This window comes from Amycolatopsis sp. NBC_01307 (genome assembly GCF_035975215.1).
Classification (GTDB): Bacteria; Actinomycetota; Actinomycetes; order Mycobacteriales; family Pseudonocardiaceae; genus Amycolatopsis.
Genome location: NZ_CP108403.1, coordinates 6,848,169 through 6,958,485, shown reverse-complemented (window position 1 = coordinate 6,958,485; position 110,317 = coordinate 6,848,169). Strand labels below are relative to the sequence as shown.

The following is a 110,317-nucleotide window of genomic DNA, read 5'->3' as shown; positions in this document are numbered from 1 at the left end:
CCCGGCCCCGAAGCCGCGAACATCCCGCGGGCGGGCGTCGCGCAGTACTACCAGGACTTCCTCAACAAGCCCGAAGCCCTCAACAACGGGCACACCATCAACGAGTACTGGATGGAGGACTCCGGCGGCCGCTTCGGCGTGCAGCTGACGGCGTTCGGCCCGTACCGGATGCCCGGCCAGTCCTACGAGTACGGCATGGAGTTCCAGCCGAACGCCTGCCCGCCGAGCGCGAACTGCAACCGGGACATCCGCACCGACGCCGGGAACGCCTGGCGCGCCGACGTCGGCGACACGGCGAACCAGTTCGACTTCGTCTTCTACCTCTCCGCCGGCCAGGACGAGAGCTCGACCTGGCAGGAGTTCGGCGAGATGAAGTTCGGCACCAAGGAGAACGTGCCCGACGCGTTCGGCCCGCCGAATCACGACCTGCCCAACTACGCCGCCACCCGGTACGTCCCGTGGACGTCGTGGGCGTCGGCCGCCAGCATCTGGCCCAACGCCGGGAACGGCAGCTCGGTGCAGGCCGAGAGCTCCGGGCAGTCGACCTACGCCCACGAGTTCAGCCACATCCTCGGGATCGGCGACAACTACAACAACCCGTTCGGCGTTCCACCGTCCCGCAGTTACAGCGGGCCGTGGGACATGCTGTCGCGCGGCACGTTCAACGGACCGGGCGGCCCGCACACGCGCTGGCAGATCCCGGCCACGCAGGGCAGTTCGATGGGCGCGCAGCACCAGCTGCGCAACAAGCTGAAGCTCGGCATCGTCGACCCGGCGGACGTGCTGCAGCTCGACCGCAACCAGCTGGCGACGTCCGGCCCGGTGTCGGCTCGGCTGACCGCCCGCGAGACCGAGGCGCAGCCGGGGGCGTTCACCGGGCTGAACATCAAGCTCACCGGCGGCGACAAGAGCCCGAAGTGCGACCGCGCCAAGGACCCGTTCTGCGACGGCGGCGGCTACGACAACTACACCGTCGAGGTCGTCGACCGGATGGGCGCGGACTCCTTCGCACCGGACTCGGGCGTCATGATCACCAAGACGAAGAACCAGGACAACGCGCCGTTCGACTGGGTGATCGACGCCAACCCGCAGGACATCGGCATCACCGACTACACCAAGCCGGACGGCACACCGGTGAAGATCACCATCGGTGACTACCGCCAGCTCAACGACGCGCTGTTCAAGGCGGGCACCGAAGCGGCGGCGCCGTACGAGTACACCGACCAGGCGAACCGGCTGAAGTTCCTGATCACCGACCTCGCCCGGGACCGCAAGGGCGTGCTCTCGTACACCGTCACGGTCGCGTCGCTGGACGGCTCGGGCAACCAGGCGCGCGGCGCCGCGGTGACCCCGGCGCTGCCGGCGTTCGCCCGCGGCGGGCTCGCGACCTGCGACTTCGGCCTGTTCAACACCGGTTCGGCGAAGGGCGCGAAGGCGCCGTACGACACCGACACCTACCGGCTGAGCGCGTCGACCGACGCGAAGGGCTGGCAGGTCCGGCTGCCGAACGAGCTGGCCACGGCGAAGTTCGGCCAGTTCGTGAAGGTGCCCGCCTTCGCGAAGCGCAGTGGCGGTGACCTGGCCGCCCGCGTGAAGCTCACGGCGACGTCGGTGAGCGATCCGTCGAAGACGGCCACCGCGAGCTGCACGGCGTTCGGCTTCTGACGCGCACCTCGTGACCACGACCCGGAGGGGCCTGCCGCGGCGGGCCCCTCCGGCGCGCGGGGCTACCCTTGGCGCCATGAGCGTGGTCTACGACTGCAGCAAGCGGGACTCCCGGGCGGACGGGCTGGCCGCCGCGGCCGGCGCGGTCCGGTCGAGCCGGCTGGTCGTCCTGCCGACCGACACGGTCTACGGGATCGGTGCCGACGCGTTCGACGCCGGCGCCGTCCAGGCGCTGCTGCGCGCGAAGAACCGCGGCCCGGACATGCCGGTCGGCGTGCTCGTCGGCTCGTGGTCCACTGTGGACGGTCTGGTCCTCGGCGTGCCGCCGCAGGCCCGCGCGCTCATCGAAGCCTTCTGGCCCGGCGATCTGTCCATTGTGCTCCCGCACGCGCCGAGCCTGCAGTGGAACCTCGGCGACGCCCGCGGCACCGTGATGCTGCGGATGCCGCTGCACCCGGTGGCGCTGGAGCTGCTGCGCGACGTCGGCCCGATGGCCGTCTCGAGCGCGAACGTCTCCGGCCGGCCGCCGGCGAGCACGGCGCAGGACGCGCAGGAGCAGCTCGGCGACTCGGTCGCGGTGTACCTCGACGGCGGCTCCAGCGGCGAGGCCGTCGCGTCGAGCATCGTGGACCTCACCGGCACCGAACCGGTGGTGCTGCGCGAAGGCGCCGTGAGCAAGGACGCCATCGCGGAGGTGCTCGGTGTCCCCGCGGAATCGTTGGCGTGAAGCCGGATCAAGGCGCCGGGCGCGGCACGATAGCGTGTCGCGGGTGACCCCGACCCCGCGAGCGTGACGCACCCGTGCCGCCCACATCCGGTCTTCTCCCGATCCGGGAATACATCCTCGTCGCGCTGACCGCGACGGCCGTGACCTACCTGCTCACCGGCGTCGTGCGCCGGCTCGCGATCCGCGTCGGCGCGATCGCGAACCCCCGCGCGCGCGACGTGCACGTCGCGCCGATCCCGCGCATGGGCGGGATCGGCATCTACCTCGGCGTCGCCGCCGCGATGGGCCTGGCCCACCAGCTGCCCGCGCTGTCGCACGGCTTCGACGCCTCGTTCGACTCGGTCGGCGTGCTGCTCGCCGCCGGCGTCATCTCGCTCATCGGCGCGCTCGACGACCGGTTCGAGCTGGACGCCTGGACGAAGCTGGCCGGCCAGGTCATGTGCGCCGGGATCCTGGTCATCTTCGGCGTGCAGTGGGTGTCGTTCTGGGTGCCGTGGGGCGGCACCGGCGCCTCGTTCGGCTCGGTGCTGGTGCTCGACAAGAACCAGGGCGCGCTGCTCACCGTGGTGATGGTCGTCGTGATGGTCAACGCGATGAACTTCGTCGACGGCCTCGACGGCCTGGCCGGCGGCCTCGGCTTCATCGCGGCGGCGGCCACGTGCGCGTTTTCGCTGGGCCTGCTCGACAGCTCGGGCGGCGACGTCGGCACGTACCCGCCGGCGCTGATCGCGGCCACCCTCGCCGGCGCGTGTCTGGGGTTCCTCCCGTACAACTTCCAGCCCGCCAAGATATTCATGGGCGACTCGGGCTCGATGATGATCGGCCTGATGCTCGCGGGCGCGACGACGTCGGCGTCCGGGCGCGTGCCCTACCCGCAGTTCAGCGGCAAGGACGCGATCGCGCTGCTGTCCCCGCTGGTCGTCGTGGCGGCGGTGCTGTTCGTCCCGATGCTGGACCTGATCATGGCGGTCGTCCGCCGCACCCGCCGCGGCGAAAGCCCGTTCGCCGCGGACAAGATGCACCTGCACCACCGGCTGCTGGAGATCGGCCACTCCCAGCGCCGCGCCGTGCTGCTGATCTACTTGTGGGCCGGCATCCTGGCGTTCGGCGCGGTCTCGGTGACCCTGTTCGACGACGCCGCGGCGCTCTGGATCATCGGCGTCGGCCTGGTGTTCGCGGTGGGGGTCTCGGTCATCCCGCGGCTGCGCTCACGCCACCAGCCGCGTACCTAGTCCGCGGGGTTCTCTACACTCGGTGTCGAACCGAGCAGGGAGCCAGCTGTGAGCGAGACCGAGACTTCGACCGAAGCGCAGGAGAACCCGCACGCCAAGGTGGTGCTGCAGGCGGCCCGCGCCATGACGAAGGCTTCGCTGCTGGTGACCCCGCCGGCGGTGGTCGTCTGCATCGTGCTCTTCAGCGTCCTCAACGGCATGCCGGGCTTCTGGGGCTCGCTCGTCGGCGGGGCGCTGGCGATGCTGGCGTCGCTCTCGACCCTGGGCATGATGCGCTTCAGCGCCGGCCAGGACCCGATGTTCGTCATGGTGATCGCGCTCGGCGGGTACGTCGTGAAGGTCGTCCTGCTGTTCGGCGCGCTGACCCTGCTGAAGGGCGTCTCCGCGCTGCACCCGATGTCGCTCGGCATCACCATGATCGTGGCCATCCTGCTGGCCGCCGCGGCCGAGTTCGCCGCCTTCCGCAAGACCAAGATCCCGACGATCATCCCCTCCTGACGCCGTCCGGTTCGCCGGGGTGTTCCGTTACCCACGGTGAACCGCCCTGCGGCCGCCCGGGTGTGACCGGCGTCACGGCCGTGCGCTTTCGCGCGGGCCCTGAAAAGGGTCCCGGACGGCTCGCCTGCGACGTTCCCGGGAGGGTCCCGGCCCCCACCGGACCTGGGTCCCGGGTCGACCCGGGACCTAAGTCCTGGGCTGATCGGTTGGTATGGAGTACGCCTGTACGGCACTGATTGACCTGCTGGTATGGTCCGCGTCAAGGGTGGCGGCCTCGGCCGCGCGCTTCCTGAGACGAACCGCGATCAGCAGTGTGGCGACCGTGTAGTTCCGCCTTCCGCCGCTGGTCCGAAGTAGACCGCAGGGCAGTGTTCACGCGAGACAACCCCATGTGCAGAACGTGAAGCCGTGTTCATCGCACAGTGGGGCAGCCGCCTCCGACGTCCCGATACGTATCGGGTACGTTAAGTCCAGATCGTGACGATTCCCCCGGCGGAGTGAACGCCGGCCGGGAGAACCGGAAGGAGCCCAGTGGGCGCGCTGGTATTGGCCGAGGGTGCGGTGTTCGCACCGCCCGGTGCCGGAAGCTTCGAGTTGCCGCCGCTGTTCGGCGACGTCACCAAGCCGATGGTGCTCGTGGTGCTCTCGGTGGTCATCATCGCGACGTACTTCCTGCTGGCGACCCGCAAGCTGAAGGTCGTTCCGAGCAAGGGGCAGTTCGTCGCTGAGTCCATCTACGACTTCAGCCGCAACAACATCGCGCGCGAGCAGATCGGCTCGAAGGACTTCAAGCCGTACGTGCCGCTCGTTTTCTCGTTGTTCACCTTCGTGTTGGTGAACAACCTCTACGGGATCATCCCCGTTCTGCAGTTCCCGACCATGGCGCGCTTCGGTTTCCCGGTCGCGCTGGCGGTCCTCGTGGTCTACCCGGTCTACCACTACGCCGGCTTCAAGCGGCACGGTTTCGCTGGGTACTTCAAGAAAGAACTCGCGCCGCCGGGTGTGCCCAAGGCAGTGCTGCCGCTCTTCTCGCTGATCGAGTTCGCGGAGAAGTTCTTTCTCAACCCGCTCACGCTCGCCATCCGTGTTTTCGCCGCCATGTTCGCCGGCCACCTCATCCTGGCCGTGTTCACCCTCGGTGGCACCTTCCTGCTGACCGAGACGTCGGGCTGGGCGTTGAAGCCGGTTTCACTGGTGGCGTGGATCTTCGCCATCGGGATGACTTTCCTCGAGGCCTTCATCCAGGTGCTGCAGGCCTACATCTTCGCCCTGCTTTCGGCGGGGTACATCGGCGCCGCGCTGGCGTCGGAGCACTGAGAACACAAGCCCCCGATTCACGCGAGCGCGTGGACCGAAGTGAAGGGAAATGCACGTGAGCAACATCGTTCTGGCCCAGGCCGCCGCCGAGCAGGTCAACCTCAACGCCGGCCTCGCCGCCATCGGTTATGGCCTCGGCGCGATCGGCCCGGGCATCGGTGTGGGTCTGATCTTCGCCGCCGTCATCAACGGCACCGCGCGTCAGCCGGAGGCCCAGGGCAAGCTGCAGGGCATCGGCTTCTCGACCTTCGTGCTGACCGAGGTTCTGGCCCTGATCGGCATTGTCATCTACTTCATCGCCTCCGCCGCCTGAGTCAGCAGCTCATCGCTTAAGGAGACGCCGTGCTGAAGAGTGCAATGCTCCTCGCCGCTGAAGGCGAGACGCACAACCCGATCATCCCCGACATTTCGGAGCTGATCCTCGGCATCGTCGCCTTCCTGATCCTGCTGTTCATCCTCAAGAAGTACGTCGTCCCTCGCTTCGAGGCCGCGTACGAAGAGCGTGCGCAGAAGATCGAGGGTGGCATCGAGAAGGCCGAGAAGGCTCAGGCCCAGGCCGAAGCCGCGCTGGCGGAATACCAGGCGCAGCTGAAGGAAGCCCGTGGCGAGGCCGCGAAGATCCGTGACGACGCCCGGCTCGAAGCCGAGCAGATCAAGGCGGAACTGCGGGCCGAGGCCGAGTCCGAGTCCCAGCGGATCGTCGCCCAGGGCCAGGCTCAGCTGCAGGCCCAGAAGGCGCAGATCATCGCCGAGCTGCGGGCCGACATGGGCCGCAACGCCGTGGAGCTGGCCAGCCGCATCGTCGGCGAGTCGCTCGAAGACGAGGCGCGCCGTCGTGGCACCGTCGACCGGTTCCTCGCGGAGCTGGACACGGCCGGTGCCGCTGGTGGAGCGGGGAAGTAGACCCGAATGACGTTGCATGCTGCGAGCCGTGAAGCGCTCGGCCTCGCCGAGGAACGCCTCGGCGAGGTTCTGGCCGACGCGGGAGCCGACGCGGCCACGGTCGGCGACGAGCTGCTCTCCGTCGTCGACCTGCTGGACCGGGAGATCGGTCTGCGCCGGGCGGTGAGTGACGCCTCGGCGACGCCGGAGTCGCGCACCACGCTGGTGCGCCGGCTGTTCGACGGCAAGCTGTCCGAACCGGCACTGAAGGTGCTCGACGCCGTGGCGGGCAGCCGCTGGTCCAGCCCTCGTCAGCTGGTCGACGGGCTCGAGTCGCTCGGGCACTCCGCGCTGCTCACCGCCGCCGGGAAGACCGGCAACATCGACGCCGTCGAGACCCAGCTGTTCCAGGTCTCGCGCGTCGTGGCCAACCACCCGGAGCTCGAGACCGCCCTGGCGGACCTCGCTGGTCCCGCCGACGCGAAGCGGTCGCTGGTGCGCGGGCTGTTCGCCGACAAGGTGGACGTGGTCACCGAGACCCTCGTCGAGCAGGTCGTCCGCCGGGCCAAGGGCCGTGGTGTCGGCGCCGGGCTCGACGCGCTGGTCAAGCTGGCCGCGGAACGCCGTCAGCGCTTGGTCGCCTACGTGACCAGCGCGAGCCCTCTGACCGACGAGCAGACCACCCGGCTGGGCGAGAAGCTCGACACCATCTACGGGCGGTCGATCGCGCTGCACGTCGAGGTCGATCCCAGTCTCGGCGGCGGGCTCGTCGTCCGCGTCGGCGACGAGATCATCGACGGGAGCGCGGCGGGTCAGCTCGCTGCCCTGCGCAGGCGGCTGGCCCGGGCCTAGTCCCCGGCCACACAAGACTTTGCATACTGGCAAGAACGAAGCGAGAGCGGGAAAGACATGGCCGAGCTGACGATCTCCTCGGATGAGATCCGTAGCGCGATCGAGAACTACGTCTCGAGTTACGCCCCGGACGTGAGCCGGGAAGAAGTTGGCGTCGTGATCGACGCGGGTGACGGTATCGCCCACGTCGAGGGCCTCCCCTCGGCCATGGCCAACGAGCTGCTCGAGTTCCCCGGCGGCGTCCTGGGCGTCGCACTGAACCTGGACGCGCGCTCCATCGGTGCCGCGATCCTCGGCGACTTCGAAAGCATCGAAGAGGGCCAGCAGGTCAAGCGCACCGGCCAGGTCCTGTCCGTGCCGGTCGGCGACGGCTACCTCGGCCGCGTCGTCAACCCGCTGGGCGCCCCGATCGACGGTCTCGGCGACATCGAGACCACCGACCGCCGTCCGCTGGAGGTCAAGGCCGCTTCGGTGGTCGAGCGCCAGCCGGTGTCGGAGCCGCTGCAGACCGGTATCACCGCCATCGACGCGATGACCCCGATCGGGCGCGGCCAGCGCCAGCTGATCATCGGTGACCGCAAGACGGGCAAGACCGCCGTCGCCGTGGACACGATCATCAACCAGAAGTCCAACTGGGAGACCGGCGACGAGAAGAAGCAGGTCCGCTGCATCTACGTCGCGATCGGCCAGAAGGGCTCCACGATCGCCGCGGTCAAGAAGTCCCTCGAGGACGCGGGCGCGATGGAGTACACCACCATCGTCGCCGCACCGGCCTCGGACTCGGCCGGCTTCAAGTGGATCGCGCCGTACACCGGCTCGGCCATCGGCCAGCACTGGATGTTCGAGGGCAAGCACGTCCTCATCGTGTTCGACGACCTGACCAAGCAGGCCGACGCGTACCGCGCGATCTCGCTGCTGCTGCGCCGCCCGCCGGGCCGCGAGGCCTTCCCCGGCGACGTCTTCTACTTGCACTCCCGTCTCCTCGAGCGGTGCGCGAAGCTCTCGGACGAGCTGGGCGCCGGCTCGCTGACCGGGCTGCCGATCATCGAGACGAAGGCCAACGACGTGTCGGCCTACATCCCGACGAACGTCATCTCGATCACCGACGGCCAGTGCTTCTTCCAGTCGGACCTGTTCAACGCCGGCCAGCGCCCGGCCATCGACGTGGGCATCTCGGTGTCCCGCGTGGGTGGTGCCGCGCAGGTCAAGGCGATGAAGTCGGTTTCCGGCTCGCTCCGCATCGACCTGTCGCAGTACCGCGAGCTGGAGGCGTTCGCCGCCTTCGCCTCGGACCTCGACGACGCCTCGAAGGCGCAGCTCGAACGCGGTGCCCGGCTGTACGAGGTGCTCAAGCAGTCGCAGTACTCGCCGATCCCGGTCGAGGAGCAGGTCTGCACGGTGTGGCTGGGCACGAACGGCCACTACGACTCGGTCCCGACCGAGGACGTGCGCCGCTTCAACCACGAGTTCCTCGACTCGGCCCGCCGCAAGCACGACGACGTCCTTGGCGCGATCCGCGACTCCGGGAAGTTCGAGGACGCGACCGCCGAGAAGCTGGTCGCCGCGGTGAACGAGTTCAAGAAGGAGTTCACCACCGCCGACGGCAACTCCCTGGTCGGGGTGGACGCCGACGCGATGGACGCCGACAAGGTCGGGCAGGAGACCGTCAAGGTCAACAAGCCCGCCCCGAAGAAGTGAGCTGATAGCTCATGGCCGCACAACTCCGGGAACTCCGGTCGCGCATCAAGGCGACCAAGTCGATCGGCAAGATCACCAAGGCGATGGAGCTCATCGCCACCGCGCGCATCACCAAGGCGCGGGCGAAGGTCGCCGCTTCCCGGCCGTACGCCGACGAGATCACCAAGGTGCTCTCGGCGCTGGCCGGTGCGGCGGCCAACCTCGACCACCCGCTGCTGGTCGAGCGCCCGAACCCGAAGCGGGCCGCTGTCCTGGTCGTGACCAGTGACAAGGGCCAGTGCGGTGGTTACAACTCCAACGTGCTGCGTGCGACCGGCGAGCTGCTTTCCCTGCTTCGCGACGAGGGCAAGGAAGCTCGGGTCTACGTCACCGGTAACAAGGGCCTGAACTACTACCGGTTCCGCGGCCGCGAGGTGGTGGACGGCTGGACGGGCTTCTCCGACCAGCCGAACTACGCCGCGGCGGTCGAGGCGGCCGAGACCCTGGTCGAGTCGTTCATGGCCGGCGTCGACGACGGGCACGGCAACGCCGACGGCATCGAGGGTGTCGACGAGATCCACATCGTCTACACCGAGTTCGTGTCGATGCTGACCCAGCGGCCGATCGCCAAGCGCGTCGCGCCGCTCGAGGTCGAGTACACGGACGGCGACGAGGAGCAGAAGCCCACCGGCGACCTGCTCCCCAGCTACGAGTTCGAGCCGAGTGCCGACAAGCTGCTGGACTCGCTGCTGCCGAAGTACATCAACACGCGCATCTACTCGGCGCTGTTGGAGTCGGCGGCGTCCGAGCTGGCCGCGCGCCGGACGGCGATGAAGGCCGCGTCGGACAACGCGAACGACCTGGTCGGCAACCTGACGCGGGAGATGAACCAAGCGCGCCAGGCGCAGATCACCCAGGAGATCTCCGAAATCGTCGGTGGCGCGAACGCGCTCACCGCAGCAGGAAGTGATGATTGATGACCAGTACTGAAGCCCCGCGCGCCAAGGGGCGCATCGTGTCGGTGACCGGTCCGGTCGTCGACGTCGAGTTCCCGCGCGGTTACGTTCCCGACCAGCACAACGCGCTCAAGGTCGAGATCGAGTTCGAGCAGCTGCGCAAGACGGTGACGCTCGAGGTCGCCTCCCACCTGGGTGACAACCTCGTCCGCACCATTTCGCTGCAGCCGCAGGACGGTCTCGTCCGCGGTGCCGAGGTCACCGACACCGGTGGCCCGATCACCGTGCCGGTGGGCGACAAGGTCAAGGGCCACGTCTACAACGCGCTCGGCGAGTGCCTCGACGAGCCCGGCTACGGCGACGACCTCGAGCGCTGGGGCATCCACCGCAACCCGCCGTCCTTCGACCAGCTCGAAGGCAAGACGGAGATGCTGGAGACCGGCCTGAAGGTCGTCGACCTGCTCACCCCGTACGTCCAGGGTGGCAAGATCGGCCTGTTCGGCGGCGCCGGCGTCGGCAAGACGGTGCTCATCAAGGAGATGATCACCCGTGTCGCCCGGAACTTCGGTGGTACGTCGGTGTTCGCCGGGGTCGGCGAGCGCACCCGTGAGGGCAACGACCTCTTCCTGGAGATGAGCGAAGACGGCGTCATCAACGACACCGCCCTCGTGTTCGGCCAGATGGACGAGCCGCCGGGCACGCGCATGCGCGTCGCCCTGTCCGCGCTGACCATGGCGGAGTACTTCCGCGATGTGCAGAACCAGGACGTGCTGCTGTTCATCGACAACATCTTCCGGTTCACCCAGGCCGGCTCGGAGGTGTCGACCCTGCTGGGCCGGATGCCGTCGGCCGTGGGTTACCAGCCGACGCTGGCCGACGAGATGGGCCAGCTGCAGGAGCGGATCACCTCGACCCGGGGCCGGTCGATCACCTCGATGCAGGCGATCTACGTCCCCGCGGACGACTACACCGACCCGGCCCCGGCCGCGACGTTCGCCCACCTGGACGCCACCACCGAGCTTTCGCGTGGTGTCTTCCAGAAGGGCATCTTCCCGGCGGTGGACCCGCTGGCGTCGACGTCGACGATCCTCGACCCGGCCATCGTCGGCGAGGACCACTACCGCGTGGCTTCCGAGGTCATCCGGATCCTGCAGAAGTACAAGGAACTGCAGGACATCATCGCGATCCTCGGTATGGACGAGCTCTCGGAAGAGGACAAGCTCACCGTCCAGCGCGCCCGCCGGATCGAGCGCTTCCTCTCGCAGAACATGCTGGTCGCGGAGGCGTTCACGCAGATCCCGGGCTCGACGGTGCCGCTGTCGGAGACCATCGAGTCGTTCGACCGCATCGCCAAGGGTGACTTCGACCACTACCCGGAGCAGGCGTTCCTGGGTATCGGTGGCCTCGAAGACCTCGAGAAGAAGTACAAGGAAATCACCAAGAAGTGATCTCCTGAGGCGGCGGGGGCAGTGTCCATTGTGGACTCGGGCCCCCGCCGTTCTCATACCGGGATACAGACCTATTACACTCGGTGGCAACACCCCGAGCGAAGGAGTGCTACGTGGCTGAGATGTCCGTGGAGCTGGTGGCCGTCGAGCGCCGTCTCTGGTCGGGTACCGCCACTTTCGTGGTGGCCCAGACCACCGAGGGCGAGATCGGCATCATGGCCGGTCACGAGCCCGTGCTCGGGCAGCTCGTCGAGGGTGGCGTGGTCAAGGTGACGACCACCGACGGCGAAACGGTCTGCGCGGCCGTGCACGGCGGTTTCCTGTCGGTCACCGGCACCGGGGTGAGCATCCTCGCCGAAAGTGCCGAGCTTTCCGACGAAATCGACGTCGACGCGGCGAAGGCGGCCTTGACCGCCGACGACGAGACCGAGCGGACCAGGGCCTCGGCCCAGCTCCGCGCGGCAGGTCAGTCGGTCTGAGCGAGCGACGGGCAGGAGCCGGGCCGTGCAGATCACCGTGGTGGTAGTCGGGCTCCTGATCGTGCTCGTGGTGCTGGTCGGCTGGTACGGCCAGCGGTGGATCCGGATGCGCCGCGGTGGGGGCGTGAGCGTCGCGCTGCGGTGGCGTCCGGACAGCGCGCGGGCCAGCTGGCACCTGGGGCTCGGTCGCTACGAGGGTGACGAGTTCGTCTGGTACCGGGTGTGGAGCCTGCGCAGCGGCCCGGACCGCGTCTTCCAGCGCGCGAGCATGCAGATCGCCGACCGCCGTGACCCCTCCGGCAGCGAGGCCTACGCGGTTCCCGAAGGCGCCATCGTGCTGCGCTGCGAGTCCGAGACCCAGGAGGCGATCGAGATCGCCATGGGCCCGGGCGCGCTCACCGGGTTCCTCTCCTGGCTCGAGTCGGCCCCGCCCGGACGACGACTCCCGCGCGCGTCCTGACCTGCTGTCTCACTCTGCTGTCTCAAACCGAGACAGCCAGGGTCGCCGTTTTGGCCTACGGTTGAACGCATGATCTTCATCGTGGTCAAGTTCCCGGTCAAACCGGAGCACGCCGAAGCCTGGCCGGACATCGTGGCGGACTACACCAAGAACACCCGCGCCGAAGCGGGCAACCGGTTCTTCGAGTGGTCGCGCAGTCTCGAAGACAAGAACACGTACGTGCTGGTCGAGGGCTTCGAAGGCCAGGACGCCGCCGTCGCGCACGTCGGCTCCGACCACTTCAAGTGGGCCACCGAGAACCTGGGTGCCTACATCTCGGACAACCCGCAGATCATCAACGTCCAGGACGCCTCCGACTGGGGCCCGATGGCCGAGATCGCGCCCCACTAAACTGGGGTTCGTGACCCTCGTCGACATCCCCGGCTCCAAGTCCGTCACCGCCCGAGGCCTGTTCCTGGCCGCCGCCGCGCGCGGCACCACCGTGCTCGGCCGTCCGCTGCACTCGGACGACACCGAGGGCTTCGCCGAGGGGCTCGTGAAGCTCGGTTACCAGGTCGACCGGCGGCCGGACGCCTGGACGATCGAGGGCCGGCCGTCGGGGCCGGGCGTGGCGTCCGCCGACGTCTTCTGCCGCGACGGCGCCACCACGGCCCGCTTCCTGCCCGCGCTGGCCGCGGCCGGCACCGGCACCTTCCACTTCGACGCGTCCGACCAGATGCGCCGGCGTCCGCTGGGCCCGCTCACCGACGCGCTGCAGGAGCTGGGCGTCGACCTGACCTTCGAGGGCGAGCCGGGCCACCACCCGCTGACCGTCCGCGCGAACGGCGTCAAGGGCGGCGACCTGACCCTGGACGCGGGCCTGTCGTCGCAGTTCCTGACGGCGTTGCTGCTGCTCGGGCCGCTGACCGCGGAGGGCCTGCGGATCACCGTGACCGACCTCGTGTCGGTGCCGTACGTCGAGATCACGCTGGAGATGATGCGGCGCTTCGGCGTCGACGTCCGCCGCGAGGGCAAGACGTTCGTCGTCCCGCCGCAGCCGTACCAGGCGTGCGACTACCCGGTGGAGCCCGACGCGTCGACGGCCAGCTACTTCTTAGCCGCGGCGGCGGTCACCGGCCGCACGGTGACCATCCCCGGCCTGGGTTCGACGGCGCTGCAGGGCGACGTCCGGTTCGTGGACGTCCTCGAGCGGATGGGCGCCCACGTGCAGCTCGAAGAGGACTCGGTGACGGTCGCGGGCCCCTCGGACGGCCTGCGCGGCATCACGGTGAACATGCGCGACATCTCCGACACGGTCCCGACGCTGGCGGCGATCGCGCCGTTCGCGGCCGGCCCGGTGCGCATCGAGGACGTCTACAACACGCGCATCAAGGAGTGCGACCGCCTGGACGCGTGCGAGGAGAACCTGCGCGCGCTCGGGGTGACGGTCGAGACGGGCCGCGACTGGATCGAGATCCAGCCGGGCGTGCCCGCCGGTGCCCTGGTCAAGTGCCGCCGCGACCACCGGATCGCGATGGCGTTCAGCATCACCGGACTGCTGGTGGACGGCATCACGCTGGACGACCCGGAGTGCGTGAAGAAGACGTTCCCCGGCTTCCACCAGGCCCTCGGGTCGCTGCGGGAGAGCTGGGGGATCTAGGAGGGCTGCCCGCCCGGCTGCCACAGCACGTCACCCTCGGGATTGGCCAGCCGGGCGAGGATGAACAGCAGGTCCGACAGCCGGTTCAGGTACTTCACCGCGATCGGGTTCGTCGTCTCCGGCTCGGCTTCGTACAGCTCCCACGCCGAGCGCTCCGCCCGCCGCGACACCGTGCGCGCCTGGTGCAGGAACGCCGCGCCCGGGGTGCCGCCGGGCAGGATGAACGACGTCAGCTTGGGCAGGCGGTCGTTGAAGTCGTCGCACCAGCCTTCGAGCCGTTCGAGGTACTTCTCGGTGATGCGCAGCGGCGGGTAGGGCGGGTCGTCCTGGATCGGCAGGCAGAGGTCGGCGCCGACGTCGAAGAGGTCGTTCTGCAGCACGCGCAGGACGTCCGTGATCTCGGCCGGCAGCGCGCCCATCGCGACGGCCAGCCCGATGACGGAGTTCGCCTCGTCGGTGTCGGCGTAGGCGCCCAGCCGGGGCGAGGTCTTGGGCACGCGCGACCCGTCGCCGAGCGCCGTCGTGCCGTTGTCGCCGACCTTGGTGTACACGCGGTTGATGCGAACGACCATGAAGCCACCATAGCGGCCCCCGCCCGGGTCGAATCCGGGCGAGAGGGCATGATTGGCGGCCATGAGCGAGCACTTCGACGTGCATGGCGGAGCCCGGCTGGTCGGCGAGGTCGACGTGGTCGGGGCCAAGAACAGCGTGCTGAAGCTGATGGCCGCGGCCCTCCTCGCGGAGGGCACCACGACCATCACGAACTGCCCGCAGATCCTCGACGTCCCGCTGATGGGCGACGTGCTGCGGAGCGTCGGCTGCGAGGTCGTCATCGAGGGCGACACGGCCACCATCACCACGCCGGCCGAGCTGTCCTACCGCGCCGACTCGGCGGCGATGGGCAAGCTGCGCGCTTCCGTCTGCGTGCTGGGACCGCTGGTGGGCCGGCTGAAGCAGGCCGTCGTGGCGCTGCCGGGCGGTGACGCGATCGGCTCGCGGCCGCTGGACATGCACCAGAACGGCCTGCGCAAGCTGGGCGCGACGAGCACCATCGAGCACGGCTGCGTCGTCGCGAAGGCCGAGACGCTGGTCGGCGCGCAGATCTGGCTGGACTTCCCGAGCGTCGGCGCGACCGAGAACATCCTGATGGCCGCCGTCCTCGCCGAGGGCACCACGGTGATCGACAACTGCGCGCGCGAGCCCGAGATCGTCGACATCTGCACGATGCTCGTGGAGATGGGCGCGAAGGTCGAAGGCGCCGGGACGTCGACGCTGACCGTGCACGGCGTGGAGCAGCTGCACCCCACCGAGCACAGCGTGATCGGCGACCGGATCGTGGGCGCCACCTGGGCGTTCGCCGCGTCGATGACCCGCGGCGACCTGACCGTGCGCGGGGTCAACCCGCACCACCTCGACCTGGTGCTGGACAAGCTCCAGCTGGCCGGCGCCGAGGTCACCACGTTCGGCGACAAGGGCTTCCGCATCGTGCAGGCCGAGCGGCCGCAGGCGGTCGACTGGGTGACGCTGCCGTACCCCGGCTTCGCGACCGACCTGCAGCCGTTCGCGGTCGCGCTGTCGGCGGTGTCCGAGGGCACGTCGATGATCACGGAGAACGTCTACGAGGCCCGGTTCCGGTTCATCGAGGAGATGATCCGGCTCTCCGGCGACACCCGCACGGACGGCCACCACGCGGTGGTCCGCGGCGTCGAACGGCTCTCCAGCGCGCCGGTCTGGGCGTCGGACATCCGCGCGGGCGCCGGGCTGGTGCTGGCCGGGCTGTGCGCGGACGGCGTCACCGAGGTCTGGGACGTCTTCCACATCGACCGCGGCTACCCGCACTTCGTCGAGAACCTGAACCGCCTGGGCGCGCGCATCGAGCGCGTCAGCGGCGAGCCCGACCGCACCTGAGCCGTCACACGTCCTGCGCGCCCAGCGCGCGCAGGACGTACTCCACCAGCCGGTCCAGGTAGTCCGGCTCCACCGGGGCCCGGCGGACCACCATGCGCCAGTAGATCGGCGCGCCCAGGACGTCCATCGCCATCTCGACGTCGAGGTCCGCCCGCAGCTCGCCGCGGTCCAGCGCGCGGCGCAGCATCACCTCCGCGCGGTCGCGGCGCGGGCCGCCGATGCTGGTGCGCGCGCTTTCGGCCATCTCGGGGTTTCGCGCGCCCTCGGCGACGAGGTCCGGCAGGATCCGCGAGAACACCGGGTGCGTGAGCCAGTCGATCATCGCCTGCAGCGTCACGCGCAGGTCGCCGCGCAGTGAGCCGGTGTCTTCGAGCACCGCGCGCGACACGCTGAACTCCGCGACGACCGCGGTGATCATCTCGTGCTTCGACGTCCACCGCCGGTACAGCGCGCTCTTGCCGACCCCGGCCCGCTTCGCCACCGCTTCCATCGACAGCCGCCCGTAGCCCTGCTCGGCGAGCTCGTGCAGCACCGCGTCCGTGATGGCCTGGGTGACTTCGGGCTGGAGGACCGCGGCGCCGGTCGGGGTGTGTGCCATGACGCGCAGTCTAGCGGGTGGACGGAACGGTACCGTCCCGTCTACAGTGACGTCGGGACGGTACCGTCTCGTCCAAACGTCGAAGGAGGCATCCGTGCGACCGAGCGAACTCGTCGAGCACGCGCTCGACCTGCTGGTGAAGCACGACATGGCCGGGTTCGCCGGGCTGTGGGCCGAGGACGGCGTCCTCGAGTTCCCGTTCGCCGCGGCGGGCTACCCGGCCCGCGTCGAGGGCCGGGACGCCATCGCCGACTACCTGCGGGGCTACCCGGACCTGCTCGACGTCCGGGCGATCACGGCGAAGACCGTGCACGAGACCACCGACCCGGGCGTGGTGGTCGTGGAGATGACCGCGGCCGGTGTCGTCGTCGCGTCGCAGAAGCCGTACGAGCTGTCCTACATCGCCGTGCTGACGGTCGAAGACGGCGAGATCCGGCGCTACCGCGACTACTGGAGCCCGCTCGCCGCGGCCGAGCTGATGGGCGGCGTCGACGAGCTGACGGCGGCGTTCGCCGGGAGCGACCGTGGCTGACGTCCTGGTCCTCGGCGGCACCGGCACCACCGGCGGCCGGGTCGTCGCGGGCCTGCGCGCCCTCGGCGTGACGGCGCGGGCCGCCACGCGCCAGGTGCGCGAACCCGGCCAGGTGCGCTTCGACTGGACCGACCGCGGTTCGCAGGTGGCCGCGTTGCACGACGTTTCCGCCGTGTACCTGCTCGCCCCGATCGGCGAGGCCGAGCCCGCGCGGCTCGTCGAACCGTTCCTGGCGGACGCGCTCGACGCCGGCGTCCGGCGGGTCGTGCTGCTCAGCTCGTCGGCCGTCACCGCGGACTCGCCCGGCCTCGGCGAGCTGCAGCGCCTGGTGCGCACCGCGCCGGAGTGGACCGTGCTGAAGCCGTCGTGGTTCATGCAGAACTTCACCGGCGAGCACCTGGTCGCCCAAGGCGTGCGGGACGGCGAGATCGTCACGGCCACCGGGGACGGCCGGGTGGCGTTCGTCGACGCCGGCGACATCGCGGCGGTCGCCGTCCGCGCGCTGACCGACGCCGAACCGCACAACACCGAACACGTGCTCACCGGCCCTTCGGCGGTGAGCTACGCCGAAGCCGCCGAGATCGTCGCCGCGCACACCGGACGTCCGGTGCGGCACCGCGCGGTGAGCACCGCCGAGTTCGCCGCTTTGGTTACCGCGTCCGGGATTCCCGCCGAGTTCGCCGCCGTTCTCGCCGCGCTCGACGAGGACATCCGCCGCGGCACCGAAGACCGCGTCACCCCGGCCGTCGAAGAGGTCACCGGCCGGCCCGCTCGTTCGTTCCGCACCTTTGTGATGGAGGAAATCCGATGAAGCAGCTCATGTTCACCGAGGACCCGCAGTTCTGGTTCGAGACCCTGCGCCTGTTCGGCCACGCGGCCTACGGCGGTTCGGACTTCGGCGAGGTGCTCGCGGCGGCGTCGACCGTGACGCCGGGGGACTACGACAGCTGGCACGACGCCTACCGCGCCCTGGCCGACCGGCTGTACGCCGAAGCGGCCGACGCGAGCCCGGTCACCGCGCGGGACCTGCTGCTGCGCGCGTCGACGTACTACTTCTCGGCGGACTTCTTCCTGCACGGCGACCCGGCGGACCCGCGGATCGCGGCGGCGTACGACCGCAGCGTCGAGTGCTTCCGGCGCGCGGGCGTCGCCGAGCCGGTCGAAATCCCGTACGAAGGCACGGTGTTGCAGGGCTACTTCTACCGCGCGCCCGGCGCCGGGCCGAAGCCGGTCCTGGTGATGCACAGCGGTTTCGACGGCAGCGCCGAGGAACTCCACTTCTTCGGCGCGGCGTCCGGCGCCGAGCGCGGCTACCACGTCCTGACCTTCGACGGCCCCGGCCAGCCGAGCGCGATGCACCGCGACAAGCTCGTGTTCCGGCCGGACTGGGAGCACGTCGTCACGCCGGTGGTGGACTTCGTGCTCGGCCTCGACGGCGTCGACCCGGCGCGGATCGCGTTGCTGGGCGTCAGTCTGGGCGGCGAGCTCGCGCCGCGCGCGGCGGCGTTCGAGCCGCGGCTGGCGGCGGTGATCGCGGTCGACGGCGTCTACGACGCGGGCTCCGCGGTGACGTCGATGCTGCCGTGGGACCGCGACGAGATCGTCCGCCGCGCGAACGCCGAGCACGACGAGGAGTTCGACGCGCTGCTCGCCGCCGGCCGGCAGGCCAGCTCGACCCTGCGCTGGGCGTGCGACCACGGCCGGTACGTCCTGGGCGCGGCGACGGACCGAGAGTTCGTCGCGAAGTACCTCGAGTACACGCTCGAAGGCGGCGTCGCGGAGAAGATCACGTGCCCGACGCTGATCTGCGAAGCGGCGGACGACCTGTTCTTCGCCGGTGAGACGGAATCCGAGCCGCGCCGGCTGTACGAGCACGTGACGGCGCCGAAGACGTTGCTGACGTTCACGGCGGAGGAAGGCGCGGACGCCCACTGCCACGTCGGCGCCCAGCGGCTCGCGACCGGCCGCGTCTACGACTGGCTGGACCGCACGCTCTAGCTTTCGACGGCGAGCGCGGCCCCGAAACCGAGCAGCGCGGCGCCGGTCACGCCGTCGAGGGTGCGGCGGACCCGGCGCCGCAGCAGCCACGCGCGAATCCGGTGCACCCCGGCGACGATGACGAGCTGCCACAGCGTCGCGAGCACCCCGACGGTCCCGGCGAGCACCAGCGCCTCGGCGACGGTCGAGTCCGGCGTGAGGAACTGCGGCAGCATCGAGAGGTAGAAGACGAGGACCTTCGGGTTGGTGAGGTTGCAGAGAAAGCCCTCACGCCACCGCCGCCCACCGCGGGGCGCATCGGCGGCGAGGGCCCGGTAGTCCCCCCGCCACGCGGCGACGAGCGCTTTGACGCCGAGATAACCGAGGTAGCCGGCACCGGCCCAGCGCAGAGCTTCGAAAACGGGTTCGGACCGGACGATCACGGCACTCAACCCGAGCGCGGCGGCCAGGCCTTGCGCGAGGTTCCCGGACCCGATGCCGAGCGCGGTCAGCACCCCGCCCCGCCGCCCGCCGGCGAGCGAGTTCTTGAGCACCAGCGCGGTATCCGGCCCGGGCACGACGAGCACGAGAAGGACGAAGAGCAGGTAGGTGCCGTAGGTTCCCCAGGTCATGCCACCGAGGCTAGGACGCACGGCGGCGGTTGTCGCCGGATCCCGGAATGCGGTCCCGCCGGGCGCGGCCGAGGCTGTCGCGACGCCCCTTCGAGCCACGGCCACCCAGGCCCGCCCCCACCCTCCTCCAGGGGGGCGTGCCCAAGTCCAGTCTATCGGCGGGGACCGACCGGACCGGCCGGGAAGCGGTTTTCGCGCCGAGTTGTCCACATCGGGCGAGGCCTGTGGACAACGCTTGGACCCGGCTCGCGCGGTGGCCGGAACGGGGTCTCGGAAGCGTCGCCCCAGGGCAGGCGAGGTCGCGTCAGCCCGGGAGCGGGCGGCGAAAGCGTCGCCCCAGGGGCAGGCGACGGAAGCGTCGCCCGGGGCGGAGCAGGCGACGAAAGCATCGCCCCGGGAGCAGGCACCGTCGCGTCAGCCCCGGGGGCAGGCAAACTCGCCCCCGGGAGCGGGCGACGTCAGCCTTCGAGAGCCAGCGCCGCGCCGAAGCCGAGCAGGGCCGTTCCGGTGACGCCGTCCATGGCGCGGCGTACCTTTCGCTGCTGCAACCAGCCGCGCACCCGGTGCACGAACAAGAGCAGCAGCACCTGCCACACCACGCCCAGGGCGGCGACCGTGTACGCCAGCAGCAGCGCGTCGCCCTGGTCCGTCACGCCCGGGGTCAGGAACTGCGGCAGCACCGACAGGTACAGCACGATCACCTTGGGGTTGGTGATGTTGGAGAGGAACCCTTCGCGGAACCGCCGGGCGCGGGACGCGCGGGCCCGGCGGACGTCGTCGAGCGCTTCGTAGTCTCCGCGCCAGGCGCCGCGCAGGGCCTGGACGCCCAGGTACACCAGGTAGGCCGCGCCGAGCCACTTCACCGTCACGAACACCGGCTGGTAGCGGGTGATCACCGCGCCCAGCCCGAGCGCGGCCGCCGTGCCCTGCAGGAAGTTCGCGACGCTGATGCCGCCGCACGCCCAGCCGCCGCCGCGCGCGCCGCCGGTGAGCGCGTTCTTCAGCACCACCATGGTGTCCGGGCCCGGCATCATCGCCAGCAACGCCATCATCGCCGCGAACCCGGCGTAGGTGCTCCACGTCATCAGGACTCCAGGGCGAGGGCGGCGCCGAACCCGACCAGCGCGGTGCCGGTGACGCCGTCGAGCGTCCGGCGGACCCGGCGGCGGCCCAGCCACGCGCGCACGCGGTGCACGAACACCAGCAGCACCAGCAACCACAGCCCGCCGATCACGGCGGTGGTGTAGGCCAGCGCGAGCGCGTCCCACGTCGTCGTGTGCCCGGGATCGAGGAACTGCGGCAGCACCGACAGGTACAGCACCAGCACCTTCGGGTTGGTGACGTTGGAGAGCAGCCCCTCGCGGAACCGCCGGAAACCCCCGCCGCGACGGCGTTGCTGCGTCTGCTCGACGACGTCGTAGTGCCCGCGGAACGCGCCGCGCAACGCCTGGACACCGAGGAAGACGAGGTAGGCCGCGCCGACCCACTTGAGGGCGAGGAACACCGGCTGCGACTTCGCGATGAGCACGCCGAGCCCGAGCGCGGCGGCGCTGCCCTGCACGACGTTCCCGGTGAGGATCCCGAGCGACGCGAGCAGCCCGCCCCGGAAGCCGCCGGACAGCGCGTTCTTCAGCATCACCATCGTGTCCGGCCCCGGCGCGAGCACGATCAGGACCACGATGAGCAGGTAACTCCCGTACACACTCCACGTCACGGCTACCCACGCTAACCGACGGATCTCGGTCCGGTCTCGCGGATTTCCGTCACAGCGTCCGGCGCGTAGTTTGTCCGTATGTACCGGGGGGAACTGAGGCTTCAAGCCGGCGAAAACCTGCTGTGGCAGTGTTCGCCGCGACCCGAACCGCCCGAAGAGCGGAACAAGGCGGTGCTGGCTGGGTCGCCGCGGTCGTCGTGTTCGTGAGCCTCGGCCAGACGACGTTCGCCGCCGTGCTGGCCGTGTTCGGCCTCGTGTCAGGTGGCTGGTCCGAATACTCGCGGCGGCGGCACGCCGATCTGGTCGAGTAACTTCGTGACCGATCAACGGACCGTCGTCCACAGCGACGAAGAGGGCAAGTTCGCCGACACGATCATCTTCGCCGGCGCCGAAGGTCGGCGCCGGCACCGGGTCGTCCACATCGACCGCTACGCCGAACCTGATCTCAGGCTCCGCGAGATCGACCACGCACAGAGGGTGTTCGCGCACGTACAGCGCGCTCGGCGTGCGGCGCCGGACACCCCGGCAGAGTAGTGTTCGGCCATGTCAGCAGGGGAAATCGATCTTCTACCCGGTGAGCGCGTGCTCTGGGCGGGCGAGCCGGTCCAGCGCCCGTTCTACGTCGCCGCGGACGGGGTGATCGCCCCCGCCGGGCTCGTCGTCACCGCGGCCGCGCTGTGGTTCCTCCTCACGCAGCGACCCGAAGGCGCGGGCATGCTCGCCGGGCTGGTCGTGCTGGTGGCCGGCTTGTACGGCGCGGTCGGCCGGTCCGCCGTCCGCTACCTCGCGCTCGGCCGGACGACCTACGCCGTGACGGACAGCCGGATCATCGCGCGCTCGGGCCTGTTCCGGCAGAAGGAACGCTCCAGCGAACTGGCCGGCTTGTCGGCACCGGTCCTCAAGCCCGGCCGGTCGAGCACCGGCACCTTCGCCTTCCCCGAGCCCGGCTCGGTGACGCTGATGGGCGTTGGCGAACCCAAGCGCGTCCGCGACCTGCTGACCAAGGCCATCGACGAGGCGAAGAGCCGCCAGGCCCCGCCGGAACCGGACAGTTCGGCCGCCTGACGGGCAACCCGGACACCCGCCGGAGCGTGCCTCAGGTGTGCAGGCCTACACGGGTGAACAGGTGCTGTGGACGGGAAAGCCGGTCCACCGGCCGCTCTTGAACCGCCGCGACCACCACGCCGTGCTGATCGGGGCCGTGGTGCTCGCGGTCGTGGGGTACTTCGCGGCGGACCAGGCCGCTGCCGAAAGACCGCACGCGCTGCTGGCGATGATCGGCTGCGGTGGCCTGCTGCTCTTCCACTTCGGCTTGCGGGCCGTGCAGCTCAGGCGCCTGACCTACGTGCTCACCGACCGCCGGCTGGTCGTCGACGCCGGTGCCGTGTGGCGGCGCACGCGGACCCAGCCCCTCACCGAGCTGGACGTGCCGGTCGTCGTGCCGGAGCGCGGCGGCGCGGGGACGATCACCTTCGGCCCGGTCGACCCGCGTCTCGTGGCCGCGGCGCGCTACGGCGCCCACCGGATCAAGGCCGTGCCCCTCCCGATCGTGCTGACGGGCATCGCCGAACCGGAGCGAGTACGCGCCCTGTTCGTCGAGGCGATCGGCGAGGCCCGGCGCAAGCAGGCGGCCGGCGAACCGGGTGACTCGCTCTTCTGACCCGAACAGGCAACCACCCGGTCCACGCGTGCGTGTTCCCACTGCTTACTGGGGAGTGGAGGCCACGGTGGACCTGCCGACGAACGTGCTGATGCCGGGAGAACGCCTGCTGTGGTCGGGCCGGCCGCGGCGCGTCGCGTTCGACGGCCAAGACTGGTACCGGCTGGTCTTCGGTCTGGTCTGGGGGTTTCTGACACTGGGGATCCCGCTGTTCGGGCACGCGCGGTTCTTGATCGTCTCGCCGATCTTCGCCGCGTTCGGGCTCGCGGTCGCCTGGGGCCCGATCGTCATCCGGCAACGGGCTCTGCGCCGCGCGGTGTACGCCGTGACCGACCGGCGGGTCGTGGTGGCCGATCGCGTCTCGGGCAGGATCCGCGCCTCGGCGTACCTGGGCGCGCTGCCGCCGCCGGTGGTGCGGGCCGGGCGCGCCGGCGCCGGCGCCGTCACCTTCGGGAGCACCGACGGCCTGCTGGGGTCGTTGACCGGGGCCGCGAACCCGGGGGCGTTCCTGGCTCGGTCCGTGCGGCTGGTCGGGCTGCCCGACGCCGAGTACGTCCGGGACCTGATCGCGCAGGCCCAGGCCCGGCCGTGGGCCGTCGGCTGAGCGCGGCCGTCACCCGGACGTGTCCGATTCCACTCCGCCGCATAAGTTACCGGCCGGTACACTCTGTGGGTCGACCAGCGCCGGAGGTGCACAGTGCCGTACCCATCCGACCACGAGCGGGATCGCCCGTGGGTGATGCGCACGTACGCGGGGCACTCCTCCGCGGCCGCGTCGAACGAGCTCTACCGGCGCAACCTCGCCAAGGGGCAGACCGGGCTCTCCGTCGCCTTCGACCTGCCGACCCAGACCGGTTACGACCCGGACCACCAGCTCAGCCGCGGTGAGGTCGGCAAGGTCGGCGTGCCCGTGTCGCACATCGGCGACATGCGGCGGCTCTTCGACGGCATCCCGCTCGCCGAGGCCAACACGTCGATGACCATCAACGCGCCGGCCATGTGGCTGCTCGCGCTGTACGTCTCCGTGGCGCGCGAGCAGGCCGAAGCCGAGGGCCGGGACGTCGACGAGGTGCTCGCGAAGCTCACCGGCACCACGCAGAACGACATCATCAAGGAGTACCTGTCCCGCGGGACCTACATCTTCCCGCCGGGCCCGAGCCTGCGGCTGATCACCGACATGATCGCGTGGACCGTGCACCACGTGCCGAAGTGGAACCCGATCAACATCTGCAGCTACCACCTGCAGGAAGCCGGCGCGACGCCGACGCAGGAGGTCGCCTACGCGCTGTGCACCGCGATCGCCGTGCTCGACGCCGTCCGCGACTCCGGGCAGGTCGACCCGGCCGACATGGGCAAGGTCGTCGCGCGGATCTCGTTCTTCGTCAACGCCGGCGTCCGGTTCGTCGAGGAGATGTCCAAGATGCGCGCGTTCACCGCGCTCTGGGACGAGATCACGCGGGATCGTTACGGCGTAACGGATCCGAAGGCACGCCGGCTGCGTTACGGCGTCCAGGTCAACTCGCTCGGGCTCACTGAGGCCCAGCCCGAGAACAACGTCCAGCGGATCGTGCTGGAGATGCTCGCGGTGTCGCTCTCCCGCGGCGCGCGGGCCCGCGCGATCCAGCTGCCGGCGTGGAACGAGGCGCTCGGCCTGCCCCGGCCGTGGGACCAGCAGTGGGCGCTGCGGATGCAGCAGGTGCTCGCCTTCGAGACGGACTTGCTGGAGTACGAGGACATCTTCGACGGCTCGCACGTCATCCAGGCCAAGGTCGACGAGATCATGGCCGGCGCGCGCGAGGAGATCGCCCGCGTCCAGGACGTCGGCGGCGCGGTCGCCGCGGTCGAGAGCGGCTACATGAAGTCGCAGCTGGTCGGGTCGCTGGCCGAGTACCGCCGCGGGATGGAGAACGGCGAGCGGGTGCTGGTCGGGGTCAACAAGTTCGCGACGACCGAGCCGTCGCCACTGCAGGCCGAAGGTGCGAAGGCGATCGAGACGATCGACCCGGCCGTCGAGAAGGACGCCGTCGCGGCGCTCGAGGAGTGGCGCGGCCGGCGGGACGGCGACGCCGTCGAGCGGTCGCTGGCCACGCTGAAGGAGACCGCGCGGACGTCCGCGAACCTCTTCGAGGCCACTGTGGACTGTGCGCGGGCCGGCGTGACCACCGGCGAGTGGTCCGGCGCGCTGCGCGAGGTGTTCGGCGAATACCGGGCGCCCACCGGGGTTTCCGCGACCGCCGCGGGCGGCGGCGACCCGGGGATCGAGCGGGTGCGCGCCCGCGTCCGCGCCACTGAGGCGGAACTGGGCGAGCGGCTGCGGATCCTGGTCGGCAAGCCGGGGCTCGACGGGCACTCCAACGGCGCGGAGCAGGTCGCCGTCCGCGCCCGCGACGTCGGCTTCGAGGTCGTCTACCAGGGCATCCGGCTGACGCCCGAACAGATCACCGCGGCCGCCGTGCAGGAAGGCGTGCACGTCGTCGGGCTGTCGGTGCTGTCCGGCTCGCACCTCGAGGTCGTGCCGCACGTCGTCGACGGCCTGCGGGCCGCGGGCGCGGGTGACGTGCCGGTGATCGTCGGCGGGATCATCCCGCCCGACGATGCCGCGTTGCTCACCGAACGCGGCATCGCGCGGGTGTTCACGCCCAAGGACTACGAGCTGACCGACATCATGGACGGCATCGTCTCGCTCATCCGGGAGCGCCACGGCCTCAGCTGAGGCCCGCCAGGATGTCCTTCGTGGACTTGACGGTGGCGAACTGGTTGTGCAGGTTCGCCGCCGTGACGCGGTACAGCTCGTCGGCGGTGACGACGTCGCCGTCCACGCCCGGCAGGTCGAACGTGAACGTCGCGTCGAGCGCGAAAGTCACGTCGTAGCCGAGGTTTCCGCCCATCCGCGCGGTGGTCTCGCAGCAGAAGTTCGTCTGGATGCCGGCGAGCACGAAGCTCGTGATGCCGCGCTTGCGCAGCCACGCGTCGAGGTCGACGTCGCCGATGAACGCCGAGTTGACCCGCTTGCCGAACACCAGGTCGGGGCGCGCGCCGTCGAGTTCGGGCTTGAAGTCGTTGCCCGGCTGGCCGGGCCGCAACGACGACTTCGGTCCCGTCGAGTCGTGGTGCACCAGCACGACCGGCAGCCGCCGCTCCTGCCACGCGTCGAGCAGGGCCTTGATGTTCGCTTCGGCGCCGGGGTTGTTGCGCGGTCCCCAGACGGGCTCGTCGAACCCGCGCTGGACGTCGATCAGGATGAGTGCCGTTTCGGTCATGACGTCGAGTTTCGCCGTTCCGTGCCGCCCGGGGGAGTGGCAGAAGACGCGCGATGCGGTACTTTTCTGCCATGCGCACGATCGGCGTCCTGCTCCTGCCCGGCACCCGGATGTTCGACCTCGCGGTGATCGGCGAGGTCTGGGGCCAGGACCGCACCGACAGCGGGATCGGCCCGTTCACCCTGCGGCTGTGCAGCCCGGGCCGGGTCCGCACGGCCGTCTCGCCGTTCGGCGACGTCGCGGCCACGCACGGCCTGGCCGGGCTCGACGGCTGCGACCTCGTGCTGGCGCCGGGCCGCGACGACCCGCTCGCTCCGGTGCCTTCTGCCGCCGGCGCGGCCCTGCGGCGGGCGCACCGCGCGGGGACGACGGTGGCCGCGTTGTGCTCGGGCGCGTTCACGCTGGCCGCCGCCGGCCTGCTCGACGGCCGCGCGGCGACCACGCACTGGCGCGACTTCGACGCCCTGACCGTCGCCGCGCCACGCGCCGACCTGCAGCGCGACGTGCTCTACACCGACGACAGCGGCGTCCTGACCTCGGCGGGCGTCGTCGGCGGCCTCGACCTCTGCCTGTACCTGGTCCGCCGGGACCACGGCGCGGACGTCGCCGCCGCGCTCGCGCGCCGGCTGGTGATGCCGCCGGCGCGCGAAGGCGGGCAGCGCCAGTACGTCGACAACCCGCTGCCGCCGGCGACCGCCCAGCCGGGCATGGCGTCCACAATGGACTGGGCGCTGGCCCGGATCGGCGACGACATCGGCGTCGAGGACCTGGTCGGGCACGCGCGGATGAGCGAGCGGACGTTCCACCGGGAGTTCGCCGCGGCCACCGGCGTGACGCCGGGACGCTGGCTGCGCGTCCAGCGCGTCCGGTACGCGCAGCGCTTGCTGGAGACGACCGAGCTGCCGGTCGAACGGGTCGCGCAACGCTCCGGCCTGGGCACCGCGGCGAACCTGCGGCGCCGGATGCGCGCCGAGGTCGGCGTCGGCCCGGACAGTTACCGGCGCACGTTCCGAAGGGTTACCGTCGAGGCATGACCGAGTACGAGCACATCCTGGTCAAGCGCGACGGCGACACCGTCACGATCACCATGAACCGCGCGGCACGGCGCAACTCGCTGTCCGCGGACCACCTCGCCGAGCTGCTGGCCGCGTTCCGCGAGGCCGGGGCGTCCGACGCGACGGGCATCGTGCTGGCCGGCGCCGGCCCGGTGTTCTCCGCCGGCCACGACTTCGGCGACGTCGCCGCGCGCGACCTGATGGGCGTGCGCGAGCTGCTGACGTTGTGCACGGACCTGATGCGCACGATGCAGTCGGTGCCGCAGGTGGTCATCGCGCGGGTGCACGGCCTGGCCACCGCCGCGGGCTGCCAGCTGGTGGCCTCGTGCGACCTCGCCATCGCCGCCGAGTCGGCCGGCTTCGCGCTCCCGGGCGGCAAGGGCGGCTGGTTCTGCCACACCCCGGCGGTCCCGGTGGCGCGCTCGATCGGCCGCAAGCGCCTGATGGAGCTGGCGCTGACCGGCGACGTCGTCGACGCGCCGACCGCGCTCGACTGGGGGCTGGTCAACCGCGTCGTGCCGGACGAGCGGCTCGACGACGCCGTCGCGGAGCTGCTCGCGCGGGCGACGCGGGGCAGCCGGGCGAGCAAGGCGATGGGCAAGGTGACGCTGTACGCCCAGCTGGACCGGCCCGAGGCCGACGCGTACGCGATCGCGCTGGAGGTGATGGCCTCGGCGTCGCAGCTGCCCGGCGCCCGCGAAGGCATGGCCGCGTTCCTGGAGAAGCGCAAGCCCTCCTGGCCCGACTGATCACGCCTTCCCGGCGAGAGTCACCTGATCGGGTACCGCTCGGCCAGCATGAGCTGGGCCCACGCGGCCAGCGACTGTGCGTCGGTCATCTCGCCGGTGAGGATCATCTTCTCGACGTCGGCGCGGGTGAACCAGGCGCTGCGCATGTCCTGCTCCTCGATCTCGCGCTCCGGCTCGCCCTCGGTGAGCTCGGTGGCGAGGAACACCCAGCCGCGCTGGCTGCTCATCCCGGCCGCGACGTCGAGCCGGCCGAGCGTCACCATCGAGCCGGCGCGCAGGCCGGTCTCCTCGCGCAGCTCGCGGGCCGCGAGCTCGCCGGGCGGCACGTCGGCCAGGTCGGGCGCGGTGCCCTGCGGGAACTCCCAGCGGCGTTCGCCGAGCGGGTAGCGGAACTGCTCGACCAGCCGGAACCGGTCGCCGTCCTGGGCGATGACGAGCGCGTACGCCGGTTTGTCGATCACGCCGTAGATGCCGGCCGAGCCGTCGAGACGGCGGATTTCGTCCTCCCGGACGGTCATCCAATTGTTCCGGTACACCTCGCGGGACGCGACACGCTGAATGGGGTCCACCGGACCAGTATCCCGGACCTGTCCTACCCTCCTCGGGTGCGTCTCGTGATCGCGCGGTGCCAGGTCGACTACGCCGGCCGGCTGACCGCCCACCTGCCGATGGCTACCCGGCTGCTGCTCGTGAAGTCCGACGGCTCGGTGTCGGTCCACTCCGACGACCGCGCGTACAAGCCGTTGAACTGGATGAGCCCGCCCTGCTGGCTGATCGAGGACGGCAAGATCTGGATCGTCGAGAACAAGCAGGGCGAGAAGCTGGTGATCTCGATCGAGGAGATCTTCCACGACTACTCCCAAGCGCTGGGCGCGGAGCCGGGCCTGCAGAAGGACGGCGTCGAGGCGCACCTGCAGGCCCTGCTGGCCGAGCACATCAAGACCCTCGGCGACGGCTACACCCTGGTCCGCCGCGAGTTCCCCACGCCGATCGGCCCGGTCGACATCATGGCCCGCGACGCCGACGGCAAGTCGGTGGCGGTGGAGATCAAGCGCCGCGGCGAGATCGACGGCGTCGAGCAGCTGACGCGCTACCTGGAGCTGCTGAACCGCGACCCGCTGCTGGCCCCGGTGCAGGGCGTGTTCGCGGCCCAGATCATCAAGCCGCAGGCGCGCACGCTGGCGGAGGACCGCGGGATCCGCTGCCTGACCCTGGACTACGACGAGCTGCGCGGCATCGAGTCCGACGAGTTCCGGCTGTTCTGAGTGGTGCAGCCCGGTCGCTACGTCCACTACAAGGGCCACGAGTACGAGGTGCTCGGCGTCGCGTCGCACAGCGAGACCGAGGAACAACTGGTCGTGTACCGCGCGCTCTACGGCGAGCGGGGCCTGTGGGTGCGCCCGGAAGCGATGTTCACCGAGACGGTCGAGACGCCGGACGGTCCGGTGCCGCGCTTCCGCCGGATGACTTCCTGAGCCACCTTCACCACAGTTCACGTCGAGCCGTTCGAGTGCCGGTTGTTCTTCGCCCTTGCAGGCTGAGGGCCGGTGGCGACTTGTTCGTTCAGCAGATCGGCGAACTCGCGACCAGCGCGAGCACACCGAGGAACAGCACACGCGGGACGGTCACCCGGTCGTTGCGCCCGTACCGGGTCTCCACGCGGGCGGACAGGCCGTGAAGGGACGATTCCTCCGGGCGGTCCGGTGGCGGGAAGACGCACCTGAGTCGCTTCACCCGTCGTCGCTGTTACGGTGATGCCGAATCGATGCCGTATTCGTGTATCTGATTCGGCTGCCATTACTCCGGCCGGGGAATTGTTGACCGGATAGCGCGCGTTGCGGTGGGCCGATCATTTCATCCGCCTTATCTTAATGCGCTGTTCGGGTGAGGTGCGGATCCATTGAGTCCGGCTCGTGGGATACTCGATTCGAGGGGTTCCGCCGGTACGTCCGGTGTGGCCGGAGGGTGGTGCGCTCGGCCGTCTTTCTTCGTCGTGCCAACGTTTGTTTCCGCCTTTGAGCTCGGTGTGCGCATGTCCTCCGGTCGATGTGCGCGCGTTTTCGCCTGCACGGAGGAGGAAGTCATGCGTTATCGCCCGCTCGGTTCCGATCCGCTCGACCCGCGGCTGGGCCGGTTCATTCCGGACGACTGGGAGCACGTCGAACGGTATCCGTTGTCGGCGCTCGCCGACGACGACCGGCCGACGCGGTCGCCCGTCGTCATCGGGGTCAACTGGTACTCCGCTTTCGACACGCCGGAGCAGGACGAGAAGTCCGGCGAGTTCTTCATCGCGAAGGCGGGCGCCGACGCGCTCGGCCGGATCCGTGGCGGGCACTGCGTCTGCCTCGAACCGGGCGGCACCCCGGACACCGACGCCAACTACGCCTTCTACGACCAGGGCGCGGAAGGCGCCTGCGTCGGCTTCGGCTGGTCGCGGTGCATGTCGCTGTTCAACGGCGGCGAGTACACCGCCCGCTGGCTCTGGGACGCGGCCAAGAAGGGCGACGAATGGCCCGAGACCAACCCCGGTGACGACAACGGCACCTCCGTCCGCGCCGGCGCCGAGGTGCTCAAGGACGCCGGGCACGTCCTCTGGGACGACTCGTACAAGAACGACGACTGGGAGGCGCGGGAGAAGTACGTCCCCGACGCCAAGCAGGGCATCGCGGCCTTCCGCTGGGCCAAGTCGGTCGACGACGTGCACGCCGTCCTCGGCAACCCGCGGGCCGACGAGCTCGGCGCGGTGCCGCTGCTCAACTCGTGGGGTCCGGAGTACCCGCACCGCACCTACCTGCCCGACGACGTGCTCGCCCGGCTGATCGACGAGGAGGGCGAGATCGCCGTCCCGACCGATCGATGATCGGCAACTGAGCCGCTCCCGCGGCGTCGAGGGCGCGTTTCCACTGGTCAGAGACCGGGAAACGCGCCCTCTGTGCACAATGGACAGCTCAGCGTGCCGACCCGGAAACCATGCAGTACTGTCCGGATCCGACAGGACAGTGGTGATTCCTGTCGGTTCTTGTCCAGTTTGAAAGTACAGCCGGGAGGTGGGTCGGGTGCTTCTCGCCGATGCGAACCTGCGACTCGACGCCAACGCGATCGACTACATCGAGCTGGCGTTCTACTTCGTCCTGGTGCTCGGCATCGGGTACCTGGCCCGGAGGCAGGTGTCGAGCAGTCTCGACTTCTTCCTGTCGGGCCGTTCGCTACCCGCCTGGGTGACCGGCCTCGCGTTCATCTCCGCGAACCTCGGTGCGGTCGAGGTCATGGGCATGTCGGCCAACGGCGCCCAGTACGGCCTGCCGACCGTGCACTACTTCTGGATCGGCGCGATCCCGGCGATGCTGTTCCTCGGCATCGTGATGATGCCGTTCTACTACGGCTCGAAGGTCCGCAGCGTCCCGGAGTTCATGCGCCGCCGCTTCGGCAAGCCGGCCCACCTGCTCAACGGCATCAGCTTCGCCGCCGCTCAGATCCTGATCGCGGGCGCGAACCTGTTCCTGCTGGCCAGCGTCGTGAACCTGCTGCTGGGCTGGCCGATCTGGGTGTCGATCATCATCGCCGCCGTGATCGTGCTCTCCTACACCGCGCTCGGCGGCCTCTCCGCCGCGATCTACAACGAGGTCCTGCAGTTCTTCGTGATCGTCATCGCGCTGGTGCCGCTGACGATCATCGGCCTGGTGAAGGTCGGCGGCTGGCAGGGCTTGGTCGACAAGGTCACCGGCAGCCCGGGCGGCACCGCGCAGCTGCACTCGTGGCCCGGTGACAACCTGACGGGCTTCGGCAACAACATCCTCTCGATCCTCGGCATCGTGTTCGGTCTGGGCTTCGTGCTCTCGTTCGGCTACTGGACGACGAACTTCGTCGAGGTCCAGCGCGCGATGGCGTCGAAGAGCATGTCCGCCGCGCGGCGCACGCCGATCATCGGCGCGTTCCCGAAGATGCTGGTCCCGTTCATCGTGATCATCCCCGGCATGATCGCCGCGGTCACCGTGTCCGAGTACGTCAAGGACAAGCAGGTCCTGCTCGACGGCGGCACCGCGGAAAGCGGCGTCACCTTCAACAACGCGCTCCTGCTGCTGATGCGCGACCTGCTGCCCAACGGCATGCTCGGCATCGCGATCGCCGGCCTGCTGGCCTCGTTCATGGCCGGCATGGCCGCGAACCTCAGCTCGTTCAACACGGTCTTCACTTACGACATCTGGCAGACGTACGTCAAGAAGGACAAGCCGGACGGCTACTACCTGCGTCTCGGACGCATCGTCACGTCGGTCGGCACGGTCCTCGCGATCGGTACCGCGTTCATCGCCTCGAACTCCGGCAACATCCTGGACTACCTGCAGGACCTGTTCTCGTTCTTCAACGCACCGCTGTTCGCGACGTTCATCCTGGGCATGTTCTGGAAGCGGATGACGCCGCACGCCGGCTGGAGCGGCCTGCTCCTCGGTACCGCGTCCGCGATCACCGTCTGGGGCCTGTCGCAGGCCGGGGTGATCGGCCTGAGCGGCCAGGGCACCAGCTTCGTGGCCGCCGGTACCGCGTTCGTCGTCGACATCGTGGTGAGCGTCGTGGTTTCGCTGGCGACCAAGCCGAAGCCGGACGAAGAACTGGTGGGTCTCGTCTACTCGCTGACGCCGAAGGCGACGCGGCAGCACGACAACACCGGCGAGAACGCGGGCTGGTACCGCAAGCCGGGCCTGCTCGCGGGCATCGTGCTCATCCTGACCATCGCCCTCAACGTCATCTTCTAGGAGGTCCCCGTTATGGCTACCGAGTCCGGCGCGCGGCCGAAGAAGGCGGGCGCTTTCGACATCCGGCTGATCATCGCCCTGCTGATCGGCGTCTACGGCGTCATCCTCACGGTGCTGGGCATCGGTTTCACGTCCGACGCCGAGCTGCAGAAGGCGGCCGGGGTGAACATCAACCTGTGGGCCGGCATCGGCATGCTGGTGGTCGCCGCGCTGTTCTTCACCTGGGCGCAGGTCCGGCCGCTGGTCGTGCCGGCCGAGACCGAGACCGAAGAGACCACCGACACGACCCCGGCGGCGGGCGAATAGCCGGGTTGTCCGGACAGCGGCGCGCTGCTGCCGCTACCGTGCATCGCGTGCTCCCTGACGTTCGACACCGCCGTCTCCCGAAGCTGTTCCTGCTGGTCACCGCCCTCACGCTGACTTTGACCGCGTGCGGGCAGGACCTCGGCCGGTCCAACTTCGCGCGGACGACGGTGCCCGCGGGGGCCGGCTCGGGCCCGGCCACCGACGGCCCGATCACCGACGCCGCGGTGGCCACCGGCGCCCTGCGCACGATCAAGCCGTGCCAGTTCCTGACCAAGGACGCCCTCGGCGCGCTCGGCCTCGGCACGGTCGAGGAGGACCCGACGCCGTCGTCGATCGCCTACGACCGCTGCACCAACAAGGTCAAGGACCCCGGCGGTAAGGAGATCCGGCTCGACTTCGAGATCGGCAACACCCTGCTGCCGCACGCGGACAAGACGACCGGCCTGGTCGGCGGGCTGCCGCTGCGCGTCGACAAGACCGACGACTCGGACTGCACGGTCGCGGCGATGACGGCGCTGAACCCGGACACGGCCATCACCCTGACGGTCGCCTACCCGGGTGATCCCTGCCGTCCCGGGCAGACACTGATGGACGCGGTCGTGCAGAAGCTGCACAGCTCGCCGGAGAAGTACTCCACGCCGCCGGGCACGCTGCTGACCGCCGACCCGTGCGCGATGGCGGAGTCCTCTGTGGTCGCCTCGGCCGCGCCGTCCGCGAAGCCGGCGCCGTCGGGCCTGCACGCCTGCGACTGGAAGGCCAAGGCCGCCTCCGCGACGGTGACGGTCGGGTTCCTGCCGGGCCTGCCCCCGATCGTGGGCGACGGTTACTCCAAGGTGGACCTCGGTGGCGGGATCACCGGCTTCCAGAAGAAGGGCACGTCGGGCTCGTCGCAGTGCGACGTGGAGTGGCAGCACCGGCCGTGGCAGGGCGACGACGTCGAACTGGCCCAGGTGCGCTACCAGAACTACGACGCCCAGGCGGACAAGGACGACCCGTGCGGCAAGGCGGTCACCGTCGCGAAGAACGTCGTCACGTTGCTCCCTAAACCCTGACCTGGCGTACGGCCGCGCGGAGATGTAGGAAGAGGGCACCCACCCGCTGATGTGCCGGAGGTTGCCGTGAAGAAGATCATCAACGATCCGGCGAACGTGGTCGTGGAGTCGCTGCGGGGCCTCGCCGCCGCGCACGCCGACATCCTCCGCGTCCAGGAGGACCCGGACGTCGTGGTCCGGGCCGACGCCCCGGTCGCGGGCAAGGTCGCCGTCATCTCCGGCGGCGGGTCCGGGCACGAGCCGCTGCACGGCGGCTTCGTCGGCCTGGGCATGCTCGCGGCCGCCGTCCCGGGCGCGGTGTTCACCTCGCCCACCCCGGACGCCGTGCAGGCCGCCGTCACCGCGACCACGGGTGACGCCGGGGCGCTGCTGATCGTGAAGAACTACACCGGTGACGTGCTCAACTTCGAGACCGCCGCCGAGCTGGCCGCCGCCGAAGGGCTCGAGGTGCGCAGCGTCGTGATCGACGACGACGTCGCGGTCAAGGACTCGACGTTCACCGCCGGCCGCCGCGGGGTCGGCGGCACGGTGCTGCTGGAGAAGATCACCGGTGCCGCCGCCGAGCGCGGTGACTCGCTCGACGCGGTGACCGCGCTGGCGGAGAAGGTGATCGGCCAGGTGCGCTCGATCGGCGTCGCGCTGACCGCGCCGACCGTGCCGCACGCCGGCACCCCCAGCTTCGAGCTCGCCGACGACGAGATCGAGTTCGGCATCGGCATCCACGGCGAGCCCGGCCGCGAGCGGATCCCGCTCGAACCGGCCGACGCGCTGGTCGCGCGCATGGTCGAGGCGATCGTCTCGGACCTGCCGTTCGCCTCCGGGGACCGCGTGCTGCTGTTCACCAACTCGATGGGCGGCACCCCGCTGGTCGAGCTCTACCTGGCCCACGGCATCGCCGAGCGGCTGCTGGCCGAGCGTGGGATCGTGGTCGAACGCCGGCTGGTCGGGCCGTACATCACCAGCCTCGAGATGCAGGGGATGAGTCTGACGTTGCTCAAACTGGACGACGAGCTGACGGAGCTGTGGGACGCGCCGGTCAACACCGCGGCCCTGCGGTGGGGGCTCTGATGACCTGCAAGTCCGCGGGGGTCGCGGCGGCCGTGCGCGCCGCCGCGGCGGTCGTCGCCGAGCACCGGGCCGAGCTGATCGAGCTCGACCGCGCGATCGGCGACGGCGACCACGGCGAGAACCTGAACCGCGGCTTCACGGCCGTCGTCGCGGCCCTCGACGCCGCCGAGCCGGACACCCCGGGCGGGGTGCTGAAGCTCGTCGCGACGACGCTGATCTCCAAGGTCGGCGGCGCGGCCGGCCCGTTGTACGGCACGGCTTTCCTGCGTGCCTCGGCCAAGCTGGGCACGACCGCCGAGCTCGACGTCCCGGCGCTGCTCGACGCGCTGCGCGCCGGGCTCGAAGGCGTCCAGGCCCGCGGGAAGGCCGTGGCCGGCGACGCGACGATGGTCGACGCCCTGATCCCCGCCCTTTCGGCCGCGGAGAAGGCGGCCGAGGACGGCGGGGACGTCGGCGCGGTGCTGACCGCGGCCGCCGACGCCGCCGACCGCGGTGCCGAGTCCACAGTGGACCTGGTGCCGCGCAAGGGCCGGGCGTCCTACCTCGGCGAGCGGGCGGTGGGTCACCTGGACCCGGGCGCGCGCTCGTCGGCCCTGCTGCTGCGGGCGTTCGCGGGAGCCGCCCGGTGAGCGTCGGCATCGTGCTCGTGTCGCACAGCGGGAAGCTCGCGGAAGGCCTCGCCGAACTGGCCGCCCAGATGGCCCCGGACGTCACGATCCTGCCGGCCGGCGGCCTCGCCGACGGCGGGATCGGCACGGACTACGACGAGGTCGTCGCGGCCACCCAGCGCGCCGACTCCGGCGCCGGGGTGGTGCTGCTCTACGACCTCGGCAGCGCCCAGATGACCGCCGAGCTGGCCGTCGAGTCGCTGGCCGACCCCTCGGCCGCACTGGTCGCCGACGGCCCGCTGGTCGAGGGCGCGATCGCGGCGGCCGTCGCCGCGCAGGCCGGCGGGGACCGCAAGGCGGTGGCGGAGGCCGCCGCGGCGGCCGGGATGCCCGAGGACCTGATGCCCGCTCCGCCGGTCGCCGGCGGGGGTGGTGGCGACGAGATCGAGCTGGAGCTGCAGAACGAGGTCGGCCTGCACGCGCGGCCGGCCGCGGTGCTGGTGCGCACGCTGAGCGCGTTCGACGCCGAGGTGAAGGTGGGCCTCGGCGAGCAGGAGGCCGACGGGCACAGCGTGCTGGCTCTGATGTCGCTCGGTGCCCGGCAAGGTGACCGGATCCGTGTCCGGGCGAGCGGCCCGCAGGCGTCCGAGGCGCTGGCCAAGGCGAAAGAGCTGGTGGAGGGCAATTTCGGCGAGTGAGCCCGCGTTGCCGACCGGGTGACAAACGCCGTTCTGACTCGATTCCGTCTGGGCTTCAGAAGGCGGCGCGTGGCAGTATCGGGGCAATTACCGGCGAGTAACATCACTGGAGGCCTCGATGGCGCGGGACATCTCGACAGTCGGAGTGGTCGGCCTCGGCACGATGGGGGCCGGTATCGCCGAAGTGCTCGCGCGCAGCGGGCTCGACGTCATCACGGTCGAGCTGGACGAGACGGGCGTCGCGCGCGGCCGGGGGCACCTGGAGCACTCGACCGAGCGCGCCCTGTCCGGCGGAAAGCTCGACGAAGCCGGCCGGGAGGCGCTGCTGGGCCGGATCCGGTACAGCACGACGCTCTCGGATCTGTCCGAAGTGGACCTCGTGGTCGAGGCGATCCCGGAGAGCCTGGCGGCCAAGGCCGACGTCTTCACGCAGCTGGACAAGGTCACCCGGCCGGAGGTCGTGTTCGCGTCCAACACGTCTTCGCTGTCGATCACCGAGATCGGCGTGCACACCGCGCGCCCCGGCAAGGTCGTCGGCATGCACTTCTTCAACCCGGCGCCGGTGCAGAAGCTCGTCGAGATCGTGAAGACCGTGGTCACCGAGCCGGAGGTGGTCACCGACGTCGTCGCGTTCGCCGAGCGGCTGGGCAAGGTGCCGGTGGTGATCGGCGACCGGGCCGGGTTCATCGCGAACGCGCTGCTGTTCGGCTACCTGAACCACGCGGTACGGATGTACGAGCAGCGCTACGCCACGCGCGAGGACCTCGACGCCGCGATGCGCTTCGGCTGCGGCTACCCGATGGGCCCGCTCGCGCTGCTCGACCTGATCGGGCTGGACACCGCGAACGAGATCCTCGACACGATGTACCACCAGTCCCGCAACCGGCTGCACGCGCCGGCGCCGCTGCTCAAGCAGATGATCACCGCGGGCCTGCTCGGCCGCAAGACCGGCCGCGGCTTCTACACCTACGACGCGCCGGACTCGCCGAACGTGGTCGCGGACGCCACGGCGACGTCCACTGTGGACGGTGCCGCGCCGCGGCCGGTCGCGAAGGTCGGTGTGGTCGGCACCGGCACGATGGCCACCGGCATCGCGGAGGTCTTCGCGAAGCGCGGTCTCGACGTCGTGCTGCGGGCCCGGAGCCTGGAGAAGGCCCAGGCTTCGGTGGCGAAGGTGAAGAAGTCGCTCGACAAGGCCGTGGTGAAGGGCAAGCTGTCCGAAGAGGACGCGGCTCTCGCCTTGGCGAGGATCACCCCGGTCACCGACTTCGACGCCTTGGCCGACGTCGACCTGGTCGTCGAGGCGGTGGCCGAGGAGCTTTCGGTGAAGCAGGCGGTGTTCGCGGCCTTGGACGAGGTCGTCCGCCCCGGCGCCGTCCTGGCCACGACGACGTCCTCCTTGCCGGTGATCGAGTGCGCCGCGGCGACCTCCCGGCCGGGCGATGTGGTCGGTCTCCACTTCTTCAACCCGGCCCCGGTGATGAAGCTGGTGGAGGTCGTGTCGACGATCGCCACGGCCCCGGACGTCGTCGCCACGGCGAGCGCGGTCTGCCAGGCGGTCGGCAAGCACGCCGTCCACTGCGGCGACCGCGCGGGCTTCATCGTCAACGCGCTGTTGTTCCCGTACCTCAACGACGCCGTGAAGATGCTGGAGGCGCACTACGCCGGCGCCGACGACATCGACACGGCGATGAAGGTCGGCTGCGGCCTGCCGATGGGCCCGTTCGAGCTGCTGGACGTCGTCGGCCTCGACGTCTCCCTGGCCATCCAGCGGACGCTCTACAACGAGTTCCGCGAGGAAGGCTTCGCGCCCGCGCCGCTGCTGGAGCACCTGGTCACCGCCGGCCGGCTGGGGCGGAAGACCGGGAAGGGCTTCAAGGACTACTGATCAGCCACCCAGGCTGAGCGCGACGTTGCCGTCGCGCGCGTCCTGCGGCGTCACCATGGTCCGGCCGCGGTGGGCGACCTCGACCAGGTAGATCTGCTCGCCAGCGGGGACGCTCTGCGCGGACAGGGAGAACACGCAGGTGCCCATGCCCGCCGGCCGTCCGGTGCCGAGCGCGCCCCGGGAGAGCATCGTGCCGGCGGCGTTGTAGACCGTGACCGCGGCGCCACCGGTGATGTCCGCATAACCGCCCGAGCCGACGCAGGTGCCGAAGCCGTCCCCGCCGCTGGTCAACGTGAAGGTGCCGCGCAGGTCGAACGTGTCCCCGGACGGGCCCGCGGGACCGCCGGAGCCGGCCAGGCCGAGGCCGGCCCACAGCGCGCCGACCAGCGCCGCGCCGCCCGTGGCCGCGAGCACCAGGCGCCAGGGGCTGGTCCGGTACCTGGGCCGAGCCGGTGCGGCCGATGGTGCGCCGGGATCCGGTTGGTACAGGTCGGTCATCAGGACACCTCCGGTCGGCACGATCGGCGGGTCCGTTCGTGCGAAGGAGGTCGTCCGGAGGATGGCGCCCGTTACCCCGGGGCCCGGATCGTGCTCGGTTGGCGCAACGCTCGCCAGTACCGGTTCCGGGGCCGTCGGCCGCTAGCGGTAGTACCCCTCGACCGGGACGCGGGCCTCGTCGAACAGCGCGGGGCCGTCGAGCTTGTGGCCGCCCCAGGTGACCGGCGGCCGCAGGGTGAGGAACTGCTCGGTCGACAGCGCGTAGACGACCCGGCCGAGCCCGGACCGCTCGATCGCGCCGGCGCACATCCCGCACGGCTGGGTGCTGGTGAACATCGTGGTCGTCGCCGCGACCTCCGGGGCCAGGTGCTGCGCCGCCCAGCGGGCGAGCTTCAGCTCGGGGTGCGCCGTGATGTCGTCGTCGGTGATCGAGGTGTTGCGGTCTTCGGCCAGGACGTTGCCGTCGGCGTCCGCCAGCAGGGAGCCGAACGGCGGGTTGCCGTGCACCTCGCGCGCTTCGCGGGCCAGCTCGATCGCCCGCCGCAGCAGGGTTTCCTCGGTGTCGTTCACAGTTTCTCCTTCCAGGACGCGGCAATCACCGCGAGGTCTCGCCAAGCCACCTCCGGGTGGAGGGTTTCGGCCGGGTCGGCGTCGAACGGGTCGAGCACGACGGTGTCGGCACCCAGGTCCCGCAACCGCGCCAGGTCGTCGAGGACCTGGTCGAGCGTGCCCTCGCCGGCGCGCCGGTCCGGCCCGGTCACCGGGGTGCCGGTCAGCCGCAGCAGGATCCGCGGCGCGAACGCGGGCACCAGCCGGTCGCCGGCCAGGGTTGTCAAGCGCCCCAACCCTTCCCGGAAGCCGGCCATGGTCAGCCGCAACGGGTGCCACGCGTCGCCGAGTGCGACCGCGCGGCGCAGCCCGGCGTCGCTGAGCCCGCCGAGCCAGAGCGGGATCGGGCCCGCGCGGTAGTCGTCGTGCTCGGCCCAGGCCGCGCGGATCGCCCGCAGGTACTCGGTGGTGAGCTTCCCGCGCTGCTCGAACGGGACGCCCAGCGCGTCGAACTCCTGCTTCGCCCAGCCGATGCCGGCGCCGAGCACGAGCCGGCCGCCGCTGAGCTGGTCGAGGTTCGCCGCCATCCGGGCGACCAGCAGGGGGTGGCGGTACGGCACAACCAGCACGGTGGTGCCCAGGCGCACCCGCGTCGTGACGCCGGCCAGCCACGACAGCGTCGTGAACGGCTCGTAGAACGGCGCCGGGTACTGCGCCGCGACGTCTGGCGTGATCGCGACGTGATCGGACACCATCAGCAGGTCGTAGCCGAGGCCTTCGACGGTCTGCGCCCACGCGCGCAGTGCGCCGGGATCCGTGCCGGGGCCGAAGTTGGGGACGTTCACGCCGATCTTCACCCACCAAGGCTAACGAGGGGAAACCTCTGATCGGAAGGGATCGGCCACGGCGTTCGCCGGCTTCGGCCGTGGATCTCGCGGTATATTCACCGGATGACCGAGAGTCTCGATCCGACCGACTGGGCCATCCTGGTCGAGCTCCAGCGTGACGCCCGGCTGCCCCTCACCGAGCTGGGCCGCCGGGTGAACCTCAGCGCGTCCGCGACCACCGAACGCCTCCGCCGTCTCGAGGCCACCGGCGTGATCACCGGGTACCGCGCGGACATCGACCTCGGCAAGGTCGGGTACGCGGTGCTCGCCGTCGTGCGGCTCAAGTACCCGGGCAGCCGCCACGAGCCGCTGCACAAGCTGCTGGCCGAGCGCTTCGAGATCCTCGAATGCGTGCGCACCACCGGCGACGACTGCTACACGCTCAAGGTCGCCGCGGCCTCGATGGCCCACCTCGAGCGCACGATGGACGAGCTGGCCCAGTTCGGCAGCACGACCACGAGCATCGTCTACAGCCAGACGCTGCCCTACCGCGGACCGCAGGAGCCCGCCCGTGACCTCGACTCCTGACCGGATCGTCGTCTACGGCGTCACCGGCTCGGGCAAGTCGACGCTCGCCGCGCGGATCGCCGAGCGCACCGGCCTGCCGTACCACTCCGTGGACGACCTGACCTGGCAGCCGGGCTGGGTCCAGGTGCCCGACGAAGAGCAGCGCCGCCGCATCGCGGAGGTCTGCGCGGGGGAGCGCTGGGTCCTCGACGCCGCGTACAGCCGGTGGAAGGACGTCGTGCTGCCCCGCACTCAGCTCATCGTGGGTCTCGACTACCCGCGCCGGCTTTCGCTGGGCCGCCTGCTGCGCCGGACGGCCGTGCGGTCGGTGACCCGTGAGCGGATCTGCAACGGCAACGTCGAGTCGTTCCGCCAGATGTTCTCCGCCGACTCGATCATCCGCTGGCACTTCGCGTCGTTCGCGCGGAAGCGGGCGACCATCCGGGGCTGGGCCGCCGAACCGCCGTGCCCTTCGGTCGTCCGGCTGACGTCCGCGCGCGAAACCCGCCGGTGGCTCGAGACGCTGTGACGTCGACGGCCGGACGTCAAGCACCGGGTGGCAGCAGGGGGCCACCGCTCCAGTGCTGGAACACCAGGTTTGTGTGGACGCGGGCGACTTCGTCGCGGGCGGTCAGCTCGTCGAGCACCAGCCGTTGCAGCTCGCCGGCCGAGCTGGTGGCGACGTGCGCGAGGAAGTCGTCCGGCCCGGTCAGGTGGTAGACCGCGCGCACCTCGGGCAGGGACAGCAGGTGCTCGATGAACGGGTCCACCAGCGGCCGCCGGTGCGGGCGCACCTGGACGAACAGGAACGCCTCCAGCGGCCGCCCGAGCTTCGCTGCGTCGACCGACGCGTGCTGCCCGGTGATCACGCCGGTGTCCCGCAGCCGCGCCACCCGGTCCAGGCACGTCGACGGCGCCAGGCCGACCGCGGCCGCGAGGTCCTTGTTGGTGATCCGGGCGTCGTTCTGCAGCAGGCGCAGAATGTCAAGATCAACCGGACTGAGTTCGACATTCTCGGACATCGGCGAATGATATCCGAGGCTGTTGCCATGGATCCGGTGAAAGATCGAGCATGCTCGTATGACTTCCGCCCTGCGCACCCGCGCCGTCCACGCCGGCCGTGACGACCTCACGGACCTCGGCGTGCACGCCGCGCCGCTCGACCTGTCCACGACCTACCCGTCCCGGGACAGCGCCGGCGAAGCCGCCCGGATCGACGAGTTCGCCGCCGGCGGCGAGGTGGCCGGCCCGCCGATCTACGGCCGGGTGGGCAACCCGACCGTCGAGCGGTTCGAGCGGGCCCTGGCCGAGCTCGAAGGGTTCGACCACGGCGTCGCGTTCGCCAGCGGCATGGCCGCGGTGTCCGCCTGCCTGCTTTCCGCGGTGGCGCAAGGGAAACGCCACGTCGTCGCGGTGCGCCCGCTGTACGGCTGCAGTGACCACCTGCTCCAGTCGGGACTGCTCGGCACCGAGGTCACCTGGGCCGCGCCGGACGCTGTCGCCGCCGCGCTGCGGCCCGACACCGGCCTGGTGTTCGTCGAGACCCCGGCGAACCCGACGCTCGCCGAGGTCGACATCGCCGCGCTGGCTCTCGCGTGCGGGGACGTACCGCTGGTGGTGGACAACACCTTCGCGACGCCGGTGCTGCAGCGCCCGGGCCGCCACGGCGCCCGGATCGTGCTGCACAGCGCGACGAAGTTCCTCGGCGGCCACGGCGACGTGATGGGCGGGATCGTCGCGTGCGACGCCGAGGAAGCCGCCCGGCTGCGGCAGATCCGCTTCGCCACCGGTGGCGTGCTGCACCCACTGGCCGGATATCTGTTGCTGCGTGGGCTTTCCACCTTGCCGCTGCGGGTCGGCGCGGCGTCCGCGACCGCGGCGACGCTGGCCGAGCGGCTCGCCGCCCACCCGGCCGTGACGAAGGTGCACTACCCGCGGCTCGGCGGGCCGCTGGTGGCGTTCGAGGTCGAGGGCGACCCGCACGCCCTGATCGGTGCCGTCCGGCTGATCACCCCCGCCGTCAGCCTCGGCAGCGTCGACACGCTGATCCAGCACCCGGGGTCGATCAGCCACCGGATCGTCGACGCCGGCGACCGCCACGACGCCGGCGTGTCCGAGCAGCTCATCCGGCTGTCGGCCGGGCTGGAGGACGTCGAGGACCTCTGGCACGACCTCGACCAGGCGCTGAAGGCGCTCTGAGGCCGGTCAGCCGCAGCAGCCGCCACCACAGCACCCGCCGCCACCGGCTGGGGCCGCGGGACCACCCGCGGCTCCGGTGAGGGCGACCGTCGTGAGCAGCTTGACGGTGTCCGCGTGGCCCTCCGGGCAGGCGGCCGGCGCGCCGGACTCGCTCATCGGGCGCAGGAGCTCGAAGGTCTCGGTGCACTCGCGGCAGCGGTAGGCGTAGGTCGGCATGCGGCGATTATCGCCGGGCGGGCCCCCGGATGGGAAGGTGGGCGCGTGCAGCCCCCTTCGCTCGCCGACGTCGCGCACCTCGGCCAAGTCGTCCCATCCCTGCTCGCCGCGCTCGGGGTGCCCGGGTGCGCGAACACGCTGGACCTGCCGGCGGCGCGGAGCGCGGCGGTGCTGCTGATCGACGGGCTCGGCTGGGAACTGCTGGCCGAGCACGCCGCGGACGCCCCGGTGCTGACCGAGCTCGCCCGGCGGACGTTGCGCGTGGGCTTCCCGTCGACCACCGCCGCCGGGGTGGCCGCGATCGGGACGGGCCTCGCGTCCGGTGAGCACGGGATGGTCGGCTACACCTTCGAGATGCCGGGCGTCGGCGTGCTCAACGCGTTGCGCTGGCGCAGCCACGAGGACGGCGGCGACCTTCGCGGCGCGCTCCCGCCGCGTGAGGTGCAGCCGCTGCCGACGACTTTCGAGCTCGCCGCCGCGGCCGGGATCGACGCGGCCGTCGTGTCGTCCGCGCAGTTCGCCGACTCCGCGCTGACCCGCGCCACCCAGAGCGGTGCGCGTTACGCCGGCGTGCACGCGCTCGGCGACCTCGCCGCCCGGACGTTGTCGGTGCTCGCCGGACGGGCCTTTTGCTACGCCTACCACAGTGAAATCGACCTGCTCGGGCACGTGTACGGCCCGGGTTCGAACGCGTGGCGGATGCAGCTGCGCCAGGTCGACCGGCTCGTGGAGTCCCTTGTGGACGGTCTCCCGGCCGGTGCCCTGCTCGCCGTGGTGGCCGACCACGGCATGGTCACCGTCGAGGACAAGCTCGACCTCGAGGACGTGCCGGAGCTGCTGGCGGGTGTCCGGACGTTCGGGGGCGAGGTCCGGGCCCGGCACGTCTACACCGAGCCGGGTGCCACCGCCGACGTGCTCGCCGCCTGGCGGGCGGTGGTGGGCGAGCGGGCCTGGGTGCGTTCGCGGGCGGAGGCCGTCGCCGAGGGGTGGTTCGGTCCCACCGTCAGCGACCGGGTGCTGCCGCGGATCGGCGACGTCGTCGTGGCGGCCCGCGGGCGGTTCGGGATGGTGCGCGGGCTGGCCGAGGCCGTGGAGACGTCGCTGGTCGGGCAGCACGGTTCGCTGACCACCGCCGAGCAGCTCGTGCCGCTGGCGATCGCCCAGGGGTGACGGCCGCCAGGTCGCGTACCCGGGCGGACGGCTCGCGTGCCCGGAGGGTCGGCTCGCGTACCTGGAGGGTCGACTCGCGTGCCTGGGCGGTCGGTTCGCGTGCCTGGAGGGTCGGCTCGCGTGTTTCGGCGGGAATCTCGCGTGACTGAGGAGGCATCTCGCGTGATGGGAGGGGCATCACGCGTGATTGGAGCGCCGGCACGTGTGATCGGGAGGTCGACACGGGACGGGTGGGCGCTGTCACGCGGGTGCGCGGTGGTGGGTGGGGTGCGGTTACCGTTTGGGCGTGCCTCGACGCAACCGTCCCGGCCACCGCTCGGACGGTGGGCCGCCCGAGCGGGAGATCGGTGCTGCCACCGGGTGGGCCCGTGCCGAAGCCGGGAGCGACGGCGAGTGGCTGGTCCGGACGGTGCCCGGCGCGCAGGCCACGAAGTTCTACCGCTGTCCCGGCTGCGACCACGAGATCCGGCCGGGCACGCCGCACCTGGTCGTCTGGCCCGCCGACGAGACCGGCTCCGTCGCCGACCGGCGGCACTGGCACCGGCCCTGCTGGGACGCCCGGGCCCGGCGCCGCCCGCAGCGCCGCCGGTGATCCGCTTCTCTCTGGAGTTGTCAAACAACGCCCGGCTCAGCGCCGGTAGTGCCGGGACAACGCGCCTTCGTACGCTTCCTCCGTGTACTCGGTGAAGCCGAGCCGCTCGGCCACCCGCAGCGACGGCTTGTTGTCCACGTTCACACTGGCCAGCACCGGCAGGGACGCCTGCTCGCGGGCGCACCACTCCAGGACCGCGGCCCCGGCCTCGACCGCGTAACCCTTGCCCCACGCGGACGGCCGGAACCGGTAGCCGAGGTTGAGCACCTTCTCGCCGTGGAACTCGCGCAGCCGCACGCCGCACACGCCGATGACCTCCTTGCCGCCCGGTTCGGTCACCGCCAGGTAGCCGAAGCCCCGCTCGGCCCAGTGCGCCAGCCAGGCCGTGAACATCTCCGACGCCCGCGCGACGCCGGGCGGGTCGGGGTTGAAGCGGTTGGTGCGCGGGTCGGTGTGGATGTCGACCATCGCCTGCCGGTCCGCCTCGTGGAGCGGACGCAGGTGCAGCCGGTCGGTTTCGATGTCGGTGAACACGTCGGCGAAGCTAGCGCGGAGGTCCGACAAAATGACGCGCATGACCGAACTGCCGCTGGTCCTCCTCCACGCCTTTCCCCTGGACTCCCGCATGTGGAACGCGGTGCGCGAGCCTCTCGCTTCACACCTTCGGGTGATCACTCCGGATCAGCGCGGGCTCGGCCGCTCGCCGCTGCCGGAGTCCGGCCGCGAACCGAGCCTCGACGACGCCGCGCGCGACGTCGCCGCCCTGCTCGACCGGCTGGACCTGGACCGCGTGGTGCTCGGCGGCTGCTCGATGGGCGGCTACCTCGCGATGGCCGTGCTGCGGCTGGCGCCGGACCGGGTCGGCGGGCTCGTCCTCATCGACACCAAGGCCACGCCCGACACCCCCGAGGCCGCGCAGAGCCGCCTCGACGTCGCGGTGCGCGTCGAACAGGAGGGCACCGCGGGCTGGCTGGCCGAGGCCAACCTGCCGAACCTGCTGGCCGAGTCGACGCGCGAGGAGCGGCCTGACGTCGTCGACACCGTCCGGGAGATCATCGAATCCCAGCCGCCGGCCGGGATCTCGTGGACCGCGCTGGCGTTGCGGACCCGGCCGGACTCCCTCGGCCTACTTCGGGACGCGGGCGTCCCGGCGCTGGTCGTCGTGGGCGAGGAAGACCCCATCACGCCCGTCGCGGCGGCGAGCGCGATGGTCGAGGCCATGCCCGGCGCCACGCTCGTGGTGCTGCCCGGTGCCGGCCACCTGACCCCGCTCGAGGACCCGGCGGGCGTCGTCGAAGCGATCCTCTCCTGGTACCCGGCGACTCACGAGAAGTAGGCAGCGAGTGCTTCGCGCGCTTCGGGAAGCCGGTGCGGGAACCGCTTCGCGATGATGAAGCGCCACGCGACGGCGAAGAGTTCGCGCAGCTCCGTACAAGCTTCGGTCGGGACGTCGGCCGAACCCGGGTAGGCGGCCGAATACTCCGGACCGCCCTGGCGGGCCAGGATCCCCAGGTCCCAGCCGAGCGGCCCGCGCCAGGTGTCCTCGAAGTCGAGCCAGCACGGCCCGGCTTCGGTGGCGATCAGGTTGCCGGGGTGCGCGTCGCCGTGCAGCGGCTGCACGGCGACGTCCGGCAGCGCGGCCTCGATCCGGGCGGCTTCGGCCCGCAGCCGCGGTGCCGCGCCGTCCATCGTGTCGCCGTGGCGGGCGAGCATCCGTTCGAGGTCGTCGAGCGGGCCGCGCCGGGGCAGTTCGCCCGGATACTCCCGCAGTGCCGCGTGCACCCGGGCGAGCGAACCCGCGACGACGTCCGGTGCGTACCGGTGGTCCGGATCGTGCGGTGTGTGGTGCCAGAGCGTGACCGGGAGGCCGTCCGCGAAATGCGGTCCGGCCGGGGGATCCGCGGCCGGTGAGACGACGAGCACACCACGTTCGGTGAGGAAGCGGGAGACGGCGACGTCGCGGGCCAGCCAGGGCGCCGGCGCCGGCCGGGCGAGCAACGTCGTCGCCGGCACGCGCGCGACCAGCGGACCCAGCTTCACCAGCACGTTCGACCGCGCGTGCAGGACCTCCGGCGAGTGCTCCGGCAGGCCGAGCCGGGCGGTCACCGTGCGGGCCGCGCGCACTGCCGCGCGGGTGAACTCGTCGGCCATGCGCCGATCTTGCCAGCCGGTGCGCGCGACTGTCGGTAGCGAGGGCTACGATCCCCCTAAGCCGCCGGACCGGGTCTTCCCGGGCCCTGGCGGCGCGACGATGACCACCACAAGGTTTCAAGTGTTGGAGGCAGGAGTGACGGCCGTAGCCCCCAAGCCGATCGCGGCGCGCCCGTATCCCGCGCGCGAGTCGGTCAAGGGTTCGTACCTGCTGCGGTTGTTCCGCACGACGGACCACAAGCAGATCGGGATCATGTACCTGGTCACGTCGTTCGCCTTCTTCATGGCGGGCGGCGCGATGGCCATGCTCATCCGTACCGAGCTGGCGCGACCCGGGCAGCAGTTCCTTTCGCAGGAGCAGTACAACCAGCTCTTCACCATGCACGGCACGGTGATGCTGCTGCTGTACGCGACGCCGATCCTCTTCGGGTTCGCGAACTTCATCCTCCCGCTGCAGATCGGTTCGCCGGACGTCGCCTTCCCGCGGCTCAACGCGTTCTCCTACTGGCTGTACCTCTTCGGCGGCCTGATCGTGCTGTCGGGCTTCCTGACGCCGGGTGGCGCCGCCGACTTCGGCTGGTTCGCCTACACCCCGCTGTCGGACGCGATCCACTCGCCGGGCGTCGGCGCGGACCTGTGGATCTCGGGCCTGGTGGTCTCCGGTCTGGGCACCATCCTCGGCGCGGTCAACATGGTCACCACCGTGGTCTGCCTGCGCGCGCCGGGCATGACGATGTACCGGATGCCGATCTTCACCTGGAACATCCTGGTGACGTCGATCCTGATCCTGCTGGCCTTCCCGATCCTGACCGCGGCCCTGATGGGCCTGCTGGCGGACCGGCATCTGGGGGCACACGTCTTCGACCCCGAAAACGGCGGCGTGATCCTCTGGCAGCACCTGTTCTGGTTCTTCGGCCATCCAGAGGTCTACATCGTCGCGCTACCGTTCTTCGGGATCGTGTCGGAGATCTTCCCGGTCTTCAGCCGCAAGCCGATGTTCGGGTACAAGAGCCTGGTGTGGGCGACGCTGGCCATCGCGGCGCTGTCGGTCGCGGTGTGGGCGCACCACATGTACGCCACCGGCGCCGTGCTGCTGCCGTTCTTCTCCTTCATGACGTTCCTGATCGCGGTCCCGACCGGCGTGAAGTTCTTCAACTGGATCGGCACGATGTGGAAGGGCCAGCTGTCCTTCGAGACGCCGATGATCTTCTCGATGGGCTTCATCGTCACGTTCCTCTTCGGCGGCCTGACCGGCATCCTGCTGGCCGCGCCGGCGATCGACTTCCACGTGTCGGACAGCTACTTCGTCGTCGCGCACTTCCACTACGTGCTCTACGGCACGATCGTGTTCGCCACCTTCGCCGGCATCTACTTCTGGTTCCCGAAGATCACGGGCCGGATGATGGACGAGAAGCTCGGCAAGTGGCACTTCTGGACCACGTTCATCGGCTTCCACGGCACGTTCCTCGTCCAGCACTGGCTGGGCGCGGAAGGCATGCCGCGGCGGTACGCGGACTACCTGACCAGTGACGGCTTCACGACGCTGAACACGATCTCCACGATCGGCGCGTACATCCTCGGTGCCTCGACGCTGCCGTTCATTTGGAACGTCTTCAAGAGCTACCGGTACGGCGAGATCGTCACGGTGGACGACCCGTGGGGCTACGGCAACTCGCTCGAGTGGGCGACGTCCTGCCCGCCACCGCGGCACAACTTCACCGAGCTGCCCCGGATCCGGTCCGAGCGGCCGGCGTTCGAGCTGCATTACCCGCACATGATCGAGCGCCTCCACAAGGAGGGTGAGATCGGCTTCTTCGGCAAGCAGAAGCTGAACAGCCACGGGTCGGCGCCGTCGCAGGTGCTCACCGAGGCCGTCATGCCGGGTGACCACAGCAAGGACAACTCGGGCGAGCAGTAAGACACCCCGAACGAGTGAGAGCGCGTGCCCGGCTTTTGTGAAGCCCGGCACGCGCTCTACTTATGTCCAAGGCCGGACCGGCAGACTGATCGTGCAGCGTTGCCGAGCGAGGGATGACCAGTGACCCAAACCCCCGTCCTGATCACGACGACCGGCCCCGACAAGCCGGGCGTCTCGTCCGTGCTGTTCGCCGTGCTGACCAGGCACGACGTCGATGTGCTCGACGTCGAGCAGGTGGTCATCCGCGGGCAGCTCGTGCTCGGGGTGCTCGCCGGGGTCTACCGCGACCCGGAGGGGTTGCAGGAGTCCGTCGAGCAGGCGCTGGCGTCGGTCGGGATGCAGGTCGAGGTCAAGATCGGGTCGGCGATCGGGGAGGACCCGTTCGCGCTCGGCCGCCGCGACTCGTCGCACGTGCTGGTGGTGCTGGGCCGCCCGGTCACCGCGCGGGGCTTCTCCGAGGTCGCGCGCCGGCTCGCGTCGCTCGGCGCGAACATCGACTCGATCCGCAGCGTCGCCGACTACCCGGTGACCGGGCTGGAGCTGTACGTCTCGGTCGACCGTGACACCCCCGACGCGGACGCCGCGTTGCGGACGGTGCTCGCCGACGCCGCCGTCCAAGCGGGTGTCGACATCGCCGTGGAGCGGGCCGGGATCACCCGGCGGGCGAAGCGGCTGGTCGTCTTCGACGTCGACTCGACGCTGATCCAGGGCGAGGTCATCGAGATGCTGGGCGCGCACGCCGGCGTCGAGCCGGAGATCCGCGAGATCACCGAGGCCGCGATGCGCGGCGAGCTGAACTTCACCGAGTCGCTGGAGCGGCGGGTCGCGCTGCTGGCCGGGCTGCCGGCCACGGCGATCGACGAGGTCGCCGCGACGATCGAGCTGACCCCGGGCGCGCGCACGACGATCCGCACGCTCAAGCGGATGGGGTTCAAGACCGGCGTGGTCTCCGGCGGGTTCACCCAGGTCATCGGCGGCTTGGTGGACGACCTCGGGCTGGACTTCGCGGCGGCGAACGAGCTCGAGATCGTGGACGGCAAGCTCACCGGCCGGGTGATCGGCGAGGTCGTCGACCGCGCGGGCAAGGCGAAGGTGCTTCGCCGCGTCGCCGGTGAGTACGACATTCCGCTGGAGCAGTGCGTGGCGGTCGGCGACGGCGCCAACGACATCGACATGCTGTCCGCGGCCGGTATGGGCGTCGCGTTCAACGCCAAGCCCGCGCTGCGCGAAGTCGCGGACGCCGCGCTCTCGCACCCCTACCTCGACGCCGTGCTGTTCATGCTCGGCCTCACCCGCGGCGAGGTCGAAGCGGCCGACGCCGCCGACGGGCTCGAGCTGATGCGTCCGTGAGCAGCGTTCTCGACCCGTTGGGCACCCGGTACGCCTACTGGCTCGGGTTGCCGCCCGAAGACACCTCGGACACCTCCGACGAGCTGCCGGAGGAAGTGCGGGCGATGCCGGTCGTCCTGCGCATCGAACGCGCCGAGCCGCCGGGGCGCACGCCGCTGCTGGAGGCCGCGGCGGCGGCCGCGCTGGCGGTCTGCCTGGACGAGCGGGCCGAGCCCGATGGCGAGTGGGCCGAGCCGATGCACGCGTGGCTCGACAACCGGATCCGCAAGGTCGCGCGGCGGGCGCGGGGCGCGCACTGGGCGGCGGTGCAGGAGCTGCCGGGCATCACCGTCGAGGTCGACGGCGCCGAGGCGCGGGCCCTGGTGCCGGGCCTGGTCACCGAGACGCCCAAGGAGGTGTCGCGGCTCCAGATCTCGGGCAGCGAGCTGCCGCCGGACGAGCCGGGCCCGATCCCGGACGGCGTCCCGCTGCTCCTGCTCAACCCGCAGGTCCCGATGACCGTCGGCAAGGGGGCCGCGCAGGTCGGCCACGCCACGATGATCCTCGCCGCGCTGCTGGACGACGCGCAGCTCGCCGGCTGGGCCGCGCGGGGCTACCGGACGGCCGTGCGCACGCCGAGTGTCGCGCGGTGGAAGGAACTGCACCCGGGCGACGACCCCGAGGGCGCGTGGCGGCGCGACCGCGTCATCGCCGTGCGGGACGCCGGGTTCACCGAGGTCGATCCCGGCACGATCACCGTGCTCGCCCAGTTCCCGCCCACCCACTGGACGCCGGAACAAGCGACTTCCTGAGCCGGTTGGAGCCGATATGGGACTCGAAGTACAGCGCGACGGGCAGCACAGCTTCGTCGGACGCAACGACCGCGGTGCCGAGGTCCGGCTGGGCCGGACCGGTGCGGAAGGGGCGTTTTCGCCCGCAGAGCTGCTGCAGATCGCGGCCGCGGGCTGCAGCGCCGTGACGGCCGAAGAGCTGATCACACGGCGGGTGGGCGAGGACGCGAAGTTCCGCGTGACCGTCTCGGCCGATCGACGTGAGGGTGCCGCGGAACTGGACGCGGTGCACGTCGCCTTCGATGTCGACGTGTCGACTTTGGCGGAGGATCAGCGGGAAGCGCTCGCCGGCGCCGTGGACCGCGCGATCGAACGGCTCTGCACGGTGAGCCGGACGCTCAAGAAGGGGATTCCGGTGACGGAGGAGTTCCCGACCGCGTAAGCGACGTCAGTTCTCGCTGGATTCCCAGACCACGTAGGCCTGGTCCGCGTCCGTCGTCATGGCTTCGATGAACTTGTCGTTGTCGAAGCCCGGCAACGACTGCAGCCGCTCGATCAGGGCGTCGGCCGCCGGGTCGCCGCTCGGGACCGCTGTGCCCTTGCCGTCCGTGCCCACCAGCATGAAGAAGACGTCTTCGTTCCACGGGCCGTCGGGGATGACCCTGACCATCACCGAGGACAGGTCGGACCACGTGACGGCTTCTTCGCTGCCGTCCGCGAGGCGACGGCGCACGCCGGTGTCGTCGACACTGACAGTCCGGGACTGTGCGCTGGACGAATCCTGGGTCAACCGGTGCTCCCTTGTCGCTTCGGTTGCTTCACCGTACCGGTCGGTGTTGTGGACCGCGTCACGCGGGCGCGGCTGCGTCGAGGCGGCGCAAGGCGTCGCGCGCCACCTTCGGATCCATCGTGGGCCAGAACGGCGGCAGCGACGCACGGAGGAATCCGCCGTAGCGGGCGTTCGCGAGCCGCGAATCCAGCACCGCGACGACGCCGCGGTCGGTCACCGAGCGGTGCAGCCGGCCGGTGCCCTGCGCCAGCAGCAGTGCCGCGTGCGTGGCCGCCACGGTGAGGAACCCGTTGCCGCCGCGGGCTTCCACCGCGCGCTGGCGCGCCGACGACACCGGGTCGTCCGGGCGGGGGAACGGGATCCGGTCGACGACCACGAGCTGCAGCGACGGGCCCGGGACGTCCACGCCCTGCCACAGGCTGAGCGTGCCGAACAGACAGGTCCGGACGTCCTCGGAGAACTTCTGGACCAGCAGCGACGTGGCGTCGTCGCCCTGGCACAGCACCGGGAAGTCCAGCCGCTCACGCATTTCCTCGGCCGCCTGCTTGGCCGCGCGCATCGAGGAGAACAGGCCCAGCGTGCGCCCGCCCGCCGCCTCGATCAGCTCGGCCAGCTCGTCCATTGTGGACGACGCGAGGCCGTCACGGCCCGGCGGCGGCAGGTGCTTGGCCAGGTAGAGGATACCGTTGCGCTGGTGGTCGAACGGCGACCCGACGTCCAGGCCGAGCCACTTCGGGCCGGTGTCGGCGTCGGACGGCGCTTCCTTGTCCGTGGCCGCGCCCGGCGCCTTTTCGACGCGGGCGCCGCCCGGCGGGAGCCCCCACTGGCGCGCCATCGTGTCGAACGTGCCGCCCAGCGTCAGCGTCGCCGACGTCAGGATCGTCGTGTGCAGGTTGAACACGCGCTCGCGCAGCAGGCCGGCGACGCCCAGCGGCGCGACCTTCAACGCCGGCGGGCGCGGGTTCGACGAGAACTTGTCGCCCGCGAGCCAGACGACGTCACGCTGGTGCGCCTGGTCTTCGTCGAACGCCTCGAGCAGCCGGACCGCGGTGTCGTGCACCTCGTCGAGCAGCGTGCGCGCCAGTTTGCGCGCGGTGGCCCCTTCGACGTCCTCCTTGCGGTCGGACCCGAGCGCGGAGATGCACGCGTGCGCGGCGTCGCGGACCGCCGGGATGGCGCCCTTCAACGCCTGCGGCAGCGCGTCCATCCGGCCGGCGGGCAGGTCGTCGACGATCAGGGCCAGCCCGTCACCCGCTTCCAGCAGGCGGTCCGCGACGTCGGCGTCGATCAGCTTGCCGCAGCGGCGGGCGGCGGCCGAGCACATCGCGCTGGTCAGCTCGCCGGTGGCGACCGAGGTGACCCGGTCGACCAGGTCGTGCGCCTCGTCGATGATCACGACGTCGTGGTCCGGCAGGACCTGGTAGCCCTGCAAGGCGTCGATGGCCAGGAGCGCGTGGTTGGTGATGATGACGTCGGCCCGGCCGGCCTCGGCGCGGGCCTTCTCGGCGAAGCAGTCCGTGCCGATCGGGCAGCGGGACGCGCCGAGGCATTCCCTTGCGGTCACGGAGACCTGGCGCCACGCCTGGTCCGTCACGCCCGGGACGAGCTCGTCGCGGTCGCCGGTTTCGGTGTCCGACGCCCACTCCCGCAGCCGCGTGACCTCCTTGCCGAGGCGCGACACCGCGAACGGGTCGAAGAGCTGGGCGTCCTCCGGCTCGTCCGGCGCGCCGGAGTCCAGGCGGTGCAGGCACATGTAGTTGCGGCGGCCCTTGAGGATCGCGAAGGTCGGTTCGCGGCCCAGCGGCTTCTTCAGCGCCTTCGCGAGCCGGGGGAGGTCGCGGTCGACGAGCTGGCGCTGCAGCGCGATGGTGGCCGTCGAGACCACGACCGTGGCTTCCTTCTGGACGGCGTGCCGGATCGCGGGGACGAGGTAGGCCAGTGACTTGCCGGTGCCGGTACCGGCCTGCACGGCGAGGTGTTCGCCGGTGCGGATGGCGCGGCCGACGGCGTCGGCCATCTCGACCTGCCCCGGCCGCTCGGCTCCGCCCACCGACTCCACCGCGTGGGTGAGGAGTTCGAGGACGCCGGGGAAGTCAGTTCGAGCGGGCACAGCGACACATTAGCCGCCGCCACCGACAGGATCGGTGATCCGTCGCGAACGGGCCACTCGCGCCGTACTGGTAAACGGCGAAGGGCCCGCCGTCGCGACGGCGGGCCCTTCGGCGAGGGACCTCAATCTTCGGTGCGGCGCGAGACCAGCTTCCACGTGAGCGGCAGCAGGCCGGCGGCCACGACGATCTTCAGCGCGTCGCCGACCAGGAACGGCGTCACGCCCTTGGCGAACGCCGTCGACAGGTCGAACCCGGTCGAGGCCATCAGCCACGGCACGCCGAACGCGTAGATCACGACGTTGCCGAGCACCATGGTGGCGGCGGTGCGCAGCGGCGTCCGGTCACCGCCGCGGCCGGCCAGCGCGCCGACGAGGGCGCCCGCGAAGACGAACCCGACGATGTAGCCGGCGCTCGCGCCGGACAGGCCCGCGGTGCCGTTCTGGAACCACGGCACGCCCACGGCGCCGACGAGCAGGTAGACCAGCATCGACGCGGCCCCGCGCGACATGCCGAGCGAGGCGCCGACGAGCAGCGCGGCGAACGTCTGGCCGGTCATCGGCACCGGGCTGCCCGGCACCGGGATGATCAGCTGCGCGGCGGCGCCGGTGAGCACGGCACCGCCGGCGACCAGCGCGATGTCCCGGACGAGCGAGCCGGGCACGAGGTCGGCCAGCACGGGCCGCTTTCCGGCGATGGACAGCGAAGACACAGAACCTCCCACGGTGGACACACGCGACGCCCGAGGTTAACGCTCGTTACCCCCGGGAAACGCCGGAAAGTCGCGTTCCTCACCGGCCACTCGTCCGGGTGGACCCGATCAGGCGGCCCGCCACGCCTGCCGATGATCCAGAGGACGACTACGAAACGTCACGAACCGAGGAGGCCGCTGCATGCGAAACGCCAGGAAGAGGACGATCCGGTTGCTGGCCGTGACGGCGCTGGCGGGCCCGTTCCTGGTCGCCGCCGCGCCCGTGACGTCCACTGGCTGGGCGTCGGCCGGTTCGCTCGACGTGCTGATCGACAACGAGCACGTCGTCACCGGTGAGCTGGCGAAGTGCACGGCCGACGGCCCGGCCTCGGCGCGGACGGACGGCGGCGTGACCGGTGACGTCGCGTCGTTCGGCCTCGGGGAGTCCGGCTGCGGCCGCTCGGGCGAGGTGGCCATCGCGCAGGCGTCCGGGCACCGGTTCGAGGCGTCGGTCCTCAAGCGCTACGGCGGCCCGGTGATCACGGTCCGGACGTTCTCGGCGAAGTGCGCGACCAGCGCCACCGGCAGCGGCGGCGAGGTGACGATCGGCGCCGTCACCGGCATCACCGTCCCCGCCGAGATCCCGCCGAACGACCGGATCGTCATCCCCGGCGGCCCGGCGGGCACGGCGCTGGCCACGGTGGTCCTCAACGAGACCGTGACGCCGCAGCCGCCGGACGGCAGCCTGGTCACCCACGCGGTGCACATCGTGCTGTTCCCGCAGGGCGGCCCGGCGAGCGGAGACGTCTACCTCGGCACGGCCGCCTGCGACCCGTACGGCAAGAAGAAGTGACTACGCGGTCGTGAAGCGGCTGGCAGCCGCGACGAACTCGCCGGCCCGGGTCGCCAGGTCCGGGAGGCTGCCGGCGGAGGTCAGCGCGTCGCCCAGCAACGGCGTCGCCGCGGCCACCGCGATCGCGCCCGACCGCAGGTAGCTCTCGACGTCGGCCAGGTGGACGCCGCCGGTCGGGACGAGCGGCACGTCCGGCAGCGGCGCCCGGACCGCGCGCAGGTAGGCGACGCCGCCGACCGCCGCGACCGGGAAGACCTTCACCGCGGCCGCGCCGAGGCGCCAGGCCTGGTCGATCTCCGTCGGCGTCAGCGCGCCGCAGATCACCGGGACGTCGAGGGCGGCCGCCCGCTCCAGGACGGCCGGGTTGACGGTCGGTGTGATCAGGTAGCGCGCACCGGCGTCGACCGCGATGTCCACATCGGACGCTTCGCGGACGCTGCCGGCGCCGATCAGCGCGTCGTCGCCCAGCGCCAGGCGCAGCGCGGTGATCGCGGCGGGCGCGCCCGGCGTCGTCAGCGTGGCTTCGAGCAGGCGGATCCCCGCCGCGTGCAGGACCATCGCCGCGTCGGCGAAGCGCGCCGCGTCCGAGGCCCGCAGGATCGCGACGAGCCGGTGTTCCGCCAGCGCGGCCCGCAGGTCCTTCATCCGACGTGCGCCTCGCCGGTGTGCGTGACGCCGGCCTCGTCGAAGTCGCGCAGCGCGCTGTCCACCGAAGCCCGGGCGATGCCGGCCGTGTGGTCGAGCAGCACACGGACGCCGAACCCGGCCCGGGCCGCGTCCAGCGCCGTCGCGCGCACGCAGTAGTCCGTGGCGATGCCGACGACGTCGACGTCGGTCACGTCGTGTTCGCGCAGCCAGGTCTCCAGGGACTTGCCGTCCCCGGACGCGCCTTCGAAGCCGGAGTAGGCCGCGCTGTACTCGCCCTTCGAGAACACCGCGCCGATCGGGACGACGTCGAGGGCGGGGTGGAACGACGCGCCGGGCGTGCCCGCCACACAGTGCGGCGGCCAGCTGGCGACGAAGTCGGGCGTCTCGCTGAAGTGGTCACCCGGGTCGACGTGGTAGTCGCGGGTGGCCACGACGTGCGAGTAGCCGCCGGTCGCGCTCAGCGCGGAGATCGCCGCCGCGGCCGCCGCGCCGCCGGCCACCGCCAGCGAGCCGCCTTCGCAGAAGTCGTTCTGCACGTCCACCACGATCAGCGCGGTCCCCATGGGCTGACTCCGTTCAGAGGAAGAGCGTCGGGATTGCGGGCTCGCCGTGCGAGAGCTTCAGGCCCTCCCACGGCAGGCTGACCAGGCCGCGGCGCAACCGCTGCCTGGCGTCGTCCAGGGTAGGCAGATCCGGCTCGACGCGGCCGCCACGGATCAGCGGCAGCTGCAGCGGCCGGTCGTTCGGCTCCGGCTCGGGCGTGGTCCCCGCCGTCCAGACGACCTCTTCGACGGCCGTGCCGGTGCCGCGGTGGCGCCGCAGCGCGGACTTGCGCCCGCCGCGGGACTCCTTGTGCGCGCTGCGCTTGGCGACCGGCTTGCCGTCCACCTCGACCAGCTTGTAGACCATGCCGGCGGTCGGCGCGCCGGACCCGGTGACGACCGAGGTGCCGACGCCGTACGCGTCCACCGGCTCGGCCCGCAGCGCGGCGATGGCGTGCTCGTCGAGGTCGCCGGAGACGACGATCCGGGTGTCCTTCGCGCCGAGGGAGTCCAGCTGCTCGCGGGCGCGGCGGGCGAGCGGGCCGACGTCGCCGGAGTCGATCCGGATCGCGCCGAGCTCCGGGCCGGCGACGCGCACCGCGGTCTCGATGCCGGCGGTGATGTCGTAGGTGTCGACCAGCAGCGTCGTGTCCGCGCCCATCTTGCCGACCTGCGAGCGGAAGGCCTCTTCCTCGCTGTCGTGCAGCAGCGTGAAGGCGTGCGCGACGGTGCCGCGGGTCGGGATGCCGTAGCGGCGGCCGGCCTCGAGGTTGGACGTCGTCGCGAAGCCGGCCAGGTAGGAGGCGCGCGCGGCCGCGACGGCGGCCCACTCGTGCGTGCGGCGCCCGCCCATCTCGATGATCGGCCGGCCGTGCGCGGCGCCCGACATGCGGGCCGCGGCCGACGCGATGGCGCTGTCGTGGTTGAGGATCGACAGCACCAGCGTCTCGAGCAGGACGCACTCGGCGAACGAGCCGGCGAGCGTGAGGATCGGCGAGCCGGGGAAGTACAGCTCACCCTCGGCGTAGCCGTCGAGGTCGCCGGCGAACTCGTAGTCCGCGAGCCAGGCCAGTGTCGTGTCGTCGACCACCGCGGTGGCCTCCAGCTGCGCCAGCTCGGCGTCGGTGAAGCGGAAGTCCGCGATCGCGTCGAGCACCCGGGCGGTGCCCGCGACGACGCCGTAACGGCGGCCGTCCGGCAAGCGCCGGGCGAACACCTCGAACACGCAGGGGCGCTCCGCCGTGCCGTCGGCGAGCGCGCTGCCCAGCATGGTCAGCTCGTAGTGGTCGGTGAGCAGCGCAGTGCTGGTCGTGGCCGGCTCCGGTGAACCCATGGGGTCAGCCTATTCACCCACATGGCCGGACCTGGCGCGGCGTGCCCTGTCGACCCCGTGACACCATGGGGTGCATGTCCACGCCTGTCGCAGCCGAGCAGACGCAGGTCGAGCCGGCCGGTGCCGAGGTCGCCGAGTCGGACACACCGTGGCGGACCGTGGTGTGGAACGACCCCGTCAACCTGATGTCGTACGTGACGTACGTCTTCCAGAAGCTGTTCGGGTACAGCCGCGACCACGCCACCAAGCTGATGCTGGACGTGCACCACAAGGGCAAGGCGATCGTGTCGTCGGGCAGCAAGGAAAAGGTGGAGGTGGACGTGGCGAAACTCCACGCGGCGGGCCTGTGGGCCACCATGGAGCAGAAGTCGTGAACGGTTGGCGGCGCAAGGGCGCGGTCATCCACGCCGGGTTCGAGCAGCAGGAAGCGGCCGTGCTGCGCGGCTTGGTCAGCCAGCTCGAGGACATGCTCACCGCGCGCGCCGAGGAGGCGCCGCAGGACGAGCTCGCCGAGCTGACCGGCATCCGCACCGGCCCGACCGAGTCGCCGGACGACCCGGTGCTCTCGCGGCTGCTGCCCGACTTCCACCGGCTCGACCCGGACAACCCGACCCGCGAGGACCTCGACTCGGCCGCGGCGATGCGCTCGCTGCACGAGCCGGAGCTGCTCGACATCAAGGTCGGCGTGGCCAAGATCGTGCTCGACACGCTGCCGCGCGACGGCGGCAACGTCCGGCTGACCGAAGAGCAGGCCGACGCCTGGCTGGGCGCGCTCAACGACGTCCGGCTGGCCCTGGGCACCGCGCTCGACGTCACCGAGGACATGCCCGACGAGCTGCCCGAGGACGACCCGCGGGCGCCGCACCTGGGCGTCTACCACTGGCTGACCTGGGTGCAGGAGACGCTGATCCAGGCACTGGCCGGATGATCACCGACGTCCCCGGTGTGCTGGTCGGGCACCACGATCGGGTCGGGGACGGCTGGGCGACCGGGACGACGGTGGTGCTCGTGCCGGACGGCGCGGTCGGCGCCGTGGACCAGCGCGGCGGTGCGCCCGGGACGCGTGAGACGAACCTGCTGGAGCCGGAGAACCTGGTCGAGCGCGTGAACGCCGTCTGCCTCTCGGGCGGGTCGGCGTACGGGCTGGCCGCGGCCGACGGCGTCATGCGGTGGCTCGCGGAGCGAAACCTGGGCTTCCCGGTGGGTACAAAGCCGCACGAAGTCGTCCCGATCGTGCCCGCGGCGGTGCTGTTCGACCTGCCGCGCGGCGAGTGGGGCAACCGGCCCGACGCGTCCTTCGGCTACGCGGCCTGCGCCGCGGCGGCCGCGGGCCCGGTGGCGCAGGGCACGGTCGGTGCCGGGGCGGGCGCGGCCGTCGGGTCGCTGAAGGGCGGCATCGGCACGGCCAGCGAGGTCGTCGGCGAGTTCACGGTCGGGGCCGTGGCCGCGCTCAACGCGGCGGGCGAGGCCGTCGACCTCTCGACGGGCCGGGCGTACGCGGCCGACCACGGCGACTTCGGCGTGACCTGGCCTTCGCGGGCCGTTGAGCTGCCGTCGCGCCGGACCGACCTGAACACGACGATCGGCGTGGTCGCCGTCGACGCCGCGCTGTCGAAGGCCGAGGCCCGGCGGCTCGCCGTCGCGGCGCAGGACGGCTTGGCGCGCGCGGTCCGCCCGGCGCACACGATGTTCGACGGCGACACCGTGTTCGCGCTGGCCACGGGCGCGCGGGAGCTGCCGGCGGCGAGTCACCCCGCGGTCCGTCCGGCGGCGCTGGACGCGCTCTGCTCGGCGGCGGCCCGGGTGTTCGCGCGGGCGATGGTGCACGGCCTGCTGGCCGCGACCACGGCCGGCGGGATGCCGGCCTACCGCGAGGTCTGGCCGGAGGCGTTCGCCTAGAGGTCCGGGTGCGGGTCCTCGGGCAGGCCGTCGCGGCGCACTTCGAGGTTGGCGGCGCGGACGGCGCTCACGTACTCCTCGTCGATCTCCAGCTGCAGCTCGGCGACGGTGAGGACGGGACCGAGCGAGGGGTGGACCTCGACCGGGCCGATCTCGGTGCGTCGCGGGAGCCGGTCGTAGACGTCCTTCGGCGTGTAGCGCCGGAAGCGGCCGCCGTAGAGCACCGTGATGCTCCGGTCGGTGACGACGACGAAGAACGCGGCCCGGGTGCGGATCCCGCGGATGTAGAGCGAGATGCCCGGGATCAGGTACTGGATCCGCTCGCCGTCCTCGAGGAACTCGCGGCAGCGTTCACGGGCTTTCGCCGGCAATGGCACCCTGGAAGTGTCCCAGGAACCTCTGATGAGCGGTAGATCTCAGAGTCTGGACAGCCTGTGTCCACCACCTAAGATGACGGTGTGCTCCGGATCCGCCGTGAACTCGTCGACGAGATCGTCGCCCATGCCCGCCGTGACCATCCCGACGAGGCGTGCGGGGTGATCGCCGGTGCGGAGGGGTCCGATGTGCCCGAGCGGTTCATCCCGATGCTCAACGCGGCGCGGTCCCCGACGTTCTACGAGTTCGACTCGGGTGACCTGCTGAAGCTCTACCGCGAGATGGGCGCCAACGACGAAGAGCCGGTGGTGATCTACCACTCGCACACCGCGACCGAGGCGTACCCGTCGCGGACCGACGCGTCGATCGCGGCCGAGCCCGGCGCGCACTACGTGCTCGTCTCGACCCGGGACCCCGAAGTGCACGAGTTCCGGTCGTACCGGATCGTGGACGCCGAGATCACCGAGGAGCCGGTCGAGATCGTCGGCTGAACTCCCAGAGACCAGCTCGGAACAAACCGCGCGCCGCAGGCGTCTGCGTGTAGGAACCCACCGGAGGTAAGAACCCATGGCCGTGACCGTCTCCATCCCGACGATCCTGCGCACCCACACCGGCGGCGAGAAGTCCGTCGAGGCGAAGGGCGCGACCGTCCTGCAGGTCATCGACGACGTCGAGTCCCGGCACGCCGGCCTCAAGGCGCGCCTGGTGAAGGAGGAGAAGCTGCACCGCTTCATCAACGTCTACGTCAACGACGAGGACGTGCGCTTCGCCGGCGGGCTCGAGGCCGAGGTCAAGGACGGCGACACCCTGACCATCCTCCCCGCCGTGGCCGGTGGCTGATCGATGGCTCGCTTCGAGTCCCTGCTCGACGCGCTCGGCGGCACCCCGCTGGTCGGGTTGCCCCGGCTCTCGCCGACGCACGACGTGCGCCTGTGGGCGAAGCTGGAGGACCGCAACCCGACCGGCTCGATCAAGGACCGCCCCGCGCTGGCCATGATCGAAGCCGCCGAGCGTGAAGGCAAGCTGCGGCGCGGCTCCACGATCCTGGAGCCGACGTCCGGCAACACCGGCATCTCGCTGGCCATGGCCGCCAAGCTCAAGGGCTACGGGCTGGTCTGCGTGATGCCGGAGAACACCTCGACCGAGCGCAAGCAGCTGCTGCAGGCCTACGGCGCGCGGATCGTGTTCTCCCCGGCCGCGGGCGGCTCGAACGAGGCCGTCCGGCGGGCGAAGGAGCTGTCCGCGGCGAACCCCGAGTGGGTGATGCTGTACCAGTACGGCAACCCGGCCAACGCCGAGGCGCACTACCGCGGCACCGGCCCCGAGCTGCTCAAGGACCTGCCGACGCTGACGCACTTCGTCGGCGGCCTCGGCACCACCGGCACGCTCGTCGGCTGCGGGCGGTACCTGCACGAGGCGAAGCCGGACGTCCAGATCATCGCGGCCGAACCGCGCTACGGCGAGCTGGTCTACGGCCTGCGCAACCTCGACGAGGGGTTCGTGCCGGAGCTGTACGACCCCAGCGTGCTCAACGGCCGGTACTCCGTCGGCGCGTACGACGCGCTGCGCCGGACGCGGGAGCTGCTGGAGCACGAAGGCATCTTCGCGGGCATCTCGACGGGCGCGGTGCTGCACGCGGCGCTGGCCGTCGCCGAGAAGGCCGTGGCCGCCGGCAAGCCCGCCGACGTGGCGTTCGTCGTCGCCGACGCCGGCTGGAAGTACCTGTCGACGGGGGCTTACGCGGGCTCGCTGGACGAGGCCGCCGAGCGGCTCGACGGGCAGCTCTGGGCCTGAGTCACTCGGTCTTCCAGAGCTCCGGCAGGGCCAGATCGACGTCGTCTTCGGCGGCGAGCCGCTTGAACGTGGCCATCGTCGTGGCCAGGTCGTCGACCAGCTTCGGCAGCAGCTTCAACGGCTTGGACAGCGGCCGCCAGAAGGCGTCCCAGTGCACCGGGCGGACGACCTTCGGCCCGAGCGCGCCGACCGTCTCGCGCCAGTACTCCTCCCGCCACGCCTCGGACTGCTTCCCGGCCGCTCCGGCGCCGAGGTAGACGACGTCCGCCGCGTAGCCGGCCAGGGCGCCCGGCAGGAAGTTCGCCGACGGGTGGACCAGGACGTTCCCCTCGGGGTGCGCGACGTGGAACGAGTAGCAGCGCCCGGTCTTGAAGGCGCTCGCCTTCGCCGGTACGCGGACCGGCTCGGTGATCTCGCCCGGCACCCGGTCGCCGTCGCTGTGCCGGGCGTCGACGCCGGTCACCGTGAACTCGCCGAACTTCACCGGCTCACCCGGCACCAGCTCGTGGAACGGCTCGGCGGCGAGGTCGTAGCCCTCCTGGACCCGGCGCGTCGACGGCGAGCCGCAGAGCGTGGCGCCGGTCCGCTGGGCGACCACCGGCGCGTCCAGGACGTGGTCGACGTGGGAGTGCGCCACCAGGACGACGTCCAGCTTCGTGACCGCCAGCCGGCGCAGGCACTCGTCGATCCGGCTTCGTGACGGCGAAACGCGGGTGGCCAGCTTCAGCAGCGACGGCCGCGAGAAGAAGCCGTCGACGAGGATGGCCGACGTCCCGTCGCTGATCAGGACGTTGGACACGCCGGCGAACGTGGTGCGGACCTTCGTTTCGGGCATGCTGAACAGCATGAAGGTCATCGGGCTGCTGGGCGGGATGAGCTGGGAGTCGTCCATCGAGTACTACCGACTGGTAAACGAACGGGTGAAGGACGTTCTCGGTGGCTTCCACTCCGCGCACACCGTGCTGTATTCGGTGGACTTCGCCGCGATCGAGGCGATGCAGGCCGAGGGCCGCTGGGACGACGCGGGTGCGGAGCTGAACCGCGCGGCTCGCGCGCTCGAGGCCGCCGGTGCCGACTTCGTCGTGCTCTGCACCAACACCATGCACAAGGTCGCCGAGCGGCTGACCGACGGCCTGGGCATCCCGCTGCTGCACCTCGCCGACGCGACGGCGGCCGCCGTCCGGGCCGCCGGGATCCGCCGGGTCGGCCTGCTCGGGACCGGGTTCACCATGAGCCAGCCGTTCTACCGCGACCGGCTCGCCGCGCACGGCCTGGACGTGCTCGTGCCCAGCGCCGAGGACCGCGACCTGGTGCACCGCGTGATCTACGACGAACTGGTGCTCGGCGTCGTGAAGCCGGAGTCGCGCGAGGCCTACCGGGGTGTGATCGCGCGGCTCGTCGAGGCCGGTGCCGAAGGCGTCATCTACGGCTGCACGGAGATCGAGCTGCTGGTGGGTCCCGAGGACAGCGCGGTGCCGACGTTCCCGACGACCCGGCTGCACGCCGAGGCCGCCGTCGACTACGCCCTCGGCAAGGCCCCGCTGCCCGCTTGAGTCACACGGCGACCACCGGCCCGCCGCTCACGTGGGCCTCGTGCTGGGCGACGACGACGCGCCACAACCGGTCGCGCTCCTCGGCCGTGAAAGCCGCCGACGGGATCCCGAAGATGTCGCCCGCCGCCGTCCACCAGGCTTCGGGTGACTCGACGAGTTCCTTGGCGCCGTGGCGGTTCAGCGTCAGCGCGCGCAGGGTGTCGACGCCCGCCGCGTCCCGCCGCTGGATGACGCAGACCCGCACGAACCCCGACTCCGGTGCCGTCGACAGCCACGCGTGCTTCTCGGCGAAGTCGGCCATCTCGGCGACGCCCGGCGCGAAGTCGAAGCCGGCGAAGCTGCCCGACGGGTCGTGGTCGAACCGCCAGCCGCCCGGCGCCACCTCCGACGGCCGCAGCCGGTAGGTGTGCGGACCCTGCGTGTAGGTGCCTTCCCGTAGGGGGAGCGGCTCGTGGATGCCGTCACCCAGCCCGGCGTCCACCAGCCACGTCGCCGACGGGTCCTCCGGCAGGCCCGTGACGGTCAGCGCCAGGTGGTTCCGGTCCACGTTCGGCGCGTCCGCCGCGCTGCCTTGCACTCCACCCAGGTGGCGCGTGACGTCGTAGCCGAGTTCGCGCAGCAGCGCCGAAAACGCGCCGTTGAGGTGGTAGCAGTAGCCGCCGCGGCCGCGCAGGATCCGCGCGAGCGACGCCGACGGCTCCAGCGGCGTCGGCCGGCCGAGGGTGATCTCCAGCCCCTCGTACGGCACGCGCTCGACGTGCGCCGCGTGCAGCCGCCCCAGCGCGGCCACGCCCGGCGGCTCCGCGTCGAGGCCGAGCCGCTCCAGATATCCGGTGACATCCATGGCGCGAACGCTAGCGGCAGGCACCGACAAAAACCGGCGATCCGGCCGCACCGGCGATCATCGCGGGCGGCGACAAACCCCCGGATCAGGGATTTCACCCGAGGCGGACCCGCCGGGCCCTGACGTAGCGTCGAGGACGTGAGCACCTTGCCTGTGACCCCGGACCCGGAAACCGACGCCCGCAAGCGCGTGCTGCCGCCGAAACCGAAGGCGGCCGCGCTCGTCGCGTTGTCCTTCACCCTGCTGCTCTACCTGGTCGAGCTGGCCGACGTGATCCTGCCCGGCGACCTGGACCAGGGCGGTATCCACTCGCGTGAGCTGTCCGGCCTGGACGGCGTGCTGTTCGCGCCCGTGCTGCACGCCGGCTGGTCGCACCTGTTCGCCAACACGGTGCCGGTGCTGCTGTTCTCCTTCCTCGCGATGGCCGCCGGGATCGGCCGGTTCGCACTGGTCACGGGCATCATCTGGCTGGTGTCCGGGCTCGGCGTCTGGCTGATCGGGCCGGCGAACACCGTCACGGTCGGCGCGTCCGGGCTGGCCTTCGGCTGGCTCGCCTACCTGCTGGTCCGCGGCATCTTCAACCGCGCGGCCGGGCAGATCCTGGTCGCCGTCGTGCTGCTGGGCATCTGGAGCGGGATGCTGCTGGGCCTGCTGCCGGGCAACACCGGCGTCTCCTGGCAGGGGCACGTCTTCGGCGCGCTGGCCGGCGTACTGGCGGCGTGGCTGACCGGCCGCACCGGGAAGTCCCGCAAACCCGCTCCGGCGGTCACGGGTAGCCTCGACGTGTGACCCTGCCGCTCGCTGATGCCCCGATCGGTGTGTTCGATTCCGGCGTCGGCGGGTTGACGGTCGCGCGGGCGATCCTCGAGCAGCTGCCCGCCGAACAGCTCCGCTACGTCGGCGACACGGCGCACAACCCGTACGGCCCGCTCCCGATCGCCACCGCCCGCAGCTACGCGCTCGCGGCGCTCGACGAGATCGTCGAGAGCGGCGTGAAGGCCTTGGTGATCGCCTGCAACACGGCGTCCGCGGCCTGCCTGCGCGACGCCCGCGAGCGCTACGACGTCCCGGTCATCGAGGTCGTCCTGCCCGCCGCCCGCCGCGCGGTCATCGCGACGCACACCGGGCGGGTCGGCGTGATCGGCACCGAGGGCACCGTGCGGTCGCGGGCCTACGAAGACGCCTTCGCCGCGGCGCCGGGCATCACGCTCACCAGCGTCGCCTGCCCGCGGTTCGTGGACTTCGTCGAGCGCGGCATCACCTCCGGGCGGCAGGTGCTCGGGCTGGCCCAGGGCTACCTGGAGCCGTTGCTGGACGCCGAGGTCGACACGCTCGTGCTCGGCTGCACGCACTACCCGCTGCTGCAGGGCGTGCTGCAGATCGTGATGGGCCAGGAGGTCACCCTGGTGAGCAGCGCCGACGAGACCGCGAAGGACCTCGTCCGCGTGCTCACCGAGCGGGACCTGCTGACGACCGGGGAGACCGCGCCCCGGCACGAGTTCCTGGCCACCGGCTCGGCCGAGCCGTTCACCCGGCTCGCCCAGCGGTTCATGGGTTTTGCCCCGGGTGTCCTCGCTCCCACCACCGCGTGATCACACCTTCGGGCGCTTAGGGTGGCGAAGTGCGACTGACCATCCTCGGGTGCTCCGGCAGCATCCCCGGGCCGAACGCGGCCGCGTCCGGTTACCTGGTCGAGGCCGAGGGCTTCCTGCTCGGCCTCGAACTGGGCAACGGCACGCTGGCGCAGCTGCAGGCCGTGGCCGATCCGTTCGACCTCGGCGCGCTCGTGCTCACCCACCTGCATCCCGATCACTGCGCCGACGTCAGCGCGCTCACCGTCCTGCGCCGCTACCACCCGGCGCCGCCGTACCCGGCCCGCCCGCGCCTGCTGCCGCTGTACGCGCCGGACGACGCGCCGGTCCGGCTCGCGAACGCGTACGCGCCCAACGAGACCGAGCGGGCCGGCACGGACCTCTCCGACGTCTACGCCTTCCACCCGCTGCGCTCCGAACCGTTCCGGATCGGGCCGTTCGAGGTGGTCGCGGTCGAGGTCGACCACCCGACCCCGGCGTTCGGCCTGCGCATCTCCTACGGCGGCCGGATCCTCGCCTTCACCGGCGACACCGGCCCGTGCCGGGCGCTGAACGAGCTCGCCGACGGCGTCGACCTGCTGCTCGCCGAGGCGTCCTGGACGGACTCGGCCGAGCGCCCGGCCGGGGTGCACCTGTCCGGCAAGCAGGCCGGTGAGCTGGCGCGCGACGCCGGTGTCGGACGGCTGCTGCTGACGCACATCGCGCCGTGGACGGACCCCGGTGCCGTGCTGGCCGAGGCCGCGGCCGAGTTCGCCGGGGCCGAGGTCGTCAAGCAGGGTGCCGTCTACGACGTGTGAGCGGCGCGGTCCTAGAGTGCTCTTCGTGGCTCGAAAAGATGGCAGGAACGACGACCAGCTCCGCGACATCAAGATCACCCGGGGGTTCCAGAAGTGGCCCGCGGGGTCGGTGTTGATCGAATTCGGCAACACGCGGGTGCTGTGCGCCGCGAGTGTCACCGAAGGGGTGCCGCGCTGGCGGGCCGGTTCCGGCCTCGGCTGGGTGACGGCCGAGTACGCGATGCTGCCGTCCGCGACGAACACGCGCGGCGACCGTGAATCGGTCAAGGGCCGCATCGGCGGGCGCACGCACGAGATCTCGCGGCTGATCGGCCGTTCGCTGCGGGCCTGCATCGACCTGGCCGCGCTGGGCGAGAACACGATCGTCATCGACTGCGACGTCATCCAGGCCGACGGCGGCACCCGCACGGCCGCCGTGACCGGCGGTTACGTGGCCCTCGCGGACGCGATCACCTGGCTGGCCGCGGCGAACCGGCTCAACGACCCGCAGCCGCTGTCGTCCTCGGTGGCCGCGGTGAGCGTCGGCGTCGTCGACGGCCGGGTGCGCCTCGACCTGCCGTACGAAGAGGACTCGCGCGCCGAGGTCGACATGAACGTGGTGGCCACGGACGCGGGCACGCTGGTCGAGGTCCAGGGCACCGGCGAGGGCGCCACCTTCGCGCGGTCCACTTTGGACAAGATGCTGGACCTGGCGCAGGCCGGCTGCGAAGAGCTGACCCGCCTGCAGAACGAGGCGCTGGCGCTGCCGTACCCGGGCGAGCTGCCGGAGCCGCGTCCGGACAAGAAGAAGGGCTCGAAGTGACGAAGCTGCTTCTCGCCACTCGCAACGCGAAGAAGCTCGGCGAGCTTCGCCGGATCCTGCTCGCCGAGGGCATCTCCGGTATCGAGGTGCTCGGCCTCGCGGACGTCGAACCGTTCCCGGAAGCGCCCGAAACCGCGCCGGACTTCGAGGGCAACGCCGTCGCGAAGGCACGTGACGCCGTGGCGGCGTGTGGCCTGCCCGCGATCGCGGACGACTCGGGCATCGCGATCGACGCGTTGAACGGCATGCCGGGTGTGCTCTCGGCCCGCTGGTCGGGCGGCCACGGCGACGACGACGCCAACCTGAACCTGGTGCTGGCCCAGCTCGGCGACGTCCCGGACGAGCGCCGCGGCGCCCAGTTCGTCTGCGCGGCGGCGTTGGTTTTGACGTCGGGTGAGGAAACGGTGGTCCGCGGCGAGTGGCGCGGCACCATGGTCCGGGAACGCCGTGGTACCAACGGTTTCGGCTACGACCCGATCTTCCGCCCGGACGGCGAGAGCCGGACGTCGGCGGAGATGGAACCGTCCGAAAAGGACGCCGTCTCCCACCGCGGCCGCGCCCTTCGCTCCCTGCTGCCGGCGCTGCGGGACCTCGCGGAGAGCTAGCCGCCAGTCGCTTGTGGACGGTCGTCGTCGCCCGGCGGGCGGACGGTCTCCAGGTGCCACGCCTCGCGGAAGGCGCTGATGGTGAGCCAGGCGAGCCGGGCGTTCACCGGGAACAGCTGGCGCACCGAAGTGAGGGTGTCGAAGGACGTGTCGCCCTCGGTGCGGCCGAGTTCGAGGGACCGCGGGCTGAAGGCGGGCCCGAAGACCTCCAGGATCGTGCCCAGGTAGTAGAGGTACCCCAGGGTTTCGAGCTGCAGCCGGTGCAGCTCGGCCGTTTCCGGTGTCCGCCCGCCCGCGACCGGCGGGTGCGCCGCCGCGTGCAGCAGTTTCGCCGGCTCGGCGACGGCGTGCGCGTCGATGTGGCGGACCAGGTCGCTGACGAGGACCTCGTCGTACGCGCCGCGGGTCACGACCGTGCGCAGGGCGCCGCGTTTCTCCAAGAGGTCCTGCTCGACGAGCCGGCGCGTGACGCGGTCGAGGGAACCGCTGTCGCCGACCACCTGCCGCGCGACGCGGATGAGCTCCCGCGGCAGCCCGCCGGCCAGGCAGTGGCACAGGCAGATGAACGGCTCGGGCAGGCCGAGGACGCGGCCGGTCAGCACCTGCCGCGCGTCGCCCAGCTTGAGGTACTCCACGCGGAAGATGACGTCGAAGGCGCTGTCGAACGCGTCCCGCACCGGCAGGCCCCGCCGCTCGAACGAGGCCAGGGCGTCCTCCGACACGGAGACGAGGAGCAGGAAGCCCGGGACGTCGAGGGTCAGCAGCGCCTTCACCTCGTTGACGAAGTCCTGGGCCGCGTCGGGGGCGACGATCTTGTCGAGCTCGTCGAGGATGATGACCACCGCCGGCCGCGAGACCTCCGGCTCCCGGGCGACGCACGTGATCGTCAGGTCGAGGAAGTCGCGGAACCCGCGGATGATCTCCGGGTACGTGCGCGGCTGCCGGGTCGTCTCTCGCGACCTGGTGGTGGTCGCCTCGACGCCGATCGGCAGGCCGGCCTTGCCCGACCAGCCCGCGGTGTGCTTCTGCTGGAACTCGATCTCGGCGAGCCGGTGGGTGGCGATCGTCCGCAGCTCGGCCAGGCTGCCGGGCCGCGTCCCGGCGTGCTCGGCCGGCGGTGTGGTGGCGGCCGAGCCGGGACGGCGGCGGGCGGCCATCGCGGCCAGCCCGGCCACCGCGACCACGGACACCACCGGCCACCACATCGAGGTGAGCCACACGCGGAAGTCGAACTTCGGGTCGCGCAGGGCGAACGTGCCGGCGAGGCCCAGCCCGAGCCACGCCACCACCACCGCGGCGAACGGCCACAGCCGGCGAAGCCGGGCACGGCGGGCCGGCCAGGCGCTGGGCGGCTTCGGGCTCGTGGTGGCCCGGCCGGCGCAGAAGTCGATCACCGCCGCGCACATCCGGGCGTAGAGGTACAGCGTGAACTCGCGGACGTCGTAGCGCACCGGGACGCTTTCGAGGAGCGCGACGTGCACACCGCCGGTCTTCAGGAGCTGCCCGGCCTGGTAGGCCTCCAGCAGGGTGGACTTCCCGACGCCGCGCGGCCCGGCCATGCCGACCGCGCCGCCGCTGATCCCCGCCAGGAGCGACTTCAATCGGACACCGGCCGCCGTGTCCGTGACCACCCGGTCGCCGGCCCGCATCTGGCCGAGCGAGCCGCGCTCGAGCTCCGGCAGCACCGTGCTGAACGGCGGCTCCAGGACGGCGTTGAGGTGGTGCCGCACGCTGCGCTCGACGGGTGCTGCGGCCGCCTCCGACCACGCCTGATCGGCGGCCTCCTGCAGGTTCCGTAGCTCGTCGCGGCGCCGTTCCCACGCCCGGCTGCCGTACCGCGCGACGTCGTCCGACAAGGCGAGCGGTGCCAGGAGCGACAGCGGACCGCCGAGCGCCGTCCCCGCGAGCAGGAGCGCGTCCAGCGCCAGCCAGATGACCCACGCGGGCCATGGCACCGGGACGACGCCGGTCAGCACCGGCGCCAGGAGCACGGCCACGACGACCGTGACGAGCAGCTCCCGGCGGACGACGGCCACCGCCAGGCAGCTCGCCTGTGGCTTTCTCTTGGCGGGCTGGTTGACGACGGCGTAGAGGACGAAGACCACGAACCAGACCAGCAGCGCCACGACGAACCAGACCACGACCGCCAGGACCGGGCCCATGCCCTCGGCCGACGACGTCCAGAGCCGCCAGAGGGACAGCGCGTACGTCGTGGGAACACCGAGCACGAGCAGCCAGCCGCCGCCGTCGAGCATCTTCCCGCCGGTGAGCCTTCGCCCGGCTCGCACCACGACCCGGCCGGCCGGCCACATCAGGAGGAGGCCGGCCACCACGACCGCTACCGAGGTCCAGACGTGCCCGGACGTGCTCATCGGCGCCTGGAGCAGCTGCCAGAAGACCAGGGGGACCAGCACGCCGGTGCCGAAGACCAGGCCCAGACCGGCGTGGGCGCGTTTGTCCCGTGCGTCCGGCAGCCGCGGGGCCGAGGGAGCCGGCCGCCGTTCGTGCGAGGCCAGGTCCCGGCGGGCCTGGCGCAACCGGGAGATCTGCTCGTTGGTTTCGCTGAGGAAGGTCGCCGCGTCCTCGGTCACGCGATCTTTGATCTTCGTGCGCGCCGTTTCGCGATCGGCGGCGTGGCTGATGCCTCTGTCCAGCCGATCCTCGAACCTGACCAGCACCTGCTCGGCCAGGCCCGGGATCCGGGCGTACAGCTCTTCGACCAGTTCGTCGGGGCCCTGGTCCGCCGGGACGGTGAGCTCGGCGACGTCGGCGGGGATCTGGCTCGGCACGGACACGGGACGAAAGCCTATCGGCATGTCACACGGCCGAATGGGCGAACTCTACTTGTCACTCGGGCCGAGGATCGAGACTTCGCAGTCGTGTTCGATCTTGTCCGCGTTCGGCGGTTGGGTGTCGCTTCCGTAGGTCCACGGGGACTCGTCGTTGTCCGGGGTCTCCACCACGTGCATGCCCTTGTCGTTCATGCACTGCACCCACTTGTGCATGTTGTCCTGGTACGCCGGGTTGTCGCGGTCCATGCCCCACGGCAGCAGCGGCAGCTTCGCGCGGCACGCGTCACCCGCGGCTTTGTGGTCCGCGCTCCACTTCTCCGCGCCCTCGATGCTGTTCGGCTGCGTGTCGACGTCCGCGTCGTGGTCCTTCATGCACGTGCGCCACGGCTCGATCAGCCGCTGGGACTCCTCCGCCGTCTCGTCGACGCGGTGGCGGGGGCGGCCGCCGTCCGCGTCCGTCGACGGCGGTGCGGAAGTCGCCGACGTAGCCGCGGGCGTGGAAAGCGAAGCCACCTGAGGAGCCGCGGGTGGTGGGGACGAGCACGCGGCCAAGCCGAGGAGCAAAGCCAGACCAGCGAGGAAACGAAGTGCCATGAGCAGAGCATGACCGGCGCTTTTCAGGAACTCGTCAGGACGGCGTGAGCGACTCACGCCAGCGCCTGCGTCGGCGGCATCCGGGCGGCGCGCAGCGACGGGTGCAGGCCCGCCGCCACGCCGACGACCAGCGCGCCGAGCACCCCGCCCACCACGGACAACGGCGGGATCACCGGCGGCCACCCTTGGTATGTCGCGTATCCCAGCGTGACCAGCACGCCCACCGACGTCCCGGCGATGCCGCCGAGGCCGGACAACGCCACCGCCTCGGTCAGGAACTGGTCGCGGATCTGGCCGCGCGTCGCCCCCAACGCGCGGCGCAGGCCGATCTCGCGACGGCGTTCCAGCACCGAGATGAACATCGTGTTGGCCACGCCGACCCCGCCGACCAGCAGCGCGACGCCGGCCAAACCCAGGAACAGCGCGGAGAACGCCGTCTGCGTCGCCTGTTTCGCCGCCAACGCGTCCGACGGCCGGGACACCTGGACCAGGCCGGGCAGCTCCGGGTTCAGCGTCGCCGGCAGCACCGCGCGGACGTCGCCGATCGCGTCCTCGCGGGACTTCACGTAGATCACGGTCGGGTGGCCGTCGAAGGCCAGGAACCGTTTCGCCGAGCCCCAGCCGACGAGGACCGCGCGTTCGACGTCCGGCGCCAGCGGCATTGGCGCGAGCACACCCGTGACCGTGTACCAGGTCGTCCCGATCATCACGACCGGCGGTGCCTGACCCGGGACCAGGGAGGGGATGCCGAGCCGGGACGCGGCCACGTACCCCAGCGTCACCACGGGCAGATCCGAAGTCTCGAACCGTCCTGATTGGACACTCCCGTTCAACGCTGCCAGCAACCCCGGCGACGCGGCCAGCACCGAAAGGCCCGAGCCGTCCTGCGGGTCCGTGCGGTCGGACCGGCGGACGACGGCGTGGGTGTTCGCGACGGCCGCCGCGGTCGTCACCGGGCCGATCCGCCCGACGCTGCCCAGCGCGGACTCCGGCAGCACGACCGGCGGCGTCTGGTTCGGCTGCGGCTCGGCGCGGAGCATGTTCGTGCCCAGCGCCGTCAGCTTGTCCAGCAACGCCGCCTGGCTCGACGCCGGGATGCCGGTGACCACGATCATCGTCGCGATGCCCAGCGCGATCCCGAGCGCGGACAACGCCGCCCGCAGCCGCCGCGTCCGGATGCCGAGCAGGCCCAGGGAAAGCACGTCCACCAAGGAAAGCCGCGCCGCTTTCACGCCGAATCCCGCACGATCCGGCCGTCACGGAACTCGACGCGCCGGGGCAGCCGCGCCGCGATGTCCCGGTCGTGCGTGATGACGGCGATCGTGGTGCCGTCGGCGTGCAGACCGGTCAGCAGGTCCAGCACGGCCTCGCCGTTGGCGGTGTCCAGCGCGCCGGTCGGCTCGTCGGCCAGCACCAGCGCCGGGTCGTTGACGACGGCGCGGGCGATCGCGACGCGCTGGCGTTCACCGCCGGAAAGCTCGTGTGGCCGGTGCTCGACGCGGTGCGCGAGCCCGACCCGGCCGAGCGCCTCCAGCGCCAGCGGGCGGCGCTGCCGGCGGGGGACACCCGCGTACAGCAGGCCGGTCGCCACGTTGTCCACAGCGGACAGTCCGTCGGTCAGGTGGAACTGCTGGAACACGAACCCCAGCCGCCTTCCACGCAACGCCGACAGGTGCCGGTCGCTCAGCCGCGTGACGTCTTCGCCGTCGAGTTCCACCGTCCCCGACGTCGGCAGGTCGAGCGTCCCGGCGATGTGCAGCAGCGTCGACTTGCCGGAGCCGGACGGCCCGGCGATGGCCAGGAGTTCGCCGTCGGACACGGTCAGCGTGACGTCGTCGAGCGCGACGACGTCGCCGGGATAACGCTTGCTCACCCCGCGCAGGGCCAGCACCGGCGTCACGACGTCGTCACCACCTTCAGGCCTTCGGCGACGCCCGCGCCGCGGACCTCGACGAGGTCGCGCGCGAACATCCCGGTCTCGACGGCCTTCAGCGTCCCGTCCGGCAGCTGCACGGCATAACCGCCTTCGCGCAGCGCGATCAGCGCGCCGACCGGGACCGCGAGCACCCCCGCGTGGGTCTCGGTCGCGATCCGCACCTGCACCGCCGCGGAGTCGAGATCGGCGACGGACTGCGGGTCGTCGGGGGTGACCGTGACGTTCACCTTGGGCGGCCCCTGTCCCTCCGCGACGTCCGTGCTGACCGACGTCACCTTCGCCGGGACGCTCTTGCCGTCGGGTCGGACCACCGAGACGGCGGCGCCGGTCTTGATCGCCGCGACGTCCGAGGCGTCCACCGGCGCGACGACCACCTTCGTCGTGGACGTCACCGTGAGCAGGGGTTCCGCGACCGGGTCGCCGGGCTGCGCGGTCACCGAGTTGACCCGCACCGGGCCGGTCAGCACCGCGACCTGGCCGACGTCGAGCGTGCCCGTCTCGTCCAGACCGGCCTTCTTCTGCCACTTCTTCAGGACATCGGCGAACGTGAACGTCTTCGGGTGCCCGACCTTGTACCCGAGCGCGGCCAGGTTGGCGGCGACCATCGTGACGTCCGGCCCGGACAGGTCCGGGTTGTCGAGCTTGCGGAACAACGGCGTGTCGCCGAAGAACACCGGCACCGGCCGACCGTCCACGGAGTACAGCGCGTGGCCGCGCTGAGCGACGTCCCCGATCGCGGGCAGCTTCGTCACGGTCCCGGCGCCGGTGCCCTTCAGCGGCTGTGGCGTGCCGAAGCCGAGGGTGCCGGTGAAGGACTGCGTGTTCGCCAGGTCCGTCTTGCGGACGGCGACGGTCGTCACCGCGGGCGGTGGCGCGGCGGTGACGGCGGTGCCGCGCCCGTGCCGGACGACGAAGAACGCCGTGGCGCCCAGCAGGACCACGACGACGGCGGTGACAACCAGCCACACCCACCGGCGCCGGCCACCCGATCGGGTTGTGCTCATGGCGTCAGCCTCACAGCGGAATGTCAGGGACCCATGAGGAAATCGTGGTCTTCCGGTAGCCGCGCTTATGCTCGGGACCATGTGCGCCCACATCGTGCTGGCCGAGGACGACGCCAAGCAGGCCGAGCTCGTCCGGCGCTACCTCGAGCGGGAGCGGCACACCGTGGTCGTCGTCGGGGACGGCACCGCCGCGCTGGACCTGGTCCGCCGGCACCCGCCGGACCTGCTGGTGCTCGACGTGATGCTGCCCGGGATGGACGGCCTCGAGATCTGCCGCACGCTGCGCGCCGAGACCGACCTGCCGGTGCTGATGCTCACCGCACGCTCCACAGAGGACGATCTGCTCGCCGGCCTCGACCTCGGCGCCGACGACTACGTCACCAAGCCGTTCAGCCCGCGCGAGCTGATGGCGCGGATCCGGACGCTGCTGCGCCGCGCCGCCCCCGCGCGTCCCGGCGGGACGACCCGCGTGGGCGCGCTGACCGTGGATCCGCTGCGCCACGAGGTGACCGTCGACGGTCACGCGATCGAGTGCACTCCCGGCGAGTTCCGCCTGCTGGAGCTGATGGCCGCCCAGCCGGACCGCGTGTTCACGCGCGGCCAGCTGCTGGAGCACCTGCACGGTTTCGACCGCTACATCACGCAACGCGCGATCGACGTGCACGTGATGAACCTGCGCAAGAAGATCGAGGCCGACCCGCGGCGCCCGGCGCGGCTCGTCACGGTCTACGGCGTCGGCTACAAGCTGACCGCGGGCGCCGATGCGCCGTAGCCTCCTCCTGCGGTTGTTCGTGCTCTCGGCGCTGGTCGCGGTGGCCTCGATCGCCGCGACCGCGTGGCTCGCCGCGCGCACGACGTCCGGCGCGATCCAGCAGGAGCAGGGCCAGGCGCTCGCCGACGACGGCAACATCTACCGCGGCCTGCTGAAGTACGCCGCGACCCACCCGAACTGGCGCGACGTCGCCGCCGAGGTGCGCGGCACCGCGTCGATCACCGGCCGCCGCATCGCGCTGACGCTCACCGACGGCACGCCCGTCTTCGACTCGGCCACCGACGGCCGGCCGCTGCCGCTGCGGCCCTCGATCGTCGTCGACCCGCTGCAGGTCGACTCCGGGCTGGGGCAGGAAACGACCGCCGACCGGATCGACCCCGACGCCGTCGGGCCGTACGCGCTGTCCGACGCCGACCGCACCCGCCTCGGCGCGCTCGCCCAGCGCGTCCTGCGGTGCGTGCAGACGCGCTCCGGCGCCGGCACCGTCGTGACGTCGCCGGGTGGGCACCCGCGGATCGACGGCGCCGACCCGTTCGTGCTGTCGTCGTGCAACGGCAGCACGCTCAGCCTGCCGGCGAAGTCCGAACAGGCCGCGCTGGACCAGCTGTCGACGCTGGTGAGCGCGTGCCTGAACCGTGGGCCCGAGCCCAAGCCGCTCGCCCAGGTGCAGGTGCTGCTCGACTTCACCTGGGTGCAGAAGGGCGTGGTGCGCAGCGCCGAGTCGAACCAGGCCGTCCAGTCGTGCCTGAGCGCCGCGCGGCGGGAGCAGCTGACGCCGTTCGTCGCGCCCGCCGCGTCGCTCTACCTCACCGCGCCGGGCGGCGAGGCGCCCACTGGGTTCACGCTGTCGCCGGAGAACAAAGTCCGCCTGTTCGAGGTGGCCGGCGGGATCCTGCTGCTGACGCTGGCCGTCACGGTGCTCGGCGGGATCCGGCTGATCCGGCCGCTGCGCGCGCTGACGGGTGCGGCGAAGCGGATGGAAGGCGGCGAGAGCGGCGCTCAGGTCAAGGTGCGCGGGCGTGACGAGATCGCGCGGCTCGGGACCGCGTTCAACGCCATGTCCGCCAGCCGCGAACGCCTGGAGGAGACGCGCAAGGCGATGGTCAGCGACATCGCGCACGAGCTGCGGACGCCGCTGAGCAACATCCGCGGCTGGCTGGAGGCGACGCAGGACGGCATCAGCCGCCTCGACGACGAGCTGGTCGACTCGCTGCTCGAAGAAGCCGTCCACTTGCAGCACATCGTCGACGACCTGCAGGACCTGGCGCTCGCCGACGCCGGCGCGCTGCGGCTGCACCCGGAGCCGGTGGACGCGGCGCACCTGCTGGCCCAGGTCGCGGCGGCGCAGCGCCCGGCGGGCATCGCGCTCTCGGTCGAGACGCCCGCCGCCCTCGAGGTGACCGCCGATCCGGTGCGGCTGCGCCAAGCCGTCGGCAACCTCGTGTCGAACGCCGTCCGGCACACACCCGCCGGCGGCTCGGTGGTGCTGCGCGGCCGGCGGGACGGCGACGACGTCATCATCGAAGTCGCCGACACCGGCACCGGGATCGCCGCCGACGACCTGCCGCACGTGTTCGACCGGTTCTGGCGCGCCGACAAAGCACGGACCCGGGGGACCGGCGCCAGCGGTCTTTCGGGGGCTCCGGGTGGCGGAGCCCCCGGCCCGGAGCGAAGCTCCGGTTTTCACAGCGGCCTGGGGCTGGCCATCGTCCGGAAACTGGCGGAGGCGCACGGCGGCACGGTCACCGCGGCCTCCGTTCCCGACCAGGGTGCGACGTTCACGCTGCGGCTGCCCGCTGGTACAGCGGCTGGGTGACCGCTGTCGTGAACTGCGGCCCGAACAGGTAGCGCGTGCAGTCCGGCGTCTGGTCGAGGCAGAGCGAGCCGTCGGCGTGCAGGTACCAGGCCTCGGTGTCGACGCCGACGACCACGCCGTAGCCGGTCTTCCCGGAGAACGCCGTCAGCCGCGGCCCGCCACTGGCGCCGCCGCCCATGTCGCACGGCACGCCCCACTGACCGCGCGGCATCGAGACGTCGGCGTTGCCCGGGTTCTCCTTCGGCGCGCCCCAGCAGTGCGCGACGCGCTGCCCGGTGAACTCCGGACGTCCTTGGTGGCCGGGCGTTTTCGCGGCACGCGGGTAGCCGAACTCCTGCGCCGGCAGGGTGCCGGGCAGCCCGATGCCGAGTGGCTGGGCGGCCTGGGTGACGTCGGCGGCGCGGCGGCCGTGGCCGTCCGGGCTCAGCACCAGGAACGCCTGGTCGTGGCCGGACTGCTGGTCGTCGGTCACCCAGGTCGTGTCGGCGAAGGCCGCGCGGGCGACGAACTCGCCGTACGGGCGGATGTTGTCCCGGAACCCTGGCACGAAAAGGAGTTTGCCTGTCCACTGTGGATCGTTGCCGATCAGGTCCATGGTGTGGACGCAGTGCCCGCCGGTCACGACGGTGCTGCGATTGGCCGCGGCGACGAGCGTCGCGGTGCAAGACGGCCGCGGCGAGCACGGGGATCTTCGCTGCCATGTGGGTGTCCTCCCTTTCGTAACCCGGGCAGCGTCCCGAAAGGGTGTGTGGAACCGATGAGCGAGCGGTCAGCCGCCGATCAGGCGGCTCACCGGTGCGGCCTCACGAAAGGGGCTGGGCGGCATACCGATGGCGCGCCGGTAGCGCGCGTCGCATTCAGTGCAGCGGTGCGGCGCGCCGCGGTCACATCGCCGCGCCAGTGCCTCGAACGCGGCGACGCCGCGGGCTCCGCAGAGCATGACCAGCGTTTGCCCGGGTTCGGGTATGCCCGGCAGCTGCGTCCGGTGCCAGTACCCGCCGAGCACCGGATGTATCGCCACCGGATCGATGTGGATCATGGCGCTGGGCAGTTCTTGGTTTCCTCCCACTTCTGTAGTCTCGGCAGCACAGCGGGTGAGATGAACCGAGGCGGTGTCTGCTGGTGTCTGCAACCGAGGGTGAGTACGAGTCGGGCGCGCGATTACGCGCCGCTCGCGAGTACGTGAAGCTGAGCCTCGCCGAGATGGCGACGGCTGCGAACTTTTCCAAGTCCTACCTCGGGCAAGTGGAGACCGGGGTCCGGCCGGTTACCCTCGATGTGGTGACCGCGTACGAGAAGGTGCTGGGGAATGGCATGAAGCGCAAGGACATCACCCACCCGAAGCTCAGGAAGATCGAGGACGGCGAGCACCTGGCCGCCGTCAAGGCCGCGGTCGAAGCCGGTGATCCCGGCATCTTCGCCGAAGGGCCGACGTCGAGCACGATCGACGCGGCGGTCGCTCCCGTCGTCAGCGCGGCGGGCGTCGAGAACTTCCGCCGGTGGGCGGTCACCGGGAAGACGTCGACGTTGCGGGCCAACGCCGTGTCCATCATCGGGTTCCTGCCGGGCCGCGAAAACGCCGATCTCGTCGCTCGGGTGCTCGACACCGACGATCGGGTCCGTGAGCTGTGCCTCGCGTCCGAGGTGTCGCGGCTCATGCAGTGGGACTGGGTGACGTCGAAGGCCGTCGCGGCCGATCCGGTCACCGCGCCTGATCCGCGGAAGCTGGCCGCGAAGCTCGCCAAGGAAGCCGTTTCCGAAGACTCCGAGGCGCGCTGGTGTGCCGGTTGGCTGCTTCAGCGGCTCGCGCCGGCGTTGGCCGGCTGACGGCGTGAGCTGCCCGGCCCGCGGCCGGGCAGCTCCGCGGTGATCAGGCGGCCAGGCCGAGGTCCCGGATCAGCTTCGCGACGTGACCGGTCGCGCGGACGTTGTAGAAGGCCTGTGCGATCTTGCCTTCCGGGTCGACGACGAACGTCGAGCGGATGACGCCCAGGTACGTCTTGCCGTAGTTCTTCTTCTCGCCGTAGGCGCCCCACGCCTCGATCACGGTCTTGTCCGGGTCGCCCAGCAGCGGGAACGTCAGCTCTTCCGTCGCGACGAACTTCGCGAGCTTCGCCTGCGTGTCCGGTGAGATGCCGATGACCTGGTAGCCGGCGTCGTTCAGGTCGGCGAGGTTGTCGCGGAAGTCGCAGGCCTGCTTGGTGCAGCCCGGCGTGCTCGCGGCCGGGTAGAAGTACACGACGACGGACTTGCCGCGGAACTCGCGCAGCGACACTTCCTTGCCCTCGCTGTCGGGCAGTGCGAAGTCCGGGGCGTCGTCACCGGGGGAAAGGCGCTCGGTCATGCCGCCGAGCGTAACGGGCGCCGGCTCAGGCGGGTCCGCAGTAGGTGACCACGGCTTCTTCGGTCGTGCTCGGCCTGAACCGCAGCCGGAGCTGCGTCGGGTCCTGCGGCACCGCGAAGGCCAGGGTGACGTGCACCGAGCGGCCCGGCAGCACGTCCTTGCCCGCGTCGGCGATGCCGGTGAAGCCCTGCGTCGTGTCGACGACCTGCTTGACCGCCGCGCCGGCCGCGGTGGCCGTGACCGCGAGGCCCGAAAGCTTGTACGTCGTGGTGCCGTTGTTGGTCAGCAGGACGTCGAAGGCCGCGCCGCGCGGGCTCTGCGGGTACGCCGACGGGCTGGGCTGGAACGACTGGGGCGAGCCGACCGAGATGGTGACGCCGCTGGCGAACCGGTGGTCGGCCCCGAACTTCAGGTCGTTGCCCGCCTGGGCCGCCGCGGCACCCGCGGGTGCGGGGGAGCCGGCGCCGAGCGCGGCGGTGCCTTCCTGCGCCGGGACCCCGCACGCCACCGCCAGGCACAACAGCCCTGAGGTGAAAATGATCTTGCACGTGCGCGCGGGCGCCATCGCGGGTACTCCAGTCGGCGGGTCGGGGGTGCCGTCGGCATCGGGGTGTGCCGGGCGAACCCGCTCCACTCTGGTCGTGATCGCGCGGGGTTACGAGGCGCCACGGGGGGTTGTCGCGCACCTGGTGCCGCCCCGTGGCCAATCCGTGACCGGAACGGCACGGGTGGTGACAATCACCATCCACGTGCCACTTAAACCGCGAGGGCGAACAACAGGATGAAGATCGCCACTCCGGCGACCCAGGCGGCCATCAGCCAGCCAAAATCGCGGACCGGGTCGACCGCGCGGCTCTCCTCGCCGGGCACGTAGACGCCGCGTCCTTCGAACCAGTCCGCCCAGCGGGCGAACCAGCCCAGGGGGTTGCGCGACGCCATGGCTCACCTCCGGGTACCGGCTTCCCCGTCACCCTACGGGTTCGGCGCCGGAGACCGGAAGGCGCGTGATGATCAGGAGTTTCGTCCCGAACCCGGCACAGCGCGCCGCTCGTTCGAGCGGGTTCGACGGCTTCGACCGGCCGTCGCGACGGCGGCGGGCGGAGGCCGGGCCACCCGGGGTGGTCCGGTCGCCCGCCGGTCGCCGTCCGGCCGGCTCCGTTCGGTGACGCCGGCACGTCGCGGTCCGTGGTCGTCTCACTGGCTGCGATGTGATACGCCACGGCCGAGTGAACGTCGGCGTCACCCGTGTAGAGCTTTCCGCGACGGTCGGAGGACGCCGTTGCGCTGCAGGATCGACACGGCACGCACGGTGGCGTAGCCGCGCCATTCGAGGGCCGCGGCGGGCGAGAAGCTCGCGAAGTCGACGCGCCAGCCGCCGTCGTCCTGCTGCTCCCCGGCGAGCCGCCGCAGCTCGGCGTCGATCACGTCTTGCTTGAACAACGCGCGCGCCGGGCGGTCCGGCAGCGGCGCGAAGTCCAGAGCGCGCAGGGTCTCGCCCTCGGACCCGCCGGCCACCGCGGCCAGGCCGTCGGCCGGGACGAACGCGCCGAGGTGGTCCAGCAGCTCGCTGGCGTCGGGGTGAATGTCGTGGGCCGCGTCGGCGAACTGCACCGCGAAGGACAGCACGATCGCGTGCGGGGCTTCGGAGAGTTCCTTGATGGCGCGGAAGCAGTACTGCGTCGCGCCGGCCAGCCACGGGTGGTCGCGCACGGCGCGGTCGTGCCGCGCGACGCGCAGCGCGACGGCGGCCGCGAACGCCGTGCTCTGCAGGGTGGCCTCGTCGGGATCGGCCTGGACCCAGAACGGCGCGCAGCCCGCCGGGTCGGCCACCGGCAGCGCGAAGGGCAGGCCACCGTCGGGGCGGGACGCGCCGGCCAGCCAGTCGCAGAGCTTCGCCGCGTGCGGCGCGGTGCCGGGGGCGATGTCTTCGAACACCTCGAACGCGTGCAGGGCGCCGCCGGGCTGGCTTTCCGGGGCGCGCAGGTCCGGCTCGAGACCCCAGCCGTAGCCGCCGTCGGGATTGCGATAGCCGTCGGCGGCGGCGAGCACGGCGGCGGCGTCGGTCTCGCCGAGAAGCAGTTCGAAGCGGCGGCGGTCGAGGAGACGGGCGTGCGTGGCCAGGAAGGACGCCGCCGCGGAGAGGTTCGCAGTCACCGGTTCAGGGTCGCACCGGCGTGGCCGGCGGTCTTGAACGGATCGGCGGTCAGGGCAGTTGCGCGGCCGGCGCCGCGGCCTCGCGCAGGCGCGCCGCGTCCTGGCCGGGCGGCGCCCCGAACAACCGCCGGTACTCGCGGTTGAACTGCGACGGGCTGTCGTACCCCACGAGGTGTCCCACCCCCGCGATGTCGCCCGCGCCGGCGACCAGCAGGGACCGCGCCTCCTGCAGGCGGATGCGCTTCTGGAACTGCAGCGGGCTCATCGCCGTCACCGCGCGGAAGTGGCGGTGGAACGCCGACGGGCTCATGCCGGTCAGCCGCGCCAGCTCGTCGACGCGCATCGGCTCGGCGTAGTTGCCGCGGATCCAGCGGATCGCCCGGCTGACGTGCGACAGGCTGCTGTCGGCCAGGCCGATCTGGCGCAGCAGGCCGCCGTGCGGGCCGGTGAGCAGCCGCCACAGGATCTCGCGCTCGATCAGCGGCGCGAGCACCGGCGCGTCCGCCGGGTGGTCGAGCAGGCGCAGCAGCCGCGCGGTGGCGTCCAGCAGGTCGGCGCCGGCGTCGCCGATCGCGATCGGCGACGTGTCGCGCGAGCGCGTCGGCGGTGTCTCCAGCAGCAGCGGCGCGATGGCCGCGGGCCGCAGGGCCAGGCCCATGCCCAACGCCGGCGTCCGCGGTGACGCGCCCACGAAGTGGCCGGTCACCGGCAGGTCCGTGGTGACCAGGAGGTACTGCCCGGCCGTGTACTCGTGCACCTGCTCGCCCAGGAGCAACCGCTTGCCGCCCTGCGCCATGACGACCAGCAGCGGCTCCGTCAGCGAATGGTGCGGCTCCGCGGAGTCCACTTTGGACAACAGCAGGCCCGGTACGCGGGTGCGCAGGTCCGCGTGGGCGTGCGCCGCGATGAGGTCGCGGATTTCGGCGAGCAGCATGCCTCAAGGGAACCAAGGTCGGCAGGATCGTGCAAGAGGCCGCGTGGATCGATCTACCGCTGAGCTGGCACTTAGCGTTTCCTGGTACCAGGTAATCCGACACGCAAGGAGCGTTTCATGTCACTCGACCACTACGTCACCCTCGGCCGGTCCGGACTGCGCGTCAGCCCGTTCGCGCTCGGCGCGATGACCTTCGGCGAGGACCCGGGCGGCGCCGGCTGCAGCGTCGAGGAGTCCGAGAAGATCCTCGCGTCCTACCTGGACCTGGGCGGGAACTTCGTCGACACGGCCAACTTCTACACCAACGGCCACTCGGAGAAGATCCTCGGCGACTTCTTCGCCGCGCGGCCCGGGCGTCGGCAGCACGTCGTGCTGGCGTCCAAGTTCTTCGGCAACATGTTCCCCGGCGACCCGAACGGCGGCGGCGCGGGCCGCGCGTCGATCATCGCCCAGCTCGACCAGACCCTCCGCCGCCTGCGGACCGACTACCTCGACCTGTACTGGCTGCACAACTGGGACCGCAACACCCCGATCGAGGAGACCCTGCGGACCCTCGACGACCTGGTCCGCGCGGGCAAGATCCGCTACGTCGGCTTCTCCAATACCCCGGCGTGGGTCACCGCGCAGGCCCAGACGACCGCGCAGCTGCGGGGCTGGACGCCGCTGATCGCGCTGCAGGTCGAGTACTCGCTGCTGGCCCGCACCGTCGAGGGCGAGCTCGCCCCCTTCGCGCTCGACCAGGGGATCGCGCTGACGCCGTGGAGCCCGCTGAAGAACGGCTTCCTGTCCGGCAAGTACCGCCGCGGCGCCGGCACCCCCGAGTCGGCCCGCACGGCGTACGTCGGCGGCCCGAGCGAAGCGGAGTTCGACGTCATCGATGTCGTCGCGGCGATCGCGGATGAGCTGGGCACGACGTCCGCCGCGGTGGCCCTGGCCTGGCTGCGCGCCCGTCCGGGCACGGTCGTCCCGATCGTCGGCGCCCGCCGCCTGGAGCACCTGACCGGCAACCTCGCGGCGCTGGAGATCGCCCTTTCGGCGGACCAGCTCGCCCGGCTGGACGACGTCTCGGCGCCGACGCTGGACTACCCGGCCCCGATGCGCGGCGCCCAGCGCGCGATGCTGCAGTTCGCGGGCACGACGGTCGACGGGGAGCCGTCGGCGGTCTACCCGCCCCTGCTGCAGAGCGACGTCCGCTACTGACCGCGGAACGTCCGGCGGTAGGCGTCCGGGGCCACGCCGACCGTGCGGTGGAAGTGCCGGCGCAACGTCGTGGCCGTGCCCATGCCGACCGCCTCCGCGATGGCGTCGACGCTGCTCTTCGACGTCTCCAGCAGCTCCTGCGCGCGGCGGATGCGCTGGGTCAGCAGCCACTGCAGCGGCGTCGTGCCGGTGACCGTCCGGAAGTGGCGGGTCAGGGTGCGGGTGCTCATGCCGGCCCGCCGCGCCAGGTCGTCCACCGACAGCGGCCTGTCCAGGCGTCCGGTCGCCCAGGGGAACAGCTCGGTGAGCGGGTGGTCGTCCCGGGCGGGCACCGGCGCGGGGACGAACTGGGCCTGGCCGCCGTCGCGGTGCGGCGGCACGACGAGGCGGCGGGCGATCGTGTTGGCGACGGCCGAGCCGTGGTCGGTGCGGACCAGGTGCAGGCACAGGTCCATCGCCGCGGCCTTGCCCGCCGACGTCAGGACGCTGCCGTTGTCGACGTAGAGCACGTCCGGGTCCACGGTCACCGCCGGGTAGCGCGCGGCCAGCACGCCGGTGTGGGCCCAGTGGGTCGTCGCGCGCAGCCCGTCGAGCAGGCCGGCGGCGGCCAGCACGAACGCACCGGTGCAGAGGGACGCCACCCGCGCGCCCCGCGCGTGGGCCTCGCGCACGGCGTCGAGCAGGTCGGCCGGCGGGGCGATGTCGACGTCCGCCCAGCCCGGGACCAGCACCGTGTCGGCGCGCGCCAGCCGGTCGAACCCGTGCTCCGGCTCCAGCCGGAACCGGCCGACCAGCACCGGTGCCGAGCCGCAGACGGCGAAGTCGTACCGGGGGTTCTCGCCGAAGACCTCCGACGCGATGGCCAGCTCGAAGGAGAGCATCCCGTCGGTCGCGGCCAGCGCCACAGTCTTCATGTCCGGAATTGTACGCATGATGGCGTTCCGGACACTGTCAGCGCGGCGCCGCGCTCGTCAGGATGGCTGCATGACATCGGTACTGGTTTACGGCGCTTACGGGCACACCGGCCGTTTCGTGGTGGCCGAGCTGCGCGCACGCGGCTTCGAGCCGATCCTCTCCGGCCGCGACGCGGCGCGCCTGCCCGGCGGCCGGCCGGCGTCGGTCGACGACCCGGCGTCGCTCGACCGTGCGCTGGCGGGTGTGGCCGCGGTGATCAACACCGCGGGACCCTTCGCGGAGACGGCCGCCCCGGTGATCGAGGCGGCGCAGCGGGCGGGCGTGCCCTATGTGGACGTCGCGGCCGAGCTGGAGGCCAACCTCGACACCTTCGCGCGCTTCGCGGACGCGGACACCGTGGTCGTCCCGGCGATGGCGTTCTACGGCGGTCTCGGCGACCTGCTGGCCACGGCGGCCATGGGCGACTGGGCGAGCGCGGACGAGATCCACGTCGCGTACGGCCTGAGCGGCTGGCACCCGACGGCGGGAACGCTCGCCGCGGGCCGCGTCTCCCACACGCGGCGCGGCGGTAAGCGCATCCGGTTCGCGGACGGTCGCCTGGAGTACCACGACGACGCGCTGCCGAAGCTGTCGTGGCCGTTCCCCGAGCCACTGGGCGCGCAGCCGGTGCTGGGCGAGTTCACGATGGCCGACATCGTGACGATCCCCAGCCACCTGACGGTCCCGTCGGTGACGACGTACATGACGTCGGTGGCGGCCGAGGGCCTGTCGGCGGCGCAGGAGCGGGTGGGGGCCCCGGAGACGTTCGTGGTCGACGTCGTGGTGCGGTCCGACGGCGAGGTGCGCCGGATGGCGGCGCGGGGCCGGGACATCTACGCGGTCACGGCGCCGCTAGCGGTGGAGGCGGTGGAGCGGATCCTGACGGGCCGCACCAGGACGAAGGGCGTCGCCTCGGCGGGCGAGCTGTTCGACGCCCCGGACTTCCTGCGGGCGCTGGCACCGCACGTCACGCTCGGCTGAGCCTCAGGGGAGCCGGGGGCGAGGTCAGCGGGCGGTGTCGAGGTCGAGAATCGCGCTCGCAACCTCCGAGCGAAGCAGCGTCGACCAGATGATCTCGCCGGGCGCCGATTCCGTCTCCGCGAGCGGAGACGGCTCAGGCTGCCAGTCGTCCGGCGTGACGCCGGGAACACAGTCGAGGAGCAGGGCGAAGATCGCCGGGTCGGGAATGCCTTCGGCGATGATCGCCAGGTAGGCCTCGTGGTCCTCGTCGAGACGCACCAGAGCTTTGACGCGATGGTGGCGGAACTCGGCCACGGCGAGCTTTCCGGTCGTGAGCGACATCGAGATGAGGCGGAGCACCATTTTCTTCATCTCACGACGCCAGGCGACGGCTTGTTCGGCGGTGAAGCGCTTCCAATCCCAGTCCGCAGGGAGGAGACGCGCGGTCGAGACGGTCTTGCCGTCCGTGCACTCGCGCTTGATCGACTCGTAGAAGTCGCGCTGGGGGCTGTCGGCTTGGCGGCGTCCCGCTGCGCCGATCCACCACCGGCCGGCGTCGCGTGGCAGTCCGTCCGGCAGGTCGTCGTCGTGCAGCCGGGTGACGACGGCTCGCTGATCGGCGGTCTTGACCTTGAACCACACCCGGTCGCACAGAGCCAAGATCCGGCGAGCCCCGCCGGCGTCCCGCTGGTGCGGGACCGCCTGCGCGGCCGCGACGACCGGGTTGTCCAGCTCTTCGAGTGGGTGGCCGAGATCCGGCACCGAAAGGCCGAGGTCGGCCAGGCATCTCTTCGTCGGACGGACGCCGACCGGGACCTGGGTCATGATCGAAATGCTAGAGAACTTGGTTGCGGCGGGTGCCGATGGGCACACGCTGAGCTACTTCGGCAGGCCGCCGAGGTCGTCGATCTCGGAGGCGCTGAATCCGGTCAGCAGGGAGACAGCGGCGGCGTCGGAGCCGTTGAGTCGGCCGAGTGCGGCTTTGATGCCCGTGTTGATCTCGTCGCGGTGAGCGTCGACGTACTCGCGCACGGCGGCGTCGACGATGTCCTTCTTCGAGCGCGACAGGAAATGAGCTGCGTGAGACACGAGTTCATCGGTCGCGGCGTCCACCTTGATCGGCGCCGTCGTGGCCATGGCCGAACTCCTCTCGAGGCGATACGAACGACCTTCTCGGTACCAAAGTACCAGTGGGTACCCGTGGAGGGGTAGTGAGGATGCGGTCGAAGATCGGCGGAAGGCGTCGACGTGAACTCGAGAGCCGATCGGTTCGTCACGATCGGCTGAGCGAGCGGGGGGATTCGAGTGGGCCCGGAGAGACTCGAACTCTCACTGGCACGGACCTAAACCGTGTGCCTCTGCCAATTGGGCTACGGGCCCTGCGCATCCGGAAGCGTAGCGTGCCGCGGCCTTCGCCACGCCGGGCCGTGGCCGGTGCGGGGTTCCGGGGGCGGGCCAGCTAACGTTGGCCACCAGCAGTCCCTTGCGGCGAGGAGGACCCGTGGCCCGCGATCCCGAGACGATCGAGCGTGAGATCGAGCAGGCTCGAACCGCCCTGGCGGCGACGCTCGACCAGCTGACCGTCAAGGCCGACCCGAAGAAGCTCGCGGACGCGGCCAAGAACGGCGTGCGCGCCAAGCTGGACAACCCCAAGGTCAAGTACCCGCTGATCGGTGCGGGTGTCCTGGTGGTCGCCCTGCTGGTGCGCAAGCTCCTCAAGTAGCTCAGGCGCGGGCCGGCTTGGCCGGGGTCTTCGTTTCGACCTCGGGGGCCGGCTCGGCCACCGGCTTGGGCTCCTCGACTTCCTTGGGGAGCTGCTTGCCCGTCGGCAGCACCGGCTTCTTCTCGGCCGGCTTCTCGACCTTCTCGGCGGTCTGCTGCTTCGGCACGCTGCCGGGCGGCGGGACCTCGAGCGGCGGGAGCTTCGGGAGCGTCAGCCGGGCGGTCATGTAGGCGCTGGTGAAGTCCAGCGCACTGCCGTTGATCAGGTGCACCACCGTGGTCCGGCCGCCGCCGGCCAGCTGTTCGACCAGCTGGTCCGCGCGGTCCCGCGCGGCGATGATGCCCGGTGCCCGGGCGGTCAGCTCCTTGCCCTGGCCGCTGACCGTGATCGCCCAGTCCGCGTCCTGTTGGACGTACGTCGCCGTGATCGCTTCCACCATCTGCCTCACGCCCCTCTCCCTCTCCAGCATGCCCTCACGCGTACGTGACCCGGTTGCCACGCCCTTATGACGTGGTTCCCGCCACCCTGTTCACGACCGCGCGAAGCCCAGCACACTTTTGTACCGTGTCATCGATACCGTAGAGCAACTCTGTGTCACAAGACACGGAGCGCAAAGTGCGCTGAGTAACGACCGAATGGCCTAATGCACGAGCAGATTACCGTGCACGACCTCGAAGTCCAGCCCAGAGGACGTCCATAGCGTACCCGGTGGCCATTTCGGGGGTCACTTCTTCGTGGCGTTCGCACCAGATAGCGAGCCGCTCGCAGGCTCCGACGACGAATTCCGCGGCCGCTTCGGCTTGCAGGTCGTCGTCTCCGGTGAAATAGCCGCTCATCAGTGCGGCGATGAGGTCGGTCTGCTGCCGGCGGGTCTCCTCGACCTCGTCGGCGGCCGGCGTGCCGATCAACGCCATCTCGTGCCGCAGCAGTGACCAGGCCTGCCGCCGCTCCCGGATGAACACGAAGAACGCCAGCAGGCCGCGGCGCAGCGCGTCCTCGGCGCTGGTCGCGCCCACCATCGCCTGCTCGGTGACCTCCCGCAGGACCGCGCGCGACTCCTGGATGCAGGCCAGGAGCAGGCCTTCCTTCGAGTTGAAGTACTCGTAGAGCATCGGCTTCGAGACGCCGACCAGCTCGGCGATCTCGTCCATGGACGCCGCCGCGTAGCCGCGCGCCGAAAAGACCTGCTCGGCGACGTCGATCATCTGCCGCATCCGCTCGGCCCGGGGCATGCGCTTGCGCTTGGCGGTGGTCACGGGCAACACTCTACCGGTAGTAACCTACTCTGAGTAAGCTGGACGACGGGTAACAGGAAACCGGGAGGCAGGTCATGGGCAACCGCACGGAGACCGGGGTCGTCATCGTCGGAACCGGGTTCTCCGGTCTCGGCATGGCGATCCAGCTGCGCAAGGAGGGGCGCGACGACTTCGTCATCCTCGAGAAGGCGCACGACGTCGGCGGCACGTGGCGCGACAACAGCTACCCGGGGTGCGCCTGCGACATCCCGTCGCACATGTACTCGTTCTCCTTCGAGCAGAACCCCGGCTGGTCGCGGGCGTATTCGCCGCAGCCGGAGATCTGGCGCTACATGCGCGAGGTGGCCGACAAGCACGACCTGCGCCGGTTCATCCGCTTCGGCCAGGAGATGACCGGGGCCCGCTGGGACGGCGAGGAGAACCGCTGGCACGTCGCCACGAGGGGCGGCGACGAGTTCGCGGGTCAGGCGCTGGTCGCGGGCGTCGGGGCGCTGCACCTGCCGCAGATCCCGGAGCTGCCGGGCATCGAGAACTTCGCGGGCCCGGCGTTCCACTCCGCGCGGTGGCGCCACGACGTCGACCTCGCCGGCAAGCGGGTCGCGGTGATCGGCACCGGCGCCAGCGCCGTCCAGTTCGTGCCGCGGATCGCGCCGGAGGTCGGGGAGCTGACGCTGTTCCAGCGCACGCCGCCGTGGATCATGCCGAAGGCCGACCACGAGATGTCCGGCCGCGCGCGGACGCTGTTCAAGGCGTTCCCGCTCGCCCAGCGCGCCTACCGCAACTTCCTCTACTGGACGCTCGAAGCGCGCGCGATCGGCTTCAACGGCCAGACGTGGATGATGAAGATCGGCCAGCGCCTGGCCAAGCGCAACATCGACCGGGCCATCCAGGACCCGGCGCTGCGCCGCAAGGTCACGCCGGACTACACCATGGGCTGCAAGCGCGTGCTCATCTCGAACGACTACTACCCGGCGCTCGCGCGAGACAACGTCGACGTCGTGACCGACGGCGTCCGGGAGGTCCGTGAGCACAGCGTCGTCGACGCGGCCGGGGTCGAGCACGAGGTCGACGCGATCGTCTACGGCACCGGCTTCCACGTCTCCGACGCCTTCGACGACCTGGAGATCGTCGGCCGCGACGGGCGCAACCTCGGCAAGGAGTGGGCGACCGAGGGGATGCGGACGCACCTCGGGATCACCGTCGCCGGCTTCCCGAACCTGTTCTTCCTGCTCGGCCCGAACACCGGCCTCGGCCACAACTCGGTGGTGTTCATGATCGAGGCGCAGATCTCCTACGTCGCCGAGGCGCTGCGGCTCGCGGGCGGCCGGGCGATCGAGCCGAAGGCCGAGGTGCAGGAACGGTTCAACACGCGGATCCAGCGCAAGCTCGCGAAAGGCATCTGGACCCGCGGCGGCTGCAAGAGCTGGTACCTGGACGCGAAAGGCGTCAACCGGACGATCTGGCCCGGGTTCACCTGGCGCTACTGGCTCGACACGCGAAAGGTGCGGCGCGAGGACTACCGCGTCGACTGACGGCCGCGGTCGTGAGTGCGTAACAGTGTTAGAACACTGTTACGCACTCACGACCGGGCGGGGATCAGCGGGAGACGTAGCGGCGGAGGCTGGCGATCAGGTCCACAGTGGGCAGTTCGCAGAGCTCCGCCATCCGCTCCAGGGCGGGCAGGTCGAGGGCGATCTCGCCGGGGCCGTGGTCGCCGGCCGTGCGGAGGCGGTCTTCGGCCCAGCGGCGCAGGGGGAGCAGTTCGGGCGGCGCGTCGGCGACGACCTTGCGCAGGTCGACGCGGACCCGGCCGGGCTCGTCGACGAACACCCGCCGGTGCACCTTGGCCAGCAGGTCCTGGGGCAGCTCGTCCATCGCGACGCACAGCTCGACCAGCCGCACCACGGAACACTGTCTGGTGCCCAGTTCGTAGGTGGCCAGCGTCTGCAGCGAGATCTCGCTCTGCAGGTGCTGGTTCAGCTCCTTGCGCGTCCAGCCTCGGCTGCGCCTGAGCTTGCGGAGCTCGTCTCCGAGTATCCGCTGGTAGTCCTCGGCGTCGATCAGCACATCAATGTCCCCTGCCGTGTTCCTCCCGCGGCACCTTCACGGAGGTGGCAGTTTCCGTGCAGGTGCACCCTCACGTGTATGTAAGTGCGCAGGTGCCCGCGCATTACGCGGATTCCGGCATGTCTTTGATACCGATTGTGAGAGTTAGGCCTAACGGGTTAACGGCAGATGACCACGACGGGCAATTTGCAGGTGCCGTGACTCAGTTGACGCAGGGAACGCCCTCGGCGGTGATGGGCTTCTCCTCGTCGGCCGGCGGCGGCGCGGGCGCCTGGGACGTCGCGCCCCCCGCGCTGGAACCGGCGTTCGAGTCGGTGCTCGGGGCCTTGTAGTCGGAGCCGAGGAACACCGTCACGTGCCCGGCCTGGACGCTCTTGTCCTCCTGGACCGTCGGCGAGCCGCCGAGGGTGTCCGCGACGGCCTGGCCGGTGTCTTTGCCGCCCTTCGGCACCCAGATCACCGTGGTCTTGCGCGCGGCCGAGTTCGCCGTGTCGCCCGCGGTGAAGCCCTTGGCCTCGAGGGCCTTGGCGACGGTCGCGGCCAGGCCGGTCTTGCCGGAGGCGTTGCGGACGTCGACCTTGGTCGCCTTGTTCGCGCTGTCGACCTGCGGCGTGGGCGTCGTCGCGCCCGGCTGCGGCCCGGCGAGGCCCTGGACGAAGTTCTTCACCTCGGCCGGGTCGACCTGGATGGCCGAGCCGTCTTCGGGGGTCTTGTAGTCGATGTTCTTCACCGGGATGGTGCGGAACTCGAGCTGGCCGCCGGTCAGGCCCTTCATCTGCTGGGCGAACCCGAAGATGTCCCAGTTCTGGTTGAGCACGACCGACTTCTTGATCGCGTCGATCAGGTCGCTGAGCTTGCCCGGGTTCGTCAGCGTGCCGGCCGAGAGCACCTTGCGGGCCATGCCGGCCATGAACACCTGCTGCCGGACGACCCGGTCGAGGTCGCCGTTGGGCAGGCCGTGGCGCTGGCGGACGAACTCGAGCGCCTCGACGCCGGAGATCGTGTGCTGGCCCTTGGTGAAGTTCGCGCCGGAGTACTCGTCCTTGACGGTGTTGTTCAGGCAGACGTCGACGCCGCCGATGGCCGTGGTGATCTCGCTGAAGCCGAGCAGGTTGACCGCGGCGTAGTTGTCGATGGTCGACCCGGTGAGCTTCTCGACGGTCTGGATCAGCTCCTTCGCCCCGGCCTGGTTGGCCTGGACGTCGAGCTGCTTGGGGTCGGTGAGGCCCTGCTTCTGCAGGTCCTTGCGGGCCGACAGCATCGCGCGGGCGTACGCGGAGTTGATCTTGTGCTTGCCGTAGCCGCCGGGGATGTCGACGTAGGTGTCACGCGGCAGCGAGATCGCCACGGCCTTGCTGCCGTCGTTCGGGATGTGCACGAAGATCAGCGAGTCGGTGTTCAGCTCGCCGTCGGAGTCGCCGGCCCGCAGCTGGTCGAGCACCTCGCGCGAGAGCGGGTTGCCCTGGGCGTCGGTGCGGCTGTCCAGGCCGACGAGCAGGATGTCGCGCGCGCCGTCGGCGGGCTTGTCGCCACCGGCGTCGTTGCTGATCACGTTCGCGTAGTTGAGGCCGTTGACCAGGCCCTGCATGGCGGCCCACGCGTACCCGGTCAGGCCCATCACCAGCAGCGAGACGACGGTCAGCGCGATCTTCGCGCCCCGGAAGGAGTTGCGGCGGGCCCGCGGCGCCGGCCGCTTCGGCGGTGGCGCGCGGCGGGCGTCCACCGGTTCACGGCGAGGTGCGGGACGGCGAGGAGGCGGCGTGCCACGGCGAGCGTCGGCTCGTCCTGGCTCGTCCTGCCAGGGCCGGGCGGGGCGGCGGTCGCCTTGCCCGTTCCGAGGCGGGTGATCCACGCGGGCGCCTCCTCACTGCTCAGATCTGTAGGGCTACAGGATGGGACGCATGGTGCCTTCCCCTGGTTGCCGTAGCGTTACACATCCCCCTGTGGATGTGGCGTGCACCACCCATTTTCCCGCAGGCCTGCCGGTTTCGCCTGGTCAGGCCACTGCCTTCGCCGGACGCCGGAGTGGCCGCCGCGAAGAGCTGGGCGAACCGGTCTGCGCGGGGTGCCCCAGAAGGGTGCCGGTGTCCCACGGACGAGTGAACGCGAGGCCGAGCTTTCGCCAGGAAAGATGCGTCGCGGGGGCCCTCGGACGCATCTTTCCCAGGGAAAGCTCGGCCTTCGGACGGGTTCAGGGGGCCGCGTTGGCGGCCCGGCGCGCCGGGAGCAGCGTTCCCGCCGTGGCCAGCAGGGCGAACACCGCCGTGGCCGCGTGGAGCGTCACGCCCAGCAGGCCCGGGGTGCCGCCGTCGGCCGCGAAGAGCAGGGAGGGCGCGCAGGCCAGCGCCGTGGCCAGCCAAGTGCCCGTCGCCGCGCTCGCGCCGATCCGGATCGTGTGCAGCAGGAACACCCCGAGCAGCAGGTGCACCAGGCTCTGGATCGGGTCGAGCCGCAGGCCGAGGATGTCCGCGTCCGCCGCGACGCCGCCGAAGCGCGTCAGGGCGAAGCCGAACACCCCGAGCGTCGCGTAGCCGATGCCCAGCGCCGCCGCGGCCCTGGTCAGCACGGCCGTCCGGCGGCCGGGGAGCTCCGCCGCGCGCGGGTGGCCGGCGCCGTGCGTGTGCCGCTCGAACCACCAGAACACCAGCGCCCCCGGCACCGCGAGCAACCCGACCGCGACCAGCGTGCGCGGCCGGACCAGCCACGTCAGCCCGTCGGCGATCCGGCCCGGCAGGTAGACGAGCGCCACCAGCAGCAGCATCCCGGCGAGGAACGCCAGGTAGAGGCTCATCGGCGCGCGCACGACGAGCCGGCTCACCGCGGTGACGCGGGCCCGGGAGCCGAGCCGTGACAGCGGGCCGGCCAGCAGCCCGAGCAGGCTCAGCTGGGTCACCCCGAGCAGCAGCACGCCCCACGGCGGCGCCGAGAACGCGGCCGGCGCGCCCGGGCTGCCGAGCAGCAGCGGCGGCCCGCCTCGGACGACGCTCACCACGGCGAGGGCCGCGACACCGGCGAAGGCCGCGAAGCCGAGAAGACGTCGTGACGGCCGTACGCCGTCGGCGTGCGCGAAGGCGAGTTGCTGGGCGAGGAGCGCGAGGGCGAACGTCGCCGCGTAGCGGGGTTGCGGCGAGCCGGTCCAGTTCGCGGCCAGTTCGCCGCCGACGACCAGCGCGAGCAGGCCGGCGGCCGCCATCACCGGGGCGCGGCGGTGCAGCGCCAGCAGCGGCGGCGCGCAGACGATCGTCAGCAGGTAGACGCCGAGCAGCCAGAGCGGGTGCAACGCGATCCGCATCACCGTCGCCGTGGTGCCCGCCGGGATGCCGAGCAGTTCCAGCGCGAGCGGCGTCAGCAGCGCGACGACGGCGAAGATCAGCGCCGGGCGCAGCAGCGGGCTGGCGCGCTCGGCCAGGTAGTGGCGGTAGTCGCCGCCCGTCTCCTGCTCGGCGCGCCAGCCGGCCGCGTTGGCGTGCCCGCCGGCGAAGAAGATCAACGGCGCGAGCTGGGCGAGCCAGGTCAGCGGCCACAACGCCCGTTCGGGCGCCCCGGCCCAGTCCGCGAGCGCCGTCACGGACTCGCCGAGCAGCAGCAGGACGACCCCGCCGGCGCCGAGCAACGCCCAGCGGCTCACCGTCGCGGGTGCGGTCGCGGGCCGCGGCGTGGGCGTCACGCGGCGGGCGTAGTGCCAGCCGCGCAGCCGGAACACCAGCAGGCAGGCGATCACGAGCACGCCGGCGACCATCGGGCCGATCGGGTCGCCGACCGGCGGGCCCCAGCGCTGGTGCCACGAGTTGACGACCAGCCCGGCCGAGTAGAACGACGCGACGACCCGGCAGGTGCCCGCCGAGTCCATCGGGTTGAGGTCGCAGGCGTGGTGCATGTCGTAGGACAGCCGGCTGTCGAGCGCTTCGCGGACCTCCGGGCCGAGCGGGTGGCCCTTGCGGTCGGCGTAGCGCAGCAGGTCGTACCCGAGGTCGTGCGCCTTGCACGGCACCGCGTAGTCCCACTTGGTGTTGTCGTCGCCCCACGGCGTCGAGCAGCCGCCGTCGACGTGCACCGCGCGGACCGTGCCGTCGCGGGCCGGCATCGAACCCGGCGTGACGCCGCTGAGCGCGGTGAAGTCCTTGGGCAGCAACGCCAGCGCGTCCGGGTGCGGGCCGGGGTGGACCAGGGCCTCGATCGCGTTCTGCGCGGCGAGGACGTCGCCGGTGGGCGGTCCCTGGTCGGGTGGCGACGGCGGGCGCGAGGCGATCAGCCCGAACGCGAACACCACCAGCAGCACCAGCAGCAGCCAGCCGGACGTCGACCAGGGTCGGCGGACACGCGGCGGCTCGGTCGGGGCTGGCATGGGACAAGGGTGCCAGCCCCGCCGCCGGGCCGACACGGGGCTAACCCCCGGGTGCGCGGTGGGGTTGCCCCATCGGCTGCCCGTTCTCGCCTCCCGCGGCCGGGCCGCGGTGCGCAGACTCGGGGCGGGGCGCGGTGACCAGGAGGACGTCCGGTGTGCTCGACCGATCGGCGGGTGCCGGTGGAGAACACCGTGCGCGCGCTGCGCCGGCTCGCCCCCGGCGCGTCCCTGCGGGAACCGCGGGATCCCGACGTCCGGGTGCTCGCCCGGGCGCTGCGGAGCGTGGAGCCGGCGTCGCTCGCCCGCGGCTGTCCCGGGGAGGTCGCGCGCGTGGTGCTGGCCGACCAGGTGCGGGCGCTCGGCCGGGCGGCGACCGGCTTCTTCGGCGCCGGGCCGCCGGAAGCGGCCCGGCTGGTGCGGGCTTCCCGCTGCGGCGCCGGCCCGGTGACCGACCGGCTGCGGGCCGAGCCCGGGCTGCGGTGTGCCGCGCTGGCCTGGGCCGAGGTCATGGGCCACGGCGTTCTCGGTGCTTCGTTGCGCGGCGTGCCGCTGGTGCCGGCGGGGGAGGACGGCCGGCGTGCGGCCGAGCTGACGGTCGCCGCGCTGCTGCCCCGCGCCGACCGGCTTCCCGGCGAGCCGGCGGCGCCGAAGGGCGGGGCGATCCTCGAGGTCCGCGGGATCCGCGTGGGCTCGAGCGGGTTCCGCGTCGACGTCGATGCGGACCCGCCGGTGGAGCTGGCGCCCGGGCCGACGCTGCGGGCGCTGTGGTGGAACGGCCTCGGCCGGGTGACCGACGACCTCGGGTTCGAGTACCTGATCCTGGCGAAGGACCCGGCCGGTACAGGCCCGGTCCGCCACTGGTGCCACCCACGCCCGGCCCCGGGCGCCCGGGTGCTGCGCCTGGAGTCCGCGGGTTACCGCGGCGAGCGGCTGCGGCTCACCCCGGCGGCGCCGGGGACGACGGCGGAGGTGCTGGTGAAGGCCCAGCTGACGGTCCGGCTGGGCGGTTGAGGGGCGAGAACGGTTGGCGCGGGCCGGTCGGCTTGACGCGGAGGTGTGCGGTTGCGCCGGTCGCTCCGCGGCTCGGGGCTCCGCAGGTGGCTCGGCGTCGCGAGTTGGTGCGGTTGCGCGGGCGGGGCCAGTCGCCCTGAGGGTCGCGGCCGCGTGGCTTGTCCCGGTGGTCGGCTGAGGAGGGGACCTCTGCGCGGCGACCCCCTCTCCCGGAATCCGGTGAACGCGCCCGGGTGCTGCGCCTGGAGTCCGCGGGCTACCGCGGCGAGCGGCTGCGGCTCACCCGGCGGCGCCGGGGACGACGGCGGAGGTGCTGGTGACGGCCCGGCTCACGGTCCGGCTGGGCGCCCGGCCGTCAGGACGCGGGTAGCTCGTCCGGGGTGTCCGGGGCGAAGCTCACCTGGTCGCGGCCGCTTTCCTTGGCCCGGTAGACCGCCGCGTCGGCTGCCTGCAGGAGCCGGTCGAGCGTGTCACCGTGCCGCGGGTACCGGGCCACGCCGATCGACGTCGTGCGGTCGGCGATCGTGGCCGGGTCGCCGCGCTTGTCGGTGGTCACGATGTGCAGCTTGGCGATCGCGATGCGGATGCGCTCGGCGGCGTCGTGCGTGGCCTCTTCGTCGATGTCCGGTAGCAGAATGAGGAATTCCTCGCCGCCGAAACGGCCTACCGAGTCACTCGGTCTGGTCACCTCGTCGAGGGTTTGCGCAACAGTGCGCAGCACGTCGTCACCCGCCGGGTGTCCATAGGTGTCGTTAATCCACTTGAAGTGGTCGAGATCGACCATCAGGAGCGCCAGCTGATCACTCGAACGCGCGGTCCGTTCCAGTGCGCGCTCCGCCGTCTCCGACCAGCCGCGCATGTTGAGAATGCCGGTTTTCGGATCCGTCCGTACGTCGTTCTGCAGCTGGTCGAGTTCGGCCAGGCGATTGAACACGACCGTCACCACGGCCATCACCGCGACCATCGGTGGCACCACCGCCAGCAGGATCGCGGTCACCGCGCCGAGGCCGATGGTGATCGCTTCGAGCATGTTGTCGGCCGGGCTGCCGAGGACGTTGCGAACCGTGGGCTCCGACGACATGCCGAGCGCGAGCGCCCCGCCGACGTAGACGATCTGGATCGCCTCGTAGATCGCGCCGGTGATGACGATCGTGGCGAACTCGTACAGGAAGTCGCCCCAGCCGAGGCCCAGCAGGTGCGGTCCGAGCGCGACGTAGGTGAGGTGCGCGAGCACCCCCGCGAGGCCGTGCGTGAGCGACGAGAAAATGAAGTTGTGCGCCGGTCGCCGGGCGATGAACCAGTGCTGCAGCCGGATGACGAAGATGACCAGCAGAATCAACAGCGGGGGAAGGATCATCGCCGCCGAAAAGGTCCACACCGCGGTGAGGTCGATGAGGACCGTCTTTTTGCGGTTCCGGCGTCTTTCTTCCTGCCGCTGGGTCAGCTGGATGTGAATGGTGGCGCCGGCGGCGAGAATCGCGAAATTGATCCAGTCGCGCGGCACCAATGCCGGGGAACGGGTGAGCGAAAAAGCGAGGACGGCGACGGCGATCGCTTCGCTGGCGAGGATGAAGGCGACCACCCGCGGACGGCGGCGCCAGAGCGCCCAGTTGCGCGGCGAGTACGGGTGGTCGCGCCGGAGTGTCCCGGATGGACCACTGGTAGTGGTCGCCACCTGGTCCGGTTCCGCGCGCGACGACGCGGGCCGCGGTGCGCGGCGGCCTGCGGTCGGGGCGTCGTCTGGTCCGGGATGCAATTGGTCACCTCCTTTCCAGCCTACTTGGGGTCTTGAGTAATCTCATCGGTACCTGCCAGAGTGGTTCACGCATTCCGCCGCCGGGTATCATCCGACAGCAACGGAACTGCCGGGTCCCCGTCGTATCCGCCGGGAACGCGGCCCAAAAGCATCTTCAGGCTCCCCACACGGAGGTGGCACCGTTGAGCAACCGCGATCTCTGATCCGTCGGCTAATTGTCGTCCCTTGATTACTCCGAGAGGTGGCTCCCGTGCGCAACCGCGACCTGTGACGAGTGCGAATCCCATTCACGATCTTGACTTCACGGAGAGGTGGCTTCCGATGGCGAACCGTGACCTCTGAAACCAGACCTTTCCCCCCGGCTCATGACGGCGGTGGTTCCGGCCCGTCGACCCGGCGCCAGGCGAGCGCGACCGGGACGGCCAGCAGCAGGCCCACCGCACCGGCGAGCGCGATCGTCGTGTTCGCGGAGCCGACCCACTGCGCGACCAGCCCGCCGATCCCGACGCCCAGCCCCTGGGCGACCCGCAGCCCGGTCCGGTACAGCCCGCCGGCGCTGCCGCGGATGTCGTTGGGGACCCACGTGATGAACGTGGCCGACACCGTGATGACGTAGGCACCCGTCGCCCCCGCCAGCGCCAGCAGGACCAGCGCGGTCGCCAGCCCCGGCCGCAGCGCGAAGGCCGCCAGCGCGGCCAGCGGCAGCGCGGCCAGCACCCCCAGCAGCTTGCGGCGGCGTTCCGTCGAGACGAACCGCGACAGCACGAACGTGCCGACCACGAAGCCCAGCGGGTCGGCGGCCAGCAGCCAGCCGACGGCTTGTTCACCCGTGCCCAGTTGCGCGGCGAGCGGCGCGGCGAGGCCCTCCGGGATGACCGCCAGCCCGACCAGCCAGGACAGGTAGAGCAGCACCCGCAGCCGTTCGTCGCCGAAAACCTGCCGGATGGCGCCGAACCACGGGGCGCCGCCGTCGCCGGCGGCCGGGCGGCGCAGCACCAGCAGCTGAACCGCGGCCGCGGCGACCAGGAACGTCAGCGCGTCGATCGCCAGCGCCCACGACGTGCCGATCGTCGTCACCAGCAGGCCGCCGACGGCGAGGCCGCCCAGCATGGCCGTGTTGTTGGTGATCCCGCGCAGGTCCTGGCTCTGCAGGTAGACGTCGTCGTCGGTGAAGATCTCCCGGCCGAGCGCGTTCTGCGCGGCGTTGCCCGGCGCGTTCGCCAGCCGGGCGAGGACGAACAGCACGAACAGCCAGCCCATCGGCAGGCCGGGGACGGCCATCAGGCCGATCAGCACGGCCTGCGCGAGCGACCCGGCGGCCAGCACCGCCCGCCGCGGGAAGCGGTCGGCGAGCTGGGACAGGCCAAGGCCGCCGGCGAGCGCGGGCAGGAACGTCAGTGAGTAGACGACGGCCGAGAGCAGCGGCGACCCGGTCCGGTCGAACACGAGGATGGCCAGCGCGACGATGGTGAGCTGGTCGCCCAGCATCGACTGCGTCTCGGCGAACCACAGCGCGCGGAACTCGCGGTTGGCGAGGACGGCCCGGAACCGGGGTGTCGCGCGCGTCGTCACCTTCTGACCACCGTCCCCCGATCGAGTGAATATGGATCGCCCCGCATTGTGCCTCGTCAGTGACGAACCGGTCCGGGGGCGTCACACCCGCGCTCCCGGGACCACTAACAGTATGCCGTCGGCTACTCGCCGACGTAGGCGCAACGACGCGGTACCGCCTCCTCGAACCGATCGGGTTACACCGCCTGACCGGCGGCGGACGGTGGCCGTGACCGGTGCGCGGGTATCTCCGGGCTGATCGAACCGGACTCGCTCGGCGCAGGGCAGCGGCCGCTCGTCGTCGCGGCGATGCTCCGTTGGGCCGAACGGGCGAAGACTGGAGCCAGGACCGGCCGGGGTGGACGGGCCGCCGCGCCGACGGCGCCGCAGATCGGGGAGATGACGATGGACGACTTGATGCAGGGCAAGGCGGTCGTGGTGACCGGCGCCGGGCGGGGGCTGGGCGAGGCGTTCGCGGTGCACATCGCGCGGGCCGGCGGCGCGGTGGTCGTCAACGACATCGACGTCGAGCTCGCCGAGCGGACCGCCCGGACCATCCGGGACCACGGCGGCCGGGCCGTGGCCAGCGGGCACAGCGTGGCCGACGCCGGCGAGGCGCAGGAGATCATCGACTGCTGCGTCAAGGAGTTCGGCGGCATCGACGGGCTCGTCAACAACGCCGGGCTGAACTACGAGGCGCTGCCCTGGGAGGACGACGCCGAGCAGGCCCGCGAGCTGGTCCAGGTCAACGTCCTGGGCGTCGTCAACACCGGCCTCGCCGCGATCAAGGCGATGGTCGACGCGGGCACCGGCGGCTCGATCGTCAACATCTCCTCCGGCGCCTCGCTCGGCCAGCGCAAGCTCGGCGTCTACGCCGCGAGCAAGGGCGCGGTCGCGTCCCTGACCTACTCGTGGGCGCTGGACCTCGAAGACGTCGGCATCCGCGTCAACGCCGTCTGCCCGCTCGCGCACACGCGCATGGTGTGGAAGTCCGAACGCTCCCTGCGTGCCTGCCCGCCGGACCGCACGCCGTCGCGGATCGCGCCGGTGGTGCTGTTCCTGCTCGGCGAGGGCTCGGACGGCATCACCGGCCAGATGATCCGCTGCAACGGCCCGCAGCTGCACGTCATGGGCCAGCCGTTCCTCAAGCAGCCGATCCTGGAGCGCCCGGTGTGGGACACCGAGACGGTGCAGAAGGCGTTCGACGAGGTCTTCAGCGCGCACCTGGAGAACTACGGCCTCGAGAAGCGCGTCCCGCCGCGGCTGCGCAAGTGGACCGACACCTCGCCCCGCACCGCCTGACCACTTTGCATTCCAAAGCTGAGCTTTCGCTAGGAAAGATGCGTCCGAAGGCCCTCTGGACGCATCTTTCCTAGCGAAAGTGAGGTTCTAGGAGCCGGCGGCGGGTTCCGGGTTGCGGGCGGCGGCGTAGAGCGCCTCGATGTCGGCCGAGTAGCGGTCGTTGATGATGCGGCGCTTGAGCTTCAACGTCGGGGTCAGCTCGCCCGACTCGGGCGTCCACGTCTTCGGCAGCACGTGGTAGCGCTTGATCTGCTCGATCCGCGCCAGCCGGCTGTTGGCCGACTCGACGGCGCGCTCCAGCTCCGCGCGCACCGCCGGGTGGTCGGCCAGCTCGTCCGGCTTCGCGTCGACGCCGTTGGCCGCGGCCCAGCCGGGCGCGATCTCGTCGTCGATGACGAGCAGCGCCGTGACGTAGGGCCGGTCGTCGCCGATCGCGACGGCCTGGCCGATCAGCGGGTGCTCCTTGAGCAGGCCCTCGATCCGCGTCGGGGCGATGTTCTTGCCGCTCGACGTGATGATCAGTTCCTTCTTGCGGTCGGTGATCGTCACGAAGCCGTCTTCGTCGATCGTGCCGATGTCGCCGGTGGCGTACCAGCCCTCGGCGTCGGTCGCGTCGGCGATCGTGCCGTCCTCCTGCAGGTAGCCGAGGAAGACGATCGGGCCGCGGACCAGCAGCTCACCGTCGTCGGCGACACGCACATCGACGTCGGCGAGCGGCTTGCCGACGCTGCCCGCGCGGAACGCGGTGCCCGAGTTCGACGTCGCCGCGCCGGTCGTCTCGGACAGGCCCCAGACCTCGGCGATCTCGATGCCGAGACCGGCCAGGAAGTAGATGATCTCCACCGGCAGCGCGGCCGCGCCGCTGGAGGCGACGAGCACCTGGTCCAGCCCGAGCAGCGCCCGCACCGGCGCGAGGGCGGCCGCGTCGGTCTGCTTGATCCGCTCGGCCAGCTCCGGCGGGACCTCCTTGCCGGCGCTGCGCAGCTTGTAGCCCTGCTGCAGCAGCTCGTTCGCCGCGAGCAACGCCGCACGCCGGTCTTCCGGCACGCCGCCGAGCATGTTCTTCAGCCCGGCGACCATCTTCTCCCACACGCGCGGGACGCCGAAGAAGCTCTGCGGGTGCACCTTGCCGAGCGCGCCGACCACGCCGGACGGGTCGGCGAGCGTGTGCACGTGCCCGGCCCAGACGATCGGCAGGTAGACCGACAGCTCCCGCTCGGCGATGTGCGCGAGCGGCAGGTACGCGATGTTCGTCGCGTGCATCGGCGGGTGGTGCAGCTCCGTCACCGCGTACGCCTGGTGGATCGCGTTGCGGTGGGACAGCACGACGCCCTTGGGGTCACCGGTGGTGCCCGAGGTGTAGATCATCGACAGTGGGTCGTCGGGCCGGATGCCCTGCCAGGACTGCTCGAAGACCTCGGGGTCGGCGGCCAGCGCGTCCCGGCCGCGCGCCCGGAGGTCGGCCAGGGAGACGAACCGGTCGTCACCTTCCGGGATCGCCGTCTCGTCCATCACGACGATGTGGCGCAGCGCGGGGAGGTCGTCGAGCACCGTTCGCCAGCGGGCCAGCTCGGTCTCACCGCCGAGCACGACGACCGGCGCCGCGCTGTGCAGCGCGACGAACCGGATCTGGTCCGGGCTGAGCGTGGCGTACGCCGTGCACGGGATCGCCGACAGGTGCGCCGCGGCGAGGTCGGTGATGATGTGGTCCGGGCAGCCGGGCGCCATGATCAGCAGCCGGTCGCGCGGGGCGAGCCCGAGCCCGGCCAGGCCGCGGGACACCTCGGCGATCGCGGTGCGGAACTCCAGCCAGCTGAGCGTCGGCTGCCCCTCGATGTCGAGCGAAGTGATCGCCGGCAGGTCGGGGTAGGTGACCGCGTTGCGGTGCAGCAGGCGCGGGATCGTCTGACCTTCGGTCTGCTCGGCGACGGACGGGGTGGTCAACACTGGCCTCCTGGTGGTCCGGATGGCCACACTTTAGGGGCTCCGCAGGCTGGTGGATAGAGAATCGCGGCCAGGTCAAATGTCTCCTTCATCCGGTTTCGGCCGGTCAGCTCCTCACGACCGTCCTCAGTGCACGCGGGCGCCGGGCCGCGAACTTCGCTTGAATGGACGGGCCACGTCCGGCGCACGACAGGGGATCCGATGACCCGGCAGGCTCGTGAACTGCTCGACCAGATCCAGGCCGGGCTCGCCGCGCGCGACGACGACAACCGGCTGGTCCCGCTGATCACCGCCGGCCGCGCGCCGCGGCGGGTGTTCGCCGCGCTCGCCGCGGAGGAGAAACGGATCACGCTCAGTGACTGGCGCAGCTTCCACGCGCTGGCCGCGCGAGCCGACGAGCCGAACGCGCGCACGTTCTTCGGCGGGCTCGCGCCGGGGGAGCAGCAAGCGCACCTGATGCTCGACGCGCTGATCGCGGCGGCTGGTCCAGACCACGGCGAAGAGCAGCCGCGCGCCGGCTGCCAGGCGTACCCGGCCTACGTCGCGTGGCTGGCGCTGAACGGTGAGCAGGCGGCGGCCACGGCGGGGATCTTCGCCAACTTCGCCGCCTTCGGCCGGTACTGCGCCGACGTCGCGGCCGGCATGCGCGAGCACTACGGGTTCGACGACGCCGCCTGCGCGTTCTTCGACTTCTTCGCCGCGGACGTCCCGGAGATCGAACAGCAGGCGCTCGCCGCGATCCAGGCCGGGATCGACGCGCACCGCCTCGACGTCCACGAGGCGCTGCTCTGCGCCCGGCTGTTCCAGAGTTACGAACTGCAGTTCTGGAACACCCTCGCCGACGAGTTCCCCGGTTGAGGAAACCCTTGCGGTGAAAGGACTTCAGTCGCCGACGACGGCCTCGGCGGCGCGGATGAGGCTCGCGCGCACCGCGGGCGCGTCTTCGAGGTAACCGCCGACCATCGCGCCGTCGCGCAGCAGCGTCAGCTCCCGGGCGGCTTCCCCGGGTGCCGGGTGGCCGGTGGCGCCGAGGATCCCGGCGATCGACTCGCGGAACCAGGTGCGGTGCTCGCGCACGACCCGGCGGATCGGGTGGTCGGGGTCGGGGTACTCGGCGGCGGCGTTGATGAACGGGCAGCCGCGGAACCCCGGTCCGCAGATCTCGTCGCCGATGCCGAGCACCAGCAGCTTGACCAGTTCGGCCGGCGCCACGTCCGCCCCCGCCGCTTCCGCGACGCGCGCCCGGATCGCCGCGTCCTCCGCCGCCAGGTAGGCCTCGACCAGGTCTTCCTTGCCGGGGAAGTGCCGGTAGAAGGTGGCGCGGCTGACGTCGGCCGCCTCGATCACCTCATCGACGGCGACGGCGTGGATCCCGCGGGTGTAGAAGACGCGCGACGCCGTCTCCAGCAGGCGGTCCCGGGCCGCGGACCGGCGTCCGGTGGTCGTGGTGCTCATGCCCCGAGTGTAGAGAACGCTCTGTCTCATCGCCGTCCGGTAATCGAATTCTTCGACGACGCGCTATTCCATTCGGAGCAGCGCCGCGGTATCGACTTCCGGAACCGGTTCCGGGCCTGTCGCGGGCCGGTCGAACTCACGATGCGCGGAATGGCGCGAATTCCGGCCCGCGCTCCGGTGAATCCGTGGCGCCGCTCGCGAATCTTGCGCATTTTCGCTTTCCGGCGGCCCGTGGGCCCGAACGAAGTGACGATGTGGCCTGGTCGTGGCACACTCGTGATGTTTCTCACCGAACGATTCGGCGCCGCTGTACGTAGCGCACCCTGGTGCGGCGACTGGTTCGACCGCGCCCGATCACAGCGTGCGCCCGTGGCGTGAAACGGAAGCCGCCCCGGGACGAACGTCACGACTTTCGGTGGTGGACTTTCCAAGCACGGGCAACGAGTGTGAGCAGGTCACCGTTTCCAAGATCACGGTTATCGCCGCGGACTTGACGTGCCCTGAAGGGCTGCCTAACGTCGTCGCGGGCGAAGCAGACCACGGTGATGTTGATCCGGCTGGTCGGAATCCGGGTGTTGACCGCCTCGGGCGACCCGAAACCATGTACTGCCGGAAGGAAAACGGACCCAGGTGAAGCAGATTTCTCTTCGACGCAACCGGGGATCCTCGATTCGGAAGCGCGTCCTCACGATCGCGCTCATCCCCAGTGTCGCGCTGTTGCTCGTCGGCGTGGCTCTCGCAGGTTACCTGATCTACGACGCCGTCACTGGCCGTGACTACGTGAACCGGATCCGCGGCTCGGAAGCGCCGTCGATCCCGTTCTTCGGCGCGCTGCAGCAGGAGCGCCTGGCGACCCTGAGCCTGCTCGCGGGCCAGGGCAACCAGCGCGCGGTGCTCGCGGCCGTCCGCCCGAAGACGGACCAGAACGCCGCGAAGACGATCGAGTACCTCAAGGACAGCTTCGCCGGCTACGACGACACCCCGCCGAGCGTGCAGAAGAACATCACCACGTTCTTCGGGCTCTACCAGCAGCTGCCGCAGACGCGCCAGGCGGTCGACAGCGGGCAGATCCAGATCAGCCAGGCCTTCAGCTTCTACAACAAGATCATCGACCAGTTCACCGACGGCCTGGCCGGGCTGGCGCAGAACGCGCGTGGCGCGCAGAACGCGTTCGACCGGCTGACCGCCATCCCGATGTTCACCGCGGCGGAGGCGATGCAGCGCAGTGACGCGCTCGCGGCCGCCGGGCTGGCCGCGGGCGGGCTGACGAACGACGACTTCCGCACCTACGTCGGCCAGGTCGGTGCCTACCACGCGCAGCTCGACGCGTCGGCGCCGAAGATGATCCCCGACGTCAAGGCCAAGTACGACCAGCTGCTGGCGAGCCAGCCGTGGCAGGTCGTGAACCAGGTCGAGACCGCGTTCCTGCGCGGTGACCTCACCAAGCTGCCGGTGGCGCAGGACCAGTGGCGCGCCGCCGCGAAACAGGTCGGCGACGCCCTGTCGGGCATCTTCGTCGCGCAGAGCGCCAGCGCGAGCCAGGCCGCGATCGACGACGCCGACTCGACGTTCACCGAGTCGCTGATCGCCGGTGTGATCGCCGTGCTGTTCGCGGTCTTCGTCGTCTTCGTCGCCGTCCGGCTGTCGAACCGGCTCATCGGCCGGCTGCACCGGCTGCGCGAGGACACCCTCGACGCGGCCGAGGTCCGGCTGCCCGAGCTGGTCGCCAGGGTCCAGGCGGGTGAGCCCGTCGACCTCGAGGAGGGCGGGCACTTCCTCGACCACGGCACCGACGAGATCGGCCAGGTCGCCGACGCGTTCAACAAGGCGCAGCAGACCGCCATCGCGGCCGCCATCGACGAGGCGAAGATCCGCGAGGGCACCAAGGCGGTGTTCCTCAACATCGCCCACCGCAGCCAGGTCATCGTGCACCGCCAGCTCAAGGTGCTCGACCAGGCCGAGCGCAAGCAGGAGGACCCGGAGCAGCTGGACACGCTGTTCCAGCTCGACCACCTCTCCACCCGCGCCCGCCGCAACGCCGAGAACCTGATCATCCTCGGCGGCGGGCAGCCGGGCCGGCAGTGGCGGAACCCGGTCGGGCTGGCCGAGCTGGTCCGCGGCGCGTCCGCCGAGACCGAGGACTTCGCCAGGGTGAAGACGGCGGCGCTGCCGCAGATCGCCATCCGCGGCCCGGTCGTCGGCGACCTCGTGCACCTGCTGGCCGAGCTGATCGACAACGCGACGTCGTTCTCGCCGCCGCAGTCGCGGGTCGAGGTCCGCGGCAACGTGGTCGGCAAGGGCGTCGTCATCGAGGTCGAGGACCAGGGCCTCGGGCTCGAGCCGGACCAGACCGAAGAGATCAACACGCTGCTGGCCGCCCCGCCGGACTTCGGCATCATGGCGCTGTCCGACGAGCCGCGCCTGGGCCTGTTCGTGGTCGCGCGGCTGGCCGCGCGGCACGGCATCCAGGTGCACCTGCGCGAGTCGGCCTACGGCGGCACCCGGGCCATCGTCCTGGTCCGCACCGACCTGCTCGCCCCGCTCGCCGAGCTCGAGCCGGAGCAGCCGATCACCCCGCCGAAGCCGGAACTGGTGCCGAACCCGGGCGAGACCGAGCCGCCGAACGACGAGGTCCGGCAGCTGCGGCGGCAGCCGCGCCGGCCGGCCCGCCACCGCACCGACCCGCCGCCGATGCCCACGCAGCCGGCCCCGGTGATCGCGCCGGCCCCGGCGCAGCCGCCGTCCGAGCCGACGCCGGTGCCGGTCGGGACCGTCTCCGAGCCGGTCAGCCAGCCCACCCAGATCCAGCCGGTGAGCCAGCCGTCCAGCCAGCCGACCCAGGCCCAGCCGGCGGCGTCGGCCCGGCCGCCCGCGCCGCCCGTCCGCTCGCGCCCGGCCCGCCCGGCCGCGCAGCAGCCGGTGTGGCCGCCGCAGGAGCCCCGGCAGGAGCCCCGGCCCGCGGTGTCGGAATCCCGGCCCCAGCAGCCACGGCGCCCGGAGGCCCCCGGCCGCCCGCCGCTGCCGCAACGGCGACGTCAGCAGAGCCTCGTTCCCCAGTTGAGGGAAGATAGGCCCGCACAGCAGGAGCGGGAAGAGGTCCGGCTCGACTCACCGGAAGCAGCCCGCAGTCGGCTGTCCGCGTTCCAGCAGGGCACCCGCCGGGCCCGGGACGCGGAACCAGCCGAGAACGACGACACGTACGGAGAGCGCGAGTAATGGCCAACTCAGGCGTCAGTGAGCTCGACTGGCTGCTGGACGACCTCGTCAAGCGGGTCGCCGGAGCGGACCGCGCCGTGGTGCTGTCCTCGGACGGCCTGCTCATCGGGCGGTCCGGGAACCTCACCGAAGAGGACGCCGAACACCTGTCGGCGGTGGCTTCGGCGTTCCAGAGCCTCGCGCGCGGTACCGGGCGGCACTTCGGCGGCGGTAACGTCCGTCAGACGATGGTCGAGATGGACCACGCGTTCCTGTTCGTGACGGCGGCCGGGCGCGGTGCCTGTCTCGCCCTGCTCGCCCGGGAGGACGCGGACATGGGCCTCGTGGCCTACGAGATGAACCTGATGGTGAAGCGGGTCGGCCAGGTGCTCACCTCGGCCCCGCGGACCGGCGCCGGCGTCCTGCCCACGACGACATGAGTGCCAAGCACGAAGCCTGGTTCGACGACGAGGCCGGCCCCCTGGTCCGGTCCTACGCCGTCACGGGTGGGCGCACGCGGTCCGACACCCTGGGGCTCGACCTCATCACCCTGGTCGTCGCCCTGCGCACGGCGCACGAGGCGGGCATGCTCGAACCGGAGTACGCCCGGATCGTCGCGTTGTGCCAGCGGCCGGTCTCGGTGGCCGAGGTGGCCGCGCGGGTCGACCTGCCGTTGCCCGTGGTCAAGGTGATGCTCAGCGACCTCATCGAGCAGAACCTGGTGCTGTTCCGTACCGCGGCGCCGGTGAACGAAACCCCCAACAAACACGTACTCCAGGCGGTTCTTGATGGCATCCGGAAACTCTGAACCCCGGCGCAACCTGACCGCGACCGCGGTCAAGGTGCTGATCGCCGGCGGCTTCGGGGTCGGCAAGACCACGATGGTCGGTTCGGTGAGCGAAGTGCCGCCGCTGCGCACCGAGGAAGTCATCACGACCGCGTCCGAGGGCGTGGACGACCTTTCGGGCGTCGAGCAGAAGACCACCACGACGGTCGCGCTCGACTTCGGCCGCATCACGATCAACCCCGACCTGATCCTGTACCTGTTCGGCACGCCGGGGCAGGACCGGTTCTGGTTCATGTGGGACGAGCTGGCGGAGGGCGCGCTCGGCGCCGTCGTGCTGGCCGACACCCGGCGCCTCGACAGCTGCTTCGCCGCGGTGGACTTCTTCGAGCGCCGCAACCTGCCGTTCGTCGTCGGCGTGAACTGCTTCGACGGTGGCTACCGCTACGGCACCGAAGAGGTCCGGCAGGCGCTCGACATCGGCATGGACGTCCCGCTGCTGCTGTGCGACGCACGCGAGCGGGAGTCGACGAAGCAGGTGCTGACCAGCCTGATGGAACACGTGATGGCGCGGTCCGACCTGGCGGCCGCCCAGGGCGGCTTCTGAGCCGCGGACGGGTTTCGGCAGACTGGGCCGATGGCGGGCAAACGCAGTGCCGGGCTCCTGCTCCACCGCGGGCGGGGCGACGACGTCGAAGTGCTGCTCGGGCACATGGGCGGGCCGTTCTGGGCGAAGAAGGACGCGGCTTCGTGGTCGCTGCCGAAGGGCGAGCTCGACGAGGACGAGCCACCGGAGGACGCGGCGCGGCGCGAATTCCGGGAGGAGCTGGGCCTGCCCGCGCCCGACGGCGACTACGTGCCGCTCGGCGAGATCAAGCAGTCGGGCGGCAAGGTGGTCACGGCGTGGGCGGTCGAGGCCGACCTCGACCCGGCGGCCGTCGTGCCCGGGACGTTCACCATGGAGTGGCCCCCGCGCTCGGGCCAGCAGCAGGAGTTCCCCGAGCTGGACCGCGTCGAGTGGTTCACCCTCGACGTCGCCCGGGAGAAGCTGCTCAAGGGCCAGCTGCCGTTCCTGGACCGGCTGGTCGCGTCGCTGCCTAACGGCTGAGAAGCGCCTCGAGCGGCTTCGCCGTGAAGGACGGCAGGACGACGTCCGCCGCGCCGAAGTCGAGGCTCTCGGTGATCGCGTTGGGTACCGCGACGCAGGTCAGCCCGGCCGCCTTGGCCGAGGTCACGCCGTGCGGGGTGTCCTCGAAGGCGATGGCGTCGCCGGCTCTGGCACCCAGCGCGTCGAGGGCGGCGAGGTAGAGGTCGGGCCGGGGCTTGGCGGCGTGCCGGTCACCGGTGCAGACGGCGTCGAAGTAGCCCGCGATGCCGAGCCGTTCGAGGTGCGGGAGCACCCAGCCCCCGGACGAGCTGGACGCGACGGCCAGCTTCAGGCCGTGGTCCCGCGCGGAGTCGAGGTAGCCGAGGACGCCGTCACGCGGCCCGAGCGTTTCGAGGAGCTTGAGGACCCGGGCCCTGGTGACGGGACGCAGCGCCTCGGTGTCGACGCCCGGGACCCGCTCGGCGAGCAGGCCGAACATCGCGTCCGTGGTGTGCTGGGTGCCGATCACGGCGTACCAGGCTTCGAGGGGCAGCTCGACGCCGTGGTCGCGGAAGGTCTCCTGCCAGGAAGCGAGCACGGCGGACTCGGTGTCGGCGAGCGTGCCGTCGAAGTCGAAGACCAGAGCGCGAGTGGGCACGCCTGCACCTTGCCGGGTCGGTGATCGCTCAGGCAAGGGAGTTGTGACACGCGCGAAACGCGTCCATGGCCTCTTCGCCGCGGAGCGCGAAGACGATCTCCTCGACGTCGGTCTCCGCGGCGCGGACGGTGGCGAGCGCGATCTCGGCGGCGGACTCCATCGGCCAGCGGTAGATCCCGGTGGAAATGGCGGGGAACGCGATGGTCTTGGCTTGGAGTTCGCCGGCGACCTTCAGCGAGTTCCGGTGGCAGTCGGCGAGGAGTCCTGACCGGTCTTCGGTGGTCGACCATACGGGCCCGACGGTGTGCACGACCCACTTCGCGGGCAGGTCCCCGGCGGTGGTGGCGACGGCCTGCCCGGTCTTGAGCCCCCGCCCGTAGTGCCCGGCCCGCAGTTCGCGGC

The 110,317-nt window shown here is 71.3% G+C and carries 124 protein-coding genes and 1 tRNA gene (2 of these 125 only partly in view); 74 read left to right on the top strand and 51 right to left on the bottom strand.

The window, feature by feature from the left end:
- The 15 genes from OG439_RS30100 to aroA form a co-directional block, all read left to right on the top strand.
- Positions 1–1,665 carry the 3' portion of a M6 family metalloprotease domain-containing protein gene (locus OG439_RS30100; RefSeq protein ID WP_326944142.1) on the top strand. It extends 306 nt beyond the left edge of the window, so only the last 1,665 of its 1,971 coding nucleotides appear in the window; its start codon lies beyond the left edge, outside the window; it ends in the stop codon at positions 1,663–1,665.
- Positions 1,666–1,741: 76 nt separating this feature from the next.
- The gene (locus OG439_RS30095) at positions 1,742–2,392 is read left to right on the top strand and encodes an L-threonylcarbamoyladenylate synthase (RefSeq protein ID WP_326944141.1); all 651 of its coding nucleotides are present in this window, start codon (positions 1,742–1,744) and stop codon (positions 2,390–2,392) included.
- A gap of 74 nt (positions 2,393–2,466) precedes the next feature.
- Positions 2,467–3,624, top strand: coding sequence for a glycosyltransferase family 4 protein (locus OG439_RS30090; RefSeq protein WP_326944140.1), 1,158 nt, complete (start codon positions 2,467–2,469; stop codon positions 3,622–3,624).
- A 48-nt stretch (positions 3,625–3,672) separates the two neighbouring features.
- On the top strand, positions 3,673–4,122 hold the full coding sequence (locus tag OG439_RS30085) for a hypothetical protein (RefSeq protein ID WP_326944139.1): 450 nt from the start codon (positions 3,673–3,675) through the stop codon (positions 4,120–4,122).
- A 531-nt stretch (positions 4,123–4,653) separates the two neighbouring features.
- Positions 4,654–5,439, top strand: coding sequence for a F0F1 ATP synthase subunit A (gene atpB, locus OG439_RS30080; protein WP_326944138.1), 786 nt, complete (start codon positions 4,654–4,656; stop codon positions 5,437–5,439).
- A gap of 55 nt (positions 5,440–5,494) precedes the next feature.
- Positions 5,495–5,752, top strand: a complete 258-nt coding sequence (locus OG439_RS30075; RefSeq protein ID WP_160696687.1) for an ATP F0F1 synthase subunit C — start codon at positions 5,495–5,497, stop codon at positions 5,750–5,752.
- 44 nt (positions 5,753–5,796) lie between these two features.
- Positions 5,797–6,342: a F0F1 ATP synthase subunit B gene (locus OG439_RS30070; RefSeq protein ID WP_371827651.1), complete on the top strand. Its 546-nt coding sequence runs from the start codon at positions 5,797–5,799 to the stop codon at positions 6,340–6,342.
- 6 nt (positions 6,343–6,348) lie between these two features.
- Complete coding sequence (locus tag OG439_RS30065) at positions 6,349–7,173, top strand: F0F1 ATP synthase subunit delta (RefSeq protein WP_326944137.1); 825 nt, start codon at positions 6,349–6,351, stop codon at positions 7,171–7,173.
- 57 nt (positions 7,174–7,230) lie between these two features.
- On the top strand, positions 7,231–8,871 hold the full coding sequence (atpA, locus tag OG439_RS30060; RefSeq protein ID WP_326944136.1) for a F0F1 ATP synthase subunit alpha: 1,641 nt from the start codon (positions 7,231–7,233) through the stop codon (positions 8,869–8,871).
- Positions 8,872–8,882: 11 nt separating this feature from the next.
- A complete protein-coding gene (locus OG439_RS30055) occupies positions 8,883–9,827 on the top strand; it encodes a F0F1 ATP synthase subunit gamma (RefSeq protein WP_326944135.1) in 945 nt (314 codons plus the stop codon).
- On the top strand, positions 9,827–11,254 hold the full coding sequence (gene atpD, locus OG439_RS30050) for a F0F1 ATP synthase subunit beta (protein ID WP_326944134.1): 1,428 nt from the start codon (positions 9,827–9,829) through the stop codon (positions 11,252–11,254). Before OG439_RS30055 ends, atpD begins: the two co-directional genes overlap by 1 nt.
- Positions 11,255–11,367: 113 nt before the next feature.
- Positions 11,368–11,733: a F0F1 ATP synthase subunit epsilon gene (locus OG439_RS30045; protein WP_247057106.1), complete on the top strand. Its 366-nt coding sequence runs from the start codon at positions 11,368–11,370 to the stop codon at positions 11,731–11,733.
- 25 nt (positions 11,734–11,758) lie between these two features.
- Positions 11,759–12,193, top strand: a complete 435-nt coding sequence (locus tag OG439_RS30040; RefSeq protein WP_247057104.1) for a DUF2550 domain-containing protein — start codon at positions 11,759–11,761, stop codon at positions 12,191–12,193.
- A gap of 69 nt (positions 12,194–12,262) precedes the next feature.
- A complete protein-coding gene (locus OG439_RS30035; RefSeq protein WP_326944133.1) occupies positions 12,263–12,583 on the top strand; it encodes a putative quinol monooxygenase in 321 nt (106 codons plus the stop codon).
- A gap of 10 nt (positions 12,584–12,593) precedes the next feature.
- Positions 12,594–13,832 (top strand): 3-phosphoshikimate 1-carboxyvinyltransferase, encoded by a 1,239-nt coding sequence (aroA, locus tag OG439_RS30030; protein WP_326944132.1) that lies wholly within the window; start codon positions 12,594–12,596, stop codon positions 13,830–13,832.
- On the opposite strand, the gene OG439_RS30025 is transcribed toward aroA, so the two are convergent.
- Positions 13,829–14,404 carry a cob(I)yrinic acid a,c-diamide adenosyltransferase gene (locus OG439_RS30025; RefSeq protein WP_326944131.1) on the bottom strand — a complete coding sequence of 192 codons (576 nt, stop codon included), beginning with the start codon at positions 14,402–14,404 and terminating at the stop codon, positions 13,829–13,831. The genes aroA and OG439_RS30025 overlap by 4 nt on opposite strands.
- A gap of 61 nt (positions 14,405–14,465) precedes the next feature.
- On the opposite strand from OG439_RS30025, the gene murA reads away from it, so the two are divergent.
- Positions 14,466–15,740, top strand: coding sequence for a UDP-N-acetylglucosamine 1-carboxyvinyltransferase (gene murA / locus OG439_RS30020; RefSeq protein ID WP_326944130.1), 1,275 nt, complete (start codon positions 14,466–14,468; stop codon positions 15,738–15,740).
- 4 nt (positions 15,741–15,744) lie between these two features.
- Here the strand turns inward: murA and OG439_RS30015 are convergent, their stop codons facing one another.
- Positions 15,745–16,338 (bottom strand): TetR/AcrR family transcriptional regulator, encoded by a 594-nt coding sequence (locus OG439_RS30015; protein WP_326944129.1) that lies wholly within the window; start codon positions 16,336–16,338, stop codon positions 15,745–15,747.
- A 94-nt stretch (positions 16,339–16,432) separates the two neighbouring features.
- On the opposite strand from OG439_RS30015, the gene OG439_RS30010 reads away from it, so the two are divergent.
- The 3 genes from OG439_RS30010 to OG439_RS30000 are packed head-to-tail and all read left to right on the top strand — an operon-like array spanning position 16,433 to position 18,868.
- Positions 16,433–16,870, top strand: a complete 438-nt coding sequence (locus tag OG439_RS30010; protein ID WP_326944128.1) for a nuclear transport factor 2 family protein — start codon at positions 16,433–16,435, stop codon at positions 16,868–16,870.
- The gene (locus OG439_RS30005) at positions 16,863–17,681 is read left to right on the top strand and encodes an NmrA family NAD(P)-binding protein (protein WP_326944127.1); all 819 of its coding nucleotides are present in this window, start codon (positions 16,863–16,865) and stop codon (positions 17,679–17,681) included. Before OG439_RS30010 ends, OG439_RS30005 begins: the two co-directional genes overlap by 8 nt.
- Complete coding sequence (locus tag OG439_RS30000) at positions 17,678–18,868, top strand: alpha/beta hydrolase family protein (RefSeq protein ID WP_326944126.1); 1,191 nt, start codon at positions 17,678–17,680, stop codon at positions 18,866–18,868. The genes OG439_RS30005 and OG439_RS30000 overlap by 4 nt, the downstream gene beginning before the upstream one ends.
- Here OG439_RS30000 and OG439_RS29995 read toward each other — a convergent pair.
- The 3 genes from OG439_RS29995 to OG439_RS29985 form a co-directional block, all read right to left on the bottom strand.
- Positions 18,865–19,479, bottom strand: coding sequence for a LysE family translocator (locus OG439_RS29995; protein WP_326944125.1), 615 nt, complete (start codon positions 19,477–19,479; stop codon positions 18,865–18,867). The genes OG439_RS30000 and OG439_RS29995 overlap by 4 nt on opposite strands.
- A 458-nt stretch (positions 19,480–19,937) precedes the next feature.
- On the bottom strand, positions 19,938–20,564 hold the full coding sequence (locus tag OG439_RS29990; protein ID WP_247057088.1) for a LysE family translocator: 627 nt from the start codon (positions 20,562–20,564) through the stop codon (positions 19,938–19,940).
- Positions 20,564–21,193 (bottom strand): LysE family translocator, encoded by a 630-nt coding sequence (locus tag OG439_RS29985; protein WP_326944124.1) that lies wholly within the window; start codon positions 21,191–21,193, stop codon positions 20,564–20,566. The genes OG439_RS29990 and OG439_RS29985 overlap by 1 nt, the downstream gene beginning before the upstream one ends.
- Positions 21,194–21,508: 315 nt before the next feature.
- Here OG439_RS29985 and OG439_RS29980 point away from each other — a divergent pair, with 315 nt between their 5' ends.
- From OG439_RS29980 to OG439_RS29960, 5 genes are all read left to right on the top strand, one after another.
- On the top strand, positions 21,509–21,727 hold the full coding sequence (locus OG439_RS29980; RefSeq protein WP_326944123.1) for a hypothetical protein: 219 nt from the start codon (positions 21,509–21,511) through the stop codon (positions 21,725–21,727).
- Between the two features lie 48 nt (positions 21,728–21,775).
- The gene (locus tag OG439_RS29975; protein WP_326944122.1) at positions 21,776–22,258 is read left to right on the top strand and encodes a PH domain-containing protein; all 483 of its coding nucleotides are present in this window, start codon (positions 21,776–21,778) and stop codon (positions 22,256–22,258) included.
- Positions 22,259–22,319: 61 nt separating this feature from the next.
- Positions 22,320–22,853 carry a hypothetical protein gene (locus tag OG439_RS29970; protein WP_326944121.1) on the top strand — a complete coding sequence of 178 codons (534 nt, stop codon included), beginning with the start codon at positions 22,320–22,322 and terminating at the stop codon, positions 22,851–22,853.
- A 67-nt stretch (positions 22,854–22,920) separates the two neighbouring features.
- Positions 22,921–23,457 carry a hypothetical protein gene (locus tag OG439_RS29965; protein WP_326944120.1) on the top strand — a complete coding sequence of 179 codons (537 nt, stop codon included), beginning with the start codon at positions 22,921–22,923 and terminating at the stop codon, positions 23,455–23,457.
- A gap of 93 nt (positions 23,458–23,550) precedes the next feature.
- Positions 23,551–25,566 (top strand): protein meaA, encoded by a 2,016-nt coding sequence (locus OG439_RS29960; protein WP_326944119.1) that lies wholly within the window; start codon positions 23,551–23,553, stop codon positions 25,564–25,566.
- Here OG439_RS29960 and OG439_RS29955 read toward each other — a convergent pair.
- The gene (locus tag OG439_RS29955; RefSeq protein ID WP_326944118.1) at positions 25,559–26,113 is read right to left on the bottom strand and encodes a cysteine hydrolase family protein; all 555 of its coding nucleotides are present in this window, start codon (positions 26,111–26,113) and stop codon (positions 25,559–25,561) included. The genes OG439_RS29960 and OG439_RS29955 overlap by 8 nt on opposite strands.
- Positions 26,114–26,184: 71 nt before the next feature.
- Between OG439_RS29955 and OG439_RS29950 the strand changes: the two genes are divergently transcribed.
- Complete coding sequence (locus OG439_RS29950; RefSeq protein WP_326944117.1) at positions 26,185–27,147, top strand: GlxA family transcriptional regulator; 963 nt, start codon at positions 26,185–26,187, stop codon at positions 27,145–27,147.
- Entirely contained in the window at positions 27,144–27,917 is a 774-nt protein-coding gene (locus OG439_RS29945; RefSeq protein ID WP_326944116.1) for an enoyl-CoA hydratase-related protein, read from the top strand. Before OG439_RS29950 ends, OG439_RS29945 begins: the two co-directional genes overlap by 4 nt.
- 20 nt (positions 27,918–27,937) lie before the next feature.
- Here OG439_RS29945 and OG439_RS29940 read toward each other — a convergent pair whose 3' ends face one another.
- Entirely contained in the window at positions 27,938–28,486 is a 549-nt protein-coding gene (locus tag OG439_RS29940; protein WP_247057080.1) for an NUDIX domain-containing protein, read from the bottom strand.
- Between the two features lie 36 nt (positions 28,487–28,522).
- Here OG439_RS29940 and nucS point away from each other — a divergent pair, with 36 nt between their 5' ends.
- Together nucS and OG439_RS29930 are read left to right on the top strand one after the other, a co-directional pair.
- Positions 28,523–29,182, top strand: coding sequence for an endonuclease NucS (gene nucS / locus OG439_RS29935; protein ID WP_247057078.1), 660 nt, complete (start codon positions 28,523–28,525; stop codon positions 29,180–29,182).
- Positions 29,183–29,392, top strand: coding sequence for a DUF1653 domain-containing protein (locus OG439_RS29930; protein ID WP_326944115.1), 210 nt, complete (start codon positions 29,183–29,185; stop codon positions 29,390–29,392).
- An 88-nt stretch (positions 29,393–29,480) separates the two neighbouring features.
- On the opposite strand, the gene OG439_RS29925 is transcribed toward OG439_RS29930, so the two are convergent.
- A complete protein-coding gene (locus tag OG439_RS29925; RefSeq protein ID WP_326944114.1) occupies positions 29,481–29,651 on the bottom strand; it encodes a hypothetical protein in 171 nt (56 codons plus the stop codon).
- A gap of 349 nt (positions 29,652–30,000) precedes the next feature.
- On the opposite strand from OG439_RS29925, the gene OG439_RS29920 reads away from it, so the two are divergent.
- The 8 genes from OG439_RS29920 (at position 30,001) to OG439_RS29885 (ending at position 38,288) form a co-directional block, all read left to right on the top strand.
- Positions 30,001–30,777, top strand: coding sequence for a hypothetical protein (locus OG439_RS29920; RefSeq protein WP_326944113.1), 777 nt, complete (start codon positions 30,001–30,003; stop codon positions 30,775–30,777).
- 196 nt (positions 30,778–30,973) lie between these two features.
- A complete protein-coding gene (locus OG439_RS29915) occupies positions 30,974–32,668 on the top strand; it encodes a sodium:solute symporter family protein (RefSeq protein ID WP_326944112.1) in 1,695 nt (564 codons plus the stop codon).
- Positions 32,669–32,680: 12 nt separating this feature from the next.
- Positions 32,681–32,974 (top strand): hypothetical protein, encoded by a 294-nt coding sequence (locus tag OG439_RS29910; protein ID WP_326944111.1) that lies wholly within the window; start codon positions 32,681–32,683, stop codon positions 32,972–32,974.
- Positions 32,975–33,021: 47 nt separating this feature from the next.
- Positions 33,022–34,026, top strand: a complete 1,005-nt coding sequence (locus OG439_RS29905) for a DUF3558 domain-containing protein (RefSeq protein ID WP_326944110.1) — start codon at positions 33,022–33,024, stop codon at positions 34,024–34,026.
- 66 nt (positions 34,027–34,092) lie between these two features.
- A complete protein-coding gene (gene dhaK, locus OG439_RS29900) occupies positions 34,093–35,094 on the top strand; it encodes a dihydroxyacetone kinase subunit DhaK (RefSeq protein WP_326944109.1) in 1,002 nt (333 codons plus the stop codon).
- Positions 35,094–35,723, top strand: coding sequence for a dihydroxyacetone kinase subunit DhaL (gene dhaL / locus OG439_RS29895; protein ID WP_326944108.1), 630 nt, complete (start codon positions 35,094–35,096; stop codon positions 35,721–35,723). Before dhaK ends, dhaL begins: the two co-directional genes overlap by 1 nt.
- The gene (gene dhaM / locus OG439_RS29890) at positions 35,720–36,400 is read left to right on the top strand and encodes a dihydroxyacetone kinase phosphoryl donor subunit DhaM (RefSeq protein WP_326944107.1); all 681 of its coding nucleotides are present in this window, start codon (positions 35,720–35,722) and stop codon (positions 36,398–36,400) included. Before dhaL ends, dhaM begins: the two co-directional genes overlap by 4 nt.
- 118 nt (positions 36,401–36,518) lie before the next feature.
- Entirely contained in the window at positions 36,519–38,288 is a 1,770-nt protein-coding gene (locus OG439_RS29885; protein WP_326944106.1) for a 3-hydroxyacyl-CoA dehydrogenase family protein, read from the top strand.
- On the opposite strand, the gene OG439_RS29880 is transcribed toward OG439_RS29885, so the two are convergent.
- The 3 genes from OG439_RS29880 to OG439_RS29870 all read right to left on the bottom strand — a co-directional run bounded on the left by OG439_RS29880 (position 38,289) and on the right by OG439_RS29870 (position 40,192).
- Positions 38,289–38,786, bottom strand: coding sequence for a hypothetical protein (locus OG439_RS29880; protein WP_326944105.1), 498 nt, complete (start codon positions 38,784–38,786; stop codon positions 38,289–38,291).
- A 141-nt stretch (positions 38,787–38,927) separates the two neighbouring features.
- Positions 38,928–39,356 carry a nucleoside deaminase gene (locus tag OG439_RS29875; protein ID WP_326944104.1) on the bottom strand — a complete coding sequence of 143 codons (429 nt, stop codon included), beginning with the start codon at positions 39,354–39,356 and terminating at the stop codon, positions 38,928–38,930.
- Positions 39,353–40,192, bottom strand: coding sequence for an LLM class flavin-dependent oxidoreductase (locus OG439_RS29870; RefSeq protein WP_326944103.1), 840 nt, complete (start codon positions 40,190–40,192; stop codon positions 39,353–39,355). Before OG439_RS29870 ends, OG439_RS29875 begins: the two co-directional genes overlap by 4 nt.
- A gap of 93 nt (positions 40,193–40,285) precedes the next feature.
- Here OG439_RS29870 and OG439_RS29865 point away from each other — a divergent pair, with 93 nt between their 5' ends.
- A complete protein-coding gene (locus OG439_RS29865; protein WP_247057052.1) occupies positions 40,286–40,750 on the top strand; it encodes an Lrp/AsnC family transcriptional regulator in 465 nt (154 codons plus the stop codon).
- Entirely contained in the window at positions 40,734–41,258 is a 525-nt protein-coding gene (locus tag OG439_RS29860) for an adenylate kinase (RefSeq protein WP_326944102.1), read from the top strand. The genes OG439_RS29865 and OG439_RS29860 overlap by 17 nt, the downstream gene beginning before the upstream one ends.
- A 16-nt stretch (positions 41,259–41,274) precedes the next feature.
- On the opposite strand, the gene OG439_RS29855 is transcribed toward OG439_RS29860, so the two are convergent.
- Positions 41,275–41,751 (bottom strand): Lrp/AsnC family transcriptional regulator, encoded by a 477-nt coding sequence (locus OG439_RS29855; RefSeq protein WP_326944101.1) that lies wholly within the window; start codon positions 41,749–41,751, stop codon positions 41,275–41,277.
- A 58-nt stretch (positions 41,752–41,809) separates the two neighbouring features.
- On the opposite strand from OG439_RS29855, the gene OG439_RS29850 reads away from it, so the two are divergent.
- Entirely contained in the window at positions 41,810–42,928 is a 1,119-nt protein-coding gene (locus OG439_RS29850) for a trans-sulfuration enzyme family protein (RefSeq protein ID WP_326944100.1), read from the top strand.
- Positions 42,929–42,934: 6 nt separating this feature from the next.
- Here OG439_RS29850 and OG439_RS29845 read toward each other — a convergent pair whose 3' ends face one another.
- Positions 42,935–43,144 carry an FmdB family zinc ribbon protein gene (locus OG439_RS29845; RefSeq protein ID WP_247057042.1) on the bottom strand — a complete coding sequence of 70 codons (210 nt, stop codon included), beginning with the start codon at positions 43,142–43,144 and terminating at the stop codon, positions 42,935–42,937.
- Positions 43,145–43,189: 45 nt separating this feature from the next.
- Between OG439_RS29845 and OG439_RS29840 the strand changes: the two genes are divergently transcribed.
- Together OG439_RS29840 and OG439_RS29835 are read left to right on the top strand one after the other, a co-directional pair.
- Positions 43,190–44,314: an alkaline phosphatase family protein gene (locus OG439_RS29840; RefSeq protein ID WP_326944099.1), complete on the top strand. Its 1,125-nt coding sequence runs from the start codon at positions 43,190–43,192 to the stop codon at positions 44,312–44,314.
- Between the two features lie 286 nt (positions 44,315–44,600).
- Positions 44,601–44,906, top strand: coding sequence for a hypothetical protein (locus OG439_RS29835; RefSeq protein WP_247057039.1), 306 nt, complete (start codon positions 44,601–44,603; stop codon positions 44,904–44,906).
- A 36-nt stretch (positions 44,907–44,942) separates the two neighbouring features.
- On the opposite strand, the gene OG439_RS29830 is transcribed toward OG439_RS29835, so the two are convergent.
- Positions 44,943–45,482, bottom strand: a complete 540-nt coding sequence (locus tag OG439_RS29830; protein ID WP_326944098.1) for a GNAT family N-acetyltransferase — start codon at positions 45,480–45,482, stop codon at positions 44,943–44,945.
- On the opposite strand from OG439_RS29830, the gene OG439_RS29825 reads away from it, so the two are divergent.
- On the top strand, positions 45,481–46,242 hold the full coding sequence (locus OG439_RS29825; RefSeq protein WP_326944097.1) for an alpha/beta fold hydrolase: 762 nt from the start codon (positions 45,481–45,483) through the stop codon (positions 46,240–46,242). The two genes, OG439_RS29830 and OG439_RS29825, sit on opposite strands and share 2 nt — an antisense overlap.
- Here OG439_RS29825 and OG439_RS29820 read toward each other — a convergent pair.
- Positions 46,230–47,057 (bottom strand): phosphotransferase, encoded by an 828-nt coding sequence (locus OG439_RS29820; RefSeq protein WP_326944096.1) that lies wholly within the window; start codon positions 47,055–47,057, stop codon positions 46,230–46,232. The genes OG439_RS29825 and OG439_RS29820 overlap by 13 nt on opposite strands.
- Before the next feature lie 136 nt (positions 47,058–47,193).
- On the opposite strand from OG439_RS29820, the gene ctaD reads away from it, so the two are divergent.
- The 4 genes from ctaD (at position 47,194) to OG439_RS29800 (ending at position 51,537) form a co-directional block, all read left to right on the top strand.
- Positions 47,194–48,975, top strand: coding sequence for an aa3-type cytochrome oxidase subunit I (ctaD, locus tag OG439_RS29815; RefSeq protein WP_326944095.1), 1,782 nt, complete (start codon positions 47,194–47,196; stop codon positions 48,973–48,975).
- Positions 48,976–49,095: 120 nt separating this feature from the next.
- Entirely contained in the window at positions 49,096–50,325 is a 1,230-nt protein-coding gene (gene serB, locus OG439_RS29810; protein ID WP_247057028.1) for a phosphoserine phosphatase SerB, read from the top strand.
- Positions 50,322–51,116 (top strand): peptidyl-tRNA hydrolase, encoded by a 795-nt coding sequence (locus OG439_RS29805; RefSeq protein ID WP_326944094.1) that lies wholly within the window; start codon positions 50,322–50,324, stop codon positions 51,114–51,116. The genes serB and OG439_RS29805 overlap by 4 nt, the downstream gene beginning before the upstream one ends.
- A 16-nt stretch (positions 51,117–51,132) precedes the next feature.
- On the top strand, positions 51,133–51,537 hold the full coding sequence (locus OG439_RS29800; protein WP_247057024.1) for an OsmC family protein: 405 nt from the start codon (positions 51,133–51,135) through the stop codon (positions 51,535–51,537).
- 6 nt (positions 51,538–51,543) lie between these two features.
- On the opposite strand, the gene OG439_RS29795 is transcribed toward OG439_RS29800, so the two are convergent.
- From OG439_RS29795 to OG439_RS29785, 3 genes are all read right to left on the bottom strand, one after another.
- Complete coding sequence (locus tag OG439_RS29795) at positions 51,544–51,885, bottom strand: hypothetical protein (protein ID WP_247057022.1); 342 nt, start codon at positions 51,883–51,885, stop codon at positions 51,544–51,546.
- 58 nt (positions 51,886–51,943) lie between these two features.
- Positions 51,944–53,995: an ATP-dependent DNA helicase gene (locus tag OG439_RS29790; RefSeq protein ID WP_247057020.1), complete on the bottom strand. Its 2,052-nt coding sequence runs from the start codon at positions 53,993–53,995 to the stop codon at positions 51,944–51,946.
- Positions 53,996–54,117: 122 nt separating this feature from the next.
- Positions 54,118–54,705 carry a biotin transporter BioY gene (locus tag OG439_RS29785; protein ID WP_247057017.1) on the bottom strand — a complete coding sequence of 196 codons (588 nt, stop codon included), beginning with the start codon at positions 54,703–54,705 and terminating at the stop codon, positions 54,118–54,120.
- Between the two features lie 211 nt (positions 54,706–54,916).
- Between OG439_RS29785 and OG439_RS29780 the strand changes: the two genes are divergently transcribed.
- Complete coding sequence (locus OG439_RS29780) at positions 54,917–55,537, top strand: choice-of-anchor P family protein (RefSeq protein WP_326951647.1); 621 nt, start codon at positions 54,917–54,919, stop codon at positions 55,535–55,537.
- Here OG439_RS29780 and OG439_RS29775 read toward each other — a convergent pair whose 3' ends face one another.
- The 3 genes from OG439_RS29775 to OG439_RS29765 are packed head-to-tail and all read right to left on the bottom strand — an operon-like array spanning position 55,538 to position 58,060.
- Positions 55,538–56,182 (bottom strand): bifunctional 4-hydroxy-2-oxoglutarate aldolase/2-dehydro-3-deoxy-phosphogluconate aldolase, encoded by a 645-nt coding sequence (locus OG439_RS29775; RefSeq protein WP_326944093.1) that lies wholly within the window; start codon positions 56,180–56,182, stop codon positions 55,538–55,540.
- Positions 56,179–56,748, bottom strand: coding sequence for an isochorismatase family protein (locus OG439_RS29770; RefSeq protein ID WP_326944092.1), 570 nt, complete (start codon positions 56,746–56,748; stop codon positions 56,179–56,181). The genes OG439_RS29775 and OG439_RS29770 overlap by 4 nt, the downstream gene beginning before the upstream one ends.
- Before the next feature lie 13 nt (positions 56,749–56,761).
- Positions 56,762–58,060: a nicotinate phosphoribosyltransferase gene (locus tag OG439_RS29765; RefSeq protein WP_247057011.1), complete on the bottom strand. Its 1,299-nt coding sequence runs from the start codon at positions 58,058–58,060 to the stop codon at positions 56,762–56,764.
- A gap of 74 nt (positions 58,061–58,134) precedes the next feature.
- On the opposite strand from OG439_RS29765, the gene clpS reads away from it, so the two are divergent.
- Genes clpS through OG439_RS29750 form a run of 3 tightly spaced genes read left to right on the top strand, consistent with a single transcriptional unit; the run spans position 58,135 to position 59,959 of the window.
- The gene (gene clpS, locus OG439_RS29760) at positions 58,135–58,434 is read left to right on the top strand and encodes an ATP-dependent Clp protease adapter ClpS (protein WP_247057009.1); all 300 of its coding nucleotides are present in this window, start codon (positions 58,135–58,137) and stop codon (positions 58,432–58,434) included.
- Complete coding sequence (locus tag OG439_RS29755; RefSeq protein ID WP_247057007.1) at positions 58,431–58,988, top strand: DUF2017 domain-containing protein; 558 nt, start codon at positions 58,431–58,433, stop codon at positions 58,986–58,988. Before clpS ends, OG439_RS29755 begins: the two co-directional genes overlap by 4 nt.
- Positions 58,985–59,959 carry a P1 family peptidase gene (locus OG439_RS29750; RefSeq protein WP_326944091.1) on the top strand — a complete coding sequence of 325 codons (975 nt, stop codon included), beginning with the start codon at positions 58,985–58,987 and terminating at the stop codon, positions 59,957–59,959. The genes OG439_RS29755 and OG439_RS29750 overlap by 4 nt, the downstream gene beginning before the upstream one ends.
- Here the strand turns inward: OG439_RS29750 and OG439_RS29745 are convergent.
- The gene (locus OG439_RS29745; RefSeq protein ID WP_326944090.1) at positions 59,956–60,336 is read right to left on the bottom strand and encodes a hypothetical protein; all 381 of its coding nucleotides are present in this window, start codon (positions 60,334–60,336) and stop codon (positions 59,956–59,958) included. The genes OG439_RS29750 and OG439_RS29745 overlap by 4 nt on opposite strands.
- An 81-nt stretch (positions 60,337–60,417) precedes the next feature.
- Here OG439_RS29745 and OG439_RS29740 point away from each other — a divergent pair, with 81 nt between their 5' ends.
- The 3 genes from OG439_RS29740 to OG439_RS29730 all read left to right on the top strand — a co-directional run bounded on the left by OG439_RS29740 (position 60,418) and on the right by OG439_RS29730 (position 62,128).
- Entirely contained in the window at positions 60,418–60,825 is a 408-nt protein-coding gene (locus OG439_RS29740) for a M67 family metallopeptidase (protein ID WP_326944089.1), read from the top strand.
- A 76-nt stretch (positions 60,826–60,901) separates the two neighbouring features.
- Positions 60,902–61,174: a MoaD/ThiS family protein gene (locus OG439_RS29735; protein WP_247056999.1), complete on the top strand. Its 273-nt coding sequence runs from the start codon at positions 60,902–60,904 to the stop codon at positions 61,172–61,174.
- Positions 61,175–61,177: 3 nt separating this feature from the next.
- The gene (locus OG439_RS29730) at positions 61,178–62,128 is read left to right on the top strand and encodes a PLP-dependent cysteine synthase family protein (protein ID WP_247056997.1); all 951 of its coding nucleotides are present in this window, start codon (positions 61,178–61,180) and stop codon (positions 62,126–62,128) included.
- 1 nt (position 62,129) lies between these two features.
- Here OG439_RS29730 and OG439_RS29725 read toward each other — a convergent pair whose 3' ends face one another.
- A complete protein-coding gene (locus OG439_RS29725) occupies positions 62,130–62,963 on the bottom strand; it encodes an MBL fold metallo-hydrolase (protein WP_326944088.1) in 834 nt (277 codons plus the stop codon).
- Positions 62,964–62,973: 10 nt separating this feature from the next.
- On the opposite strand from OG439_RS29725, the gene OG439_RS29720 reads away from it, so the two are divergent.
- Complete coding sequence (locus OG439_RS29720) at positions 62,974–63,681, top strand: aspartate/glutamate racemase family protein (protein ID WP_326951646.1); 708 nt, start codon at positions 62,974–62,976, stop codon at positions 63,679–63,681.
- A 1-nt stretch (position 63,682) separates the two neighbouring features.
- On the opposite strand, the gene OG439_RS29715 is transcribed toward OG439_RS29720, so the two are convergent.
- Positions 63,683–64,525 (bottom strand): arylamine N-acetyltransferase family protein, encoded by an 843-nt coding sequence (locus OG439_RS29715; protein WP_326944087.1) that lies wholly within the window; start codon positions 64,523–64,525, stop codon positions 63,683–63,685.
- Between the two features lie 138 nt (positions 64,526–64,663).
- On the opposite strand from OG439_RS29715, the gene OG439_RS29710 reads away from it, so the two are divergent.
- Genes OG439_RS29710 through rdgB form a run of 5 tightly spaced genes read left to right on the top strand, consistent with a single transcriptional unit; the run spans position 64,664 to position 68,321 of the window.
- The gene (locus OG439_RS29710) at positions 64,664–65,314 is read left to right on the top strand and encodes a rhomboid family intramembrane serine protease (protein ID WP_326944086.1); all 651 of its coding nucleotides are present in this window, start codon (positions 64,664–64,666) and stop codon (positions 65,312–65,314) included.
- Positions 65,311–66,117 carry a glutamate racemase gene (gene murI, locus OG439_RS29705; protein ID WP_326944085.1) on the top strand — a complete coding sequence of 269 codons (807 nt, stop codon included), beginning with the start codon at positions 65,311–65,313 and terminating at the stop codon, positions 66,115–66,117. The genes OG439_RS29710 and murI overlap by 4 nt, the downstream gene beginning before the upstream one ends.
- A 29-nt stretch (positions 66,118–66,146) precedes the next feature.
- The gene (locus OG439_RS29700; protein ID WP_247056990.1) at positions 66,147–66,914 is read left to right on the top strand and encodes an MBL fold metallo-hydrolase; all 768 of its coding nucleotides are present in this window, start codon (positions 66,147–66,149) and stop codon (positions 66,912–66,914) included.
- A 25-nt stretch (positions 66,915–66,939) separates the two neighbouring features.
- Positions 66,940–67,716: a ribonuclease PH gene (rph, locus tag OG439_RS29695; RefSeq protein ID WP_326944084.1), complete on the top strand. Its 777-nt coding sequence runs from the start codon at positions 66,940–66,942 to the stop codon at positions 67,714–67,716.
- Positions 67,713–68,321 (top strand): RdgB/HAM1 family non-canonical purine NTP pyrophosphatase, encoded by a 609-nt coding sequence (gene rdgB / locus OG439_RS29690; RefSeq protein ID WP_326944083.1) that lies wholly within the window; start codon positions 67,713–67,715, stop codon positions 68,319–68,321. The genes rph and rdgB overlap by 4 nt, the downstream gene beginning before the upstream one ends.
- On the opposite strand, the gene OG439_RS29685 is transcribed toward rdgB, so the two are convergent.
- The 5 genes from OG439_RS29685 to OG439_RS29665 all read right to left on the bottom strand — a co-directional run bounded on the left by OG439_RS29685 (position 68,318) and on the right by OG439_RS29665 (position 74,647).
- Positions 68,318–71,116: a transcriptional regulator gene (locus OG439_RS29685; RefSeq protein WP_326944082.1), complete on the bottom strand. Its 2,799-nt coding sequence runs from the start codon at positions 71,114–71,116 to the stop codon at positions 68,318–68,320. The two genes, rdgB and OG439_RS29685, sit on opposite strands and share 4 nt — an antisense overlap.
- 45 nt (positions 71,117–71,161) lie before the next feature.
- Entirely contained in the window at positions 71,162–71,626 is a 465-nt protein-coding gene (locus OG439_RS29680) for a hypothetical protein (protein ID WP_326944081.1), read from the bottom strand.
- Between the two features lie 134 nt (positions 71,627–71,760).
- Positions 71,761–72,939, bottom strand: coding sequence for an ABC transporter permease (locus OG439_RS29675; protein ID WP_326944080.1), 1,179 nt, complete (start codon positions 72,937–72,939; stop codon positions 71,761–71,763).
- Positions 72,936–73,607 (bottom strand): ABC transporter ATP-binding protein, encoded by a 672-nt coding sequence (locus OG439_RS29670; RefSeq protein ID WP_326944079.1) that lies wholly within the window; start codon positions 73,605–73,607, stop codon positions 72,936–72,938. The genes OG439_RS29675 and OG439_RS29670 overlap by 4 nt, the downstream gene beginning before the upstream one ends.
- Positions 73,604–74,647, bottom strand: coding sequence for an HlyD family efflux transporter periplasmic adaptor subunit (locus tag OG439_RS29665; RefSeq protein ID WP_326944078.1), 1,044 nt, complete (start codon positions 74,645–74,647; stop codon positions 73,604–73,606). The genes OG439_RS29670 and OG439_RS29665 overlap by 4 nt, the downstream gene beginning before the upstream one ends.
- Before the next feature lie 79 nt (positions 74,648–74,726).
- Here OG439_RS29665 and OG439_RS29660 point away from each other — a divergent pair, with 79 nt between their 5' ends.
- Positions 74,727–75,419, top strand: coding sequence for a response regulator transcription factor (locus OG439_RS29660; RefSeq protein ID WP_326944077.1), 693 nt, complete (start codon positions 74,727–74,729; stop codon positions 75,417–75,419).
- Positions 75,409–77,235 (top strand): HAMP domain-containing sensor histidine kinase, encoded by a 1,827-nt coding sequence (locus OG439_RS29655; protein WP_326944076.1) that lies wholly within the window; start codon positions 75,409–75,411, stop codon positions 77,233–77,235. The genes OG439_RS29660 and OG439_RS29655 overlap by 11 nt, the downstream gene beginning before the upstream one ends.
- Here the strand turns inward: OG439_RS29655 and OG439_RS29650 are convergent.
- Both OG439_RS29650 and OG439_RS29645 read right to left on the bottom strand, forming a co-directional pair.
- Entirely contained in the window at positions 77,198–77,782 is a 585-nt protein-coding gene (locus OG439_RS29650) for a trypsin-like serine peptidase (RefSeq protein ID WP_326944075.1), read from the bottom strand. The two genes, OG439_RS29655 and OG439_RS29650, sit on opposite strands and share 38 nt — an antisense overlap.
- 222 nt (positions 77,783–78,004) lie before the next feature.
- Entirely contained in the window at positions 78,005–78,274 is a 270-nt protein-coding gene (locus tag OG439_RS29645; RefSeq protein WP_326944074.1) for a hypothetical protein, read from the bottom strand.
- An 83-nt stretch (positions 78,275–78,357) separates the two neighbouring features.
- Between OG439_RS29645 and OG439_RS29640 the strand changes: the two genes are divergently transcribed.
- The gene (locus OG439_RS29640; protein ID WP_326944073.1) at positions 78,358–79,062 is read left to right on the top strand and encodes a helix-turn-helix domain-containing protein; all 705 of its coding nucleotides are present in this window, start codon (positions 78,358–78,360) and stop codon (positions 79,060–79,062) included.
- 43 nt (positions 79,063–79,105) lie between these two features.
- Here the strand turns inward: OG439_RS29640 and bcp are convergent, their stop codons facing one another.
- From bcp to OG439_RS29615, 5 genes are all read right to left on the bottom strand, one after another.
- Positions 79,106–79,579 carry a thioredoxin-dependent thiol peroxidase gene (bcp, locus tag OG439_RS29635; protein ID WP_326944072.1) on the bottom strand — a complete coding sequence of 158 codons (474 nt, stop codon included), beginning with the start codon at positions 79,577–79,579 and terminating at the stop codon, positions 79,106–79,108.
- A gap of 25 nt (positions 79,580–79,604) precedes the next feature.
- The gene (locus tag OG439_RS29630; protein WP_326944071.1) at positions 79,605–80,144 is read right to left on the bottom strand and encodes a hypothetical protein; all 540 of its coding nucleotides are present in this window, start codon (positions 80,142–80,144) and stop codon (positions 79,605–79,607) included.
- A 191-nt stretch (positions 80,145–80,335) separates the two neighbouring features.
- Positions 80,336–80,518 (bottom strand): hypothetical protein, encoded by a 183-nt coding sequence (locus tag OG439_RS29625; protein ID WP_247056974.1) that lies wholly within the window; start codon positions 80,516–80,518, stop codon positions 80,336–80,338.
- A gap of 300 nt (positions 80,519–80,818) precedes the next feature.
- Positions 80,819–81,733 carry a hypothetical protein gene (locus OG439_RS29620; protein ID WP_326944070.1) on the bottom strand — a complete coding sequence of 305 codons (915 nt, stop codon included), beginning with the start codon at positions 81,731–81,733 and terminating at the stop codon, positions 80,819–80,821.
- Between the two features lie 49 nt (positions 81,734–81,782).
- Positions 81,783–82,664, bottom strand: coding sequence for an AraC family transcriptional regulator (locus OG439_RS29615; RefSeq protein ID WP_326951645.1), 882 nt, complete (start codon positions 82,662–82,664; stop codon positions 81,783–81,785).
- A gap of 120 nt (positions 82,665–82,784) precedes the next feature.
- Between OG439_RS29615 and OG439_RS29610 the strand changes: the two genes are divergently transcribed.
- Positions 82,785–83,867 (top strand): aldo/keto reductase, encoded by a 1,083-nt coding sequence (locus tag OG439_RS29610; protein WP_326944069.1) that lies wholly within the window; start codon positions 82,785–82,787, stop codon positions 83,865–83,867.
- Here OG439_RS29610 and OG439_RS29605 read toward each other — a convergent pair.
- Complete coding sequence (locus OG439_RS29605; protein ID WP_326944068.1) at positions 83,861–84,781, bottom strand: helix-turn-helix domain-containing protein; 921 nt, start codon at positions 84,779–84,781, stop codon at positions 83,861–83,863. The two genes, OG439_RS29610 and OG439_RS29605, sit on opposite strands and share 7 nt — an antisense overlap.
- Positions 84,782–84,851: 70 nt before the next feature.
- On the opposite strand from OG439_RS29605, the gene OG439_RS29600 reads away from it, so the two are divergent.
- Complete coding sequence (locus tag OG439_RS29600) at positions 84,852–85,802, top strand: NAD(P)H-binding protein (RefSeq protein ID WP_326944067.1); 951 nt, start codon at positions 84,852–84,854, stop codon at positions 85,800–85,802.
- 24 nt (positions 85,803–85,826) lie between these two features.
- Here the strand turns inward: OG439_RS29600 and OG439_RS29595 are convergent, their stop codons facing one another.
- The 3 genes from OG439_RS29595 to OG439_RS29585 all read right to left on the bottom strand — a co-directional run bounded on the left by OG439_RS29595 (position 85,827) and on the right by OG439_RS29585 (position 87,161).
- Entirely contained in the window at positions 85,827–86,606 is a 780-nt protein-coding gene (locus tag OG439_RS29595; RefSeq protein ID WP_326944066.1) for a hypothetical protein, read from the bottom strand.
- A 54-nt stretch (positions 86,607–86,660) separates the two neighbouring features.
- Positions 86,661–86,918, bottom strand: coding sequence for a hypothetical protein (locus OG439_RS29590; RefSeq protein ID WP_326944065.1), 258 nt, complete (start codon positions 86,916–86,918; stop codon positions 86,661–86,663).
- Between the two features lie 169 nt (positions 86,919–87,087).
- A tRNA-Leu gene (locus OG439_RS29585) sits at positions 87,088–87,161 on the bottom strand.
- Between the two features lie 121 nt (positions 87,162–87,282).
- Between OG439_RS29585 and OG439_RS29580 the strand changes: the two genes are divergently transcribed.
- On the top strand, positions 87,283–87,504 hold the full coding sequence (locus OG439_RS29580; protein WP_326944064.1) for a DUF3618 domain-containing protein: 222 nt from the start codon (positions 87,283–87,285) through the stop codon (positions 87,502–87,504).
- 1 nt (position 87,505) lies between these two features.
- Here the strand turns inward: OG439_RS29580 and OG439_RS29575 are convergent, their stop codons facing one another.
- Positions 87,506–87,943 (bottom strand): hypothetical protein, encoded by a 438-nt coding sequence (locus OG439_RS29575; RefSeq protein ID WP_326951644.1) that lies wholly within the window; start codon positions 87,941–87,943, stop codon positions 87,506–87,508.
- 217 nt (positions 87,944–88,160) lie between these two features.
- Positions 88,161–88,718, bottom strand: a complete 558-nt coding sequence (locus OG439_RS29570; RefSeq protein WP_247063615.1) for a TetR/AcrR family transcriptional regulator — start codon at positions 88,716–88,718, stop codon at positions 88,161–88,163.
- Between the two features lie 116 nt (positions 88,719–88,834).
- Here OG439_RS29570 and OG439_RS29565 point away from each other — a divergent pair, with 116 nt between their 5' ends.
- On the top strand, positions 88,835–90,292 hold the full coding sequence (locus OG439_RS29565; RefSeq protein ID WP_326944063.1) for a flavin-containing monooxygenase: 1,458 nt from the start codon (positions 88,835–88,837) through the stop codon (positions 90,290–90,292).
- A gap of 64 nt (positions 90,293–90,356) precedes the next feature.
- Here OG439_RS29565 and OG439_RS29560 read toward each other — a convergent pair whose 3' ends face one another.
- From OG439_RS29560 to OG439_RS29550, 3 genes are all read right to left on the bottom strand, one after another.
- Positions 90,357–90,827, bottom strand: coding sequence for a helix-turn-helix transcriptional regulator (locus OG439_RS29560; RefSeq protein ID WP_326944062.1), 471 nt, complete (start codon positions 90,825–90,827; stop codon positions 90,357–90,359).
- A gap of 202 nt (positions 90,828–91,029) precedes the next feature.
- Positions 91,030–92,679, bottom strand: a complete 1,650-nt coding sequence (locus OG439_RS29555) for an LCP family protein (protein ID WP_442792231.1) — start codon at positions 92,677–92,679, stop codon at positions 91,030–91,032.
- Between the two features lie 339 nt (positions 92,680–93,018).
- Positions 93,019–95,172, bottom strand: a complete 2,154-nt coding sequence (locus OG439_RS29550) for a phospholipase (RefSeq protein ID WP_326944061.1) — start codon at positions 95,170–95,172, stop codon at positions 93,019–93,021.
- Positions 95,173–95,325: 153 nt separating this feature from the next.
- Here OG439_RS29550 and OG439_RS29545 point away from each other — a divergent pair, with 153 nt between their 5' ends.
- Positions 95,326–96,183 (top strand): hypothetical protein, encoded by an 858-nt coding sequence (locus OG439_RS29545; protein WP_326944060.1) that lies wholly within the window; start codon positions 95,326–95,328, stop codon positions 96,181–96,183.
- A 355-nt stretch (positions 96,184–96,538) separates the two neighbouring features.
- On the opposite strand, the gene OG439_RS29540 is transcribed toward OG439_RS29545, so the two are convergent.
- The gene (locus OG439_RS29540; RefSeq protein ID WP_442788286.1) at positions 96,539–97,939 is read right to left on the bottom strand and encodes a GGDEF domain-containing protein; all 1,401 of its coding nucleotides are present in this window, start codon (positions 97,937–97,939) and stop codon (positions 96,539–96,541) included.
- A gap of 363 nt (positions 97,940–98,302) precedes the next feature.
- A complete protein-coding gene (locus tag OG439_RS29535; protein ID WP_326944058.1) occupies positions 98,303–99,511 on the bottom strand; it encodes an MFS transporter in 1,209 nt (402 codons plus the stop codon).
- 384 nt (positions 99,512–99,895) lie between these two features.
- On the opposite strand from OG439_RS29535, the gene OG439_RS29530 reads away from it, so the two are divergent.
- On the top strand, positions 99,896–100,792 hold the full coding sequence (locus OG439_RS29530) for an SDR family NAD(P)-dependent oxidoreductase (RefSeq protein WP_247056950.1): 897 nt from the start codon (positions 99,896–99,898) through the stop codon (positions 100,790–100,792).
- Positions 100,793–100,879: 87 nt separating this feature from the next.
- On the opposite strand, the gene OG439_RS29525 is transcribed toward OG439_RS29530, so the two are convergent.
- Positions 100,880–102,739 (bottom strand): AMP-dependent synthetase/ligase, encoded by a 1,860-nt coding sequence (locus OG439_RS29525; protein WP_326944057.1) that lies wholly within the window; start codon positions 102,737–102,739, stop codon positions 100,880–100,882.
- Between the two features lie 198 nt (positions 102,740–102,937).
- Between OG439_RS29525 and OG439_RS29520 the strand changes: the two genes are divergently transcribed.
- A complete protein-coding gene (locus OG439_RS29520; protein WP_326944056.1) occupies positions 102,938–103,594 on the top strand; it encodes a transcriptional regulator in 657 nt (218 codons plus the stop codon).
- 24 nt (positions 103,595–103,618) lie between these two features.
- Here the strand turns inward: OG439_RS29520 and OG439_RS29515 are convergent, their stop codons facing one another.
- Entirely contained in the window at positions 103,619–104,191 is a 573-nt protein-coding gene (locus tag OG439_RS29515; protein WP_326944055.1) for a TetR/AcrR family transcriptional regulator, read from the bottom strand.
- Positions 104,192–104,821: 630 nt separating this feature from the next.
- Between OG439_RS29515 and OG439_RS29510 the strand changes: the two genes are divergently transcribed.
- Genes OG439_RS29510 through OG439_RS29490 form a run of 5 tightly spaced genes read left to right on the top strand, consistent with a single transcriptional unit; the run spans position 104,822 to position 109,278 of the window.
- Positions 104,822–107,407 carry a sensor histidine kinase gene (locus OG439_RS29510; RefSeq protein WP_326944054.1) on the top strand — a complete coding sequence of 862 codons (2,586 nt, stop codon included), beginning with the start codon at positions 104,822–104,824 and terminating at the stop codon, positions 107,405–107,407.
- A complete protein-coding gene (locus OG439_RS29505; protein ID WP_247056939.1) occupies positions 107,407–107,826 on the top strand; it encodes a roadblock/LC7 domain-containing protein in 420 nt (139 codons plus the stop codon). The genes OG439_RS29510 and OG439_RS29505 overlap by 1 nt, the downstream gene beginning before the upstream one ends.
- Positions 107,823–108,194, top strand: a complete 372-nt coding sequence (locus tag OG439_RS29500; protein WP_247056937.1) for a DUF742 domain-containing protein — start codon at positions 107,823–107,825, stop codon at positions 108,192–108,194. The genes OG439_RS29505 and OG439_RS29500 overlap by 4 nt, the downstream gene beginning before the upstream one ends.
- On the top strand, positions 108,175–108,777 hold the full coding sequence (locus OG439_RS29495) for a GTP-binding protein (protein WP_247056935.1): 603 nt from the start codon (positions 108,175–108,177) through the stop codon (positions 108,775–108,777). Before OG439_RS29500 ends, OG439_RS29495 begins: the two co-directional genes overlap by 20 nt.
- A 30-nt stretch (positions 108,778–108,807) precedes the next feature.
- Entirely contained in the window at positions 108,808–109,278 is a 471-nt protein-coding gene (locus OG439_RS29490) for an NUDIX domain-containing protein (protein ID WP_326944053.1), read from the top strand.
- On the opposite strand, the gene OG439_RS29485 is transcribed toward OG439_RS29490, so the two are convergent.
- Positions 109,268–109,915 (bottom strand): HAD family hydrolase, encoded by a 648-nt coding sequence (locus tag OG439_RS29485; protein WP_326944052.1) that lies wholly within the window; start codon positions 109,913–109,915, stop codon positions 109,268–109,270. The two genes, OG439_RS29490 and OG439_RS29485, sit on opposite strands and share 11 nt — an antisense overlap.
- A 28-nt stretch (positions 109,916–109,943) precedes the next feature.
- On the bottom strand, positions 109,944–110,317 hold the 3' portion of the coding sequence (locus OG439_RS29480) for an O-acetyl-ADP-ribose deacetylase (protein ID WP_442792230.1). Its footprint extends 148 nt past the window's final position; only the last 374 of its 522 coding nucleotides appear in the window; its start codon lies beyond the right edge, outside the window; its stop codon occupies positions 109,944–109,946.

Bases quoted from the DNA above. Each gene is read 5' to 3' on its own strand.
- OG439_RS29995 (WP_326944125.1), bottom strand. From the start codon at position 19,479: ATGACCTGGGGAACCTACGGCACCTACCTGCTCTTCGTCCTTCTCGTG.
- OG439_RS29550 (WP_326944061.1), bottom strand. From the start codon at position 95,172: ATGCCAGCCCCGACCGAGCCGCCGCGTGTCCGCCGACCCTGGTCGACG.
- OG439_RS29490 (WP_326944053.1), top strand. From the start codon at position 108,808: ATGGCGGGCAAACGCAGTGCCGGGCTCCTGCTCCACCGCGGGCGGGGC.
- dhaL (WP_326944108.1), top strand. From the start codon at position 35,094: ATGACCTGCAAGTCCGCGGGGGTCGCGGCGGCCGTGCGCGCCGCCGCG.
- OG439_RS29955 (WP_326944118.1), bottom strand. From the start codon at position 26,113: ATGACCGAAACGGCACTCATCCTGATCGACGTCCAGCGCGGGTTCGAC.
- OG439_RS29830 (WP_326944098.1), bottom strand. From the start codon at position 45,482: ATGCGCGTCATTTTGTCGGACCTCCGCGCTAGCTTCGCCGACGTGTTC.
- OG439_RS30035 (WP_326944133.1), top strand. From the start codon at position 12,263: ATGATCTTCATCGTGGTCAAGTTCCCGGTCAAACCGGAGCACGCCGAA.
- OG439_RS29910 (WP_326944111.1), top strand. From the start codon at position 32,681: ATGGCTACCGAGTCCGGCGCGCGGCCGAAGAAGGCGGGCGCTTTCGAC.
- OG439_RS30015 (WP_326944129.1), bottom strand. From the start codon at position 16,338: ATGGCACACACCCCGACCGGCGCCGCGGTCCTCCAGCCCGAAGTCACC.
- OG439_RS29730 (WP_247056997.1), top strand. From the start codon at position 61,178: ATGGCTCGCTTCGAGTCCCTGCTCGACGCGCTCGGCGGCACCCCGCTG.
- OG439_RS29770 (WP_326944092.1), bottom strand. From the start codon at position 56,748: ATGGGGACCGCGCTGATCGTGGTGGACGTGCAGAACGACTTCTGCGAA.
- OG439_RS29850 (WP_326944100.1), top strand. From the start codon at position 41,810: ATGACTTCCGCCCTGCGCACCCGCGCCGTCCACGCCGGCCGTGACGAC.
- OG439_RS29595 (WP_326944066.1), bottom strand. From the start codon at position 86,606: ATGACCCAGGTCCCGGTCGGCGTCCGTCCGACGAAGAGATGCCTGGCC.
- OG439_RS29825 (WP_326944097.1), top strand. From the start codon at position 45,481: ATGACCGAACTGCCGCTGGTCCTCCTCCACGCCTTTCCCCTGGACTCC.
- OG439_RS29885 (WP_326944106.1), top strand. From the start codon at position 36,519: ATGGCGCGGGACATCTCGACAGTCGGAGTGGTCGGCCTCGGCACGATG.
- OG439_RS29530 (WP_247056950.1), top strand. From the start codon at position 99,896: ATGGACGACTTGATGCAGGGCAAGGCGGTCGTGGTGACCGGCGCCGGG.
- OG439_RS29600 (WP_326944067.1), top strand. From the start codon at position 84,852: ATGACATCGGTACTGGTTTACGGCGCTTACGGGCACACCGGCCGTTTC.
- OG439_RS29750 (WP_326944091.1), top strand. From the start codon at position 58,985: ATGATCACCGACGTCCCCGGTGTGCTGGTCGGGCACCACGATCGGGTC.
- OG439_RS29765 (WP_247057011.1), bottom strand. From the start codon at position 58,060: ATGGGTTCACCGGAGCCGGCCACGACCAGCACTGCGCTGCTCACCGAC.
- clpS (WP_247057009.1), top strand. From the start codon at position 58,135: ATGTCCACGCCTGTCGCAGCCGAGCAGACGCAGGTCGAGCCGGCCGGT.
- OG439_RS30070 (WP_371827651.1), top strand. From the start codon at position 5,797: ATGCTCCTCGCCGCTGAAGGCGAGACGCACAACCCGATCATCCCCGAC.
- OG439_RS29505 (WP_247056939.1), top strand. From the start codon at position 107,407: ATGGCCAACTCAGGCGTCAGTGAGCTCGACTGGCTGCTGGACGACCTC.
- OG439_RS29630 (WP_326944071.1), bottom strand. From the start codon at position 80,144: ATGGCGCCCGCGCGCACGTGCAAGATCATTTTCACCTCAGGGCTGTTG.
- OG439_RS29565 (WP_326944063.1), top strand. From the start codon at position 88,835: ATGGGCAACCGCACGGAGACCGGGGTCGTCATCGTCGGAACCGGGTTC.
- OG439_RS29610 (WP_326944069.1), top strand. From the start codon at position 82,785: ATGTCACTCGACCACTACGTCACCCTCGGCCGGTCCGGACTGCGCGTC.
- OG439_RS29950 (WP_326944117.1), top strand. From the start codon at position 26,185: ATGCGCACGATCGGCGTCCTGCTCCTGCCCGGCACCCGGATGTTCGAC.
- OG439_RS29570 (WP_247063615.1), bottom strand. From the start codon at position 88,718: ATGCGGCAGATGATCGACGTCGCCGAGCAGGTCTTTTCGGCGCGCGGC.
- OG439_RS29845 (WP_247057042.1), bottom strand. From the start codon at position 43,144: ATGCCGACCTACGCCTACCGCTGCCGCGAGTGCACCGAGACCTTCGAG.
- OG439_RS29725 (WP_326944088.1), bottom strand. From the start codon at position 62,963: ATGCCCGAAACGAAGGTCCGCACCACGTTCGCCGGCGTGTCCAACGTC.
- OG439_RS30025 (WP_326944131.1), bottom strand. From the start codon at position 14,404: ATGGTCGTTCGCATCAACCGCGTGTACACCAAGGTCGGCGACAACGGC.
- OG439_RS29590 (WP_326944065.1), bottom strand. From the start codon at position 86,918: ATGGCCACGACGGCGCCGATCAAGGTGGACGCCGCGACCGATGAACTC.
- OG439_RS30055 (WP_326944135.1), top strand. From the start codon at position 8,883: ATGGCCGCACAACTCCGGGAACTCCGGTCGCGCATCAAGGCGACCAAG.
- OG439_RS29665 (WP_326944078.1), bottom strand. From the start codon at position 74,647: ATGAGCACAACCCGATCGGGTGGCCGGCGCCGGTGGGTGTGGCTGGTT.
- OG439_RS29880 (WP_326944105.1), bottom strand. From the start codon at position 38,786: ATGACCGACCTGTACCAACCGGATCCCGGCGCACCATCGGCCGCACCG.
- OG439_RS29855 (WP_326944101.1), bottom strand. From the start codon at position 41,751: ATGTCCGAGAATGTCGAACTCAGTCCGGTTGATCTTGACATTCTGCGC.
- OG439_RS29735 (WP_247056999.1), top strand. From the start codon at position 60,902: ATGGCCGTGACCGTCTCCATCCCGACGATCCTGCGCACCCACACCGGC.
- OG439_RS29820 (WP_326944096.1), bottom strand. From the start codon at position 47,057: ATGGCCGACGAGTTCACCCGCGCGGCAGTGCGCGCGGCCCGCACGGTG.
- OG439_RS30000 (WP_326944126.1), top strand. From the start codon at position 17,678: ATGAAGCAGCTCATGTTCACCGAGGACCCGCAGTTCTGGTTCGAGACC.
- OG439_RS29660 (WP_326944077.1), top strand. From the start codon at position 74,727: ATGTGCGCCCACATCGTGCTGGCCGAGGACGACGCCAAGCAGGCCGAG.
- OG439_RS29500 (WP_247056937.1), top strand. From the start codon at position 107,823: ATGAGTGCCAAGCACGAAGCCTGGTTCGACGACGAGGCCGGCCCCCTG.
- OG439_RS29800 (WP_247057024.1), top strand. From the start codon at position 51,133: ATGGGACTCGAAGTACAGCGCGACGGGCAGCACAGCTTCGTCGGACGC.
- OG439_RS29865 (WP_247057052.1), top strand. From the start codon at position 40,286: ATGACCGAGAGTCTCGATCCGACCGACTGGGCCATCCTGGTCGAGCTC.
- OG439_RS29715 (WP_326944087.1), bottom strand. From the start codon at position 64,525: ATGGATGTCACCGGATATCTGGAGCGGCTCGGCCTCGACGCGGAGCCG.
- OG439_RS29645 (WP_326944074.1), bottom strand. From the start codon at position 78,274: ATGATCCACATCGATCCGGTGGCGATACATCCGGTGCTCGGCGGGTAC.
- OG439_RS29495 (WP_247056935.1), top strand. From the start codon at position 108,175: ATGGCATCCGGAAACTCTGAACCCCGGCGCAACCTGACCGCGACCGCG.
- atpD (WP_326944134.1), top strand. From the start codon at position 9,827: ATGACCAGTACTGAAGCCCCGCGCGCCAAGGGGCGCATCGTGTCGGTG.
- OG439_RS30095 (WP_326944141.1), top strand. From the start codon at position 1,742: ATGAGCGTGGTCTACGACTGCAGCAAGCGGGACTCCCGGGCGGACGGG.
- OG439_RS29920 (WP_326944113.1), top strand. From the start codon at position 30,001: ATGCGTTATCGCCCGCTCGGTTCCGATCCGCTCGACCCGCGGCTGGGC.
- OG439_RS29775 (WP_326944093.1), bottom strand. From the start codon at position 56,182: ATGAAGGACCTGCGGGCCGCGCTGGCGGAACACCGGCTCGTCGCGATC.
- OG439_RS29520 (WP_326944056.1), top strand. From the start codon at position 102,938: ATGACCCGGCAGGCTCGTGAACTGCTCGACCAGATCCAGGCCGGGCTC.
- OG439_RS30065 (WP_326944137.1), top strand. From the start codon at position 6,349: ATGACGTTGCATGCTGCGAGCCGTGAAGCGCTCGGCCTCGCCGAGGAA.
- OG439_RS29575 (WP_326951644.1), bottom strand. From the start codon at position 87,943: ATGGTGGAAGCGATCACGGCGACGTACGTCCAACAGGACGCGGACTGG.
- murA (WP_326944130.1), top strand. From the start codon at position 14,466: ATGAGCGAGCACTTCGACGTGCATGGCGGAGCCCGGCTGGTCGGCGAG.
- OG439_RS29720 (WP_326951646.1), top strand. From the start codon at position 62,974: ATGAAGGTCATCGGGCTGCTGGGCGGGATGAGCTGGGAGTCGTCCATC.
- OG439_RS29655 (WP_326944076.1), top strand. From the start codon at position 75,409: ATGCGCCGTAGCCTCCTCCTGCGGTTGTTCGTGCTCTCGGCGCTGGTC.
- atpA (WP_326944136.1), top strand. From the start codon at position 7,231: ATGGCCGAGCTGACGATCTCCTCGGATGAGATCCGTAGCGCGATCGAG.
- OG439_RS29605 (WP_326944068.1), bottom strand. From the start codon at position 84,781: ATGAAGACTGTGGCGCTGGCCGCGACCGACGGGATGCTCTCCTTCGAG.
- OG439_RS29990 (WP_247057088.1), bottom strand. From the start codon at position 20,564: ATGACGTGGAGCACCTACGCCGGGTTCGCGGCGATGATGGCGTTGCTG.
- bcp (WP_326944072.1), bottom strand. From the start codon at position 79,579: ATGACCGAGCGCCTTTCCCCCGGTGACGACGCCCCGGACTTCGCACTG.
- OG439_RS29945 (WP_326944116.1), top strand. From the start codon at position 27,144: ATGACCGAGTACGAGCACATCCTGGTCAAGCGCGACGGCGACACCGTC.
- OG439_RS29625 (WP_247056974.1), bottom strand. From the start codon at position 80,518: ATGGCGTCGCGCAACCCCCTGGGCTGGTTCGCCCGCTGGGCGGACTGG.
- OG439_RS29515 (WP_326944055.1), bottom strand. From the start codon at position 104,191: ATGAGCACCACGACCACCGGACGCCGGTCCGCGGCCCGGGACCGCCTG.